81 protein-coding genes and 2 pseudogenes (2 of these 83 cut by a window edge) are annotated in these 115,343 nt (G+C 70.9%); 57 read left to right on the top strand and 26 right to left on the bottom strand.

Annotated elements, in window-relative coordinates; genetic code table 11:
* From AWQ68_RS21610 to AWQ68_RS21600, 3 genes are all read left to right on the top strand, one after another.
* Positions 1 to 407: the 3' portion of an MFS transporter gene (locus tag AWQ68_RS21610; RefSeq protein WP_169808963.1), read on the top strand. It extends 895 nt beyond the left edge of the window; only the last 407 of its 1,302 coding nucleotides appear in the window; the start codon falls outside the window, past its left edge; the stop codon is at positions 405 to 407.
* Positions 408 to 452: 45 nt separating this feature from the next.
* Positions 453 to 1,511: an MBL fold metallo-hydrolase gene (locus tag AWQ68_RS21605; RefSeq protein ID WP_245656025.1), complete on the top strand. Its 1,059-nt coding sequence runs from the start codon at positions 453 to 455 to the stop codon at positions 1,509 to 1,511.
* A 94-nt stretch (positions 1,512 to 1,605) separates the two neighbouring features.
* Positions 1,606 to 2,187 carry a flavin reductase family protein gene (locus AWQ68_RS21600; RefSeq protein ID WP_245656024.1) on the top strand — a complete coding sequence of 194 codons (582 nt, stop codon included), beginning with the start codon at positions 1,606 to 1,608 and terminating at the stop codon, positions 2,185 to 2,187.
* A 22-nt stretch (positions 2,188 to 2,209) separates the two neighbouring features.
* Here AWQ68_RS21600 and AWQ68_RS21595 read toward each other — a convergent pair whose 3' ends face one another.
* Positions 2,210 to 3,268, bottom strand: a complete 1,059-nt coding sequence (locus AWQ68_RS21595; RefSeq protein WP_066942969.1) for an NAD(P)H-dependent amine dehydrogenase family protein — start codon at positions 3,266 to 3,268, stop codon at positions 2,210 to 2,212.
* 188 nt (positions 3,269 to 3,456) lie between these two features.
* Between AWQ68_RS21595 and AWQ68_RS21590 the strand changes: the two genes are divergently transcribed.
* Complete coding sequence (locus AWQ68_RS21590; RefSeq protein WP_066942967.1) at positions 3,457 to 4,353, top strand: SDR family oxidoreductase; 897 nt, start codon at positions 3,457 to 3,459, stop codon at positions 4,351 to 4,353.
* A 51-nt stretch (positions 4,354 to 4,404) separates the two neighbouring features.
* On the opposite strand, the pseudogene AWQ68_RS45135 reads toward AWQ68_RS21590, so the two are convergent.
* Positions 4,405 to 4,679 (bottom strand): annotated as a pseudogene (locus AWQ68_RS45135) (zinc ribbon domain-containing protein); the annotation flags it as partial.
* A gap of 23 nt (positions 4,680 to 4,702) precedes the next feature.
* On the opposite strand from AWQ68_RS45135, the gene AWQ68_RS21585 reads away from it, so the two are divergent.
* The 7 genes from AWQ68_RS21585 to AWQ68_RS21555 all read left to right on the top strand — a co-directional run bounded on the left by AWQ68_RS21585 (position 4,703) and on the right by AWQ68_RS21555 (position 12,391).
* Positions 4,703 to 5,002 carry a hypothetical protein gene (locus AWQ68_RS21585; RefSeq protein ID WP_066942965.1) on the top strand — a complete coding sequence of 100 codons (300 nt, stop codon included), beginning with the start codon at positions 4,703 to 4,705 and terminating at the stop codon, positions 5,000 to 5,002.
* A gap of 205 nt (positions 5,003 to 5,207) precedes the next feature.
* Positions 5,208 to 6,380: an ROK family transcriptional regulator gene (locus AWQ68_RS21580; protein WP_066943020.1), complete on the top strand. Its 1,173-nt coding sequence runs from the start codon at positions 5,208 to 5,210 to the stop codon at positions 6,378 to 6,380.
* A gap of 69 nt (positions 6,381 to 6,449) precedes the next feature.
* Positions 6,450 to 7,982, top strand: coding sequence for a sugar ABC transporter ATP-binding protein (locus AWQ68_RS21575; protein ID WP_066942963.1), 1,533 nt, complete (start codon positions 6,450 to 6,452; stop codon positions 7,980 to 7,982).
* The gene (locus AWQ68_RS21570) at positions 7,975 to 8,961 is read left to right on the top strand and encodes an ABC transporter permease (protein ID WP_066942961.1); all 987 of its coding nucleotides are present in this window, start codon (positions 7,975 to 7,977) and stop codon (positions 8,959 to 8,961) included. The genes AWQ68_RS21575 and AWQ68_RS21570 overlap by 8 nt, the downstream gene beginning before the upstream one ends.
* 144 nt (positions 8,962 to 9,105) lie before the next feature.
* Positions 9,106 to 10,173: a substrate-binding domain-containing protein gene (locus tag AWQ68_RS21565; RefSeq protein WP_066942959.1), complete on the top strand. Its 1,068-nt coding sequence runs from the start codon at positions 9,106 to 9,108 to the stop codon at positions 10,171 to 10,173.
* Positions 10,170 to 11,330 carry a Gfo/Idh/MocA family protein gene (locus tag AWQ68_RS21560; RefSeq protein ID WP_245656023.1) on the top strand — a complete coding sequence of 387 codons (1,161 nt, stop codon included), beginning with the start codon at positions 10,170 to 10,172 and terminating at the stop codon, positions 11,328 to 11,330. Before AWQ68_RS21565 ends, AWQ68_RS21560 begins: the two co-directional genes overlap by 4 nt.
* A 53-nt stretch (positions 11,331 to 11,383) precedes the next feature.
* Positions 11,384 to 12,391, top strand: a complete 1,008-nt coding sequence (locus AWQ68_RS21555; protein WP_066942957.1) for a sugar phosphate isomerase/epimerase family protein — start codon at positions 11,384 to 11,386, stop codon at positions 12,389 to 12,391.
* 115 nt (positions 12,392 to 12,506) lie between these two features.
* On the opposite strand, the gene AWQ68_RS21550 is transcribed toward AWQ68_RS21555, so the two are convergent.
* The 3 genes from AWQ68_RS21550 to AWQ68_RS21540 are packed head-to-tail and all read right to left on the bottom strand — an operon-like array spanning position 12,507 to position 14,304.
* Entirely contained in the window at positions 12,507 to 13,592 is a 1,086-nt protein-coding gene (locus AWQ68_RS21550) for a Zn-dependent alcohol dehydrogenase (protein WP_066942954.1), read from the bottom strand.
* 15 nt (positions 13,593 to 13,607) lie between these two features.
* On the bottom strand, positions 13,608 to 13,802 hold the full coding sequence (locus AWQ68_RS21545; protein ID WP_066942952.1) for a ferredoxin: 195 nt from the start codon (positions 13,800 to 13,802) through the stop codon (positions 13,608 to 13,610).
* A gap of 46 nt (positions 13,803 to 13,848) precedes the next feature.
* Positions 13,849 to 14,304: a pyridoxamine 5'-phosphate oxidase family protein gene (locus AWQ68_RS21540; protein ID WP_066942950.1), complete on the bottom strand. Its 456-nt coding sequence runs from the start codon at positions 14,302 to 14,304 to the stop codon at positions 13,849 to 13,851.
* A 152-nt stretch (positions 14,305 to 14,456) separates the two neighbouring features.
* Between AWQ68_RS21540 and AWQ68_RS21535 the strand changes: the two genes are divergently transcribed.
* Positions 14,457 to 15,086 carry a class I SAM-dependent methyltransferase gene (locus AWQ68_RS21535; protein WP_066943016.1) on the top strand — a complete coding sequence of 210 codons (630 nt, stop codon included), beginning with the start codon at positions 14,457 to 14,459 and terminating at the stop codon, positions 15,084 to 15,086.
* Positions 15,087 to 15,090: 4 nt separating this feature from the next.
* Here AWQ68_RS21535 and AWQ68_RS21530 read toward each other — a convergent pair whose 3' ends face one another.
* The 3 genes from AWQ68_RS21530 to AWQ68_RS21520 all read right to left on the bottom strand — a co-directional run bounded on the left by AWQ68_RS21530 (position 15,091) and on the right by AWQ68_RS21520 (position 18,191).
* Complete coding sequence (locus AWQ68_RS21530; protein WP_066942948.1) at positions 15,091 to 16,149, bottom strand: prenyltransferase; 1,059 nt, start codon at positions 16,147 to 16,149, stop codon at positions 15,091 to 15,093.
* Positions 16,146 to 16,859 (bottom strand): class I SAM-dependent methyltransferase, encoded by a 714-nt coding sequence (locus AWQ68_RS21525; protein WP_066942946.1) that lies wholly within the window; start codon positions 16,857 to 16,859, stop codon positions 16,146 to 16,148. Before AWQ68_RS21525 ends, AWQ68_RS21530 begins: the two co-directional genes overlap by 4 nt.
* A gap of 87 nt (positions 16,860 to 16,946) precedes the next feature.
* Entirely contained in the window at positions 16,947 to 18,191 is a 1,245-nt protein-coding gene (locus tag AWQ68_RS21520) for a glycosyltransferase family 4 protein (RefSeq protein WP_066942944.1), read from the bottom strand.
* Between the two features lie 297 nt (positions 18,192 to 18,488).
* Between AWQ68_RS21520 and AWQ68_RS21515 the strand changes: the two genes are divergently transcribed.
* On the top strand, positions 18,489 to 19,514 hold the full coding sequence (locus tag AWQ68_RS21515; protein WP_066942942.1) for a GDP-mannose 4,6-dehydratase: 1,026 nt from the start codon (positions 18,489 to 18,491) through the stop codon (positions 19,512 to 19,514).
* 52 nt (positions 19,515 to 19,566) lie between these two features.
* On the opposite strand, the gene AWQ68_RS21510 is transcribed toward AWQ68_RS21515, so the two are convergent.
* Positions 19,567 to 20,772 (bottom strand): cytochrome P450, encoded by a 1,206-nt coding sequence (locus AWQ68_RS21510; protein ID WP_218006963.1) that lies wholly within the window; start codon positions 20,770 to 20,772, stop codon positions 19,567 to 19,569.
* Positions 20,773 to 21,166: 394 nt separating this feature from the next.
* Here AWQ68_RS21510 and AWQ68_RS21505 point away from each other — a divergent pair, with 394 nt between their 5' ends.
* On the top strand, positions 21,167 to 22,969 hold the full coding sequence (locus tag AWQ68_RS21505) for a C40 family peptidase (protein WP_157545555.1): 1,803 nt from the start codon (positions 21,167 to 21,169) through the stop codon (positions 22,967 to 22,969).
* A 643-nt stretch (positions 22,970 to 23,612) separates the two neighbouring features.
* Here AWQ68_RS21505 and AWQ68_RS21500 read toward each other — a convergent pair.
* Positions 23,613 to 24,773: a steroid 3-ketoacyl-CoA thiolase gene (locus AWQ68_RS21500; RefSeq protein WP_066942935.1), complete on the bottom strand. Its 1,161-nt coding sequence runs from the start codon at positions 24,771 to 24,773 to the stop codon at positions 23,613 to 23,615.
* Between the two features lie 178 nt (positions 24,774 to 24,951).
* On the bottom strand, positions 24,952 to 25,611 hold the full coding sequence (locus AWQ68_RS21495) for a TetR family transcriptional regulator (RefSeq protein WP_174554129.1): 660 nt from the start codon (positions 25,609 to 25,611) through the stop codon (positions 24,952 to 24,954).
* A 275-nt stretch (positions 25,612 to 25,886) separates the two neighbouring features.
* Between AWQ68_RS21495 and AWQ68_RS21490 the strand changes: the two genes are divergently transcribed.
* Together AWQ68_RS21490 and AWQ68_RS21485 are read left to right on the top strand one after the other, a co-directional pair.
* Positions 25,887 to 26,957: an acyl-CoA dehydrogenase family protein gene (locus tag AWQ68_RS21490; RefSeq protein ID WP_066942933.1), complete on the top strand. Its 1,071-nt coding sequence runs from the start codon at positions 25,887 to 25,889 to the stop codon at positions 26,955 to 26,957.
* A complete protein-coding gene (locus tag AWQ68_RS21485; RefSeq protein WP_066942931.1) occupies positions 26,957 to 28,129 on the top strand; it encodes an acyl-CoA dehydrogenase family protein in 1,173 nt (390 codons plus the stop codon). Before AWQ68_RS21490 ends, AWQ68_RS21485 begins: the two co-directional genes overlap by 1 nt.
* Positions 28,130 to 28,505: 376 nt before the next feature.
* On the opposite strand, the gene AWQ68_RS21480 is transcribed toward AWQ68_RS21485, so the two are convergent.
* Together AWQ68_RS21480 and AWQ68_RS21475 are read right to left on the bottom strand one after the other, a co-directional pair.
* Entirely contained in the window at positions 28,506 to 29,864 is a 1,359-nt protein-coding gene (locus tag AWQ68_RS21480) for a hypothetical protein (protein ID WP_066942929.1), read from the bottom strand.
* Between the two features lie 725 nt (positions 29,865 to 30,589).
* Complete coding sequence (locus AWQ68_RS21475; protein ID WP_066942927.1) at positions 30,590 to 32,737, bottom strand: hypothetical protein; 2,148 nt, start codon at positions 32,735 to 32,737, stop codon at positions 30,590 to 30,592.
* Positions 32,738 to 33,016: 279 nt separating this feature from the next.
* On the opposite strand from AWQ68_RS21475, the gene AWQ68_RS21470 reads away from it, so the two are divergent.
* From AWQ68_RS21470 to AWQ68_RS21420, 11 genes are all read left to right on the top strand, one after another.
* On the top strand, positions 33,017 to 34,189 hold the full coding sequence (locus AWQ68_RS21470) for an ABC transporter ATP-binding protein (RefSeq protein ID WP_084464258.1): 1,173 nt from the start codon (positions 33,017 to 33,019) through the stop codon (positions 34,187 to 34,189).
* Entirely contained in the window at positions 34,182 to 34,844 is a 663-nt protein-coding gene (locus AWQ68_RS45130) for an ABC transporter permease (protein ID WP_066942925.1), read from the top strand. The genes AWQ68_RS21470 and AWQ68_RS45130 overlap by 8 nt, the downstream gene beginning before the upstream one ends.
* Complete coding sequence (locus AWQ68_RS45125; RefSeq protein ID WP_245656022.1) at positions 34,841 to 35,503, top strand: ABC transporter permease; 663 nt, start codon at positions 34,841 to 34,843, stop codon at positions 35,501 to 35,503. Before AWQ68_RS45130 ends, AWQ68_RS45125 begins: the two co-directional genes overlap by 4 nt.
* A gap of 36 nt (positions 35,504 to 35,539) precedes the next feature.
* The gene (locus tag AWQ68_RS21455; protein WP_066942921.1) at positions 35,540 to 36,445 is read left to right on the top strand and encodes an ABC transporter substrate-binding protein; all 906 of its coding nucleotides are present in this window, start codon (positions 35,540 to 35,542) and stop codon (positions 36,443 to 36,445) included.
* 130 nt (positions 36,446 to 36,575) lie between these two features.
* Entirely contained in the window at positions 36,576 to 37,055 is a 480-nt protein-coding gene (locus tag AWQ68_RS21450) for a flavin reductase family protein (protein ID WP_245656021.1), read from the top strand.
* A gap of 120 nt (positions 37,056 to 37,175) precedes the next feature.
* Positions 37,176 to 39,128, top strand: coding sequence for a serine/threonine-protein kinase (locus tag AWQ68_RS21445; protein WP_218006962.1), 1,953 nt, complete (start codon positions 37,176 to 37,178; stop codon positions 39,126 to 39,128).
* 357 nt (positions 39,129 to 39,485) lie between these two features.
* Positions 39,486 to 46,940: a type I polyketide synthase gene (locus AWQ68_RS45765; protein WP_066942917.1), complete on the top strand. Its 7,455-nt coding sequence runs from the start codon at positions 39,486 to 39,488 to the stop codon at positions 46,938 to 46,940.
* Between the two features lie 269 nt (positions 46,941 to 47,209).
* Positions 47,210 to 49,279 carry an MMPL family transporter gene (locus AWQ68_RS21435; protein ID WP_169808962.1) on the top strand — a complete coding sequence of 690 codons (2,070 nt, stop codon included), beginning with the start codon at positions 47,210 to 47,212 and terminating at the stop codon, positions 49,277 to 49,279.
* 86 nt (positions 49,280 to 49,365) lie between these two features.
* On the top strand, positions 49,366 to 50,256 hold the full coding sequence (locus tag AWQ68_RS21430) for an SDR family NAD(P)-dependent oxidoreductase (RefSeq protein WP_084464255.1): 891 nt from the start codon (positions 49,366 to 49,368) through the stop codon (positions 50,254 to 50,256).
* Between the two features lie 14 nt (positions 50,257 to 50,270).
* The gene (locus AWQ68_RS21425; protein WP_066942912.1) at positions 50,271 to 51,563 is read left to right on the top strand and encodes a wax ester/triacylglycerol synthase domain-containing protein; all 1,293 of its coding nucleotides are present in this window, start codon (positions 50,271 to 50,273) and stop codon (positions 51,561 to 51,563) included.
* Between the two features lie 465 nt (positions 51,564 to 52,028).
* Positions 52,029 to 53,273, top strand: coding sequence for an asparagine synthase-related protein (locus AWQ68_RS21420; RefSeq protein WP_245656020.1), 1,245 nt, complete (start codon positions 52,029 to 52,031; stop codon positions 53,271 to 53,273).
* An 89-nt stretch (positions 53,274 to 53,362) separates the two neighbouring features.
* Here the strand turns inward: AWQ68_RS21420 and sppA are convergent, their stop codons facing one another.
* The 5 genes from sppA to AWQ68_RS21395 all read right to left on the bottom strand — a co-directional run bounded on the left by sppA (position 53,363) and on the right by AWQ68_RS21395 (position 62,676).
* On the bottom strand, positions 53,363 to 55,048 hold the full coding sequence (gene sppA / locus AWQ68_RS21415) for a signal peptide peptidase SppA (RefSeq protein WP_066942908.1): 1,686 nt from the start codon (positions 55,046 to 55,048) through the stop codon (positions 53,363 to 53,365).
* 64 nt (positions 55,049 to 55,112) lie between these two features.
* The gene (gene glgB, locus AWQ68_RS21410) at positions 55,113 to 57,266 is read right to left on the bottom strand and encodes a 1,4-alpha-glucan branching protein GlgB (protein ID WP_066942906.1); all 2,154 of its coding nucleotides are present in this window, start codon (positions 57,264 to 57,266) and stop codon (positions 55,113 to 55,115) included.
* A 181-nt stretch (positions 57,267 to 57,447) separates the two neighbouring features.
* A complete protein-coding gene (locus AWQ68_RS21405; protein WP_066942904.1) occupies positions 57,448 to 58,806 on the bottom strand; it encodes a maltokinase N-terminal cap-like domain-containing protein in 1,359 nt (452 codons plus the stop codon).
* Entirely contained in the window at positions 58,803 to 60,536 is a 1,734-nt protein-coding gene (gene treS / locus AWQ68_RS21400) for a maltose alpha-D-glucosyltransferase (RefSeq protein ID WP_174554130.1), read from the bottom strand. The genes AWQ68_RS21405 and treS overlap by 4 nt, the downstream gene beginning before the upstream one ends.
* Positions 60,537 to 60,630: 94 nt before the next feature.
* Positions 60,631 to 62,676, bottom strand: a complete 2,046-nt coding sequence (locus AWQ68_RS21395) for an alpha-1,4-glucan--maltose-1-phosphate maltosyltransferase (RefSeq protein WP_066942900.1) — start codon at positions 62,674 to 62,676, stop codon at positions 60,631 to 60,633.
* Between the two features lie 538 nt (positions 62,677 to 63,214).
* Here AWQ68_RS21395 and glgP point away from each other — a divergent pair.
* From glgP to AWQ68_RS21325, 14 genes are all read left to right on the top strand, one after another.
* Positions 63,215 to 65,812: an alpha-glucan family phosphorylase gene (gene glgP / locus AWQ68_RS21390; RefSeq protein ID WP_066942898.1), complete on the top strand. Its 2,598-nt coding sequence runs from the start codon at positions 63,215 to 63,217 to the stop codon at positions 65,810 to 65,812.
* Positions 65,813 to 65,915: 103 nt separating this feature from the next.
* Positions 65,916 to 68,051 (top strand): amylo-alpha-1,6-glucosidase, encoded by a 2,136-nt coding sequence (locus tag AWQ68_RS21385; protein WP_066942896.1) that lies wholly within the window; start codon positions 65,916 to 65,918, stop codon positions 68,049 to 68,051.
* Positions 68,052 to 68,067: 16 nt separating this feature from the next.
* Positions 68,068 to 69,162, top strand: a complete 1,095-nt coding sequence (locus tag AWQ68_RS21380) for a glycosyltransferase family 4 protein (protein ID WP_066942894.1) — start codon at positions 68,068 to 68,070, stop codon at positions 69,160 to 69,162.
* 62 nt (positions 69,163 to 69,224) lie between these two features.
* Positions 69,225 to 69,998 carry an enoyl-CoA hydratase/isomerase family protein gene (locus AWQ68_RS21375; RefSeq protein ID WP_066942892.1) on the top strand — a complete coding sequence of 258 codons (774 nt, stop codon included), beginning with the start codon at positions 69,225 to 69,227 and terminating at the stop codon, positions 69,996 to 69,998.
* Between the two features lie 142 nt (positions 69,999 to 70,140).
* Positions 70,141 to 70,521: a hypothetical protein gene (locus tag AWQ68_RS21370; protein ID WP_066942890.1), complete on the top strand. Its 381-nt coding sequence runs from the start codon at positions 70,141 to 70,143 to the stop codon at positions 70,519 to 70,521.
* Positions 70,522 to 70,523: 2 nt separating this feature from the next.
* The gene (locus AWQ68_RS21365; RefSeq protein ID WP_066942888.1) at positions 70,524 to 71,801 is read left to right on the top strand and encodes a DUF6395 domain-containing protein; all 1,278 of its coding nucleotides are present in this window, start codon (positions 70,524 to 70,526) and stop codon (positions 71,799 to 71,801) included.
* Positions 71,798 to 72,640: a M55 family metallopeptidase gene (locus AWQ68_RS21360; protein WP_066942886.1), complete on the top strand. Its 843-nt coding sequence runs from the start codon at positions 71,798 to 71,800 to the stop codon at positions 72,638 to 72,640. The genes AWQ68_RS21365 and AWQ68_RS21360 overlap by 4 nt, the downstream gene beginning before the upstream one ends.
* Positions 72,641 to 72,649: 9 nt before the next feature.
* Complete coding sequence (locus AWQ68_RS21355) at positions 72,650 to 74,323, top strand: flavin monoamine oxidase family protein (protein WP_245656019.1); 1,674 nt, start codon at positions 72,650 to 72,652, stop codon at positions 74,321 to 74,323.
* Positions 74,324 to 74,836: a YbaK/EbsC family protein gene (locus tag AWQ68_RS21350; RefSeq protein ID WP_066942883.1), complete on the top strand. Its 513-nt coding sequence runs from the start codon at positions 74,324 to 74,326 to the stop codon at positions 74,834 to 74,836. It abuts the gene before it with no gap.
* 126 nt (positions 74,837 to 74,962) lie between these two features.
* Positions 74,963 to 77,152, top strand: a complete 2,190-nt coding sequence (locus AWQ68_RS44295; protein ID WP_066942881.1) for a serine/threonine-protein kinase — start codon at positions 74,963 to 74,965, stop codon at positions 77,150 to 77,152.
* Between the two features lie 12 nt (positions 77,153 to 77,164).
* On the top strand, positions 77,165 to 79,123 hold the full coding sequence (locus AWQ68_RS21340) for a serine/threonine-protein kinase (protein WP_066942879.1): 1,959 nt from the start codon (positions 77,165 to 77,167) through the stop codon (positions 79,121 to 79,123).
* A gap of 72 nt (positions 79,124 to 79,195) precedes the next feature.
* On the top strand, positions 79,196 to 80,542 hold the full coding sequence (locus AWQ68_RS21335; protein WP_066942877.1) for a serine/threonine-protein kinase: 1,347 nt from the start codon (positions 79,196 to 79,198) through the stop codon (positions 80,540 to 80,542).
* Positions 80,543 to 80,952: 410 nt separating this feature from the next.
* Positions 80,953 to 81,732, top strand: a complete 780-nt coding sequence (locus tag AWQ68_RS21330) for an electron transfer flavoprotein subunit beta/FixA family protein (RefSeq protein WP_066942875.1) — start codon at positions 80,953 to 80,955, stop codon at positions 81,730 to 81,732.
* 11 nt (positions 81,733 to 81,743) lie between these two features.
* A complete protein-coding gene (locus AWQ68_RS21325) occupies positions 81,744 to 82,697 on the top strand; it encodes an electron transfer flavoprotein subunit alpha/FixB family protein (RefSeq protein ID WP_066942873.1) in 954 nt (317 codons plus the stop codon).
* A gap of 132 nt (positions 82,698 to 82,829) precedes the next feature.
* On the opposite strand, the gene AWQ68_RS21320 is transcribed toward AWQ68_RS21325, so the two are convergent.
* From AWQ68_RS21320 to AWQ68_RS21310, 3 genes are all read right to left on the bottom strand, one after another.
* Positions 82,830 to 83,507 carry a rhomboid family intramembrane serine protease gene (locus AWQ68_RS21320; protein WP_169808961.1) on the bottom strand — a complete coding sequence of 226 codons (678 nt, stop codon included), beginning with the start codon at positions 83,505 to 83,507 and terminating at the stop codon, positions 82,830 to 82,832.
* A 74-nt stretch (positions 83,508 to 83,581) separates the two neighbouring features.
* A complete protein-coding gene (locus tag AWQ68_RS21315; RefSeq protein ID WP_066942869.1) occupies positions 83,582 to 84,772 on the bottom strand; it encodes an MFS transporter in 1,191 nt (396 codons plus the stop codon).
* 277 nt (positions 84,773 to 85,049) lie between these two features.
* A complete protein-coding gene (locus tag AWQ68_RS21310; RefSeq protein ID WP_066942867.1) occupies positions 85,050 to 85,541 on the bottom strand; it encodes a TetR/AcrR family transcriptional regulator in 492 nt (163 codons plus the stop codon).
* Between the two features lie 103 nt (positions 85,542 to 85,644).
* Between AWQ68_RS21310 and AWQ68_RS21305 the strand changes: the two genes are divergently transcribed.
* On the top strand, positions 85,645 to 86,799 hold the full coding sequence (locus AWQ68_RS21305; protein WP_084464254.1) for a cysteine desulfurase family protein: 1,155 nt from the start codon (positions 85,645 to 85,647) through the stop codon (positions 86,797 to 86,799).
* A 79-nt stretch (positions 86,800 to 86,878) separates the two neighbouring features.
* On the opposite strand, the gene AWQ68_RS21300 is transcribed toward AWQ68_RS21305, so the two are convergent.
* The gene (locus AWQ68_RS21300; protein ID WP_066942865.1) at positions 86,879 to 87,916 is read right to left on the bottom strand and encodes a DUF695 domain-containing protein; all 1,038 of its coding nucleotides are present in this window, start codon (positions 87,914 to 87,916) and stop codon (positions 86,879 to 86,881) included.
* Between the two features lie 562 nt (positions 87,917 to 88,478).
* Here AWQ68_RS21300 and mnmA point away from each other — a divergent pair.
* The gene (mnmA, locus tag AWQ68_RS21295; RefSeq protein WP_066942863.1) at positions 88,479 to 89,552 is read left to right on the top strand and encodes a tRNA 2-thiouridine(34) synthase MnmA; all 1,074 of its coding nucleotides are present in this window, start codon (positions 88,479 to 88,481) and stop codon (positions 89,550 to 89,552) included.
* A gap of 187 nt (positions 89,553 to 89,739) precedes the next feature.
* Here the strand turns inward: mnmA and AWQ68_RS21290 are convergent, their stop codons facing one another.
* The gene (locus AWQ68_RS21290; protein ID WP_066942861.1) at positions 89,740 to 90,372 is read right to left on the bottom strand and encodes an MBL fold metallo-hydrolase; all 633 of its coding nucleotides are present in this window, start codon (positions 90,370 to 90,372) and stop codon (positions 89,740 to 89,742) included.
* Between the two features lie 18 nt (positions 90,373 to 90,390).
* Here AWQ68_RS21290 and AWQ68_RS21285 point away from each other — a divergent pair, with 18 nt between their 5' ends.
* From AWQ68_RS21285 to ligA, 3 genes are all read left to right on the top strand, one after another.
* Complete coding sequence (locus tag AWQ68_RS21285; protein WP_066942859.1) at positions 90,391 to 91,407, top strand: methionine synthase; 1,017 nt, start codon at positions 90,391 to 90,393, stop codon at positions 91,405 to 91,407.
* Between the two features lie 81 nt (positions 91,408 to 91,488).
* On the top strand, positions 91,489 to 91,944 hold the full coding sequence (locus AWQ68_RS21280; protein WP_066942858.1) for a hypothetical protein: 456 nt from the start codon (positions 91,489 to 91,491) through the stop codon (positions 91,942 to 91,944).
* 379 nt (positions 91,945 to 92,323) lie between these two features.
* A complete protein-coding gene (ligA, locus tag AWQ68_RS21275) occupies positions 92,324 to 94,504 on the top strand; it encodes an NAD-dependent DNA ligase LigA (protein ID WP_066942856.1) in 2,181 nt (726 codons plus the stop codon).
* A 218-nt stretch (positions 94,505 to 94,722) separates the two neighbouring features.
* Here the strand turns inward: ligA and AWQ68_RS21270 are convergent, their stop codons facing one another.
* The gene (locus tag AWQ68_RS21270; RefSeq protein ID WP_066942854.1) at positions 94,723 to 96,111 is read right to left on the bottom strand and encodes a glycoside hydrolase family 6 protein; all 1,389 of its coding nucleotides are present in this window, start codon (positions 96,109 to 96,111) and stop codon (positions 94,723 to 94,725) included.
* Positions 96,112 to 96,460: 349 nt separating this feature from the next.
* On the opposite strand from AWQ68_RS21270, the gene AWQ68_RS21265 reads away from it, so the two are divergent.
* From AWQ68_RS21265 to AWQ68_RS21240, 6 genes are all read left to right on the top strand, one after another.
* Positions 96,461 to 98,617 (top strand): putative bifunctional diguanylate cyclase/phosphodiesterase, encoded by a 2,157-nt coding sequence (locus AWQ68_RS21265; protein WP_084464252.1) that lies wholly within the window; start codon positions 96,461 to 96,463, stop codon positions 98,615 to 98,617.
* A gap of 213 nt (positions 98,618 to 98,830) precedes the next feature.
* The gene (gene gatC / locus AWQ68_RS21260; protein WP_066942852.1) at positions 98,831 to 99,130 is read left to right on the top strand and encodes an Asp-tRNA(Asn)/Glu-tRNA(Gln) amidotransferase subunit GatC; all 300 of its coding nucleotides are present in this window, start codon (positions 98,831 to 98,833) and stop codon (positions 99,128 to 99,130) included.
* Positions 99,127 to 100,620, top strand: a complete 1,494-nt coding sequence (gatA, locus tag AWQ68_RS21255; RefSeq protein WP_066942850.1) for an Asp-tRNA(Asn)/Glu-tRNA(Gln) amidotransferase subunit GatA — start codon at positions 99,127 to 99,129, stop codon at positions 100,618 to 100,620. The genes gatC and gatA overlap by 4 nt, the downstream gene beginning before the upstream one ends.
* Positions 100,621 to 100,678: 58 nt before the next feature.
* Positions 100,679 to 100,894: a hypothetical protein gene (locus tag AWQ68_RS21250; RefSeq protein WP_066942848.1), complete on the top strand. Its 216-nt coding sequence runs from the start codon at positions 100,679 to 100,681 to the stop codon at positions 100,892 to 100,894.
* Positions 100,887 to 102,392 carry an Asp-tRNA(Asn)/Glu-tRNA(Gln) amidotransferase subunit GatB gene (gene gatB / locus AWQ68_RS21245; RefSeq protein WP_066942846.1) on the top strand — a complete coding sequence of 502 codons (1,506 nt, stop codon included), beginning with the start codon at positions 100,887 to 100,889 and terminating at the stop codon, positions 102,390 to 102,392. The genes AWQ68_RS21250 and gatB overlap by 8 nt, the downstream gene beginning before the upstream one ends.
* Before the next feature lie 417 nt (positions 102,393 to 102,809).
* Entirely contained in the window at positions 102,810 to 104,699 is a 1,890-nt protein-coding gene (locus tag AWQ68_RS21240; RefSeq protein WP_066942844.1) for a VanW family protein, read from the top strand.
* A 155-nt stretch (positions 104,700 to 104,854) separates the two neighbouring features.
* Here the strand turns inward: AWQ68_RS21240 and AWQ68_RS21235 are convergent, their stop codons facing one another.
* Positions 104,855 to 106,018 (bottom strand): PQQ-dependent sugar dehydrogenase, encoded by a 1,164-nt coding sequence (locus tag AWQ68_RS21235; protein ID WP_084464251.1) that lies wholly within the window; start codon positions 106,016 to 106,018, stop codon positions 104,855 to 104,857.
* A 39-nt stretch (positions 106,019 to 106,057) separates the two neighbouring features.
* On the opposite strand from AWQ68_RS21235, the gene AWQ68_RS21230 reads away from it, so the two are divergent.
* From AWQ68_RS21230 to ilvC, 5 genes and pseudogenes are all read left to right on the top strand, one after another.
* Entirely contained in the window at positions 106,058 to 106,966 is a 909-nt protein-coding gene (locus AWQ68_RS21230) for a 2-hydroxyacid dehydrogenase (protein ID WP_066942842.1), read from the top strand.
* A gap of 180 nt (positions 106,967 to 107,146) precedes the next feature.
* Positions 107,147 to 109,777 (top strand): putative bifunctional diguanylate cyclase/phosphodiesterase, encoded by a 2,631-nt coding sequence (locus AWQ68_RS21225; protein ID WP_174554128.1) that lies wholly within the window; start codon positions 107,147 to 107,149, stop codon positions 109,775 to 109,777.
* Between the two features lie 710 nt (positions 109,778 to 110,487).
* Positions 110,488 to 112,254 (top strand): annotated as a pseudogene (locus AWQ68_RS21220) (acetolactate synthase large subunit); the annotation flags it as partial.
* Positions 112,254 to 112,778 (top strand): acetolactate synthase small subunit, encoded by a 525-nt coding sequence (gene ilvN / locus AWQ68_RS21215; RefSeq protein ID WP_066942839.1) that lies wholly within the window; start codon positions 112,254 to 112,256, stop codon positions 112,776 to 112,778. The pseudogene AWQ68_RS21220 and the gene ilvN, both read left to right, overlap by 1 nt.
* A gap of 36 nt (positions 112,779 to 112,814) precedes the next feature.
* Positions 112,815 to 113,801, top strand: coding sequence for a ketol-acid reductoisomerase (ilvC, locus tag AWQ68_RS21210; RefSeq protein ID WP_066943002.1), 987 nt, complete (start codon positions 112,815 to 112,817; stop codon positions 113,799 to 113,801).
* Positions 113,802 to 113,881: 80 nt separating this feature from the next.
* On the opposite strand, the gene dacB is transcribed toward ilvC, so the two are convergent.
* Positions 113,882 to 115,343: the 3' portion of a D-alanyl-D-alanine carboxypeptidase/D-alanyl-D-alanine endopeptidase gene (gene dacB, locus AWQ68_RS21205; protein ID WP_157545553.1), read on the bottom strand. It continues 44 nt past the right edge of the window; the window shows 1,462 of its 1,506 coding nt (coding positions 45-1,506); the start codon falls outside the window, past its right edge; its stop codon occupies positions 113,882 to 113,884.

Here is a 115,343-nt window from a genome sequence, read left to right as displayed (position 1 = left end):
TCCTCCGCACGTCCACCCGCGCCGCGGTCGCCGCGATCGCGGTGGCCGCCGCGTCGCTCGGCGGGCTGGCGGCGTCGGTCGCGCTGTCCGGCACGGCGGGCATCGTCGCGGCGGGCGTGGCGTACTTCCTCGTCTTCGCGGCGCTCTCCGTTGAGGAGCTGGTCCGCGGCGAGCTGATCCATCTGCGGGTGGAGTCGGCCCGGCGGGCCACGGTGATGTCCGTGGACTCCCTCCAGCTCCAGTTCGGCGGCCTGCTGATCACGCTCGGGCTCGGCCCGCTGACCACCGGCCTCGGCATCGGCGGCACCTGGGCGGCCGTGGCCGTCCTGATCCTCGTCTCGTCCCTCCTGTTCGTACGGCTCCCGGCCCACCGGGTGGCCGCCGTACCGGCCCCGACTAGAACTTGATTCGGTAACCAGGGCAGAATCTTTCCGGCGAAAGGGGCAGAGCCGATGAGTAAGCCGATGGTGACGGCGGCGAACGAGCAGCAGCGTGCGGCCTGGAACGGAGGGGCGCTGCCCGAAGTGGAGCGGGTGCGTCCCGGGCTCTGGTCGATCCCGGTGCCGATCCCGATCAACCCGCTGCGGTACGTCCTGGTGTACGCGATGGAACTGCCGGACGGCGTCGCGGTCATCGACGCGGGGTGGAACACCGACGAGGCGTACGAGGCGCTCTCCGCGGGGCTCGGCGTGGCGGGATACGCGGTCACCGACATCAAGGCCGTGCTGGTGACGCACATCCATCCGGACCACTACGGCCTCGCGGGACGGCTCAGGGAGGCGTCCGGCGCGTGGATCGGGCTGCACCCCGAGGACGCCCGGCTGGTGCGCGACCGCTACGACGAGCCGGGCATCCAGGAGCTCGCGGACCGGGGGCGGGAGCTGCTGCTCCGCTGTGGCGTGCCGGACCTGACGGCCCAGGAGCTCGCCGGGGCGTCGATGATGATGCGCAACTACGTCTCGACGGCCGTGCCGGACCGGCTGATCGAGGACGGCGAGCGCCTCGACCTGCCCGGCTGGAACCTGAAGGCGCTCTGGACGCCGGGACACTCGCCGGGTCACCTGTGCTTCGTCGAGGCCGACCGCAAGCTGCTCTTCTCCGGTGACCACGTGCTTCCCCGCATCACACCGAACGTGGCCGTCCACCCGCAGTCGGCGGCCAACCCGCTGGCGGACTACCTCGACTCGCTGCGGAGCGTCGGCAAGCTGGACGTGGACGAGGTGCTGCCCGCCCACGAGTACCGCTTCCTGGAGCTGTCGGAGCGGGTGGACTACGTGATCGGTCACCACGAGGAGCGGCTCGCCGAGGTCGAGGCCGTGCTCCAGGCGGCGGACGGCGTGACCTGCTGGGAGCTGGCCACCCGCCTCACCTGGTCGCGACCGTGGGAGACGATCCCGCTGTTCATGCAGCGCTCCGCGACCAACGAGACCCTTGCCCACCTGGTCTGGCTGGAGGCCAGGGGGCTGGCGACCCGGGTCGCGGGAGAGCCCGACGTGTGGCATTCTATGTAAAGCTAGTAGGAAATGTCTCCGGCCTTGACGAGGTCCTGGCCGCCTGGGGGACCAGGTGGTGCCGCAGCTCGTCCTTCCCTCAGGAGGTGACCGCGTGACCGTCGCGCCGGAAATCCCCGACGGCGGCGGCCGCTCCCGGCTCCGGCTTGTCGGCCGCGGCGACGGTCCGGCGGAGGCGGCAGAGCCGGCCGCCGGGGGCGTCGGCGGCGAGGAGTTCCGCCGGGCGCTCGCCGTCCACGCGGCGGGGGTCGTGGTGGTCACCGCGTTCGCCGAGGGCGAGCCGGTCGGTCTGACCGCCACGTCGTTCTCCTCGGTGAGCCTCAGTCCGCCGCTGGTGTCGTTCTATGTGGCCCGGTCCTCGACGACGTGGCCCCGGTTGAGGCTCGCCGCCGACTTCGCCGTGAACGTGCTCGCGAGCGACCAGGCCGACGTGGCCGCCCGCTTCGCAACGAGGGGTGTGGACCGGTTCGCCCACCCGACCCGATGGACGGAGGGGCGGTACGGCGTGCCGCTGCTCGACGACGTCGTCGCGCACCTGATCTGCCGCGCCGACCGCACGGTCGAGGTCGGCGACCACATCCTCGTGGTCGGCCTGGTCAGGGCCACGGCGGTCGAGGGGACCGGCCGGCCGCTGCTCTACCACCAGGGCAGGTTCGGCCGCTTCCTGGCACACTGACGTCGGCCGTCCGCGTGCCCCGTCAGGCGAGCCGTACGGTGCCGCGTCCGACGGCGAGCGGCAGGTCGAGGACCGTGCGAATGCCCGGCGGCGCGGCGCACACGGAGGCGATCGAGTTGACGGCGTGCGCCGCCGCCCCGGCCAGGCCGTGCTCCACCTCGTCGATCGTCACGGCCATCGCGGGACGGCCCTGGATGTGGACGGCGAAGCCCGGCGGGGCCCAGCGCGACACCCGCGTGGCGTCCGCCTTGTAGACGCATTCGGTGGTCATGAAGGGCCGCCCCCTGACCAGGCCGCTGAAGACCCACCGGGACGCGCAGACCGTGCCCGGCCGCACCACGCCCGCGGCGATCTCGAACTCGTCGGCGGCCAGGGCGTACTCGTCGTTCTCCTCGACGTCGTCGAGATCGACGCCGAGCGCGTGCGCGACGAGTTGGACGCTCTCGGAGAACAGCGCCCGCTGGAACGCCCGGAACGGCCGGACGGTCGCGGCGTAGTCCTTCGGCTCGCGGGCGAACCCGATCAGGTCCGTCACGATCTGGCGGGACGGATGACCCCGGTAGTCGGACGACTCGCGCACGTAGATGTGGTCGATGCGGCCGGACAGCCCGGTCAGCGCGAGCGGCAGCAGGTCGCTCATGAACCCGGGGTTGATGCCGGTGCCGTGCAGCGACGTCCCGCCGCGCGCGCACGCCGCCTCCAGCCGCTCGACCAGGTGCGGGCCGTGCGCGCGGGGGTAGACGAATCCGGCGGTGGTGATGACGTTCTTGCCGGAGGACAGCAGGGCGCAGACGGCCTCCACGTCGCTCGTCGGATCGCCGCCGAAGTAGGCGGCGGGGAGCGGCATGTGCAGCACGCAGTCGGCGTCGAGCGCGAGGATTTCGTCGACGTCGTCGGTGCACCGGACCCCGGTGGCGCCGAGGCCCACCAGTTCCCCCGCGTCGACCCCGACCTTGTCGGGGTCGTAGACGAGGACCCCGGCCAGCTCGAAGTATGGCCTGCTGATCACATCGCGGAGCGCGTACCCCCCGACTGCGCCGGTGGCCCACTGGACCACGCGCAGCGGCGGAGATGAGGGCATCGGGGGCCTCCCGTCAGGTGTGCCGTCGCTTTCACCCATGCCCGTACGGGATCAAGGACTATAGCAGAAATTTACTCGGTCGATCACTATCTGCAACGGCGGATTGTCGTCTGATGTCCCTTACGGGAGGGGGAGTTATTGTTTGCACGGGCACCAGAATGTTGTTCTCTTTCGAAGGGCGGGACGGGATGTCCGATCTCAGGTTCGACGGGAAGGTCGCCATCGTCACCGGCGCGGGCCACGGGCTCGGCCGCTCGCACGCGCTCCTGCTCGCCGAGAGGGGCGCGAAGGTCATCGTCAACGACCTCGGCGGCGCCCTCGACGGCAGCGGCGCCTCGACCGGCCCGGCCGCGGAGGTCGTCGAGCTGATCACCAAGAACGGCGGCGAGGCGGTCGTGAACGCGGACAGCGTCGCCACCCCGGAGGGCGCCCAGGCCGTCGTGCGGGCCGCGCTGGACGCCTTCGGCCGGATCGACGTCCTCGTCAACAACGCCGGCATCCTGCGCGACAAGTCCTTCGGGAAGATGACCGTCGAGGACTTCGACGCGGTCATCGCCGTCCACGTGCGCGGGGCGTTCCTGGTGAGCCGGGCCGCGTTCCCGCACATGAAGGAGCAGGGGTACGGCCGCATCGTCAACACCTCGTCACCGGCGGGCCTGTTCGGCAACTTCGGCCAGGCCAACTACTCCACCGCGAAGATGGGACTGGTCGGCCTGACCAAGACGCTCGGCATCGAGGGCGCCCGTGCCAACATCAAGGCCAACGCGATCGCGCCACTCGCCTGGACGCGGATGACCGAGACGCTGCTCCCGGCCGAGTTCGAGGCCAAGTTCACCCCGGAGCGGATCAGCGCGCTGGTGGCCTACCTCGCGCACGAGAGCTGCGAGACCAGCGGAGAGGTGTTCTCGGTCGGCGGCGGCCGGGTCGCCCGCGTCTTCGTCGCCGAAGGCCCCGGGTGGCGGGACGACGCGATCACCCCCGAGTCGGTGCGCGACAACTGGGAGGCCGTCATGGCCGAGCAGCCGTACCTCCAGCCCACCACCCTCGGACAGCAGGCCGGCGCCTCGATGCAGGCGATGCTTTGACGCGCTCCCCGGCCTGAACTGAAGGCCGGGGATTCAGCCCGTGCCGCGCGTTCATGCGGCACCTCTGCGGCTTCCTGCTTCATCGGGCCGTGCCACCCGGTGGGGTGGTCTTACCTGCCCTCCGCAGGTGTTTAACCTGTCCGCCCGTCCGGCGGCCAGGATGTTCTTCGCCGCGTTCACGTCCCGGTCGTGGACCGCCCCACACGGCAGGTCCACGACCGGACGTTCAGCGGCATCGACTCTTGTACGGTCCCGCACTGTGAGCACAGCTGTACGGGCCCGCACTGTGAGCACAGCTTCGAGGAGGGGAACCACCGGTTGATCCGGTGGATGATCCGCCTGGAATTCGGTGACCGTCGCTGCGTTCGGCACACTGCTGGGCCTGGCAGGCGGGCTGTTCGCCGCCTGGGCGGTCGGCGTGATGGCCAACGGCGCGATGGAGCGGTACTCCTTGGCACTGCGCTGGGGGACGCTGCTCCTCGTGTGCCCGGTGTCCCTCGCGATCGGCGCGGCCGCCCGCCACCGTCTCGGCCCGCCGGGCGGCCTCCCTGAGCCCGCTGGAAGCCGTCGCGGAGGCGTGACGCACGGCCTCCAGCCCGCCGCGCCACTGCGTGGCCTCGCCGCCGACCTTGCCGACGAACGATGGTGAGGCCCGACAAGACGGCAGGAAGGCGCGCGCTCACTGTCGCACCGCTGCCACTCAACCCGTGAGGTGGTCGGGGAGTTCCGGCCGGGCGTACTTTTGCAGATTTCAACGAAAGTTATGCGGTCAACGTAGAAAAGGTCTTCACAGTTCCGCAGAAGAGGGGTAAGTTCGCGCCATCTCACTCCGATGCGGAGGCTTCGTGAAGCGGATGCGGCCAGAGAACGCGCACCAAGCGGTGTTGTTGCGGCTCCTGCGGGAGGGCGGACGGTCCCGGGCGGAGCTGGGCGACATGGTGGACCTGTCCAGGTCCAAGCTGAACGTCGAGCTCGACCGGCTGATCGAGCTGGGCCTCGTCGAGCCGGACGGGCTCGCCGAGTCACGCGGCGGCCGGCGGTCCGGCAAGGTACGGCTGTCGCGGCAGACGCGGTTCGCCGGGATCGACATCGGCGCGACCTCGGTCGACGTCGCGGTCACCGACGGCGAGCTGAACGTTCTCGGGCACCTGAGTGAGCCATGCGACATCCGGGAGGGCCCGGCCGTCGTGCTCGACCGGGCGGTCACCCTGCTGGGCAAGCTTCGCGAGCAGGGGCTGTACACCCAGCTCCACGGCGTGGGCATCGGCCTGCCGGGCCCGGTCAGCTTCCCCGAGGGCGTCCCCGTCGTCCCGCCGATCATGCCGGGCTGGGACCGCTACCCGGTCAGGGAGGCGGTCAGCGAGGAGCTCGGCTGCCCGGCCCTGGTGGACAACGACGTCAACATCATGGCGCTCGGCGAGCTGCACGCCGGGCTGGCCCGGCAGGTCGGCGACTTCCTGCTCGTCAAGATCGGCACCGGCGTGGGCTGCGGCATCGTGGTCGACGGCAAGATCTACCGCGGCGTCTCCGGCAGCGCGGGCGACATCGGCCACATCAGGGTGGACGACGACGGCCCGATCTGCGCCTGCGGGAACTCCGGCTGCCTGGAGGCGTACTTCGGCGGCGCGGCGCTCGCCCGGGAGGCGACGGCCGTCGCTCGGTCGGGCCGCTCGCCGTACCTGGCGGAGCGGCTCGCGGCGGCGGGGGAGCTGACCGCGCAGGACGTGGCGGTCGCGGCGGCGCAGGGGGACGCCGCGTCGATCCAGATCATCCGCGACGGCGGGCGGCGGGTCGGCCAGGTGCTCGCCAGCCTGGTCAGCTTCTTCAACCCGGGGCTCGTCATCATCGCCGGAGGCGTGGCCCGGCTCGGGCACGTGCTGCTCGCGGAGATCAGGAGCGTCGTCTACCGCAGGTCGCTGCCGCTGGCGACCGGCAACCTGCCCATCGTGCTCTCCGAGCTCGGCGACATCGCCGGGATCGTCGGCGCGACCCGGCTCATCAGCGATCACGTCTACTCGGCCGGCTAGCCGGCCGTCCCATCCCACCGCCGACTCCCGACGAACGCGCACGCGTACGCGTAACGCCAAGGAGGCACCATGCCGGCGTCACCCCCCGACACGGCACCCCTGCTCACCATGCGGGGAATCGTCAAGCGGTTCCCCGGCGTACGGGCGCTGGACGGCGTCGACCTCGAGGTCAGGGCGGGCGAGGTGCACTGCCTGCTCGGCCAGAACGGGGCGGGCAAGTCCACGCTCATCAAGATCCTCGCCGGCGCGCACCAGCCCGACGAGGGCGAGGTCCTGCTGGACGGCGAGCCCGTACGGCTGGCCACCCCGACGGCGGCCATGCGGCAGGGCATCGCGACCATCTACCAGGAACTCGACCTGGTGGACGGACTCTCGGTCGCCGAGAACATCCTGCTCGGCCACGAGCGGGCCTCGTTCGGGTTCACCCGGCGCGGCGAGAGCAACCGGATCGCCGCGGACCTGCTGCGACGGCTCGGGCACGGCGAGATCCCGCCCGGAACCGAGGTGGGACGGCTGCCCCCGGCCGCCAAGCAGATCGTCAGCATGGCCCGCGCGCTCTCGCACGACGCGCGCCTGATCGTCATGGACGAGCCGTCCGCCGCGCTCGCGCACGACGAGGTGGCCAACCTCTTCCGGATCATTCGCGAGATCACCGCCCAGGGCGTGGCCGTGGTCTACATCTCGCACCGGCTGGAGGAGATCCGCGAGATCGGTGACCGGATCACCGTGCTCAAGGACGGCCGCACGGTCGCCGTGGGGCTACCCGCCACGACCCCCACCGGCCGGGTCGTCTCGCTGATGACCGGCCGTGACGTCGAGTACGTCTTCCCGCCGCGCCCGGCACCCTCGGGCGAGCGTCCCGAGGTGTTGCGGGTGGAGGGGCTGACCGTGCCCGGCGTCTTCTCCGACGTCTCCTTCTCGGTGCGCGCCGGTGAGATCGTCGGGCTGGCCGGGCTGGTCGGGTCCGGCCGCTCCGAGATCCTGGAGGCCGTGTACGGCGCCCGCCGCGCGTCCGGCCGGGTCCTGCTCGACGGCCGCGCCGTGCCGCCCGGCCGGACGGCCGTGTCCGTACGGCTCGGCATGGGCCTCGCGCCGGAGGAGCGCAAGGCGCAGGCCCTGCTGCTCGACCAGAGCGTCACCCGCAACATCACGCTCGCCGGGCTCGGCCGGTACGCGCGGGCCGGCTGGATGGACCGGCGCCGTGAGGCGGCCGAGGCGGCCCGGCTGGTCGAGGCCCTCGACATCCGGCCGCCCGATCCGCGCCGGCCGGTGAAGACACTCTCCGGCGGCAACCAGCAGAAGGCCGTGCTGGCCCGCTGGCTCGTCGAGCCGCGCAGGCTGCTGCTGCTCGACGAGCCGACCCGCGGCGTGGACGTGGGCGCCCGCGCCGAGCTGTACGCCGTCGTCCGGCGGCTGGCCGACGAGGGCGTGGCGGTCCTGCTGGTGTCCAGCGAGGTGCCCGAGGTGCTCGGGCTCGCGGACCGGGTGCTGGTCGTCCGCGAGGGCCGGATCGTCCACGAGGCCCCCGCCGTGGAGCTCGACGAGCACCGCGTCCTCGACCTGGTCATGGTTTCGACGAACGAGGAGTCCCACGTTGACTGAGGCGACCCCGACAAGCGTGGCGAGAAGGCCCTTCCTGGGGAGGATCGGGGAGGTGCCGCACGTCGGCCTCGTCGCCGCGCTCGTCCTCCTGGCGATCGTCGGGCTGGCGACCCGGCCGGAGAACTTCGCCACATCCTCCAACCTGGTGAGCATCCTCGCGCTCGCCTCGACCATCGGCGTGATCACGGTCGGCATGACGTTCGTGATCATCGGGGGCGGCATCGACCTGTCCGTGGGAGCGGTCATGGCGCTCTCCTCCGTCTGGGCCACCACCCTGGCCACCCAGTCGTACGGACCGGTGGTCATGATCCTGTGCGCGGTCCTGGTGGGGACGGGGGCCGGGCTGGTGAACGGCTTCCTCATCTCCTACGGCCGGATGGTGCCGTTCATCGCGACCCTCGCGATGCTGGTGGCGGCCCGGGGCCTGGCCCAGCGCATGTCCGGCCAGCGGACCCAGCTCGTGCAGCAGGCCAACACCGCGATCGTCGAACTGTCCACCACCCGGGTGCTCGGGCTGCCGCTGCTGGTCTACGTCTTCGCCCTGGTGGTGGCGCTCGGCTGGATCCTGCTCAACCGCACCACCTTCGGCCGCCGGACGTACGCCGTGGGCGGCAACCCCGAGGCGGCCCGGCTGGCCGGCATCGACGTCCGGCGGCACACGATGCTGCTGTACGGGCTGTCCGGCCTCTGCTGCGGGATCGCGGCGGTCCTCATCATGGCCAGGACGACCACCGGGTCCTCCACGCACGGCGACCTCTACGAGCTGGACGCCATCGCCGCCGTGATCATCGGCGGCACCCTGCTCAGCGGAGGCCGGGGGACCATCATCGGCTCGATCCTGGGCCTCCTGATCTTCACCGTGATCACCAACCTGTTCATCCTGAACGGGCTCAACACCAGCGACCAGCTCATCGCGAAAGGCCTGATCATCGTCGTCGCCGTGCTGATGCAGCGGCGCGGCGCGCTCACCGGCACCTGACCACCTCCCTTCCAACAGCGCTGAGGGCCGGGAGCGACGACTCGCGGCCCCGGCCCGGCACGCCCTCGATCACCTCTTCTCAGCCAGCCATCCGCCCCACCCCCCAGGGCCGGCCGCCCTGGACTCCACGAACAAGGAGATTCGATGACCCAGACCCCTGGTCGCCGGGGATTCCTCCTCGGCGGTGCCGTACTCGGCGCGGGAGCGCTCGTCTCCGCCTGCACCAGCAACGAGCCGGCCGCGCAGCCAGGCGCCGCGGCGCCCGCGGCGGCGACGACCGCCGCCGCCACGGGCGGCAACGACCAGCCCGGCACCCAGGTGACGATCGGCTTCTCGGCGCCCGCAGCCGACCACGGCTGGATCGCGGCCATCGCCAAGAACGCCGAGGCCGCCGCCAAGCAGTACTCCGACGTGGTCTTCAAGCCGGTCGAGCCGACCAATGACATCAACCAGCAGATCTCCGCCGTGGAGTCCCTGATCCAGGCGAAGGTCGACGTGCTGGTGCTGCTGCCGAACGACGGCCAGCAGCTCAACCAGGTCGCCCGGCAGGCGATGGACGCCGGCATCCCGGTCGTCAACCTCGACCGGGTCTTCCCCGACAAGCTGTCGTACCGGACCTGGATCGGCGGCGACAACTACGGCATGGGCGTTGCGGCCGGGCATTACATCGGCAAGACGCTCAAGGAGAAGGGGGTGTCCAACCCGGTGATCGTCGAGATCCAGGGCATCGCCACGCTGCCGCTTACGCAGGACCGCAGCAAGGGCTTCGCTGACGCGCTGAAGGGCTACGGCTTCAGCGTCACGGCCAAGCAGGACGCCCAGTTCACCGTCGAGTCCGGCACCGAGGTCGCGGCGAACCTGCTGCAGGCGCACAAGAAGATCGACGCCATCTGGAACCACGACGACGACCAGGGCATCGGCGTCCTGGCGGCGATCAAGGAGGCGAACCGCAGCGAGTTCATCATGGTGGGCGGCGCGGGCTCGGCGAACGCCATGCGGGAGATCCAGTCCGGCTCCAGCGTGCTGGCGGCCACGGTGACCTACAGCCCGACGATGGCCTCCTCCGCGATCAAGCTGGCCCGGCTGATCGCGCAGGGCAAGGGCATGTCCGACCTGACGGAGAACCAGGTCCCGCAGTCGATCACCCTCGCCTCCGAGACCGTCACCAAGGACAACGTCGCGACCTACCTCCCGCTGGGGTTCGAATCGTGAAGCCGCTGATCGGGGTGGGCATGGTGGGCTACGCGTTCATGGGACGCACGCACTCCCAGGCCTGGCGGAACGTGACCGCCTTCTTCGACCTGCCGGTGACGCCGTCGATGGCGGTGCTCGCCGGCCGGTCCCGGGAACGCGCCGCGGCGGCCGCGGCCGAGCTGGGCTGGGCCGCCGTCGAGACGGACTGGCGGGAGCTGATCCGGCGCGACGACGTGCAGCTCGTGGACATCTGCACGCCCGGCGACTCGCACGCGGAGATCGCGATCGCCGCGCTGGAGGCGGGCAAGCACGTGATCTGCGAGAAGCCGCTCGCCAACACGGTGGCCGAGGCCGAGGCCATGGCTGAGGCGGCGTCCGAGGCGGCGGCGCGCGGCGTACGCAGCATGGTCGCCTTCAACTACCGCCGGGTGCCCGCCATCGCGCTGGCCAGGAGGTTCGTCGCCGAGGGGCGGCTGGGAGAGATCCGGCACGTCCGCGCCCAGTACCTCCAGGACTGGATCGTCGATCCCGAGTTCCCGCTGGTGTGGCGGCTGCGCAAGGAGCAGGCCGGCTCGGGGGCCCTCGGGGACATCGGCGCGCACATCGTGGACGCCGCCCAGTTCGTGACCGGCCAGCTGCTGACCGGCGTCTCGGCCATCACCGAGACGTTCGTCAAGGAGCGCCCGCTGGCCGAGGACGCCGACGGGCTCTCGGGCGGGAGCCGTACGGGCGGGCGGGGGGAGGTCACCGTCGACGACGCGGCCCTGTTCATCGGCAGGTTCGACGGCGGGGCCCTGGGGTCGTTCGAGGCCACCCGCTTCGCCACCGGGCGCAAGAACGCCCTCCGGCTGGAGGTCAACGGCTCCCGGGGCAGCCTGGCGTTCGACTTCGAGGCCATGAACGAGCTGTGGTTCCACGACGAGACCGAGCCCGACGCGGGGTTCCGGCGGATCCTCGTCACCGAGCCCGGCCATCCGTACATGGAGGCATGGTGGCCGCCCGGGCACGGCCTGGGCTACGAGCACACCTTCACGCACGAGGTGCGCGACTTCCTCGCGGCGGTGGCCGCCGGGACCGACCCGTCACCCTCCTTCCAGGACGGCCTGCGCGTGCAGCGGGTGCTGGCCGCCGTCGAGGAGAGCGCGGCCAACGACTCGCGCTGGACACCGCTGTAACCCGTCCCAGACCCCTCGAAATCCCCTGAAATCCCGTACCGGGAGGAACGAAGATGACGCGACCGATCACGTTGTTCACCGGGCAATGGGCCGACCTCCCCTTCGAGGAGGTGTGCCGGCTCGCCGCCGAATGGGGGTACGACGGCCTGGAGATCGCCTGCTGGGGCGACCACTTCGAGGTGGACAAGGCCCTCTCCGACGACACGTACGTGGACCGGAAGCGGGAGGTCCTCGCCAAGCACAACCTCGGCGTGTGGGCCGTCTCCAACCACCTCGTCGGGCAGGCCGTCTGCGACCATCCGATCGACGAGCGGCACAGGGGCATCCTGCCCCCGCGCGTGTGGGGCGACGGAGAGCCGGAGGGGGTGCGGCGGCGCGCGGCCGAGGAGATGAAGGACACGGCGCGGGCCGCGGCCAAGCTCGGCGTCTCCACGGTGGTCGGCTTCACCGGTTCGTCCATCTGGCATACCGTGGCGATGTTCCCGCCCGTCCCGCCGTCGATGATCGAGGCTGGCTACCAGGACTTCGCCGACCGGTGGAACCCCATCCTGGACGTCTTCGACGAGGTGGGCGTGCGGTTCGCGCTGGAGGTGCACCCCAGCGAGATCGCGTACGACTACCACACGACCGTGCGGACGCTGGACGCCGTCGGTCGCCGTCCGGCGTTCGGACTGAACTGGGACCCGTCCCACATGGTGTGGCAGCAGGTCGACCCGGCGGGGTTCATCCTCGACTTCGCCGACCGGATCTACCACGTCGACTGCAAGGACACCAAGGTCCGGGTGGGCGACGGCCGTCGCGGCCGGCTGTCGTCCCACCTGCCGTGGGCCGACCTCCGGCGCGGCTGGGACTTCGTCTCGACGGGTCGGGGCGACGTGCCGTGGGAGGAGTGCTTCCGCGCGCTGAACGCCATCGGCTACGACGGCCCGGTCTCGATCGAGTGGGAGGACGCCGGCATGGACCGCCTCGCCGGGGCGCCCGAGTCCCTGGAGTACATCCGGCAACTGAACGCCATCACCCCGCCGGAGGCGTCCTTCGACGCGGCGTTCTCCTCCGAGTGATCCTTCTTGGTTGAGCGGCCGCCGGGCTCGCCCGGCGAGCCGAGGCCCGTCCGACTACCACTGGGGCGTCGGACGGGCCTCGGTCGTCGGCGTTCTAGGGAGTGTCAGGCACGACCTAGTCAATGACCACGATCTGGCGCAGGACCTCGCCGTTCTTGAGCGCCGCGACGGCGTCGTTGAGGTCGGCCAGCTTGATCCTGGCGCTGATCATGCTCTCCAGGTCGAGCTTGCCCGCCTTGTAGAGGCCGGCGAAGAACGGGAAGTCGTGGCGCACGTCCGAGCCGCCGTAGAGCGAGCTGAGGATGTTCTTGCCCTCGAAGAGCAGGTTGAAGGCGGTCAGCGGCACCGTGTCGTCCATGGCGCCCGCGCCGACGATCACCACGTCGCCGCCGCGCCGGGTGGCCTGCCAGGCGGTCATGATCGCCGCCGACTTGCCGACCACCTCGAAGCCGTAGTCGAAGCCCTGGCCGCCGGTCAGTGTGCCGATCGCGTCCATGAGCTGGTCCGGTGTGATCGCGTGCGTGGCGCCGACCTTCTTCGCCAGCTCGTGCTTGGACTCGAGCGGGTCGATCGCGAGGATCGTGCTCGCCCCCGACAGCCGGGCGCCCTGGATCACCGAGAGGCCCACGCCGCCACAGCCGACGACCGCGACGGTGGAGCCCGGCCGCACCTTGGCCGTGTTGATCGCCGCGCCGACGCCGGTGGTGATGCCGCAGCCGATCAGCGCGGCCGCCTCGTACGGCACGTCGGGATCGACCTTGATCGCACCCTGCCAGGGGACGACGATCTCCTCGGCCCACGTGCCGCAGCCGGCCATGCCGAACGCCGGGGTGTCGCCGCCGTAGCGGAAGCGCGCGTCCGTGAAGCTCTTCATCACGAACGTCATGCAGAGATGAGGCTGGCCGCCGATGCAGTGGGCGCAGTCGCCGCAGGCGGGCGTCCAGTTGATGATCACGTGGTCGCCCGGCTGGACCGAGGTCACGTGGTCGCCCACCTCGACGACCTCGCCCGCGCCCTCGTGCCCGGGGATCACGGGCAGCGGCATGGGCAGCACGCCGGAGAGCACCGACAGGTCGGAGTGGCAGACACCGGTCGCCTTGATCTTCACGCGGACGTCCGTGGGGCCGACCGGGGCGAGCGTGAAGTCGTCACGGATGTCCAGCTTGTCGTCGCCGACCGCGTGCAGCAGAGCTCCGCGCATTTGACCTCCTGGGGGTTACTCGTCTTCGAGCGATAGGGCGGCTTTGGGACAGGAACGGACCGCGTGCCGTACGCGGTCGAGCATCTCCGCGGGCGGCTCGGGCAGTACGACGAGCAGCCGGTCGTCGTCGTCGAGTTCGAAGACCTCGGGGGCCAGCCCGGTGCACACCGCGTTGGCCTCGCACACCAGCTCGTCGACTCTGACCTTCAATGGATCTCCTTGGACGGGGGCCGCTGTTCCGGAGGACGGGGAGGGATCACCCTGCGAGTTTCCGGTGGTCCCAGGAGACCACGCGGGCCGGTTCGACGATGTAGCCGACGCGCTTGCGCCCGGTGTGCTCGACGTACGCCCGGAGCGGCTCGACGTCGTCCATCCGGGTCATCCGCCGGGTGACCTCCATCCCGATGTCGAGGACGCCCGCCGGGTCGTCGACCCGCCGGGCCACGCCGTACAGCATGACGCCGCGCAGTTCGGCGTAGTCGTCGCCGTCCTCGATCAGGCAGGTCACCCGCGGGTCGCGTTCGATGTTGCGGGCCTTCTGGGCCTTGCCGTACGTCCAGAACGCGATCTTCCCGTCGGCCAGGCCGTAGAACATGGTCACCATGTGTGGGGTGCCGTCGGGGTTGATGGTGCCGAGCTGGAGCTTGCGGGCTTCGCCGAGGAGTCCCGCGATCTCCTCGTCGGACATCGCGATCCGGGAGCGCTGGTTCACGCTGCAAAGTAGAACACGTTCCATCATCCCGGACAAGGGGACTCCCGAACCTTGTTCCGGTCGTTGTGGGCTAGGCTCCCTGCCTTGCAGGCGACAGCCGTACAAGAAGGACGAACCATGCGGAAGGTGGCCGACCGGTGAACACCGTCACGATGCCCGCGGATCTGCGATACGCGGCAGAGCGCGCCAAGGGGTTCATGCCGCCGGAGGAGGGCCTCGTCCTCTTCGAGCTCGCCCACGCGTACGGCTCGCGCGGCCCCATCTGCGAGATCGGGACGTACTGCGGCAAGTCAGCGGTCTATCTCGGCGCCGGCGCTCGCGCGGCCGGGTCGGTCGTCTTCACGGTGGACCACCACCGCGGCTCGGAGGAGATTCAGCCGGGCTGGGCCCACCACGACCCCACGCTGATGGATCCGTGCTTCGGGAAGATGGACTCGCTGCCGTTCTTCCGCCGCACCATCGCCACGGCCGGCCTGGAGGACGAGGTCATCGCCGTCGTGGGCGCCTCCGAGACCGTGGCCCGGCACTGGAACACCCCGCTGGCCATGCTCTTCATCGACGGCGGCCACTCCGAGGAACCCGTGACCAGGGACTACGAGGGATGGGCGCCGCACGTGATCGAGGGCGGCGCGCTGGTCTTCCACGACATCTACCCCGACCCCGCGGACGGAGGGCAGGCGCCGTACCGGGTCTATCTGCGCGCCCTCGCCTCGGGGGCCTTCACCGAGGTCCGTGCCGACGGCTCACTGCGCGTCCTCGAACGCGTCGCCCCGGGCGTCTGACCCCCTAGGCGCGCGCGTGTTCGCAGCCGCAGTCGCCGGTGATGCGGACCTCGTCCGCGTCGGCGTCGCGGAAGATCGAGGCACCCGCCGTGGCTCCGGACAGCGCGTCGGCCGCGAGGATCACCGCGGCCGCCGTGTAGGCCGAGCGCTCGTGCGGGAAGTGCTTCTCGTTCGCGAACTGCCAGCCCGTCCAGTACGAGCCGTCCTCGTGGCGCAGGTGCTGCATGTCCGCGAAGACGCGCAGGGCCCGCTCCCGGTCGCCCATCGCGTCCAGGGCCAGCACCAGCTCGCAGGACTCGGCGCCGGTCACCCAGGGCTGGTCGGAGACGCAGCGCACGCCCAGCCCCGGTACGACGAAGGTGTCCCACTCCTCGGCGAGGCGCTTCTCGCCCGCCGGTCCGCGTACGGCGCCGCCGAGGACCGGGTAGTACCAGTCCATCGAGAAGCGGCTCTTGTCGGCGAACGCCTCGGGATGCGCGGCGAGCACGTGCCCCAGTTGGTCGGCGGCCAGCTCCCAGTCGGGCTGTGGGTCGCCGAGCCGCTCGCCCAGCAGGACGCCGCAGCGCAGCCCCTGGTAGACCGACGACGAGCCGGTGAGCAGCGCGTACGCCGCAGGCACGCCGTGCGCGTCGCGTTCCCAGACGATCTCGCCGCGGGCCGTCTGCAGCTCGACGACGAAGTCGAGCGCCCGGGTGACCATCGGCCACGCGGAGACCGCGAACGCCTCGTCGCCGGTCACGAGCAGGTCGTGCCAGACCCCGACGGCGACGTAGGCCGCGTGGTTGGACTCGCCGCCCCTCTCGACCGCCTCTCCGTCCACGACCTTCATCGGCCAGGAGCCGTCCCGCCGCTGGTGGCGGGCGAGCCAGCCGTACCCCCGGCGGGCCTCCTCGCGCAGTCCGGCCACCGTCATGGCCATCAGACATTCGACGTGGTTCCACGCGTCGATGTGGCCCTCGGGCCACGGCACGCCGCCCTCGTCGTCCTGGACCGCCGCGATGCTGCGCGCGGTGGCCACCACCTGGTCCGCCGTTATCACTCCCGGGACGGCGGGGACGCTCATTCGGGCTTCCGGACGTAGACGACCACGCTCTTGCCGATCAGCGGATTGAGCAGGGACTCCGCGATCCGGGTGGCGGCGGGACGCTTCATGATGTCCCACACCAGGAGCTCGTGGTACGCCTTCGCCAGCGGGTGGTCGTCGTTGTTCACCCCCACCGCGCATTTGATCCACCAGTACGGCGAGTGCAGGCCGTGCGCGTGGTGGTGGGAGCCGACCTCCAGCCCGGACGCCTTCAGCTTGGCCTGCAGCTCCGCCAGCGTGTAGATCCTGATGTGCCCGCCGGGAGCGGTGTGGTAGTCCTCCGACAGCGCCCAGCAGATGCGCTCGGGCAGGAAGCTCGGCACGGTGATGGCGGCCCGTCCGCCGGGCTTGAGCACGCGCACGATCTCACGCATGGCCGCCATGTCGTCCGGGATGTGCTCCAGCACCTCGGCCGCGATGACCCGGTCGAAGGACGCGTCGGGGAACGGCATGGCGAGCGCGTCGCCGACCACGGTCTCGCCGGAGGCGCCCGGGGGGATCTGCCCTTCCTTGTCCATCGCGGCGAACATCGCGGCGACGCTTTCGAGCTCGGTCGCGTCCATGTCGAACGCCACCACGTCGGCGCCCCGGCGGAGCACCTCGAAGGCGTGCCGGCCGCCGCCGGCGCCGAGGTCGAGAACGCGGTCGCCAGGCCCGACGGGCAGCCGGTCGAAGTCGACGGTCAGCACTCCTGCCTACCTTTCCTGATCATGGGGGCATCCGATCCGGCTTCGTGAACGGGCGCGGGCGCGGGGACGGCCGCGCGCGGCGTGGTCCTAGGAGGCGACGGCCGTACGGGCGGCCATGGCCTCGCGGTAGGCGTCGACGGTGCGCTGGGCGACGACCGGCCACGCGTAGCGCTCCATCACGCGGTCGTAGCCCTTGCGGCCGACCTCGGCGCGTTCCTCCGGCGAGTCGAGCAGGCGGCGCAGTACGGCGGCGAGCTCCTCGGGATCGCCCGGCGTCACCTGGACCGCGGCGTCTCCGACGACTTCGGGCAGCGCGCCGGTCCTGGAGGCGACCAGGGGCGTGCCGCAGGCCATGTGCTCCACCGCCGGGAGGGAGAAGCCCTCGTACAGCGAGGGCACGACCGCGACCTCGGAGGTGGCGATCAGCTCGGCCAGCTCCTCGTCCGAGATGCCGTGCAGGAACCGGACCCGGTCGTGCAGGGAGAGCTCGGCGACCAGCTGCTCGGTCGGCCCGCCGGGGGTGGGCTTGCTGACCACGGTCAGGTTCACCTCGCGCTCGGTGGCGAGCTTGGCGACCGCGCGCAGCAGGGTCGAGACGCCCTTCATGGGGGAGTCGGCGCTGGCGACGGCCACGATCGAGCCGGGCCGCTTGGGCAGGTGGGGGCGGGGGTGGAAGAAGCGGGTGTCCACGCCGAGCGGGATCAGCCGCATGTTGGACTGCGGCACGTTGAAGTCGCGGTGGATGTCCGCGAGGGACGACTCGCTGACGGTGAGGATCGGGCTGAGCCGGGGGGCGACGATGCTCTGCATGCGGACGAATCCGTACCAGCGGCGCATGGAGAGCTTCTTCCAGCCCTTCGCGGCCTGCAGCTCGATGCGCCGGTCCACGCTGATCGGGTGGTGGATGGTGCCGACGACGGGGAAGAGCTTCTGGATCCCGAGCAGGCCGTAGCCGAGGGTCTGGTTGTCCTGGACGACGTCGAAGTCGCCCTGGCGCTTCTTGAGCTCGCGGTAGACCCGCAGGCTGAAGGTGAGCGGCTCGGGGAAGCCGGCGGTCCACATCGTGGCCACTTCGAGCGCGTCGATCCAGTCGCGGTACTCGTGGAGCTTCGGCGTGCGGAACGGGTCGGCGTCGTCGTAGAGGTCGAGGCTGGGGACCTTGTTGAGGATGACCCCCTCGTCGAGCTCGGGGTACGGCTGGCCGGAGAAGACCTCGACGTGGTGCCCGAGGGCGACCAACTCACGGCTGATGTGGCGCAGGTACACCCCCTGACCGCCGCAGGTGGGCTTGCTGCGGTAGGACAGCAGCGCGACTCGCAGGCTCTCCGCCAAGGGGCACCCCTCTCCAGCTGTGCCCCCCTTGGGGCTGCCATAAAGATGACCTTAACCTCCGGACCCTACCAAGGGGATGTGGAGGTGAAATTGGTCTCTTATCGCGCCTTCGCATGGTGCGAAGTGCGCAGTTAGCTTACCCGAATGCGGTTCGGTGGAACAGGTTCTAGTCTGCTGTCCGTGTCGCGACTGCGCTCAGATGGGGTCAGAGCGGTACATTCGCCTCTCATAGCTGCTTTCTCCGCTATCTCTGCGGACTTCGGAGAATTCGGGTGCCCCCCGATGCGAGGAGGATCCTTGGCCAGGCGTGCGCTGATCACTGGCATCACCGGCCAGGACGGCTCGTATCTCGCTGAACACCTGCTGCATGAGGGATACGAGGTCTGGGGGCTGGTGCGCGGCCAGGCGAACCCGAGGGTCTCGCGTGTGCGCCAACTGCTGCAGGACGTCCGGCTCGTACGCGGTGACCTGCTGGACCAGGGGTCGTTGATCTCGGCCGTGGAGAAGGTCCAGCCCGACGAGGTGTACAACCTGGGCGCGATCTCGTTCGTCCCGATGTCATGGGAGCAGGCGGAGCTGACCGCCGAGGTCACCGGGATGGGCGTGCTCCGCATGCTGGAGGCCATCCGGGTCTGCTCGGGGATCACCGCGGCCCGTGGCGCCGGATCCGGCCAGATCCGCTTTTATCAGGCTTCGTCCTCGGAGATGTTCGGGCAGGTGCGGGAGACTCCGCAGAACGAGCGCACCCCGTTCCATCCCCGCTCGCCGTACGGCGTGGCCAAGGCGTACGGGCACTTCCTCACCCAGAACTACCGCGAGTCGTACGGCATGTACGCCGTGTCGGGCATCCTCTTCAACCACGAGTCGCCGAGGCGCGGAGCCGAGTTCGTGACCCGCAAGGTCAGCCTCGGCGTCGCGCGGATCAAGCTCGGCATGGCCGACGAGCTGCGGCTCGGCAACCTGGAGGCGCGCCGCGACTGGGGCTTCGCCGGCGACTACGCCCGGGCCATGCACATGATGCTCCAGGCGGCCGAGCCCGAGGACTACGTGATCGGCACCGGCCGTACGCAGTCGGTCCGGGAGCTGGTCGAGGCGGCCTTCGGTGCGGCGGGCCTGGACTGGGAGCGGTACGTAGTGTGCGACCAGGCCCTGCACCGCCCGGCCGAGGTGGACCTGCTCTGCGCCGACCCGAAGAAGGCCAGGGCGCAGCTCGGCTGGGAGCCGACGGTCTCGTTCGAGGAGCTCGTGGCCATGATGGTGGAGGCCGACCTCAACCTCCTCGCCGGAGGCGGCGACCCCCACCAGGACTCCTCCTGGCCCTGATTTCAAAGAGTGTGACCCGGCGCTCCCGCCCTGAGGAGCGCCGGGCCCGCTGTCAGCCCAGGTGGACCGGCAGCGACTTGATGCCGTTGATGAAGTTGGACCTGAGCCGGGACGCCTCGCCCGCCTGGCTGATCTTCGGGAACCGCTCGGACAGGACCTCGAAGAGCACCCGGAGTTCCAGCTTGGCCAGGTGGTTGCCGAGGCAGAAGTGCGCTCCGCCGCCGCCGAACCCGATCTGCGGGTTGGGGTCCCGCCCGATGTCGAAGACGTCCGGGTCGGCGAAGATGTCGGCGTCGCGGTTGGCCGAGGCGTAGAAGATCACCACCTTGTCCCCCTCGGCGATCTTCTGTCCGCGGATCTCGGTGTCCGCGGTGGCCGTACGGCGGAACAGGTTCACGGGGGACACCCAGCGGACGATCTCGTCGGCCGCGGTCCGGGCCATCGCCCGGTCGGCCACCAGCCGGGCCCACTGCTCCGGATGCTGGAAGAACGTGAGCATCCCGCCGGTCGCCGCGTTACGGGTCGTCTCGTTGCCCGCGACGATGAGCAGCAGGACGAACAGGTTGAACTCGTCCTCGGTCAGCACCTCGCCGCGCTCGTTCGGCTGGATGAGCCGGGTGACGATGTCGTCGCGCGGATCCTCCCTGCGGGCCGCCGCCAGGCTCCCGGCGTACGCGTAGACCTCGGCCGCGGCGGCCTGCCCCTCCTCCGGCGTGGTCGCGTAGTCGGGGTCCTCGGCCCCGATGAGCCGGTTGGACCACTCGAAGATCTTGTCCCGGTCCTCGACCGGCGCGCCGAGGAGCTCGCAGATCACGTACAGCGGCAGGGGCGCGGAGATGTCCGTGACGAAGTCCACGTCGGACTTGCCCTCGACCTCGTCGACCAGACGGTGGCAGATGTCGCGGATGTGCTCTTCGAGCAGGGAGATCACGCGGGGCGTGAAGCCGCGGTTGACGAGGGAGCGCCTGCGAGTGTGCTCCGGCGGGTCCTGGTTGAGCATCATCATCCGCTGGAGTGCCTGCTCCTCCTCCGGCAGCTCGTTGAAGAGCGACAGGCGGCGTGCCGAGGAGAAGAGGTCGGAGTGCCGGGAGACGTGCACGACGTCCTCGTGCTTGGTCACCGCCCAGAAGCCCGGCCAGCCGAGTTCGGCGTCACCCTCGTGCCAGAACACCGGGACGTTGTCCCGCAGCCATCTGAGCTGTTCGTGCGGCACGCCGTGCCGCGCGTAGTAGTCCTGGTCGACGACGTTGATTTGCACAGGAGTCACCTACTGGGGAGATGTGGCCTGGAGATCGGGGATCGTGTTGGCGGGGGTGCGCTCGGCCTCGCGCTTCGTCGGGAGTCCCGATCAAACGCTTGGCAGACCGCCTTTCTGAAACGTGTTCTATTACGAGGTGGCCTGCCCGTCAAGGAAGGCCGCCAACCACGACGCCCGTACCGGCAGGTCGTACGGCTACGGAGATCTGATGGTTCGGCAAGGCCCATAGGGGGCGGGCCGGGCGTGGTCGAGCCCGGTCTGGGCGGTTTCCGCAGGTTCGGGATACGCGGTCGCGACCGGGCGGGACCTGTTGTGGCGTTTGGTCATTCACGCTGCGTAGCCGAGCACCGCCCGCCACGCATCGGGTACGGCCTCGTCGTACTCCTCCGGGTCCGTGGGCCTGCGGAACGCGGCGGCGGCCGATCCGCGCCGCGTGATTGAGAAGCCCGACCGGGCGGGTTTTCCACATCCCTCGGGTTATCCCCAGAACCGTTTTCGCTCTCCTGAGGTCGGGTCGCCGGCTCCGATGCTGAGCCTCGATGTCGATCGGACTCAGGAGGAGCACATGATCCCCGTCATCCTCGCCGTCAAGCTCGGCACCGCGGCCATCGCCGGAGTGACCGTCACCGGCCCCGCGACTGAGAGTGCGAAGGCGTCTGCACGTGACACGGCGGTCCCGAGCCTTTGCGGTCCACCGGGGCTGCCAACTGGACCCGAGAGTGGCGCTTGGTCGCCGGAGGGCTCGACCGGCCGGTCGCCGTACGGCGCGCGTGGGCAACGGCCGGAGGAAACCGACGGTCGTCGCGGAGGCGACATCCGGACGGAGAACACTTGGGCGGCCGGCGCCGGGATCGCGGGCGCGGTCGACATGCGAACCGCGATGCCGATCCGGCGCTCAACCGGCGATGGCTCTCTCGTCGGCGGTTGGCCTCCGATCGAAGCGAACGGTGAAGCCCTCATTCGTTGGATCGAGCGCTGGATGGCCCACATGGAGCTGTGGATACGGCAGGCGCAGCACGCCACAGCTCCGCCCGCGGGCGCGACGACGACCATCGGGGAACAGCGGGCGGTCGGGGAGGGGGTGACCTCGGCGGTTGTCCCGCCGAAGGGGCGGGCAGCCGTGGGAATGCGGTCGGCGGCGCTCGCCCTGGCGAGGAAGTGGCCGGTGGCCCGGGACGAGCGCCTGGAAGCGTTACCAGTCCGCTCCTGGCTACTGTGGCCCTCCTTTGGTACGGCATCATCCGACGGGGGTTTCACGCTTGGAGAGGCGGGTGCGCTCTTCGGCGTCGCTGGTTTGGCCCGTTTCGACCAGTTCGAGAACTGTCTCCAGGACGGGGGCGGCATCGGGTTGGACGACGGTGTGGCCGGGCCGGAGCAGGGCGGGAAGAGCGAGCTGAACGCTTCCGCGTGGTGGCCGGACGCGCGATCATCCAGCGTTCGGGTTCCGGATGCCCGAGACGCCGATGACGAGAGCCATACCACGCATGCCGTGGGCCTCCTGAACCTTGACCTGCAGATCTCGGTACCCCCTGGTTCGCGAGGGCAGGACGTACCGGACCTGAGTGACCGGGGACTCGGCGGAGGCAGCATGCGGCCGGGAAGCACCGGCGTGGGGGAGGTGCGAGGAGAGCCGGCGGGGGAGGCGTCCGGTGAGCCGGGGGCCGTCGCGGCGGAGACCCCAGGTGAGGCAACGGCGGACGGCACGGCGCCATCGGGCGGACCGACCCTGAAGGCCGGAGAACTCGGTTCGAAGGCGACCGGCACCCAGGGCGAGCCGGCGGTGGAGACACGCGGTGACGTCGCGGTCAAGGCGGCGGAGAGCTGGCTCGGCACGCCATACACGTGGGGTGGCGGAGCGGCCGGTGGCCCGAGCAAGGGAGTCGGCAGAGGTGCGGTGCGGGTCGGATTCGACTGCTCCGGCCTTGTGATGGCGGCATGGGCCAAAGCAGGGGTCGAGCTCGGCCACTACACGGGCACGCAGTTCCGGCAGGGCCGCAGGGTCGCTCTCGATGAGTTGCGCCCGGGGGATCTCATGTTCTTCGGAGGGGGCCAGAGCGACCCGACTCACGTGGGCATGTACGCCGGGGATGGCTTGATGATCCACGCCCCGAAGACGGGTGACGTCGTCAAGAAAGTGGACGTTCTCGGCTCCCGTCACTACATGACGACCTTTCGCGGCGCGGTACGCCCGGCCTGACGTCCGGCTGACAGGCTCTGTGGCCGTCGCCCAACGTGGATACTCCTCGCGGAAGCCGGAAGCCGGAAGCCGGAAGCCGGAAGCCGGAAGCCGGAAGCCGGAAGCCGGAAGCCGGAAGCCGGAAGCCGGAGGCCGGAAGCGGGGAACTGGGCGCGGGTGCGCGGCACGGCGACCGAACTGCCGCAGCGCCGCGCACAGCCGCGGATCCGTCGCCGCGCCCCGCATGGCCGCCGACCGCCCCCGGCGCAGCCGCCGACCGGCTCACGCACGGTCGCTGACCGCCCTACGCGCAGCCGACGATCGGCCCGCGGATGGCCGCCGACTGCCCTACGCGCAGCCGACGACCGGCCGCGCATGGCTGCCGACCCCCGCGCAGCCGCTTACCGGCTCACGCACGGTCGCTGGCCGTCCTGCGCATGGCCGCCGATCGTCCGGGCGGGAAGCAGGTGCCCTGAGCGGAGCGGAGGGCCGGGGCACCGGAACCCGAACCAGGACTCAGGAACCGGAGGCGGGAGGTAAGGGGCGGAAGTGTGGAGGCGGAGGTCAGATGTGGAGGTCAGATGTGGAGAGGTGGGGGCCGGAAGTGTGGAGGCGGAGGGCAGATGTGGAGAGGTGAGGGCCGGAAGTGGGGACGTTGGGGATGTCACAGACGTTCGATGATCGTGGCGGTGGCGAGCGCGCCTCCGGCACACATGGAGATCAGCGCGGTGGACGAGTCGGACCGCTCAAGCTCGTGCAGCGCGGTGGTGATCAGTCGGGAGCCGGTGGCGCCGACCGGATGCCCCAGCGCGATCGCACCGCCGTTGACGTTGACGCGGTCCATGTCGGGTTCGTGCACGGACGCCCACGACAGGACGACGGAGGCGAACGCCTCGTTCACCTCGAAGAGGTCGATGTCGCTCGCCGTCATCCCCGTCTGCGCGAACACCTTGGCCGTCGCGTCCACCGGCCCGTCCAGGTGGTAGTAGGGCTCGCTGCCGACGAGTGCCTGAGCCAGGATCCGCGCTCGCGGACGCAGGCCGTGCCGTGCGGCGGCCTCCTCGCTCATGAGCAGCACGGCCGCCGCGCCGTCGGAGATCTGCGAGGACGTGCCGGCGGTGTGCAGGCCCTCCTCGCCCAACACCGGGCGGAGCCGGGCGAGCCCCTCGACCGTGGTCTCGCGCAGCCCCTGGTCCCTGGTGACGGTCTGGCTTTCGCCGGTCGGCTGGCCGTCCCCGTCGAGGACGGGCGCGACCACCGGGAGGATTTCGCGCTCGAACCGGTTGTCGGCCCATGCCTTGGCGGCCAGCTGCTGCGACCGTGCGCCGAAGGCGTCCAGACGTTCACGGGTGATGCCGCGCCGCTGCGCGATCCGCTCCGCGGCCTGGAACTGGTTGGGAAGGTCGATCGACCAGTCGTCGGGCCGGGGCCGGGCGGGCTGCACGTTGCTCATCAACGGCTGACGGCTCATCACCTCGACGCCGCAGGCGATGCCCACCTCGATGACGCCCGCCTGGATCATCGCGGCCACGAGGTGAACCGCCTGCTGGGACGATCCGCACTGGGCGTCGATCGTCGTCACGCCGGTCTGGTACGGCAGGCCGGCGTAGAGCCAGGCGTGCCGGCCGATGTGCCCGCCCTGTTCGCCCGCCTGGGTCACACAGCCCGCGAAGACCTGGCCGACGACCGCGGGGTCGATACCGGACTTCTCGACCAGCCCTTTGAGAGCGGTCGCCAGGACGGCCTGCGGTTTCAGGCCCGCGAGCCAACCGTTCCGCTTCCCGATCGGAGTGCGTACCGCCTCGACAATCACCGGCGTGCCCACGGTGACCTCCTCCGTGTCAGAACCTTGTTCCAGTTCCGGACTGTAACGGGTTCCACATTTCGGCGGAAGATCGGGGTCGGTTCAGCGGACGGCCCGCGCCGGACGGTGGCCGTACGACACCGCCCGGCGAGCGATCCCCACAGGTCAACGGCTGTTTTCGGGCAGGAGGGGGAGCGGGCTAGAAGTCCATCAGCAGGCGAGCGGAGACGATTTCGAGCCGCTGCTGGATCTGCTCGTACGTCCGCAGCCCGCGGAGCATTTCGAGCAGCTCGTGTACCCACACGCTGGCGAGCGAGTTCGCGAGAGTGAGCTGGTCCTCCGTGGCCAGCTCGACGGTCAGTCCCTCCCCGGCGACGCGGAGCAGGAGCCTGGCCATCCGGTCGCCGAACGGCGTCTCCACCTCGGTCATGATCAGTGACCGAAGCAGTGCGTCGGCGAGCTCCGGCTCGCGCATCAGCCCCCGGGTGGCGCGCATCAGGACGTCGACGGCGCGCCCCGAGGCGGTCGGCGCGCTCGGCGGGCGGCGCTGGATGCTCGACTCCAGCAGATCGATCTCCTCGCCCACCACGGCCACGACGAGATCCATCTTGGACGGGAAGTAGCGATAGAGCGTGCCAAGCGCGACGCCCGCCCGTTCGGCGACGGTCCGCATCTGCATGGCCTCGACGCCGCCGCGTGATGCGAGGGCGGCGGCGGCCTGCACGATGCGCTTGCGCCGCTGAAGCTGGCTACGGGTGCGGGCGCCGGGGGTGGTCGCGGCGGTCGGGTGGTTCTCCACGCTGGCTGCCCCTTCCGGGACCGGCGTCGCGGCCTCGATGACGGCATGCGGACTACGCATAAGAACACGTTATCTGACTTCTTCCCCCTCCTGGACGGTTACTCACCAGTCACAACGAAGCTCGGTCTTGCATGCCTTTCTTGGTTCCGTCGGATGCCCTGACAGATCGGAAAGAGCGCGCTCTGGACAGAGATTAGAGCGTGTTCTACTTTGCGGGGGGAGTGACTGTGGAGGAGGCGACGGCCGGAGAGGTCCAGACAACCGCGCTCGGACAGCACCACTCACCATGATCCGGTTCGCTGACGCGTTCGCCATCCGACGACCCTGGAGATCCGATGGACTTCAATCTGGACGAGACGCAGACGGAGTTGCGCACCCTGGCGGCGGACGTCCTCGACCGCACCTCGACCCACGCCAAAATCGAGGCGCACGAGGCGTCCGGCCTGCCGTACGACTCGGAGATCTGGGCGGCGATGGCGCAGGCCGGCCTGCTGGGCGTGTGCCTGCCGGAGGAGGCGGGCGGCGCAGGGCTCGGCCCCATCGAGATGGCGGTGATCCTCCGGGAGGTCGGCGCGCACGTCGCTCCGGTGCCGGCGCTGTCCAGCCTGGTCGCCGCGCTCACCATCGGCCGGTACGGCACCGCCGCCCAGAAGGAGGCCCTCGCTCCCCTGGCGGAGGGAGCGGCGGTGCTGGCGGTCGGGCTGCGCGAACCTGGCGCGGGCTTCGCGGATCCGCCCACGACGTCGGCCAGGGACGGTCGCATCACGGGGCGGATGAGCATGGTGTCCCACGCCGCCGCCGCGTCACGGATCCTGGTGCCCGCTCAAGTGGAGGGAGCGGGCGTCGGGTTGTTCCTGGTCGATCCGGCCGCGGTCGCGGTACAGGACATGCCGTTGTCCACGGGAGAGCCGGGTGCGGTGATCGCGATGGACGACGTGCCCGGCGAGCCCGTGGGAGAGGCGGACGGTCGCGCTTACGAGGCGCTCCGGCTGCACGCCCTCGCGGGGATCACGGCGACCGCCTCCGGGGTCCTCGCGGGCGCGCTCAAGATCACCACCGACTACATCAAGACCCGCAGGCAGTTCGACCGGGCCCTGGCCGAGTTCCAGGCCGTGACCGTGCAGATCGCCGACGTCTATATCGCAGCGCGGGCCGTCGACGTGGCTGTCTGGTCAGGCGTGTGGCGGCTGGCCGAGGGATTGCCCGCCGAGGAGGACCTGGCGATCGCCGCGTACACCGCTTCGGACAGCGTCGTGCGGGCCCTGTACACCTGCCAGCACCTGCACGGGGGCATGGGCCTGGACGTGACCTATCCACTGCACCGTTACTTCGCCTGGAGCAAACACGCCGCCAACCTGCTCGGCGGCGCGGAGGCCCAGCTCGACCTGATCGGAGCCCTGGTCTGATGTTCATCGAACTCACGCGGGAACAACGCCGGATCCGCGACGAGCTGCGCGAATACTTCGCGGGCTGCATCACCCCAGAGGACCGCGAGAAGATCTCGAAAGATCCGTTCGGGCCCGCGTACATGGAGCACTGCAGGAAGCTCGGCCGGGACGGCAAGCTGGGTCTCGGATGGCCCAAGGAGTACGGCGGAGGCGGCTACGGCCCGCTGGAGCAGCAGATCTTCGCGAACGAGATCGCCCTCGCCGAGGTGCCGTACCCGATCATCACGGTCGGCACCGTGGGCCCGACCCTCATGCAGTACGGCACGGCCGAGCAGAGGGAGTTCTTCCTTCCCCGCATCCTGGCGGGCGAGTGCCACTTCGCGGTCGGATACAGCGAGCCGGAGGCGGGCACCGACCTCGCCTCGCTGCGGACCACGGCCGTCAGGGACGGCGACCACTACGTGGTCAACGGGCAGAAGATCTTCACGTCGGGGGCGCACCACTCGCAGTACGTCTGGCTCGCCGCCCGTACCGACCCCGCCGCGAAGAAGCACCGCGGGATCACCATGATGATCGTCGACTGCGCCGACCCCGGTTTCTCGTGGACGCCGATCATCACGATGGACGGCCGGCACCACACGAACGCGACGTACTTCAGCGACGTCCGCGTCCCGGTGGACATGGTGGTCGGCGAGGTCAACAAGGGCTGGGATCTGATCGTCAACCAGCTCAACCACGAGCGGGTCACGCTCGGCCCGGCGGGGAACATCGGTCACACGTACGTGCGGTTCCTCCGGTGGGCCAAGGAGAAGCCCGGCCGCGACGGCAGGCCCCTGATCGAGAACCCGGCGGTACGGCGGGCGGTCGCCCAGGTGTACGCGTACTTCCGGACCAACGAGCTGCTGAACTGGCAGGTGGCCGCCAACATGGGCCTCGGGTGGCTGGGCGCTCCCGACGCCTCCGCCACCAAGATCTACTCCTCTGAGCGGATGCAGGAGGTCGGCCGCATCGTCGGAGACACCCTCGCCCGGTACGGCGACCCCGGCGACGAGGAGACACGCGACCTGATCGGACGGGTCGATCGCGGTGTGAAGGGCGGCCTCGTCCTCACCTTCGGCGGCGGGGTCAACGAGGTGCAGCGGGAGCTCATCGCGATGCTCGGCCTGCAGCTCCCCAAGCCGCCCCGGTGAGCGCCCCATCGTCCGCCTCTCCGCATGGCTCGCGGGCGAGCACGTTCTCTCCGGACCTCGCTGCTCACCACGTGCCTGTCGAGCGGGCTGCTGCCCGGCGGCGCCGTCACTTCGATGAGGAGTCCGATATCGTCGTGGCGCCGAGGTGCGGTGACCCTGGCGGGTGACCTGATCGGCGACGTCCGGACCTCGGCCCCAGGCAACGGCGCTTCGCTGGGCGGCGTGAAAGTCTTCACCCGCACGCCGGGTTCGCCGCCCGCCCTTGAGCACGGAGGACGTCTACACGATCTCCGCCGAGTCCTTCAAAGGGGCTCTACCACCTGGCCCTGGTCCAGGAGGAAGCCAGGGCCGTGGTCAACGTCGCGCTTTTCCGCCGTCACATCCTGTGCAGGTAGGCGGTCCACTGCTGCCAGAACAGGGAGCTGCTCGTGGTGACGAACGGCTCCCTCTGCAGCTTCAGGCGGTACAGCGTGTCGAAGAGCGCGTCGCTGCCCTGCATGTTGCCGAAGCTTGGCCTCGTCACCAGGCCCAGGTAGACCTTGAGCGCGGTCGCGTGGCCCTTGACCTCGGCGATGAACTGGAACAGCGACCAGCCCAGCGAGTAGTTGAACGAGCGGTACTTGTCATCGTAGAAGTGCTCGTTGTTGGGCAGGTCCGCGCGCAGCAGGCCCTTGGCCAGGCCGTCACGGATCACCCACCGGTCGGCGGCCGCCTGGGTTCCACGGTTCTCGATGTAGCGGGCGAAGCCCTCGCTGGCCCACCGGGGCGCGGACAGGCTCAGCCCCTTGCCGGCGGTGCCGCGCACCGGGCCGAGCTCGATGTCGACCGGCTGCACCGCCGTGGTGATCGCATGAGTGATCTCGTGCTTCATCACCAGCAGCGGGTCGTCCGACTTGAGGGTGGACTCCATGTTGACCACGATGCGGGAGCCCGCGTAGTGGCCCGTGACATTGACCTTGTCGGTGTTGGCACCGAGGAGGGAGATCTCCACGCCCTCCGACCAACTGGGCGTGCCCGCGCCGAACCACTTCTTGTAGCTGGCGGGCCTGCTGGTCAGGAACAGGGCGAAGCCGCCGGGCGCCGGGTTGCCCAGCCAGTCGCGGCGCACCGTGGCGCTGGCCCTGGCGGCGACCTTGGCGTAGGCGCCGAAGTCGGGCACCGACCCGTCCGTGGCCAGCACCACGTCCCCGCGCTTGGCGACGGTCAGCGGGGTCAGCTCCCACGGCGAGTCGTAGGTCAGCCCGTAGTCGTCGGTGACGGGCCCGACGTCGACCATCGTGTACTGCCCGTTCACCATCGCGAACAGGTAGATGAAATCGCTGGCGCTGCTGTCCCTGTCGACGCCGGCCAGCTTGGAGACCAGGCGGACCTTGAAGCCGTCGACGTCCTGCGGCAGCGTCTTGGTGTATCGCTGGGGTTCGGCGACCAGCGGGCCGCTGGAAGGCCCGCTGGACAGCTGCAGGGTCTCCCAGTGGAATTTGCGCAGGTTCGCGAACTGCAGCTTCTGGCTCGCCATCAGTGCGGCGTTGGACGTGTCGACGCCCGCGAGCCAGGCCTGCTCGTCACCGGAGCGCAGCGCGGCGTTGCGGCGATCGATGAAGCGCTTGACGTCGGCCTGCATGTCCGTGGCATCGCGCGTCTTCTCCACCCCGGTCAGCCGGCCGGGCAGGCGGCACCCGCTCACCAGGAACACCGATCCAGTGAGCGTGAACAGGGCACGACGGCGGGTCAGCACGTAGACCTTCCTCCATGGACGCTGATGGTCGGGCAGCAAGTCAGGCGGTGAAGATCTACGGCTGCACTCGAACGAGGTTGAAGGCTAACCGAGTGATCCACGACCGCGCCACCGAGTTGGGTGTCGCGAATGCCACCATTCGTGTCCTGACGTCGTAGGCGTCGGTGGCCATGCCGTATCGCCGGATTGCCGGCTTTCGTGGAAGAGGCCGAACCAGGCCGTCCAGGCGCTGATACAGGATCAGCCCGCCTCCTGCCGGCACTGGACCAGAGCGATCCAACGCCGTAAGCCAATCGTGACCTCAACTCATGGGTGCGGCGTTGTCGCAGGTCGCAGGTGTATCGGTTGGAAATTTCTTGATTGCTACCGGGACCCCTGTCCCCGCCGCCGTGACGCGCTCTACGACTCGCCCGCCTGCCGGACCTCTGCCTACCGGGCGCGGCAGCGGGAGGCTGTGACGGCCCAGAGTGACAGCTACGCGTACGGGTGCATCGCGGCGGCCGACCCCGGGGTTGACGACCGGGGGAGCCGCTGTCGATGAGAACGATCCTGCCAGGGTGCCGAAGGGCAGAGGCGGGATGCGGGTGGGATGGCTGCTGGTCAGCCGTCCCACGAGTGCCGCCCCGCCTGGTCAGCGTCCCACGTGTGCCGCCCCGCCGCGGCGCTTACGGACCTCAGCCACACGCGCCCGGCAGGTCATGCCTCTCTTCGGGCGCCTCTCGGCGTCAGGGAGTGACGAAGGTCTGCATGGAGAAGAAGACGAGCATGGCGATCGCCACGCAGATCAGGAAGCCGATGGCCTCCCAGGCCCAGTCATAGTGACGCTCGCGGCGCTTGTACGCCTTCGCCCTGGCCTTGTTCGCCTTGGCCTCAGCCTTGGCTGCCGCCTTGGCCGCCTTGGGCGTCGCCGCGGTGGCGTCCTCGGGCTCCGACTCGTCCTTCGCCGTGGACGGGGCCGCCGGTGCCGTCGTCTCGGCCGCGCTCGCCTTGGCCGCCTTCTCGGCGGCGGCGCGCCTCTTGGCCCGCCTTCCGCGCGGAGCCGCCGTGTCGCCGTCGGTCGGCGTGGTGGTCTCAACGGGCTCGGTGAGCTGGGCCGGAGCGGGCTTCCTCTCCGCGATACCGCTCGTGACGGTGACCGCCACCTCGGCCTCGGGCGCCAGGGAGCCGGGCAGAGCCGGGAGGGACGACGTGGTGGACGTCTCCTCCGCGGAGCGGAACGCGGCGAATTGCAGTGTTTCGGCCGACATGACGAACCCCGCCGTGCTGGACGCCGGAGAAGTCGCCTCGGGCCGCATCGGAAGCGGTGCCTCCGCGGGAGACGGGAACGTCGGCTCAAGCCGAGCGGAGAGCTGGGACTCGGTCCGTGCAGGGAACAGCGGCTCGTCCCGAACCGGGAACCGCGCCTCACGCTGAGCCGGGAGCTCGGACTCCGGCCGCCCCTGGAAGAGTGGATCGGCAGGGTCTACGCGTGCCGGCTCGGTCCGTACGGGAAACACCGGCTCGTCGGCAACGTCGGCAACGTCGGCAACAGGGGGCGCGGTCTCGGTCGGTACCGGAAGCGCCGACCCGAACGCGGGAGTCGAGCCGGACGCGGCTGATCCGAACACAACCGAGCCCGGAACGGCGGGCAGGGCCGACGTGGGCGTGGTCGTCGGCGTGCTCGGCGACTCTTGCCCGTCCGACGTCGAACGCCACGCCGAGTCCGAGCCCGGCGTGGGCGAGGAACCCCAGCCCCAGGACGGGGCGCGGGGTGAGTCCCAGATCGAGCCGGAAGCCGCATCCGGGGCGGCTGTCGGATCCGGATCGGTTGAGGTGGGGCGTGAATCCCAGATCGAGCCGGAGGAATCCGGGGCGGACGTCGAGTCCAGGGCGTCCGGGGCGTGAGCCGGGCTCCAGACCGAACCCCAGACCGCGCCCGAAGTGGGGCCGGAAGTGGAGTCGGGAGCCGGAGTGGCCGGATCCGGGGTCGAAACCGTCTCCGTCCCCTGATTTGTAAGAGCGTCCGCGGGCTTGGGCGAGGCGGTGCGGCGCTTGCGCTCGGTGAACGCCGCCAGAAGCGAGGGACGCAGCCGGGGCATCGGCTCGGTCGTCGCCTCGTGCTTCGACCGGCGCCCCGGCTTCGGCGGTACGAGGGCCTCGGCGGGGAGCACACAGGTGTTGGTCACCTGGTTGGGGTCGGTGAGCGGCAGCGGCCACGCGGGCGTGGTGGGCCACAGCTTCCGCGTCGGTAGCGTCGCCGGGGTGGTGGCGGTCTCGCCGACCTCCTCCACGGGCAGGGAGGAGAGGACCCGGGCGCGGACCGCGGCGGCCGGGCGGCGCCAGGGCAGCCGGGCCAGTACGTCCTCGATCGGCGAGACGATGATCGCGTCGTAGACCTCGGCGACGCCCATCGGCACGTACGGGGCCGAGCGGGCCGCGGTCGTCGCGGTGATGAGCGTCTGGGAAAAGCGGCGGCGCGCGCTGAGCGTGAGCTCGGCCGCGGTGTCGGTGGCGACCTCGAACACCCAGGAGAGCTCACTGGTGGTCAGGCCGCAGACCGCGGACAGGAGGAGGACTTCCCGCTGGTGGGGACGGATGTCCCGGAAGACCCGCTCGATCAGCGCGGTGGCCGGGTCGGCGACCGAGTCGACGGCCGGGAGCGCGTAGCTGACATCCCGGCGGTAGATCTCGCGCCGGGCCAGCGCGTACAGCGCGGCGCGGGCGGGGGAGGGGTCGGTGGGCACGCCCGTGAAGATGGACACGACGGCGTCGGCGGCGGAGCTTGTCTCGCCGAGCTGGTCGTGGCAGTAGGCGAACAGCCCGGCGGCGTGACGCTCGTAAAGCTCGGCGATCAGCTCACTGCGCGACCGCTGACCGGTGAGCGGTGTTGTCACTGCCGGTTCCCCTGAGGTTGGTGCGAGTGCGGAGAGTGTAGTCAATCATGCCAAGACGTCACGGGCCACCGCAGTATTCCAAGGTCCTTTGATAGATATTTAGTAAGTAATTTAAGCGATCATTCATCCGTTCCATTTCCTCCAGGGATGGGACACGACGGGCGAGATGTCCCGCGTACGCTGGCTGAGGGGGATCATGTGGCTGAGCAGAGCTCAGGGGAACGGTAGGGGCCTCGGGGTTGTTGACGTGATCGCAAACTCTCGAAGGACGAGGTTCCTGTGATCACATTTGAAGGCGTCACCAAACGCTACGACGACGGGACGGTCGCCGTGGACGACCTCACTCTTGAGGCGCCCACAGGAGCGATCACCGTGTTCGTCGGGCCGTCGGGATGCGGCAAGACGACCTCGTTGCGGATGATCAATCGGATGATCGACGCCACGGACGGCCGGATCCTCCTCGACGGCCAGGACGTGCGGGAGATCGACCCGCCCACGCTGCGCCGGGGCATCGGATACGTGATTCAGCAGGCGGGCCTGTTCCCGCACCGCAAGATCGTGGACAACGTCGCGACCGTGCCGCACCTGCTCGGCTGGGACAGGAAGCGGGCTCGCGCCCGCGCGATGGAGCTGCTCGAACGGGTGGGCCTGGACGCCGAACTCGCCCGGCGCTATCCCTTCCAGCTCTCTGGGGGCCAGCAGCAGCGGGTGGGTGTGGCCCGGGCCCTCGCCGCGGATCCACCTGTGCTGCTGATGGACGAGCCGTTCAGCGCCGTCGATCCGGTCGTCAGGACGAGCCTGCAGGACGAGTTGCTCCGCCTGCAGTCCGACCTGCAGAAGACGATCGTGTTCGTCACCCACGACATCGACGAGGCGATCAAGCTGGGCGACACGGTGGCCGTCATGCGCGTCGGCGGCCGTCTGGCCCAGATGGCCGGGCCCGCGACGCTGCTGACCGAGCCCGCGGACGACTTCGTCCGCGAGTTCCTCGGCCGCGACCGGGGCATCCGCCGGCTGTCGTTCATCCCCGCCAAGGACGTACGGCTGGCCGCGGTCCCCGCCGACCTCGCGCTGGACGCCTCCGGCCGCCCGCTCGGCTGGCGGACCGAGGGCGGGCTCCTGCCGTACGGGACGTTCAATCCGGAGCGGGACTCGCTGCGCGCGGCGCTGGACGCGGCCCTGCTCGCGGTCAACGGCACGGCGGTCGCGGTCGACGAGGACGACCGCGTGATCGGCGTCGCCACGCGGGAGGCGCTGGACGAGGTGCTCGGCCAGTACGCCGCGCGCCACACGGCTCCGGCCCCGGAAAGCCCGTGGCCGGAGGAGGCGCACCGGACGTCGACTCCCAGAGCCGCACCAGGATCGGCCGGGGAGGCGCCGGGGCCCGACGAGCCCGCGCCGACGGATCCAGGGCCGGGCGATCGCAGCGACGGGGAGGGCCCGCATGGGTGACGAACCGTTGGTGCGCTGGGACTGGATCTGGCGCAACTGGGACACCGGCCGGCCGGACAGCATCCTCGCGCTGCTGGAGTCGCACATCGTCATGGCGTTCCTGCCCGTGCTGTTCGGGCTGTTGCTGGCGGTGCCCCTCGGCCTGGCGAGCGCCCGCTGGCGATGGCTCTATCAGCCCACGGTGAGCGTGATGAACGTGGTCTACTCGCTGCCGTCGATCGCGATCTTCATCGTGATGCTCGCGATCACCGGCCTCGGGCAGGCGACGGTCATCGTGCCGCTGACGTTCTATTCGCTGGCGATCCTCATCCCGGCCGTGGTGGACGGGCTCACCTCGATCCCCGACCACGTGCGGAGTTCGGCGGTCGCCATGGGGTTCACCCCGTTGCGCCGGCTGGTGCGGGTCGAGCTGCCCCTGGCCGTGCCGGTCGTGCTCGCGGGACTGCGGGTCGCCACCGTCTCCAGCATCAGCCTGGTCAGCGTGGGCGCGCTCATCGGCCAGGGCGGGCTCGGTTACCTGTTCATCGACGGGTGGCAGCGCCAGTTCACCACGCCGATCGTGGTCGGCATCGTGGCGACGGTCCTGCTCGCGGTCACCGCCGACGGCCTGCTCGTGCTGGCGCAGCGGCTGCTGACCCCGTGGAGGCGCGCGTGAACTGGCTGATCGACTTCTTCTCGAATCCGGCGAACTGGTCGGGCCCGGGAGGCATCCCCGTGCGCCTGCTCGAGCACCTGGAGTTCTCCGTGGTCGCGCTGCTGATGGCGGCGGCCGTGGCGATCCCGCTCGGGCTCTGGGTCGGGCACACCGGCCGCGGCTCGTTCGTCATCGTGGTCAGCGCGAACGCCGCCAGGGCGCTGCCCACCCTCGGCATCCTCGTGCTGGTCGTGCTGCTCGTGGGGGTGGGCAGCACGTGGCCGGTGCTCGTCCCGTTGGTCCTGCTCGCCGTCCCGCCCATCCTGGTCAACACGTACGAGGGCGTGCGGGGGGTGGACCCCGACCTGCGGGACGCCGCGTACGGCATGGGCCTGCGCGGGCCGCAGGTCCTCTTCAAGGTGCTCGTGCCGGTCGCGCTGCCGCTGATCCTGCTGGGCCTGCGTCTCGCGGCGATCCAGGTCGTGGCGACGGCCACCGTGGCGGCCTATGTGGGGCTGGGCGGGCTCGGCCGCTTCATCATGGACGGCCTCGCGACCAAGAACTACACGATCACGATCGGCGGCGCCTTCCTCGTCGTCGTGCTGGCCCTGACGGCTCAGGCCGGTTTCACGCTGCTCTCGCGGGTAGCGGTCTCGCCCGGCGTCCGGCGGGTCCGGTAATCTATACTTTACCCCCCAATTATGAAGGGAATATTGATGAAACGCCTTTTCAGCGCCGTCGCGGTCGCCGTGACCGCGGCGCTCGCGCTTACCGCTTGCGGCGGCGGGTCCGACCCCCTGTCCTCCACCACCGCGTCCGCGACTCCGGGAGAGGCGAAGAAGGTGGTCGTGGGCTCCTTCAACTTCCCCGAGAGCGTGCTTCTCGCGTCGATCTACGCCCAGGCACTCCAGGCCAAGGGCGTCCCCGTCGAGGAGAAGCCCAACATCGGCAGCCGTGAGATCGTGTACGGCCAGATCAAGAGCGGCGGCCTGACCGTGCTGCCCGAGTACATCGGATCGTTGCTCGCGTTCGTGGACAAGAACAGCACGGCCAAGACCAAGGACGACATCCTTGCCGGGCTGAAGACGGCGCTTCCCGCCGAGCTGGAGGTCCTGCAGCCCGCCGCCGCCGAGGACAACAACTCGCTGACGGTCACCAAGGAGACCGCGACCAAGCACAACCTGACCACGATCGAGGACCTGGCCAAGGTGTCCAAGGACTTCGTCGTCGGCGGCCCGCCGGAGTTCAAGGAACGCCAGGAGAAGAACTTCAAGGACGTCTACGGCCTGGAGTTCAAGGAGTGGAAGCCGACGGGCGACGCGACCGCCGACGCGATCAAGAGCGGCGCCGTCCAGGCGGGCAACGTCTTCACCACCGACCCCAAGATCCTGCTGAACGACCTCGTCTCGCTGCAGGACACCAAGAACGCCTTCGGCGCGGACAACATCGCGCCCCTCGTCTACAAGCCGGGCGTGAACGACACCGTCACCTCCACGCTCGACGCCGTCTCAGCCAAGCTCGACACCGCCACCCTCGTGACGCTGATGAAGCGGATCTCCGTCGACAAGGACGACCCGCCGGTGGTCGCCAAGGACTGGCTCTCCCAGAACGGCCTGGTCTGACCCAGGGCGCTCTCCCGTGGCGGCCGCCCGCGCTCCCGGTTCACCGGCGACGCGGGCGCGCCCGCCGGGGAGATCGGCCGGAGGCATAGGCTCTGACCGCAACGAGCGGACGAGGTCGCGGGAGAGCGTGGTGGGCGAGTTCGTCGAGGCGATGGGGCAACTGCCCGCCGGCGTCTCGGTGGTCACCGTACGAGAGGGCAGGGACGACGTGGGGGCCACGGTCTCCACGCTGATGTCGGTGTCGCTCGATCCGCCCCTCGTCATGGTGAGCCTCGCCTCCGCGAGCTACCTCACCGAGATGCTGCTGCGCCGGGACCGCTGGGCGGCCACCGTCCTCGCCGACGGGCAGCAGGCGATCGCCTCCCGCTTCGCCACGCCGGGCCGTCCGAGCGCCCGGCTGCTGCTGGCCGGCGCGGCCCACCACCGCGGGCCGAACAGCGAGGCGCTGATCGTGGAGGGCGGCGTGGCCGCGCTGGAGGCGGAGACGTCGCAGGTGGTTCCGGCCGGAGATCACATGCTGTTCATCGCCTCCGTGCTGGCGGTCGACTACATCCATCCCGCGAACGCCCCGCTCGTACGGCTCCGCGCGCGCTATCGGCCCGTGTCCTGATCTCAAGGGCCCACCCTGGGCGTGACCTGCCCGTTTGGCGTTGAATGCCACTTTGGTCCTGATCGCTGTGGCATGATCGAGCGTCGATCGACGACACGCTTTTCAATGGATGGTGCCACGGTGACGACAGCCAATCCTCCGGTCATCGTTGGCCGTTATCGGTTGATCCGTCCCCTTGGCCAGGGCGGGATGGGAACGGTCTGGGAGGGGCACGACACCGTCCTCGACCGGCCGATCGCGGTCAAGGAGGTCATCCTCCCGATCGGAGTCGGCGACGAGCAGCGCGCCGAGTTGATCGAGCGCGCCACGCGCGAGGCGCGGACCGCCGCGCGGCTCAACCACCGGGGCATCATCGCCATCTACGACGCCGTCCAGCACGACGGCCGCCCGTGGATCGTCATGGAGCTCGTCCCGTCGCGGTCGCTGGACGACATCGTCACCGAGGACGGTCCCCTGCCCGCCGTCCGGGTCGCCGAGATCGGGCGCGAGGTGCTCTCCGCGCTCACCTGCGCCCATGCGGCCGGCGTCATCCACCGCGACGTCAAGCCCGCCAACATCCTGGTCGGGCGGGACGGCCGGATCGTCCTCACCGACTTCGGCATCGCCACGTTCGAGGAAGACACGTCGCTCACCAGGACCGGGATGGTCACCGGGTCGCCCAGCTTCATCGCCCCCGAGAGGGTCACCGGGGCGCAGGCCGGGCCCGCCTCCGACCTCTGGTCGCTCGGCGCGACGCTGTACGCGCTGTTGACCGGCAGGTCGCCCTTCCACCGGGACAGCGGGATGGCGGTGCTCGCGGCGCTCATCAGCAACGAGCAGGCCGACCTCGGCCAGGTGCCGCCCGAGATCCGTCCCGCCCTCGCCGGGCTGCTGGTCAAGGACCCGGCGTACCGCGTCGGCGCGGGGGAGGCGGACCGGATGCTGGCCGCGGTCGCCGGCCCGATGCCGGGCGGTCCGACGCCCGGCCCCGGGCCCGGTGGCGCGATGCCCGGCGGCTTCGGGCCGTACGGCGGTGTGCCCGGCGACCGTGTCTCCGGTCCCTCGGTGCCCGGGCTTCCGATGCCGGGAGGTCCGGTCCGGGGCGGCATGCCGGGCGATCGTGTTTCCGGTCCCTCGGCGCCGGGGCTCCCCGTTCCCGGCGGCGCGATGCCTGGAGGTCACGCCGCACGCGGCGTCCTGCCCGGCGACCGCCTCTCGGGACGCTCCATGCCCGGTCTCGCCGTGCCGGGCGGTCCTGGGCCCGGAGGCTTCGCGCCCAACGGCGGTGTGCCGGGCGATCGTGTTTCCGGTCCCTCGGTGCCCGGGCTTCCGATGCCCGGCGGCCCGCCGGGCCGTACCCCGCCGGGAGGGTCGATGCCCGGCGCCGGACGTGACGGAGCCTGGCCGGCGGGCGCGCACCCGCAGCACACGTCTCACCCCATGGCGCGGCCGACGCAGCCGGTGTCGCAGGCGCGGACGTCCGGGTGGGGCCTGGGCCATTGGGCGCTGCTGGCCGCGGCTGTCGCCGTGGTGCTGGCCGTGGTGACGACGGTCGCCTGGAACCTCCTTGACAGCGCGACGGCGGACGGCACGGTGGGCAACGGCAATTCGTCGGCCTCGACGTCCGCGCGGCCGTTGCCCCTCCAGCCGTTCTCCTCCGACAAGGGGTGGAGCGTCCGCGTGCCGAAGTCCTGGAAGAACGACCACAGCGACTACGGCGTGCAGTGGTGGTCGGACCCGAAGGGCCGCGCGGTGCTCACCATCCAGGTTGACGACAGCGACGCCGATCCCATGGCGTACCTCAGGAAGGAGGAGCAGAACGTCAAGGCCGACAGCGGCAGCAAGTACCGGCGGATCGAGATGCGCAAGATCTCCTTGCCGGCCGGTCAGGCGGCCGAACTGGACTTCACCGCATTCACCCCCAGTTCCTCTCTTGATGGCCTCGAACTCAAGGGCGGCTATCGCGAGATCGTACGGGTGATCTCCACCGGGTCGTCGTTCTGCTACCTCAGCTGGCAGGTACGCGTGAAGGACTGGGACGCCTTGGAGCCGACGATGCGGGCCGTCTTCAAGTCGTTCACCGCCCCCGCCTGAGCGGGCGCATCGGCCGAGCGACTCGGAGCGAGGAGGGCACGAGCCGCCTCAAGGGTGCCCCGAGCCCGCCGAGCGCAGCGAGGCAGAAAGCACACCACCCCGAGCCTCCGAGCGAAGCGAGCGCCATGAGCTTCGGCGCGCCCCATGCGAGCAGCCGGTCTTATGATCGCCCTGGCCCGGGCGCCGTCGTCACCTTCGGAGCGTCGTTCCTCATCCCCTAAGGGCTGGCGGCGCCCATCTCCTTCCCGGCTCCGGGTTCCGCCCTTGTGACGAAACGCCGTCGCCGGGCTCGTTGATCCCAATCCTTTTGATCGCTCTAAGTGATTGACTGTTTCCATACAGTAAAGGGAGGGGTTCATGACCGCATCACGAGGCGCGGTGGACGGCGCCGTGGCGCTGGTCGGCGTCGGTTGCCGACTCCCCGGGGGGATCTGCGACCTCGACGGCCTCTGGCGAGCGCTCGAGCAAGGGGACGATCTGGTCGGCGAGGTGCCGCCGGAGCGCTTCGACGTCCTGCGCTGGGTCGACGACGAGAAACCACGCGACGACAGGAGTTACACCCAGGCCGGAGGCTTCCTGCACGACGTCACCCGATTCGACGCCGCCTACTTCCGGATCTCCCCGAAAGAGGCGGCGTCCATGGATCCGCAGCAGCGGTTGCTGCTGGAGATGACGGCCGAGGCCCTGGACGACGCGGGGATCGATCCGGCGACGCTGGCCGGGACGGACACGGCGGTGTTCGTCGGGATCTCTGACACCACCTATGGCACCCAGCAGATGTTCGAGCCGGGCGGCATCGGCCCCTACACCATGGTCGGCGCGGCGTTGTCGATCGCCGCGAACCGGCTGTCGCACGTCTTCGACCTGCGCGGTCCCAGCATGGCGGTGGACACCGCGTGCTCGTCGTCGCTGCTGGCGGTGGATCGGGCCTGCCGTACGCTGCTGGACGGCACCAGCCGGGTGGCGCTGGCGGGCGGGGTGAACGTGCTGCTCTCCCCGTACGGCTTCGTCGGGTTCAGTCGGGCGTCGATGCTCTCGCCGAGCGGCCGGTGCGCCGCCTTCTCCGCGAACGCCGACGGGTTCGTACGCGCCGAGGGCGGCGGCGTGGTGGTCCTCAAGCGGCTGGCCGACGCGCTGGCCGACGGCGACCGGGTCCACGGGGTCATCCTCGCCGCGGGCACCAACAACGACGGTCACACCAACGGGCTGGCGCTGCCGAGCTCCGCCGCCCAGGAGGCTTTGCTGCGGCAGGTGTACGAGGGGGCCGGCATCGACCCGGACGAGCTGGTGTACGTGGAGGCGCACGGCACCGGCACCCAGGCGGGTGACCGGGCCGAGTGTCTCGCGCTCGGCCGCGCGTTGGGGGGCAGGCGCACCGGTGAAGCGCTTCCGATCGGGTCGGTGAAGTCGAACCTCGGGCATCTGGAGCCGGCTTCCGGCATGGCAGGACTGCTCAAGGCGCTGCTGGTGCTCAAGCACGGCACGCTGCCGCCCTCCCTGCATACGGAGGAGCTCAACCCCGCGATCGACTTCGACGGACTCGGGCTGTCGGTGGTCACCGCGTCCCGGCCGCTGCCCCGCCCGAGCGGGCGGCCTGTGGTCGGGATCAACTCCTTCGGTTTCGGCGGCAGTAACGTCCATGTCGCGCTCACCACCGCCCCGGCCCTCGAGGGGGCGGAGACGCCCGGCGCGCCCGGGCCGTTGCCGGTGATCGTGTCGGCCGGGACGCCGCAGGCGCTCCGTCAGGCGATCGACGCCTTCGCCGATCACCTCGACACGATTCGGGATGAGGACTTCTACGACGTCGCGTACACCACGAGCCGTCGCCGCGGCGCCCACGCGCACCGGGCCGCGGTCCTGGCGGCGTCGCCGCGGCAGGCGGCACGTGAACTGCGGCGGCTGAACGCGGATGACGAGGCCGCGGAAAGCACGCCGAAGACCGCGCGACCGACCCTGGCCGCGGGCGTCGAGAACGGCGGAGTGGCGTTCGTCTTCTCCGGCAACGGCTCACAGTGGGCGGGCATGGGCGCGGACCTGCTGGCCGAGGACGAGGTGTTCCGCTCCGCCGTGGAGGAGGTGGACGCCGCGCTGACGCCGTGGCTGGGCTGGTCGGTGCTGGCGGAGATGACGCTGCCGCCGGAGCGGTGGCGGCTGACGGCGACCGAGGTGGCCCAGCCCATGCTGTTCGCCGTGCAGGCCGGACTGGTCGCGATGCTGGCCAACGCCGGGGTACGGCCGGCCGCCGTGCTGGGGCACAGCGTCGGCGAGGTCGCCGCCGCGTACGCCGCGGGTGCGCTGACGCTGGAGCAGGCCGCGCGGGTGATCGCCGAACGCGGCGCCGCGCAGGCGGCCACGAGGGGCCGGGGCCGGATGGCCGCCGTCGGTCTGTCCGAGGCGCTGGCCCGCGAAGCGCTGGCGGCCTACCCCGATCTGGAGATCGCGGCGGTGAACACCGACCGGGACGTCACCGTGGCCGGCCCGGAAGACCAGCTCAAACAGCTCGGGGCGGACCTCGACGCGGACGGCGTGTTCGTCCGCCACCTGGACATCGACTACCCCTTCCACACGAGCGCGATGGACACGGTCCGCGAGCCGCTGACGCGAGCCCTGGAGGGGCTGGCCCCCTCGGCGGCCCGGATCCCGATGATCTCGACCGTGACCGGCCGTCCGCTGTCCGGTCCCGAGCTGACCGTCGAGTACTGGTGGCGCAACGTCCGCGAGCCCGTACGGTTCGCCACGGCGGTGGAGCATGTCCTTGGCGAGGGCCTCGATGTGCTGGTGGAGATCGGGCCGCACCCGGTGCTGCGCTCCTACCTCAGAGGCGTCGGCGGTCAGGCACGGCGTAGGGCCGTCGTCGCCACCGTACGGCGCGGGGAGCCGGCTGCGACCTCCGTGCGCGCCGCCGTCGCGACCGTCATCGCCTGCGGCGCGCGTCTCGACTGGCGGCGCTACTTCCCGCGCCCCGGCCGGGTGTGCACGCTGCCGCGCTACCCCTGGCAGCGGGAGCGGCACTGGATCGGCCACCGCGGCACCTGGCATCGCACCAGCGGAAGCGGAGAGGTCGACCACCCCCTCCTCGGTGAGCGGATGCCGTCGCCCCAGCCATCCTGGCACGGCCGCGTCGAACGCCCGCTGGTGCCGTGGCTGGCCGATCACCTCATCGGCGGAATCGCCGTCATGCCCGTCACCGGGTACGTCGAGATGGCGCTCGCCGCCGGACGGCTGGCCCTGTCGGAGGGCGGCGGCCCGCTGGAAGTGGACAGGGCGATGGTGACGCGGGCGCTCGCGATCTCGGGTGACCCCGACGACCCTCCCATCCAGGTGGAGACGACGCTGGCACCGGAAACCGGGGTGCTGACCGTGTCCAGCACGGAGAACGTCAGGCAGCCGCCGCAGGAGCACTTCCGCGCCCGGGTCAGGCCCCTCCTGCGCCGGAGTCCCCCGCCGCTGGACGTCGCCGGACTGCGCTCGCGCATACCCACTGCGGTGGACGTGGACGACTTCTACCGACAGACCGTCCACGGCGGCCTGAACTACGGCCCGGAGTTCCGGGTGCTGACCGGGCTGTGGAGCGGCGTCGGCGAGGCGCTGGGCCGTTACTCCTGTCCAGAACAGGCGGACGGGCGCTATCACGTGCATCCCGTGGTCCTGGACAGCGCGTTGCAGGTCGGCGTCGCGTGGCTGCTGGAGACCCTACGCGTCGGCAACGGCTTCCTGCCCTCGGCCATCGGCTCCGTACGGGTGTGGCGCGCGCCGTCCCCGGAAGGTCTGCTGTACATCCGCGAACGCGCGCGCGGCGAGGACGAGGTGCGCTGGGACGTCACCGTGGCGGACCTCGACGGCCGGGTGGCCGTCGAGGCGGAGGGCTGCCGGCTGAGCCGCGCCGTCACCAACGCCGTCACGCCCCTGACCCGCCAGCGGACGGAGTTGCGCGCCCAGCCGTACGACGACGTCCCGGGAGCGCCGTGGCCGCTGGGCGGAGACGAGCAGGCCGAGCCGGCGACGAGGAAGCGGATCGCCGAGCTCCGCGCGGCCTGGTGGCGGCTGGGCCACGACCGGTCCGCGGACCGCTTCGAAGAGGTCTTCGCACACGGCCTGGCCCGCGCCCTGGCCGAGCTGGCACCGGCCGCGGCTGACGGAATCGCCCTCGACGAGCTCGTACGGCACGGCGTGGACCCGCGGCGCATCCCGATGGCGCGGCGGGCCCTGCCCCTGCTGGAACGCCACGGGCTGGCGGAACGCCTCGACGGCGACCGCCTCCGGCTGGACACGTCCCGGGTCGCGGCCGAGCGGCTGAGCCGGGAGCTGTGCGCGGAGGGCGTGCCCTTCGCCGCCGAGCAGGCGCTGGCGGTGCTCGCCGCCGGGCAGCTCGGGCCGGTTCTTACCGGGCGGCGTGATCCCGCCGAGGTGCTGTCCTCCGGCGGGGGCGCCGAGCTGTACGAGCAGGTCTTCGACATCGCGCCGCTCAGCGTGTTCGCCAACCGGATCGTCCGCGCCCATGCCGAGGGGATCGTGCGGAACTGGCCGGCCGACCGGTCGTTGCGGATCCTGGAGGTGGGAGCCGGGATCGGTGGCACCACCGCCATGCTGCTGCCCGTCCTGCCCGCCGACCGCACCCGCTATGTCTTCACCGACGTCACGGACTCGGTCCTGGCACGCGCCCGGCGCCGCTTCGCGGCGTTCGACTTCGTCGACTACCGGCCATTCGACCTCGACGTCGAACCCGTGGAGCAGGGATACGCACAGGGCGTCTTCGATCTCGTGATCGCCACCCACGCCCTGCACCTGGCGCACGACCCGGCCGCGGCCCTGCGTCACCTGTCCGGCTTGCTGGTTCCCGGCGGGCGGCTGCTGGCCGTGGAGTCGCACCGGCCGCCGGTCGTCGCCCTGGCCGACATGCTGGAGAACTTCCGGGACGTCCTGGAACCGTCTCGCTGGCCCGCCCTCCTGGCCGGGTCCGGTTTCCATGTCATCGCCCAGGACGGCGACGCCGACACACCCGAGCACAGCGACGTGTCCGTGCTGCTGGCGAGCGCCACCAGGGCACCGGTACGGCAGGAGCCGGCGGCGCTCGATCCAGGCCGGGTATGGGTCGTCGTCGGAGAGGACGACCTCGGGGCCGTGGTGCCCGCACTGGTGAACGAGCGCGGCGGCCGCGCGGTGACAGCCGACCCGGACGGCTTGACGGCCCAGGTCCCGCCGGACGCCGCATCAGTGGCCTTCATATTCGTGCTCGGCGGCGACGCCGAGCCGGCGTCGGAGGCCGCCGTGGAGGTCGTCGGGCGCCGGATCGCGACCATGCGCGCGATGGCCGGCCTGTGCCGGCGGCTCCCGGCCGGCGCGTTCGCGGGCCTGTGGCTGGTCACCCGGCCCTGTGGCGCGCTGCCGGAGCCTGAGGCGGCCGACGGCCGGACGTATCCGCAGGACGCGGCGGTCTGGGGAGCGGCCCGCACGCTCGGCAACGAGCTTCCCGAGCTGACCGTCCGGCGGATCTGCCTGCACCGCACCGGTGACCTCGGCGAGGACGCCGGACGCCTGCTCGCCGAGTTGGCCCGTGCAAGTGATGAGGACGAGGTCGTGCTCACGCCCGGGGGCCGCTTCGTCGCCAGGACCCGGGAGGTCGAAAACCGGGTCTCGCTCGTACGGCCGGTTCGGGAGGGCGCCTGCCGGCTGGTCGTACGCGACCCCGGCATGGCGTACAAGCTGGTCTGGCAGGAGATGGAGCCGGTCCCACCGGGGCCGGGCGAGGTGCTCATCGAGACGCGCGCGGTGGGGCTGAACTACCGGGACATCGTGCGCGCCGTGAACATGCTGCCCGGAGAAGCCTTCGACAGCGCCTACGACGGGCACCCTCTGGGGCTGGAGGTTGCGGGCGTCGTCGCCGCCGTCGGCCCCGGCGTCCGCGATCTGGCGGTGGGGGACAGGGTGCTGGCGATGGGGCCGGCCGGCATTGCCACCCACGCGACGGTTCCCGCGTCGTGCGTGGGGCGCATTCCCGACCACGTGAGCTTCACGGAGGCGGCCACGGTGTCCCTGGCGTACATCACCGTGGTGCACGGGCTGGGGCACTGCGCGCGCCTCCGGGGCGGCGAGACCCTGCTCGTGCACGGCGGCGCCGGAGGCGTCGGCCTCGCCGCGATCGCCTACGCGCGCCGACTGGGCGTCCGGGTCATCGCCACGGCGGGCTCCCCGGCCAAACGCGATTTCCTGCGCGCGCTGGGCGTCGACCACGTCCTGGACTCCCGCGGCCTCGACTTCGCCGAGGAGGTGAGGGAGTTGACCGGTGGGCGCGGCGTCGACGTCGTGCTCAACTCACTCGCGGGGGAGGCGCTCCAGCGAAGCATGGAGACCGTGGCTCCGGGCGGCCGGTTCGTCGAGATCGGCAAGCGGGACATCTACCACAACAGGCCGTTGCTGATGCGGCCCTTCGGCGACAACATCGCCTTCTTCGGCGTCGATGTGGGGTCTCTCATGAGCCAGGCGCCGGAACGGGCGGCAGAGGCGGCCGCAGAGATGCTCCGGCTCACGTCCTCCGGGGCGCTGCCACCCCTGCCGCACACGATCTATCCCGCCGCCCGGGTGGAGGACGCCTTCGCACTCATGCGGGCCTCGCGGCACATCGGAAAGATCGTTTTCACCTTCGACCGGCTCGACGAGCCCGTCACGGTGGAACCGGCGCCGCGCGTGCCCGAATTCGACCAGCGGGGCAGCTATCTGATCAGCGGAGGGCTGGGCGGCTTCGGCGCGGCCACCGCCCGCTGGCTGGCCGCGCGGGGAGCGCGCCATCTGGCCCTGGTCGGCCGCCGCGGAGCCGACGCCCCGGAGGCCGCGAGCCTCCTGCGTGAACTGGACGAGCGCGGGGTGTCGGCCCGCGTCTACGCGGCGGACGTCACCGACGAGGGGGCGGTACGGCGCATCGTGGCCGACCTGGACGCCGGCGGCCATCCACTTCGGGGTGTCGTCCACTCGGCGATGCACCTGGACGACGACATGCTCGTCGATCTCACCGACGACCGGATCCGCGCCGTCCTGCGGCCCAAGATCGCCGGCGCCCTGGTCCTGGACGCCGTCACCGCCGACCGCGACCTGGACCTGTTCCTCATGTACTCGTCGCTCACCACGAGTCTCGGCCATCTTGGGCAGGCGCCGTACGTGGCCGGGAACCTGTTCCTGGAGGCGTTGGCGCGCCGTCGCCGCGCCGCCGGACGGCGCGCCCTGGCGGTCTGTCTGGGGGCGATCGGCGAGACCGGGGTCCTCACCCGGAGTAGCCAGGGCGAGGTGCTGGCCAGGATCGGGGTCGAACCCGTCCGTCCTGCGGAGGCGTTCGCCGCCATCGAGGAGATGCTCGCCGACGACGCCACGGTCGCGGGAGTGGCGCGCTGCGACTGGAGCCGTTTGGGACAGCTCTCACAGGTGCTGAACCGGCCGCGGATGTCCCCGATCATGGCCGCCTGGCCGCAATCGAACGACGCCGGAGGCCGGAACCTGGCGCAGGACCTGGTCGCCATGGACGACGAGCAGGCCGTCGAGCACGTCAACAGCCAGATCTCACACCTCCTCGCGGCGATCCTGCACATGTCCCCGGACCAGATCAGCCACGACCGGAGGCTGGAGGACTACGGCATGGACTCGCTGATGAACGCCCAGATGCACGCGTCCATACGGCGTCAGTACGGTGTCGAGATCTCCGCGCTGGAACTGATGCGTCAGGGCGGCACCGTCACCGACATCACCCGCAGCCTGCTGAACCGGGTGCGCCGCGCCGGCTCCACCGGGGGCGGCGACGGGGCCGCGGGCCGATCTCACGCATGACCGGGCCGGCGGCGTGCCCTGCCCGCCGTCGGCCTCCCGGCTCCCAGCAGAGCTCCCACGGAGTTCCTCGCGGAACTCTCCGAGAGACGCCGTACGGCGGCTCGGCGCCGCCCGGCGCCCGACCTCGATCTCGCGACAGAGGAACCGACATGCTCCTGCGCCTCGGCCCCGCTCGCCGGCTTCGGCCGACGGACGACGGATCCGCCGCAACGTCTCAAGGCCTGTCCGGCCATCTGGGTGCGGCTCTGGTCCGGCATGGACGCCTGGTCATGGCGGCATGGCTTCTCATGGCCGTGGCATCCGCCGCGTTGCTGCCGGGCCTGGCGCAACGGTTGAGCCCACCTCCACTGGAGGTGCCGGACTCCAGATCGGCGGCCGCCACACGCCTGATCAGCAGGGGGTTTCCGCACTTCGGCGACGAGCAGATGATTCTGGCCTTCGGCTCGGCCACGCTGCTCGCCGCCGAGCCGGCCTACCAGAAGGCCGTGGCCGCGACACTACGGTCCCTCGCCGACCTGCCGGAGGTCGGCGGCATGCTGCCGTTGCCCACAGGGGAGACCCAGGACCCCCGTCACGCGTACGTGCTCATCGGCGTGATGGGCGACGAGTCGGCTCGCCAGCGACGCCTGCCGGTCCAGATCGCGGCGGCCCGCCGGGCCGCCGACGAGGCGTCCGAGGGGAAGATCAGCGTCATGGTCGTCGGGTCGAGCACGGTGTTCGCCGACCTGATCCATGGTGATCTCCGCGACCTGCAGCGGCTCAAGATCGTCACCGTTCCCCTGGTCGCCCTGGTGCTCGTCCTCGGGCTGGGAGCCGTGGGATCCACCGCCGTCCCACTGCTCGTGGCGGGGGCAGCGATCCTGGTGAGCGCCGGGGTGCTCTCCCTGATCGGCATGATCACTCAGGTCGATTCGACGCAGCTGACCGTCTCCCTCACCGTGTGCCTGGGCATCGGGCTGGACTACGCGCTGCTCATCCTGCTGCGTTACCGGCAGTGCCGCCGTGACGAGGGCCTTTCGCCCACCGCGGCGGCCATCCGGGCGACGGCCACGGCGGGCGGCACCGTCTCGTGGTGTGCCATGGCCATCATGGTCACCGGCGCCGTCCTGTTCACCGTCCCCACCCCGTGGGTCAGGCACATCGCGCTGGCGGTTATGTCGGCCACTCTCGTCACGGCGGCGGCCGCGTTGAGCCTTACACCGGTGCTGCTCCGGCTGCTCGACCCGTGGCTGGAGTGGATGATTCTCCCCTGGCGGCGTGCGCGCCGTACCGGAACGCCGCCGGCCTGGCTGCGCCTGGCCGGCCATCTGATGGACCGTCCGGTCCGCTACGCCCTCGCCGTCGCGGCGCTGCTGGCGGTGGCCGCCCTTCCGGCGCTGGACATGCGGCTCGGGTTGCACTACGACCGCCCATCGCTGGCGGGCACCCAGAGCGGCCGCGGACTGGCCCAGATGGAGGCCGACGGGATGGCCGGTGTCACCGGTCTGGCCCTGCCCCATCCGACCGGAAGCGGTCCGGTGGACACCGCCAAGTTGGTCGGCGCCCTGGAGGCCGACCCCCGAGTGGGCCAGGCCGCCACCCTCGACAACGGGCGTGACCTGACAGTGGTGCTCCTCGCTGAGCGCAACCCGCCGGACAGCGAGGCGTCCGCGGCTCTGCTCCGGCACATCTACACGTCGGCTCCGCGCCTGCTGCCCCCTGGTCAGCAGGCGTTCGCCGCCGGTCCCACGGCGCTGCTCGCCGACCTCAGCGAACAGATCCTGGCCGGTCTGTGGCAGGCGATCGCGCTGGTGCTGGCCCTCTCCTTCGTCCTGCTTCTGATCACCTTCCGCAGCCTGCTCATCGCGGTGAAGGCCGTCTCCATGAACGTGCTCTCCATCGTCGCCACCTTCGGCCTGCTCGCCCTGTGCTTTCAGCACACGGGCCCGACCGGCGACGTCAACCTCCTGGTGCCGCTGCTGATCTGCACCGTCGTGTTCGGCCTGTCCATCGACTACGAGGTCTTCCTCGTCCACCGCATCTCCGAGCACTACCGGCGTACGGGCGACAACACCGCCGCGGTCCTCCACGGGCTGCGGCACACGGCCCGTCCGGTCGCCCTGGCCGCCACCGTGATGGCCCTCACCTTCGCCAGCCTGTTGCTCACCCGCCGCAGCGACCTCCAGCAGACGGGGTTCGCCGTCGCCGTGGCCGTCACTCTCGACGCCACCCTCATCCGGATGATCCTGGTCCCCGCGCTCATGCGGCTGCTCGGCCATTGCAACTGGTGGCTGCCCCGTCCGCTGGCGCGCCTGCTGCCGCCGCTCCGCCCCGACCCGTCGGCGCAGCCAGTTGCTTGAACGCTCCGTATTCAGAAAGTCACTTTCGGTACGGTGCTGTCGGAGCACATCGAGGATCATTCGCCGGGTTCGGAGAGAAGGCCGAGATGGACGTTCGTGGTGCGCGAGTGTTGTTGACCGGGGCCACCGGAGGCATCGGGCGAGAGCTGGCACGGGCTCTGGCCGCGTGCGGCGGCCAAGTGATCGTGACCGGACGCCGCGCCGACCGGCTGGAGGCGCTGGCCGAGCAGATCGGCGGCACGGCCGTCCCGGCGGATCTGGGCGACCGCGACGCCCTCGCACCGCTGGTCGCGAGCGCCGGTGAAGTCGACGTCTTCATCGCCAACGCCGCGGTCGCCGCGTTCGGCTTTCTGCACGACTATTCGATAGCCGAGATAGACCACGCGCTGGACGTCAACCTCCGGGCGCCGATGGTCCTGGGCAGGCTCATCGGCGAGCGGATGGCGGAACGCGGGTCCGGGCATCTGGTCTTCGTCTCCTCGCTCTGCGGCAAGGCCGCCTCCGGACAGGCGTCTGTCTACAACGCCACCAAGTTCGGGCTGCGCGGATTCGCCCAGGCGCTGCGCGAGGACCTGCGTCCCTTCGGCGTGGGCGTCTCGGCGGTGTTCCCCGGCTTCGTCCGGGACGTCGGCCTGGTCGCCGACGCCGAGGTGCCGCTGCCCCGCTGGATCGGTACCCGGTCCGCGCGCGATGTCGCGCGCGCCACCTTGAAGGCCATCCGATGTGATCTCGGCGAGATCGACGTGGCCCCGGTGTGGCTGCGCGTGGCCGCGGCACTGGGCGCGGCCCTGCCGGGTCCCGCGATCGCCGCGCAGCGTCGGGTCGCCCCGCCCATCACGGCCGCGCTCGCCCGCCATCACGGCAAAAGCGCTGATCGTCATGGAAAGTCGTGGCGCGCGGGGGTGGCCGCGGCGGACGACCTCGATCACCGGGATCGGGCGCCGCGTCGACGCGGGCGCGGTCGGCGACTCACCTGAGGAGAAGCAACGAGATGGGCATCCTCTACCGCTTCGGCGCCCGGGAGCGGCCCGATCCGGATACCGCGGGTTCGATCCGGGCCGGCCGCATCGATCACGCCATGCTGATGGAGAGCCGAACCGCTCCCGACGAGTCGCTGTGGCACATCGGCGTCGCTCTCCGCATGCCCGGCCCGCCCCCGGGCAGGCCGGGCATGCGGCAGCTCCTCGGGCATCTGGTCGACCACGCTCCCGCCTTGACGTACCGGCCCGCCATCAGGGGACGAGACATGCGTTGGGAGCCCGACCGGGACTTCCAGCTCGACCGGCATCTCGACTACCACCGCCTCCCCACCGGATGCGACGAGGCGACGGCTGTGCTCGAGGGCCTGCGCCGCCCCGTGCCGCCTGATCATCCACTGTGGAGCGTTCTGGTCCTGCACGGACACCGAGACGACGAGCACATCCTGTGCTACCGCGCACACCACGCCTTCCACGACGGCATCAGCATTATGTCGATCTTTCAGGGTCTGCTCACCGGCAGGCCGCTGCCACGGCCGGTTTCCGTGGACCCTCCGCACATTGTCCGGATGGCCGCACAGTTGCCCGCCGCCATGCCCGAGCTCCTACGGCTGCTCGCGCCCAGAGCGCGGTGGCACGACCGAGTCGCGCCGTACGGGCGCGGACGGCGGCTGTACGTCACCAGCCTGGACGGCGCGCTGGTTCAACAGATCGCGGCCGCCACGGGGGCGACCCTCGGCCAGATCAACCTGGCCGTGCTCTCGGGGGCGCTACGCGCGTGGGCGCCACACCACTGGGAGCCGTCCCTCATCCGTCCACGACGTCGCGGGCTGACGACGTGGATCCCGGTGAACCTCGCCGAGCCGGACCATTCGGCACTCGGCAACCGTGTGGGGCTGATCGCCGTGACGTTGCCGTGCTCCGATCCCTCACCACTGAGCCGCCTCAACCGTGTCATGGCGCAGATCCATGATGATCGGGTCGATCGGACACGCCGCCGGCAGCGGCTGTTCGACCTCCTCCCGTATTCCTTGATCCGGATCTCGAGGTCCGTCGCCAGATGGGGGAGCCGGAACCGCCTCATCGTGACCATGCTCAGCGCCGTCGACACCGAACTGCCCGGTGCCAGGGGGATGTTCGGCATCCCCATCCTGCCCGTGGGAGTCCCCGCCATGGTGGCGTTCCTCGCCTTGGGGCACACCGTGTCCGTGTCGCTCCTCGTCGACGACTCGGTCACCCATGCGGAGCGCCTGGCGCCGCTGCTACGACACGCTCTCGACGAGTTGGCGGAGGCGACCCGGGCCTGATCGGCGGCCCGGCCCGGCCACGGAGGCTTCGGGCCGTATGGCGACATGCCGGGCGACCGTGTCTCCGGTCCCTCGGTGCCCGGGCTTCCGATGCCCGGCGGTCCCGGGACGGGCCGTCCGGAAGACGCTGAAGATCCGGCCCGTGGCGTCGGTCCGCGGCACAGGCACTCTTCGACCTCGACGCCGTGTTCCTCCAGTTCCGCGATGACGGCCTCCAGCGGGTCGGCGGAGATGAAACACAGATCGGCGCTGCCTGGAGTGGGCCGCGCCGCCTTCGGCTCGAACTCGGCTGGTCGGTGAAAACCGCGCATGAGTCGATTGTCGCGGTCAGGCGGCGGCGTGAACGCATCGGCGGTCGAAGGACAAGTACAGATGTGAGGTCCCGATCGCGCGCCGCCGTACCGGTTCGTGCAGCCTGGCCGGCCGTCCGCATCGCCGGGGACCGTTCAGATCTGATTCTGCGAGGTGGCAGTGCGCGTTTTCCTCGCCGTGGTGAGCAAGGTCACGGCTCCGCCGGGACTCCTCGACCAGGTGGTCCGACACGCGAAGAGCCTGGTTGCCCAGTTTTTCCCGGTGCCGCCGGACACCGTCGCCACCGTGGAGCAGCGATTTCCGGGGGCCGCGCCGCTCACCGATCAGGTGAATCTCGCGCTCACCGGGGGACGGGACAGCCGGCTCATGGCGGCTCTGCTCCACGCGGCCAAGGTTCCGTTCCGGGTGACGACCAACGGTCTGGACGATCATCCCGATGTGATGATCGCGCGGCAGATCGCCGCGAAGCTCGGGGTCGAGCACACGGTGATCCCTCCGAAGCGCACGGAGCAGCGGGACGCGGTGCTCGTGGAGCACCCGCTCCGCCGTACGTTCGAGGTGCTGCGCACGTGTGAGGGCATGACCTCCGCCTACGAGACCATCGTCGAGTACCTGCCGTACAGCTCCAGGCTGACCATGTCCGGGCAGAGCGGTGAGATCCTGCGCGGCGGGTTCCTCTACAGCCAGGGAAATCCCGCGCTCCACGCGATGCGACGCAGGGTGGACGCCTTCTTCCTGAAGGACGAGCACCTCTTCACCAAGGAGGCCAACGCGCACGCCCGGGATCTCGCCGCGCCCTGGCAGGAGCGGGCCGCGGGCGACCCGGCGCGGGCTCTCGACCACATGTACGTCACCTATCGGGTGGGCAGGTGGCATGCGGCGGCACGCGCGGGCTCCCTGAGGAGGGGAGACGCCGTGCAGCCCTTTCTCGACAACCGGGTGGTGGCCGCCGCGCTCGCGCTCGATCCGATGTGGCGGCGCTCGGAGGAGGTCGTCCACGAGCTCATCGGCATGTTCGCCCCACAATTGCGACGGATACCGATCGAGGGCGCCGAATGGCGGTTCAGGACCGAGCGCGCTCCCTCGTGGTGGGAGTCCCTGCTCGCCCGGCGGCGGCCACCCGCCCCGGCGCCGAAGAAGGGCGTGGCCGGCTGGAACTGGCGGACCAGCCCCGGCGAGCGGCTGACCGCGGTCCTGCGCGAGGGCGTGCTGGGCGGCGACGTCCTCTGGGACGTCGTCCAGAAGGACGCTGTCGAGGAGATGTTCGCCGCGCCCACGGTCAAGCAGCCCGCCCTCGCCTGGAACCTCTACACGGTCGGCGCGATGCTGTCCGGGCTGTACCCCGGCGCCGTGCCGGACGGCCTGGACCTCGTCGAGGTGCCCATCCCCCACGGCTGACGCCGTCGGCGTCCTGGGTCCGACGGGGAGCGGACCGGGGCTTCGTCGTCGGGCCGGGGACGTCGACCCCGGCCCCGGCCCCGGCAACGTCAGCGGATGGTCCACCAGCCGGGGAGGATGAGCGGGCCGTACGCCGGGAGGCCGAGCTCGGCGGCCACGCGGGCCATCGGCCCCCACGCCTCCAGGCGGATCCGGGCGGCGGCCGACCGGTCCTCGCTCGACTCCGGCGGACGCAACCGCTCAAGGGGGTGCATCCGCGGATATGTCCTGACCGGCGCGTCCACGGCGAGCCCGGCCTTCTTCCTGGCCAGGGCGAGGGCGTCCTCCAGGCCGCCGAGCTCGTCCACCAGGCGGCTCTCCAGCGCGTCGGCCCCGGTCCAGACACGGCCCCTGGCCAGCTCGTGCGCCCGGTCCCGATCCAGCCCGCGTCCCTGCGCCACCTTGCCCACGAAGTCCTCGTAGATGCGGTCGAGCCAGGCGTTGACCCGGTCCCACTGCTGCCCGGAGAACTCGCGCGTGGGGGAGAACATGCCGGCGTTGGCCCCCTCGGCCACCATCTCCGTGACCACGCCGATCTTGCCCAGCAGCTCCCCGACGACCGGCTTGCCGCCGAACACCCCGATGGAGCCGGTGAGCGTGCCGGGCTGGGCCACGATCACGTCGGCGGCCATCGACACGAAGTACCCGCCGGAGGCGGCGAGGTCGCCCATCGAGACGACGACCGGCTTGCCCGCCTTGCGCGCCAGCACCACCTCGCGCCAGATCGCGTCCGAGGCGACGTACGACCCGCCGGGGCTGTCCACCCGGAACACGATCGCCTTCACCCTGTCGTCCCGGCGGGCCGAGCGCAGTGCGGCGCAGATCGTGTCGGAGCCCATCGATGCCCCGCCGCCGAGCGGGGAGCGGCCGCTGCGCCCCAGGCGGATCGCGCCGAGGCCGTGGACCAGGGCGACGACGTGCTCGCCGGGGTGCGGGAGCTTCTTGGGCAGCGGGCCCCTCGCGTACCGGGAGACGTAGAGCAGGTGGGCGTCCCCGACCGTCTCGGAGTACACCTCGTCCCGATATTTCAGGGCGTCGACGAGACCCGCCTCCAGCGCCTCCGCGCCGACGAACGGTCCCTGGTCGATCAGCTCACGGACCCGTTCGGGGGTGAGGGAACGCGCGTCGGCGATGCCGTTCACGATCTGCTCGGTCACCGACTCGGCGATCCGGGTCACGGACTCGCGGTGCGCGTCGGTCATGTGGTTCTCGGTGAACATGTTGGCCGCGGTCTTGTACTCGTACCGCTGGCCGAGCTGGTACTCCACGCCGGCCTTGGCCAGCGCGTCCCGTACGAACCGCTGCTCCAGCGAGATGCCCGTCAGCCCGAGGTCGCCGGACGGCTGCAGGTAGACCCGCTCGCACGCGCTGGCCAGGTAGTACGGCACGGTGCCGGCGGCGAACTCCCCGAAGGTCTCGGCGAACGCGACGGTCAGCTTCCCCGCGGCGCGGAGGTGGAGGAGGGCGGTCCGCAGCTCCTGGACCATGGCCAGCCCGAGCGGGTGTCCGCCGACCTTGACGATGACCGCGCGTACCCGTGGGTCCTGGCGGGCCCGCTTGAGCCCGGAGAGCACGTCGGCCAGCCGCGCCTTGCGCATGGACAGGATCGCGCCCAGCGGGTCGACCGGCGGCCCCTCGGTGAGGCCCTCCGTCAGGTCGAGTTCGAGGACCAGCGGTGCGGTGCGGCGCTGCCGCAGCCGGTCGACGGTATCGATGATCGCTTTCGTCGCGTCCATAGTGCCACCATAAGTGACAGTTCTGGAGGTCCGGCGGGATCTTGTCCTGTTCCTCCGGGTTTGCTCAGCTCTCCTCGTCCTCCCCGCTACGGCGCAGCCAGACGGTCGCCAACGGGGGCACGCGGAGCCGCGCCGAGCAGGGGAGACCGTGGTGCGGCTCCTCCACCGCCTCGACCGCGCCCATGTTGCCGACGCCGCTCCCCGCGTAGTCGTACGCGTCGGTGTTCACGACCTCCTCCCATCTGCCGGACGTGGGCAGGCCGAGGTGATAGTCCTCGTGCGCCACCCCGGAGAAGTTGGACACGCAGGCCAGCACCGAGCCCGATCCGTCGTTCCGCAGGAAGGAGAACACGTTCCCCTGGGCGTCGTCGGCGTCGATCCAGCGGAAGCCGTCGGGGTCGCTGTCCAGCGCGTACAGGGCGGGCGTGTCGCGATAGGCGTGGTTGAGGTCGCGGACCAGCCGCTGCACCCCCTGGTGGAAGTCGAAGTCGAGCACCCACCAGTCGAGCCCCTTGGACTCCGACCACTCCGACCCCTGGCCGAACTCGCCGCCCATGAACAGCAGTTGCTTGCCCGGATGCGCCCACATGAAGCCGTACAGCGCGCGGAGGTTGGCGAAGCGCTGCCACTCGTCGCCCGGCATCTTGCCGAGCAGCGACCCCTTCAAATGGACGACCTCGTCGTGCGACAGCGGCAGCACGAAGTTCTCCGAGTACGCGTACATCAGCGAGAACGTCATCTGGTGGTGGTGGTACTGCCGGAAGACCGGCTCGTGCGCGAGGTAGGCCAGCGTGTCGTGCATCCAGCCCATGTTCCACTTGAAGCCGAAACCGAGACCGCCCAGGTGGACGGGGCGCGAGACGCCCGGCCACGCGGTGGACTCCTCGGCGATCGTCACGATGCCGGGGACCTCGCGGTAGCTGACCGCGTTCATCTCCTTGAGGAACTCGATCGCGTCCAGGTTCTCCCGGCCGCCGTAGATGTTCGGCGTCCACTCGCCCTCGCGCCGTGAGTAGTCGAGGTACAGCATCGAGGCGACGGCGTCGACGCGCAGCCCGTCCACGTGGAACTCCCTGAGCCAGTAGAGCGCGTTGGCCACCAGGAAGTTGCGCACCTCGTTCCGCCCGAAGTCGAACACGTAGGTGCCCCAGTCCGGGTGCTCGCCGCGGCGCGGGTCCGCGTGCTCGTACAGCGGTGTGCCGTCGAAGCGGGCCAGCGCCCACTCGTCCGTCGGGAAGTGCGCGGGCACCCAGTCGACGATCACGCCGATGCCCGCGCGGTGCAGCTCGTCCACGAGGTGGCGGAAGTCGTCGGGCGTGCCGAAGCGCGACGTCGGCGCGTAATAGGACGTGACCTGGTACCCCCACGAGCCGCCGAACGGATGCTCCGCCACCGGCATGAACTCCACGTGCGTGAAGCCCATCTCCTTGACGTACGCGACCAGCTCGGAGGCGAGGTCGCGGTAGGAGAGCCCGGGCCGCCACGAGCCGAGGTGCACCTCGTAGACGCTCATCGGCTCGGCCACCGCGTTCCGCTCGGCCCGCTCCGCCAGCCACGCGTCGTCGCGCCACTCGTACGCGGACGTCTCGACGATCGAGGCGGTCGCCGGCGGGACCTCGGTGTGGCGGGCCATGGGGTCGGCCTTCTCGCGCCACACCCCGTCCACGCCGAGGACCGCGAACTTGTAGCGGGTGCCCGCCCCGACCTCCGGGATGAACAGCTCCCACACGCCGGAGCGGCCGAGCGAGCGCATGGGATGCCCGGCGCCGTCCCAGTGGTTGAAATCGCCGATCACCCGGACGCCGAGCGCGTTCGGCGCCCAGACGGCGAACGCGGTTCCGTCGGTGTCCTCGTGGCGCAGCACGCGCGCCCCGAGCACATCCCACAGCCGCTCGTGCCGTCCCTCGCCGATCAGGTGCAGGTCCACCTCGCCGAGCGTCGGCCAGTGCCGGTACGGGTCCCCCATCTCGTACGGCGGAGCCCCCGGATAGGTGATACGCAGCCGATAGTCCGGGATCTTGTCCAGGCCCGGGACGGTCACCTCGAATACTCCCGAGGCGATGTGGCGCATCTCGTACGCTCTGCCGTCCACCAGGGCCTCGACCTTCTCGGCGAGGGGTCGCAGCGTCCGGATCGTGACGCCGTCACGCTCGGGGTGCGCGCCGAGGATGGAGTGCGGGTCGTGATGTGCGCCGCCGGCCAAACGATCGAGATCCATTCCCTAACCCTGCCCCACACCGCGCCGAACACCCATCCCCCCACGTGAAAGATCGGTGTTCTGTGCGTCCCGGCGACCTAGCCCCCGCGGGTTCCTGGAACTCCTGATATGCGGGCTGCCCGTTCGCTACGATTCTTACCATTCGTAGTCAAATGAGTGCGAATAGCGAGGTGGGTGTGGCTCATCGTTGAGATCTGAAGGCGGCGAAGGGGATCGGGAGCCAGGACGGGCGGTTGCGTGCCTCGTAGACCACCTCGTAGACGGCCTTGGACAGCTCCAGCGCGCGCAGCAGCACGGCGTCGTCGGCGGTGATCCGCCCCCCGCCCTCCGAGTAGCCGGAGAGGAAGGCCGCCCGGTTGCGCGCCGACCACTCGTCGGCCCGCTCCTGCAGCGACGCGCCCTCCGGGTGCCCGGCGAGCAGGTGGTGCGCCGCGTAGTCGAACGAGCGGAGCATCCCCGCCACGTCCCGCAGGGGGGAGTCCAGCCCGCGCCGCTCGGAGAGGGGCTGGCCCGGCTCGCCCTCGAAGTCCAGGACGACCCAGTCGCTCGGCGTCCGCATCACCTGGCCCAGGTGGTAGTCGCCGTGGATCCGCTGCACGGCCACCTTCCGCCCCAGATCGGCCAGCCGGTCGTACGCCGCGTGCGCCACCGACGCGTGCGCGGCGAGCTGGGGCACCTCGGCCACCGCCTCGTCCAGACGGCGGCGCAGCCGCTCGGCCATCCGCTTGACCTCGGACGTCTCGATCACGCCGGTCGGGAACGCCGTCGCCAGCTCCCGGTGGACCTCCGCTGTGGCGATCCCCAGCCGGGACGCCTCGGCGGCGAAGTCGCCGCCTGCCTCCTCGGCGCTCACCTCGGGCGCGGACGCGTACAGGTCGCGGACGCTGGTCAGGGCCATCGCCCAGCCCTCGTTGGCGTTGGCGAGGAACTCCTGCATGATCGCCAGCGTGGTGGTCTGGCCGTCCAGCTTCGTGTCGATCCAGCCGTACGGCCGGGCGACGTGCGTGGAGCCGGCCGCCGCGAGTGCGCCGACCACCTCCAGCTCGGGGTTGATCCCCGCGGTGATCTGCCGGAACAGCTTGAGGATGTACCGGTCTCCGTAGACGAGCGAGGTGTTGGACTGCTCCGCGGTCAGCACGAGGCTGCGGAGGGAGGTGTCGATCTCGACGTCGGGGGCGCGGTGGAAGGCGAGCTCCTCCTCCCGGCGGGCGGACTCCATCGCCTCCAGCAGGATCCGGGTCAGCTCCGCGTCGTGCGGCGCGTCGTAGGCGGCGTACTCCCCGCCGTCCCGCTCGCACGGCCCGATCAGCGCGTGTTTCAGCCGGTCGGGCAGGCTCGACCGCAGACCGACGAGGACCTGGTACCGGGTGCTCCGCTCGCCCTGCCGTACGGACAGGATGAGGTGCACCAGGCCCGGATCGCCCGACACGACATCGGTGCGGTGCTCGATGGACAGGTCGTCGATCGCGCGCCCCTTGCCGGCGAACCACCGCTGCCCGGTGATCCAGCCGGCGAGGAGCTCCTGAAGCGAAGTCGTCATGCCTCCTTGGTGCCGACCGCGTCCTTCTCGGCCGCGTCGGGGGGTACTGGAAGGGTGAACCAGTAGAACCCATGCCCAGGAAGCGTCAGAAGATACGGAAGTTCGCCGACTGCCGGGAACGGGACGCCGCCCATGCACTCCACCGGAGTGGATCCCTCGAACCTGCGCAGGTCCAGCTCGACCGGCTGCGGGAAGCGGGACAGGTTGTTGACGCACAGCACCCTGTCGTTGCCCAGCTCCCTGATGAACGCGAGGACGCTGGGGTTGGAGGAGTTCAGCTCGGTGAACTCGCCGGTGCCGAACACCGCATGGCGCTTGCGGATCTCGATCATGCGCTTGGTGAAGTGCAGCAGCGAGCTGGGGCTCTTCTGCTGCGCCTCGACGTTGATCGCCTGGTAGCCGTAGATCGGATCCATGATCAGCGGCAGGTAGAGGCGGCCGGGGTCGCAGGTCGAGAAGCCGGCGTTGCGGTCGGGCGTCCACTGCATGGGCGTGCGAACGCCGTCCCGGTCGCCCAGCCAGATGTTGTCGCCCATGCCGATCTCGTCCCCGTAGTAGAGGACGGGGGAGCCGGGCAGGCTGAGCAGCAACGCGGTGAACAGCTCGATCTGGTTCCTGTCGTTGTCGAGCAGCGGCGCGAGGCGGCGGCGGATGCCCACGTTGGCGCGCATCCGCGGATCCTTGGCGTACTCGGAGTACATGTAGTCGCGCTCTTCGTCGGTGACCATCTCGAGCGTCAGTTCGTCGTGGTTGCGCAGGAAGATGCCCCACTGGCAGTTCTCCGGGATCTTCGGCGTCTGGGCGAGGATCTCGGAGATGGGGTAGCGCGACTCCCGCCTGACCGCCATGAAGATGCGCGGCATCAGCGGGAAGTGGAAGGCCATGTGGCACTCGTCGCCGCCGGTCACCGGGTCGCCGAAGTACTCCACCACGTCGGCCGGCCACTGGTTGGCCTCGGCGAGCAGCACCCGGTCCGGGTAGAGCCGGTCCACCTCGGCCCGCACCCGCTTGAGGTACGCGTGGGTCTGCGGCAGGTTCTCGCAGTTCGTTCCCTCCTGCTCGAAGAGGTACGGGATCGCGTCCATGCGGAAGCCGTCGATGCCGAGGTCGAGCCAGAAGCGCAGGACCTCCAGCATGGCCTCCTGTACGGCCGGGTTGTCGTAGTTGAGGTCCGGCTGGTGGTGGAAGAACCGGTGCCAGTAGTACTGGCCGCGCACCGGGTCGTACGTCCAGTTGGACGACTCGGTGTCCACGAAGATGATCCGGGCGTCCTGGTACCCCTCGTCGCTGTCGTGCCAGACGTAGAAGTCGCCGAACGGGCCCTCCGGGTCGTGCCGCGACGCCTGGAACCACGGGTGCTGGTCGCTGGTGTGGTTCATGACGAGGTCGGCGATGACGCGGATGCCGCGCTTGTGCGCCTCGTCCACCAGCCGGATGAAGTCCCCGAGGTCGCCGAAGTCGGGCAGGATCTTCATGAAGTCGGCGATGTCGTACCCGCCGTCCCGCAGCGGCGACTCGTACAGCGGAAGCAGCCAGAGGCAGTCGACCCCGAGCCACTGCAGGTAGTCGAGCTTCTCGATCAGGCCGCGGATGTCACCGGTGCCGTCGCCGTTGGAGTCGGCGAAGCCGCGGATCAGCACCTCGTAGAAGACCGCGCGCTTGTACCAGTACTGGTCGCGCGGCTTCTCGGGGGAGAAGGTGTTCGGGATCGGCTCGCCCGGGACGGGCACCGAGCCGGCGGCGGGCTGTTCCACCGGCTCCCCCTTCGTCGTGGGGTCGCTTCGCTCAGTCAACTGTTGACTCCCCGGATGTGCGTCGCGGCGCTCACGGGCGGTGAGGGGACCCGCTGCGCAGCGTGAAGATGTGGGCAGGATGGACGTGCGGATCGAGACGCACGTAGTTGGACTGCCGCCAGCGATACGACTCGCCCGACAGCTCGTCGTCCACGACGAACTCGGCTTGCCAGTCGAGACCGAGGGTCGGCATGTCCAGATGGACCGTGGCCTCGTGCGTGTTGTGCGGATCCAGATTGACGACGACCAGGACGACATCGCCTATTCCGTGCCGTCGTGTGGCCGTGTCATAGGCGCCGGGCAGTCGCTTTGAGAAGCAGATCAGCTCCGGCTGGTCGACGTTGTGAAACCGTAGGTTACGCAACTCCTGGAGTGCCGGGTGGGCTCTTCTCAACAAATTGAGCCGCGTGATGAGCGGTGCGAGGCTGCGCCCCTCACGCTCGGCGCCCGCCCAGTCACGAGGCTTGTACTGATATTTCTCGCTATCGAGGTATTCCTCACTGCCGGGGCGGACCGGGGTGTTCTCGGCGAGTTCGTAGCCCGCGTAGACACCCCAGGTCGGCGACATCAGCGCCGCCAGGACCGCCCTGATCTTGAACGCCGGAACGCCGCCGTTCTGCAGGTATTCATGCAGGATATCCGGCGTGTTGACGAACAGGTTGGGACGCAGGAAGTGCGCCGTCTCCTGGGACAGCTCGGTGAGGTACTCCTCGATCTCGGGCTTGGTGTTCCGCCAGGTGAAGTAGGTGTACGACTGGTGGAACCCGACCTTGGCCAGCGTCTGCATCATCGCGGGGCGGGTGAACGCCTCGGCGAGGAACAGCACGTCGGGGTCGGTGCTCGCGATGTCGGCGAGCAGCCGCTCCCAGAAGTTCACCGGTTTGGTGTGCGGGTTGTCCACCCGGAAGATCCGCACCCCGTGATCCATCCAGTGCCGGACCACCCGCTTGACCTCGGCGTAGAGCCCCTCGGGGTCCTGGTCGAAGTTCAGCGGATAGATGTCCTGGTACTTCTTCGGCGGGTTCTCCGCGTACGCGATGGATCCGTCGGCTCTGATGTTGAACCACTCCGGGTGCTCCTTCACCCAGGGGTGATCGGGGGAGCACTGCAGGGCCAGGTCGAGCGCGATCTCCATGCCCAGCTCGCGCGCCCTGGCGACGAAGTCGTCGAATTCCTCCAGGGTGCCGAGGTCGGGGTGGATCGCGTCGTGCCCGCCCTCCTCCGAGCCGATCGCCCAGGGCGACCCCGGGTCGTACGGCTCGGGCGTGAGGGTGTTGTTGCGGCCCTTGCGGTATTGGTGACCGATCGGGTGGATGGGCGGCAGGTAGACGACGTCGAACCCCATCCGGGCGACGGCCGGCAGCCGGTTCCCCGCGGTCTTGAAATTCCCGGATGCGGGGGCGGCGCCCTCCTTGACGACCGCTCCCTCCGACCGGGGGAAGAACTCGTACCACGATCCGAAAAGCGCCCTGCGCCGGTCCACGACCACCCGGTTCCTGCCGGACCTGGTGACCAGGGTCCGCAGCGGGTGCGACGCGATCAGCGCCGCCGTCTCCGGAAGCTGGACGACCGCGAACCTGGCCCGAGGGTCCAGGTTGTCGTCCCGGAGCCGCGCCGCGATCGCGAGGAACGCCGCGCGGTGGCCGCACGTCCCGCCGTCGTCCACGCCCGGGCACTCGGCCGGCCGTACGCCGCGGGCGGCCCGGTCGAACAGCCGGGCGCCCTCCTCGCACATCAGCTCGGCGTCCATGTTGCGCGGGATCTTGATGCCGGCGTCGTGCAGCCAGGTGGCGATCGGGTCGCCCCACGCCTCGACGCGGAACTGCCACATGCCCTCGTCGGGGAGCTGCACCTCCACGGCCCAGCGGTCGGTGCCCGGCGCCGGCTCGCGCATCGGCAGCAGCCGGCCGGGGTTCCCGTCGGGGTCGATCAGGACGACCCCGGCGGCCACGGCGTCGTGCCCCTCGCGGAACACGGTGGCGCTGATCTCGAAGGTTTCGCCCGCGGCCGCCTTGGCGGGCCAGCGCCCGCAGTCGACGACGGGGTGGATGTCCAGGATTGGGATTCGTCCGATCATCGTCATTCACGTTAGCGACGGCACACCCGGTGCCGCCGGAGTTCCAAGGCAAGCGTCGATCTGTGGTTCTTCAAGGTGTTCTGTGTCATTCGGTACAGCGCTATGGGAGTAGCCGGAGGCGGCCGCTCCTACAGGGGGGTGCCCCAATGGCCCCCTTTTACCCGCGGAGAGGAAAGATCGCACGCGGTGTTCGTTCCTTTACGCGCGGTCTCCGGTTTCGGTCGGGCGCGCCGTACGCTCTCCGTCGGAGATCATCGACAGACTGTCGGCTTGGTGATGTTTGAGCCCGTTTCTTAATGGTGAGAGCGCTAGGAGTGTCTGACAAACGCCGCCCCGGGGCGAACGCCGTACGGGCCGCTCAGTGGGGCGTGGTTTGCCGGACGCGACCCGGGAGTGCCGGGTGGGGCGCGGCGCGTGGCGCTGCGGATCCGCCGGGCACGACCAAGTGTGATGGCGCCCCCCGCGCCGGGAGACGCCTTCCGTGGACACGAGTGTTTTGGTCGCGCGCCGTGGCGCTGAGTAATTAGGGTCTGGCCCCGTGAGAGCAATCCGCAGGTTCACCGTCCGCACCGTCCTTCCTCCCGAGCTCGCGCCGCTGGGCGAGCTGGTCCACAATCTGCGCTGGTCATGGCACCCGGAGACGATGGATCTGTTCGCCGAGGTGGATCCGGAGGTCTGGGAGCGGGTCGATCACGACCCCGTCGCGCTGCTCGGCGCGGTCGAGGCCGACCGGCTGCGCGCCCTCGCCCAGGACCGGCGGTTCCTCCGCCGACTGGCCGATGCCTCGGACGACCTCCGCGAGTACATGACCGCCCCGCGGTGGTACCAGTCGCTGGACGGCGCGCCCGCCGCCATCGGCTACTTCTCGCCCGAGTACGGCATCGCCGCCGCGCTCCCGCAGTACTCCGGCGGCCTCGGCATCCTGGCGGGCGACCACCTGAAGGCGGCGAGCGACCTCGGCGTGCCGATCCTCGCCGTGGGGCTGCTCTACCGCCACGGCTATTTCTCGCAGTCGCTCTCACCCGAGGGCTGGCAGCTGGAGCACTACCCGTCGCTCGATCCCGGCGGCCTGCCGCTCACCCTCCTCAAGAACCGGGACGGCTCCCCGGCCAGGATCAGGCTCGGCCTGCCCGGCCCACGCACCCTGCACGCCCAGATCTGGGTGGCCCAGGTCGGGCGGGTGCCGCTGCTCCTGCTCGACTCCGACGTCGCCGACAACGACGCCGCGGCCAGGGACGTGACCGACCGCCTCTACGGCGGCGGCGGCGACCACCGCCTGGTGCAGGAGCTGCTCCTCGGCATCGGAGGCGTCCGCGCTCTGCGGGCGTACTGCCGCATCACCGGGCATCCGGAGCCCGAGGTCTTCCACACCAACGAGGGGCACGCGGGCTTCCTCGGCCTCGAACGCATCCGCGAGCTCACCGAGGCACGGCTCTCCTTCGAGGAGGCGCTCGAGGCGGTGCGCGCGGGCACCGTGTTCACCACGCACACACCGGTCCCGGCGGGGATCGACCGGTTCCCGATGGAGATGATCGCCCGGCAGTTCGGCGGGGCCAACGCCTGGCCGACGGTGAACGTCGAGCGCATCCTGGAGCTCGGCGCCGAGCCGGACGCGGTGGACGGCGAGAAGGCCGTCTTCAACATGGCGGTCATGGGCATGCGGCTGGCCCAGCGCGTCAACGGCGTGTCGCTGCTGCACGGCAGGGTGAGCCGGGAGATGTTCCACGGCCTGTGGCCCGGGTTCGACATCGACGAGATCCCGATCGGCTCGATCACCAACGGTGTGCACGCCCCGACGTGGGTCGGCCGCGAGGTCATGGAGCTGGCCGACCGGGAGCTGCCGGGGGTGGTCGAGACGGGCCAGGGCTGGGACGCGGTCCAGAAGCTCTCCGACCACGAGATCTGGGACATCCGCGGGCGGCTGCGGGCCCGGCTCGTACGGGAGGCGCGCACGCGCATCAGGCGCTCCTGGCGCGAGCGCGGCGCGTCGGACGCCGAGCTGGGCTGGACCGACGAGGCGCTCGACCCGGACGCGCTGACGATGGGCTTCGCCCGGCGCGTGCCGTCCTACAAGCGCCTCACGCTCATGCTGCGCGACCCCGACCGGCTGCGCGCGCTGCTGCTGGACCCCGAAAAGCCCGTACAGATCGTGATCGCGGGCAAGGCCCACCCGGCCGACGAGGGGGGCAAGAAGCTCATCCAGCAGATCGTGAAGTTCGCCGACGAGGAGGACGTGCGGCACCGCATCGTCTTCCTGCCGGACTACGACATGGCGCTGGCCCAGTTCATGGTCACCGGCTGCGACGTCTGGATGAACAACCCGCTGCGCCCCCTGGAGGCGTGCGGCACCTCGGGCATGAAGGCCGCGCTCAACGGGGGTCTCAACCTGTCCATCCGGGACGGCTGGTGGGAGGAGTGGTACGACGGCAACAACGGCTGGGCCATACCGACCGCCGACGGCGTCGCCGACCCCGAGCGCAGGGACGAGCTGGAGGCGGCCGCGCTGTACGACCTGATCGAGCGCGAGGTCGCGGACAGGTTTTACGACCGGGCCGCGGACGGGCTGCCGCGGCGCTGGATGGAGATGGTCAAGCACACGCTGACCTCGCTCGGGCCGAAGGTCCTGGCCGGGCGGATGCTGCGCGACTACGTCGTCGATCTCTACAGCCCGGCCGCCGCCTCAGCGCGGACCCTGTCCGAGGAGGGCTACCGGGACGCCAAGGCGTTCGCGGCCTGGAAGCTGCGGGTCACCCGCGCCTGGCCGGGCGTCCGGGTCGAGCACGTCGAGGCGTCCGGCATCGGCGACACCCCGGAACTCGGCGCGACGCTCGAACTGCGCGCCACGGTCGCGCTGGGCGAGCTGGCGCCGGACGACGTGGCGGTCCAGGCGGCGTACGGCCGGGTCGGGGCGCACGACGAGCTGATCGACCCCGCGTACATCACGCTGGCGCTGGAGTCGGTGGGCGACGACGGCCGGGCGCACTGCACAGGCACGCTGCCGCTGGACCGGACGGGCGCCTTCGGCTACACGGTGCGGGTCGTGCCGCGTCACCCGCTCATGGCCTCGCCGGCCGAGCTCGGCCTGATCAGCGTGCCGGAGGAGCCCGTGGGCATGACCAACGGCACCCTCCGCTGATCTCCCCCTGACCGGTACGGCCGGCATCCGGGCCGCTCTCCGTGGGCTCCGCACCCCCAGGAGGCAAACTGGATGAATCGGACGAACCGGTCCTGGGGGGATCATGAACGGTTGGACGTTCGAGGGGCAGCCGTCCGCGCTGGGGGGCGCGACGGTGACGCTGGTCGAGGGCAGCTCGTTCTGCGTGTCCGACCGCAACGGCGACATCGTGCCGGGGGGCGCCCAGGGCGTCTACCACGCCGACACCCGGCTGCTCTGCCGGTGGGAGCTTCGGGTGGACGAGGCTCCGATCGAGCCGTTGCAGGTGTTGCCGGCCGAGCCGTACCACGCGGTGTTCCTCGGCCGGACCCGGCCACGCCCCGGTCGCGCGGAGAGCAGCCTGCTGGTCCTGCGCGACCGGTACGTCGGCGGCGGGCTGCGCGAGGACATCACGCTGCGCAACCTCTCCGACGAGGCGGCCGGGTGCCTGGTCGAGCTGCACGTCGGTTCGGACGTGGCCGATCTGTTCGAGGTCAAGACCGATCGGGTCCGCCACGTCCCCGACATCGACGTCACGACCAGCCCGGACGGCGTGCGGATCTACTCCATGAGCCGGGGCAGGGGGGTGGCGGTCCTCTCCGCGGGCGTGCTGGCCGTACCCGGCCTGCTGACCTTCCGGGTCGTCGTGCCCGCGCGGGGCGAGTGGCTCGCCGCGGTCCACGTGAACCCGATCATCGAGGAGGAGGAGTCACAGGCCTGGTTCGCCACCCTCGAACGGGCGGAGCCGGCCGTACGGCGGGCCGACTGGGAGCGGCAGGTCCCGGAGGTCGTGACGTCGGACGCCTTCCTCACCCAGGCGGTGCGCGCCGCGCGGGAGGACCTCGGGTCGCTCCGGCTGTTCGAGGCCGAATATCCGGAGGATCCGCCGTCGATCGCGGCGGGCGCCCCCTGGTTCATGACCCTGTTCGGCCGTGACTCGCTGCTGGCCTCGTGGTTCGCGCTGACGCTGGACCGGTCGCTCGCGCTCGGCACGTTGCGCCGGCTGGCCCGCCTGCAGGGCAGGCGGGTGAACCCGCTGACGGAGGAGGAGCCGGGCAAGATCCTGCACGAGCTGCGGTTCGGCGTGGCCACCCCCACCTCGCCGCTCGGCGGGAACGCCTACTACGGCTCGGTCGACTCGACCCCGCTGTTCGTGATGCTCCTCGGCGAGCTGCGCCGCTGGGGGCTGCACCGGCAGGAGGTCGAGGAGCTGCTGCCGCCCGCCGACGCCGCGCTCGCCTGGATCGAGGACTACGGCGGTGAGGGCGGTGAGGACGAGTTCCTCTGGTACTGCCGCAAGACCGACCAGGGCCTGATCCACCAGGGGTGGAAGGACTCCTTCGACGGGGTCAACTTCGCCGACGGCACGCTGGCCCGGCCGCCCATCGCGCTCGCCGAGGTGCAGGGGTACGTGTACTCCGCCTACATCGCGCGCGGCCACTTCGCCCACGAGGCGGGCGACACCGAGACGGAACGGCGGTGCAAGGAGCGCGCCCAGCGCATCCGCGCGGCGTTCAACGAGCGGTTCTGGCTGCCCGACCGCGGCTACTACGCGATCGGGCTCGACCGCAGCGGCGTGCCCATCGACAGCCTCGCCTCCAACATGGGCCACTGCCTGTGGACCGGCATCGTCGAGCCGGAGCGGGCCCGGCTCGTGGCCGACCACCTGATGTCGGACGTGATGTTCAGCGGGTTCGGCGTCAGGACGCTCTCCACCGACATGGCCGCGTACAACCCGATGAGCTATCACAACGGCTCCGTCTGGCCCCACGACAACGCCATCGTGGCGGGCGGGCTGATGCGCTACGGCTTCGTGGCGGAATCCCAGCGGGTCATCACGGCCGTCCTCGACGCGGCCAAGGCGTTCGGTGGCCGGTTGCCCGAGCTCTACTGCGGGTTCGACCGCCGGGACTTCCCCGTGCCGGTGCCGTACCCGACGTCGTGCTCGCCGCAGGCGTGGGCCGCGGCGACGCCCATCCACATGTTGCGGACCCTGCTGCGGTTCGACCCGTGGGTGCCGTACCGGAAGCTGTGGATCAACCCGGTGCTGCCGGAGGGGTTCGGGGCGCTCGGCGTCACCGGCCTGCGCATCGCGGGGACGCGGGTCGACATCGAGGTCGACGAGGACGGCGCCGCCCGGGTCACCGGCCTCCCGGAGGACATCGTGATCATGCGCGAGGCGCGCTCCCCGATCAGCACGATGGTCGCGAACGTCCGATAGCGAACGGAGGCGGGAGATGGAAGCGGGCAATCTACGGCGGAAGGGACACGGACCCGCCCCCCTCCGGATCGCCATGATCGCGCCGCCCTGGTACGAGGTCCCGCCGCGCGGTTACGGGGGCATCGAGTCGATGGTCGCCGACCTGGTCGCCGGGCTCGTACGGCGCGGCCACCAGGTGACCCTGATCGGCGCGGGGCGGGGAGTGGACCTGCGCACGTACGAGCAACCGCCGTCGCAGCGGATCGGGGACCCGATGCCGGAGGTGCTGCACGCGGCCAAGGTGGAGCGGATGCTCGAAGACCTCGTGGTCGACGTGGTCCACGACCACTCGCTGGCCGGCCCGCTCGGCGCGGGGAGCCGGGCCGCGCCGACCGTGGTCACCTGTCACGGCGTGGTCACCGGCGAGATGGGCGACTACTACCGGGCGCTCGGCGCGGACGTGGCGCTGGTCGCGATCTCCTCGGCGCAGCGCGCCCGCGGCGCGCACATCGACTGGGTGGGCCGGGTGCACAACGCGGTGGACGTCGCGACCTTCCCGTTCCGGGATCTCAAGGAGGACTGGATTCTCTGGCTCGGCCGGTTCAGCCCGGACAAGGGGGCGCATCTCGCGATCGAGGTCGCCCGCGCCGTGGGCCGCCGCATCATCCTGGCGGGCAAGCGCTCGGAGGAGATCGAGCACTCCTACTTCGAGGCGTACGTCAAGCCGCGGCTCGGCCAGGGGGTGCAGTACGTCGGTGAGGCGGACGCCGAGTTGAAGCGCGAGCTGCTGTCCAAGGCCCGCTGCCTGCTCTTCCCCCTCCAGTGGGAGGAGCCGTTCGGCATGACGATGATCGAGGCGATGGCCTGCGGCACGCCGGTCGTGGCGCTCGGCCGGGGGTCGGTCCCGGAGATCGTGGCGGACGGGGTGACCGGGTTCGTCCGGGGCAGGGTGGCCGAGCTGCCCACGGCGGTCGAGGCGGTGGAGAGCCTGGACCCGGCGGTCTGCCGCGCCCACGTCGCCCGCCACTTCGACGTCCCCGTCATGGTCAGGGCGTACGAGCACGTCTATCACCGGGTCGTCCGGGGTCGCCGGACCGGATCACCCCACGATCTTCCGCTGGCACGGTCGTAGGGTGGTCACGCCACGGGAACGAGTGGCGATGCGTGTCGGCTAACCGAAGGGACGACGGTGTCATGGGCGAGTTCGTCAGCGTTGAGATCATCGACCAGATCGCGACCATCCGGCTCGACCGGCCCAAGATGAACGCCCTGAACCGGCAGGTCCAGGAGGAGATCGCCGAGTGCGCGCGGCTCGTTGACGCCGATCCGATGGTCGCCGCGGTGATCATCTATGGCGGCGAGCGGGTGTTCGCGGCCGGCGCCGACATCAAGGAGATGGCCGTCATGTCGTACGCCGACATGGCGCGGCACTCCAGTGCGCTGCAGTCCTGCTTCACCGCCGTCGCCGAGATCGGCAAGCCCGTCATCGCGGCGATCACCGGGTACGCCCTCGGAGGCGGCTGCGAGCTGGCCCTCTGCGCCGACTTCCGGGTGGCGGGGGAGAGCGCCAAGCTGGGCCAGCCGGAGATCACGCTGGGCATCATCCCCGGCGCGGGCGGCACCCAGCGGCTGCCCCGGCTCGTCGGCCCGGCCAAGGCCAAGGACCTGATCTACACCGGCAGGCACGTGGACGCGGCCGAGGCGCTGGCGATCGGCCTGGTGGATCGTGTGGTCCCGGACGACGAGGTCTACACCGCCGCGCTGGAGTTGGCCGCGACCTTCGTGGGCGGCCCCGCCGTGGCGATCCGCGCCGCGAAGCAGGCCATCGACCACGGCCTGGAGACCGACCTCGACACCGGCCTGGAGATCGAGCGAATCCAGTTCTCCGGCCTGTTCGCCACCGAGGACGCCAAGGAGGGCATGGGCGCGTTCGCGGAGAAGCGCCGCCCGAAGTTCACCGGCCGCTGATCAGAAGGCCGGGACCGCACCCGTTCGCCCGGTAGGGAGGAGCGGGTGCGGAGCCTTGCGCAAATAGCGAGATAAGTCGGTGCCGGCGGGCAAATAAATAGACTCCGAAAATTGCGAGACTTTGCCGCTATGGTGTCGGTTTATGCGGTTCGTCATACGCGCACTGATCCCTGCCCGGCTCCGACGGGCGGTGCGCTCCCGGATAGACGCCCGGTACGTCACCAAGACAGAGCATCGCAAGGACGTCAAGGACGCTTTGTGGGAGGTCCAGCTGCTGCGCAAGGAGGTCGCGGCGCTGCGCGGAGAGGTCGACCGGATGAGGCAGGCGATCATCACCCCGCCCAAGGCCCCCGCGCCCGACCCCAAGGGCACCGACGCGCACCGGCTGGCGACCGAGACCGCCGACGCCCTCGACCGCCTGCTGCAGAACGAGATGCTCGTGTGGCAGGCGATCGACGCGCTCCGGGCTGAGCTGCGGACCGAGTCGCGGGCCCGGGAGACCGTGGCCGCGGACGCGGAGTAGCGGTGCGCGTCACCTGGACGGCCGAGGAGCAGGCGCGGGACGGCATCGGCGAGCGCGTCTGGCGGCTCACCTTCCTGCTCGATCCCGAGGACGCCACCACCGGCGTCTGCACCGACGGCCAGCGGATGGAGCTGCGCACCAACTCCTGCCACGTACGGCTCCCGCCCGCCGGCCCCGCCGCGCCGTACGCGCGCCGCGGCGAGCCGTACGTGCACCCGGACCTGCTCGCGGTGGCGGCCTGGACGGTGGCGGCGCCGTGGACGCGGCGGCGGGTGACCTTCGACCGGCCGATCTCCCCGGAGCTCGCCGAGGCCATCCTCGACGGCTGGGGCATCGAGGCCGGGCCGGTCGGCGAACGGCCGAGGACGGGGAGCCGGCTGGCGATCTCCTACAGCGGCGGCGCGGACTCCGTCGCGGTGGCCGCGATCCTGCCCGACGCCCCGCTGGTCCACTTCCGGCGCATCAGCCACCCCCGTGTCCCGAACCGGTGGACGCACTACCGCGCCGACGTGCTCGCCCGGCTCGCCGCGCGGACAGAGCGCGAGCTGAGTGTCGTACGATCCGACCTGGAGTTCCTGCTCGCCTACCCCCGGCCGGGCTATCCCGAGCATCACGCGGTCGCGGCGGGCGCGCTCCTTCTCGCCGACGAGCTGGACCTGGGCGGCATCGCCATGGGCTACGAGCTGGGGTCCCGCTGGCTGGGCGGCGACAGGTACCTGCACAGGTACACCCCCGACAATCCGATGTGGGCGCCGGAAGGGATGTGGGGCCGGGTGTTCGCGGCTGCCGGGCTGCCGGTCGTGCTGCCGGTCGGCGGCGTCAGCGAGGCCGTGACCATGCGCGTCGCGCTCGAATCCGAGCTGCGCGACCTGGTGCGCTGGTGCCTGCGCGGCTCCGGCGACGGGCCCTGCGGCACCTGCGGCAAGTGCCTGTACAAGGAGCTGATCCAGGCCGCCGTCGAGCGTCGTCCGCTCGCGACCACGCTCACCGCGAAGAGCGCGGTCGCCCGGAAGTGGCAGGAGCCGCCGCCGTACGGCGGGCAGGAGATGATCGAGTACGGCTGCGCGCGGGTGCCCGGGATCGAGAGCACGCCGTTCGCCCGCGCCGCCGAGCTCCTGGGCGCGACGGAGGAGTCCACCCGCTGGCTGGACCACTGCTACCCGCCCGCGATCGAGGAGATCCCGGAGCCCTGGCGCGAGCGGGTCGCCGCGTACATGGAAGGCGTGGGACTGATGACCCCGGACGAGTGCGCCCGGGTGGAGAACTGGGGGATCGGGTGAAGATCTATCTCTCCGTCGACATGGAGGGCGTGACCGGGCTGACGGACCCGGAGGAGATGCACGCCGGCGGCCGTGGGTACGAGCGCGGCTGCGAGCTGATGACCGGCGACGCCAACGCCGTCGTCGCGGGCGCCTTCGACGCCGGAGCCGAGTCCGTGCTGATCAACGACGCCCACGGCTCGACCAAGAACCTGCGGATCGACCTGATCGACCTGAGGGCGACGCTCATCCGGGGGCCGGGCAAGCCGCACCGGATGGGGCAGGGCCTCACTCCCGACTTCGCCGCCGCCTGCTTCGCCGGGTACCACGCGCGGGCGGGCGTCCAGCACGGCGTGCTCAACCACACCTGGATGGGCAAGGAGATCCAGAACGTCTACCTGAACGGCGAGATCTGCGGGGAGACCCGGCTGGTCGCGGGGTTCGCCGGGTCGATGGGCGTGCCCGTCGCGCTGATCACCGGCGACGAGGCGGTGTGTGAGGAGGCGCGTGAGCTGCTCGGCGACGTCGAGACCGTGGCCGTCAAGAAGGGCGTGGACCGCTTCTCCGCCGAGCTGCTGCCGCCCAGCGTCGCCCAGGCCCGCATCAGGGAGGCGGCGACGCGGGCGATCGGCAGGCTGGCCGACTTCCGGCCGTACGTCGTGGCTCCGCCGTACACGCTGGGGGTCGAATGGAACTCGACCGCGATCGCCGCGGGCTGCGGGCTGGTGCCCGGCACCCGGCAGGTCGGCCCCCGGCACACCGAGTTCAGCACGGACGACTATCGCGAGATCATGGCGCTCTTCGGCATCTTCGCCATGATCGCCGGGTCGGTCGCGTGCGGCAGCGGCATCTACGGCTGAGGCGATGGTGTGACGACGGCGGACAGCGGCGTGCCGGACGGCGGTTCACCGGGCGGACCGGGCGGCGGTTCACCGGGCGGACCGGGCGGCGGCTTACCCGGCGGGCCGGGTAAAGGCTCACCGGACGGCTCACCGGCCGGCTTACCGGTCGGTGGGGGGAGGGGCCGCACGCTCACCCGGCGCGGGCTCCTCGTCGGCCTCGGCGCGGCCGGCGGCGCGGGCGCGATGTACGCCGCGATGGGCGCGCTCGGCCTCGCCCCCGACCGGCAGACCAGGGACTACACCCCGCCCCGGAAGTCCGACTTCTCCTTGAGCGGCCGGGCCGGGGCCACGGTCGTGATCCTCGGCGCGGGCGTCGCCGGGCTCGCCTGCGCGTACGAGCTGGGCAAGGCGGGCTACGACTGCACGATCCTGGAAGCGCGTGACCGGGTCGGCGGGCGCAACCTCACGCTCCGGCGCGGCGACCGGCTTCCCGAGATCTCCGGGGCGACCCAGGAGGCGACCTTCGGCGAGGACGTCTACTTCAACGCGGGCCCCGGACGCATCGCCCAGTGGATGATCACCCTCGACTACTGCCGGGCGCTGGGCGTCCCGATCGAGGTGTTCGTCAACGAGAACCCCAGCGCCTACGTCTACACGAGCGGGATGAAGGCCGCGATGCGGGCGCGCACCGCCCGCGCGGACACCTACGGCTACATCAGCGAACTGCTGGCCAAGGCGACCAACGACGGCGCGCTCGACCGGCGGCTGACCGCGCAGGACAAGGAGCTGCTGCTCGATTTCCTTTCCGCCTTCGGCGACATCGGCGACCGGTACGCGTACACGGGGGGCGAGCGCAGGGGCGAGCCCGCGGGGGCGCCGCCGTCCCTGAGCGAGGTGCTCGGCTACCGGATCGGGCGGCCGGTGAGCTTCGGGCTCGCCTACGACCAGGCCATGCCGATGTTCCAGCCCGTGGGGGGCATGGACGCGATCGTCACCGGGCTCGTCAAAGCGGTCGGCGCGGACCGGATCCGCACCTCGGCCCCGGTCACCCGGGTCACCAACCGTCCCGACGGCGTGGAGGTCGCGTACAAGGGCGGGTCGATCCGGGCCGACTACTGCGTCGCCGCGCTGCCGCCGCACATCCTCGCGCGGATCCCCGGCAACCTCGACCGCCGCAGCGTGGACGCGCTGTCCACGCCGAAGCCGGTGTCCACGGGAAAGATCGGGCTGGAGTACCGGACGCGCTGGTGGGAGGACGACGACCACATCTACGGCGGCGTGACCGAGACCGACCTTGACATTCAGCACATCTGGTACCCGTCGTACGGCTTCCACGGCCGGAGCGGCCTGGTCGTCGGCTACTACAACACCGGCGCGAACGCCGAGGCGTACGGGCGGCTCACCCACGCGGAGCGGCGGCGGCGCGCGCTCGCCGGGGGCGCGGAGATCCACGGGGAGAAGTACGGCCGGGGGCTCCTCTCCAGTGTCTCCATCGCCTGGCAGCGGCAGCCGTACATCGAGGGTGGCTGGGTCGCCTGGCCGTCGTACGAGGGTGGGTTCGCGCACCTGCAGAAACCCGACGGCCGGGTCTACTTCGCCGGGGACTGGCTCACCCAACTCATCGCATGGCAGGCCGGTTCGTTCGAGTCGGCCCGTAATGTGGTCACCCAACTGCACGACCGTGTGTTGAAGGAGTCGTAGATGCTCGACTGGGTGCCCGCCACCGACCGCGTCGACCTGCTCGCCGCCCCCGTGGCGAATGCGGTGCCGCAGACCGGCGTGGAACTGAACGTCGCCGAGATCGATCCCGAGCTCTCCGACACCGCCGAGTTCTGCGAGCGGTACGGCGTGGCCCTGGAAGACTCGGCGAACTGCGTCATCGTCGCGGGCAAGCGCGGCGGCGAGGTCCGGTACGCCGCCGTCATGATCCTCGCCGACGACCGGGCGGACGTGAACGGCGTGGTGCGCCGCCACCTCGACGTGCGCAAGGTCTCCTTCGCCCCCCAGGCGGAGGCGGTCGCGCTGACCGGCATGGAGTACGGCGGCATCACCCCGATCGGCCTCCCCGCGGACTGGCCGGTGCTCGTGGACGAGAAGGTGACCCGGCGGGACTTCATCGTGATCGGCAGCGGCGTGCGGCGCTCCAAGCTGGCGCTGTCGGGCAAGGCGCTGGTCGAGGCGACCGGCGCGGAGGTGCTCCCCCTCGCCCTGTGACCGTTCCCGTTCGCATTTTGCGTCAGGATGGGAAACCGGGAGCCGTCGCCATACGTTGTCACGAGCAGGAATGTGGCGCGTTGGTTCAGTCATGGGCGGTGCTTTAGTCGGTATGGTGCTTACGCCATGATTCAGGACGACCGACTGGGCCCCTACCGGCTGCTGCGGCGGCTCGGTGAAGGCGGCATGGGCGTGGTCCATCTCGCCTTGGACCCGCACGGGAGGCAGGTGGCCGTCAAGGTCCTGCGCCCGGAGGTCACCCAGGACGACCTCGCGCGCAGGAGGCTCTCGCGCGAGGTCGAGACCATGCGGCGGGTGCGCAGCCCGCACATCGCGGAGGTCCTCGACGCCGACGTGACCGGCCGCCGGCCGTACATCGTGACCCGCTACGTGCCGGGCCGCCCGCTCGACGAGGTCGTCAAGCAGGACGGCCCGCTTCCCGTGGACGCCCTGCTGCTGGTGGGAGCCGGCGTGGCCGAGGCGCTCGCCGCCGTCCACGCGGCCGGGGTGATCCACCGCGATCTCAAGCCGGGCAACGTCCTCATGCTCGACGGGCGTCCGGTCCTGATCGACTTCGGCATCGCCCAGGGCGTCGACGCGACGCGGCTCACCCAGACCGGGATGTTCATCGGCACGCCCGGCTACCTCGCGCCCGAGATCATCGAGGGACACGAGGCCGGGCCCAAGGTGGACGTGCACGCCTGGGGCGGCACGCTGCTCTACGCCGCCACCGGCCTGCCGCCCTTCGGCAAGGGCACGCTGGAGATGATCTTCTACAACATCACCTCCGGCAAGGCCAACGTGAGCGCGGCCCCCGCGCTGGTCCAGCCGGTGCTGCGCGCGGCGCTCCAGCGCGACCCGGCCAGGCGTCCGACCGCGGCCGAGCTGAGCCGGCAGGTCACCCAGCTCATGCAGCGCGCCGGCAGGGTGCGCGTGCCCGACGAGATCACCACCGTGCCGAACGTCGACGAGACGACCGGCCGTCCGGTGCCCGTCGCGGGCGCCGCCGGGCCGCCCGCGGAGACCCAGCTCGAGAACCCCGTTGTGACGCGGCCCGCGCCGCCCGCGAACCCGATGGCGACGCAGGCCGCGCCGCCCGCGAATCCCGGGCAGCCGGTGCCCGCCCAACCGCCCGCGGAGGAGTTCGTCTCGCTGCTCGACCAGGGCGCGTCGCCCGGCGGGGCCGGCGACCCGTTCCCGACCGTGCGGGTGACCGGCGACGACCTGCGCCGGGCCGGCCTGTCCGGCACGGGAGCGACGAGCGCGACCGGCGCGGACGACGCGCCCACGCGGTACGCGCCGCCGACGGGCGCGGCCGCTTCGGCACCCACGACGGGCCCGCGCGCCTCGTCGCCCACGCCCGCCGTGACCCCGCCGTCGGTCACCACGCCGCCGTCCGCGACGCCGCACGCCGTGCCTCCGTCCACGACTCCGCCTCCCGTGGCGGCGAACCCGGCGAGCCCGGCGGCGCCGCCGTCCGGGACGCCCTGGGCGCCCGCGACCGGCGAGACCGACGTGCCCACCCGCCGCGTACGGCCCGAGGAACTGCGCGGCGCGTACGGCCCGCACGCGCTCTTCGAGCAGGCGCCCGAGATCTACGAGCAGACGCCGCAGGTCGGCCAGCCGCATCCCGCGCCCTTCCAGCCGACCATGCGCGTGCCGCCGCCTCCGGTGGCCGCCTCCGGCTCCGCGCCCGCCACGCCGCTCCAGCGCTCCAAGGCGTACGGCGTGGCCGCCGCGATGCTGCTCCTCCTGGTGGTCGCCCTCACGGTGATCGCGCCCCTGCTCGTCATGGTGATCGCGCTGCCGATAACGATCTTGCTGCGCGCCGCCGACATCGCGCAGCCCGAGTTGAACGCGCGCAGGGCGCCGGCGGCCGCCGCGACGGACGTGGTGCGCGTGCTCGGCCGGCCCGACGCGCTGATCAAGTCGGTCGGCATCACGATCGCGCTGGTGCCGTACGCGCTGATCCTCGGTCTTCCGGTGACGCTGCTGCTCACCGTGCTGGTCACCAAGATGTCCACGCTCGACGCGCTGAGCTGGGGGATCGCGGTGGCGTTGTGGACGGTCTGCGCGGGGCCGGGAGTGGAGGGTCCGAGCAGGCAGATGCGGCGCACGATCGCGTCGCTGCTGCCGACGAGAAGCTCGGCGGCGGCGCTGGCCTGGGGGGCCGGAGCGGTCGCCGCGGTGGTGACGGCGATTGCGCTCACCGGGCTGATGGGTAAACAGACAGGGGGACACTTCATGGGTCCCGTCAACGTGCCCTCGGTGGTGCAGGACCTGAACCAGTTGCGTAACAAAGCAGGGAATCAGTGACGGGGGACGGACATGTCGGCGACTGAGGCTCCGGAGCGGATCGGCCCTTACCGGCTGCTTCGCCAGCTCGGCGAGGGCGGCATGGGGGTGGTCCACCTCGGCCTGGACGAGGAGGGGCGCGAGGTCGCCGTCAAGGTGCTGCACCAGCATGTCGCCTCCGACCTCAAGGCACGCGACCGGCTCACCCGCGAGGTCGAGACCATGCGGCGGGTGCGCAGCCCGCGCGTGGCCGAGGTCCTCGACGCGGACCTGATCAGCGACACGCCCTACATCGTGACGCGGTACGCCCCCGGGCGCACGCTGGAGCAGGCCGTCCTCGAAGACGGCCCGCTGCCGGACGACGGCGTCATCCGGCTGGCCCGCGGTCTGTGCGAGGCCCTGGTCGCCATCCACGCCGCCGACGTCATCCACCGGGACCTCAAGCCGGCGAACGTGATGCTCGTGGACGGCGAGCCGTTGGTGATCGACTTCGGCATCGCCCACCTGGTGAACGCCACCCGGTTGACCCAGACGGGCATGTTCGTCGGCACGCCCGGCTACCTCGCGCCCGAGATCATCAGAGACACCGAGATCACCCAGGCGGCCGACGTCCACGCGCTGGCCGCCACCGTTTTCTTCGCTGTGTCCGGAAAGCCGCCGTTCGGGTCGGGCACGTTCGAGTCGGTCTGTTACAACATCCTCGAAGGCAAGGCGCAGATCGATCTCGCGCCGCCGTGGCTGCACGATTGGCTGCGGAAGGCGCTGGCCACCGACGCCGGCACCCGTCCCACCGCCGCGTCGCTCCTGCGGCTGTCCCGGGCCCTCGACCCGTCCGTCACGGTCCTGCGCGAGGTCGCCCGCGACGGCGGCACCAAGATCCTTGACGCGTCCGCGCTGAACGGGAACACGCCGGTGGACGGCACCCGGGTGCTGGACGACGCCGCCGCCCCGGCCGCGCAGGGCAGGCCGTCCGGGGTACGGGACGACGACAGCTACTCCGACCTGCTGCCCCCGGTGAACTACGTCGAGCCGGAGCGGCCGCGCAGGGAGCCGCGCCAGCCGAGGCAGGCGCCGGCCGCCATCGTCCCGCCGCCGCTCACCGGGTACCCGCCGGGGCAGGCGCCGCCGTACCAGCCGGGGTCGCCCTACCCGCCGCCGTTCCCGGACCAGAGGGTCGCGGGCTATCCGCCGCCTCCCGTCACGGGCGCCGGGCCGCAGGTCCTCCCGCCCCCGCAGGCCGCGCCGCCCGCCACCCAGACCGCGCCTCCCGTCCCGACCGGCCCGTCCGCGCAGGCCCGGCCGTACGCGCCCGAGCAGGAGCGGCCGCGCTACCGCACCGGGCACCCCATCCTGGCCGGGCTGCTGCTCACCGTCCTGGTGGCGCTGGCGTGCGTCCTGCCGGTGACCGTGAGCCTGTTCGCGATCGTGGCCGCGCTCTGCCTCCGGGTGGCGCACTATCTGCTCGGCGACCTCGCCGCGCGCCGGTCGGTACGCGGCAGCAGCGGGGCCGACCCGATCCTCGCTGTGCTGGGCACGCCGTGGGCGCTGATCAAGTCGGCCTTCGCGACACTCGTGCAGGTGCCGCTCGCCGCGATGTTCGGCATGTGCGTGTGGGGTGTTCTGGTCTACATGGGCAAGATGGGCACGGACCCGGCCGCGGCCTTCGCGGCCGGCGCCTTCGTGGCCGGACTGTTCCTGCTCCCGGGCGGAGGCGCGCCGCGCAAGGCGGTCGCCCGCACGCTGACCGGGGCGATCCGCAGCCCCGGCGCGGGCATGGTGGTCGCGCTCGTCGTCGGCACGGTGGCGTTCTTCGCGGTCATGACGGCGCTCTCCGCCGACCCGTCCTGGGCCCCGTGGCGCCCGCCGTCCGTGGCCATCGACGACGTCGTCCGCAGCCTGAAGGCGAAGGGCCAGGACACCGTCGTCAACTTGATCGGCGGACTGATCGGGGACATCACGAAAAGGATCAGTGGGGCAGTTCTTCCTTTCTAGACCTAACCAGTCCTTAGAGAGTCCTTTGGGACCGGCCGGGCACCATGGAATGGGAGGGGCGAAGGGAGCGGGATGGGGTCGCCGAACGGTGGTCAGCTCGGGCCGTATCGCCTGCTATCCCAGCTCGGGGCGGGCGGCTTCGGCGAGGTCCACCTGGCGCTCGACACCGAGGGAAGGACCGTCGCCGTCAAGGTCCTCCACCCGCACGTCGCGGCCGACTCGCTCGCCCTCACCCGGCTGGCCCGCGAGGTCGAGACCATGCGCCGGGTGCGCGGGCCGCACATCGCCGAGGTCCTCGACGCCTCCCTGAGCGGGCAGTATCCGTACATCGTGACGCGGTACGTCCAGGGCCGCCCGCTGAGCTCGGTGCTCGCCTCGCACGGGCCGATCCAGGGCGAGGACCTGCTGCGGCTCGCGCGCGGTCTCGCCGAGGCGCTGGAGTCGATCCACCGGGCCGGCGTGGTCCACCGCGATCTCAAGCCGGCCAACGTGATCCTCGCCGACCACGAGCCCTTCGTGATCGATTTCGGCATCGCCTGCGCACAGGACGCGGCGTCGGTGACCGCGTCCGGTGCCGTGGTCGGCACCCCCGGCTATCTGTCCCCCGAGGTGCTGGAAGGCGCGGAGGCGGGGCCGGAGGCCGATGTGTTCGCCTGGGCCGCGACGCTCGCCTTCGCCGCCTCGGGGCGGCAGCCGTACGGGAGCGGACCGCCGGCGGCCGTCGCGTACCGCGTGGTGCACCACGAGCCGGACCTGTCGGGGGTGCCGGACTGGCTCGCCCCCCTGCTGCGGGAGTGCCTTCAGGACGACCCGGGATGTCGGCCGGTCGCCGCCGAGCTGGTGGCGCGGCTCGACTCGATCGCCCCCTCCGTCGCCGCCGCCGCCGCGCCGCCCGTCCCGTCCCCCCCGGTGCCGCTGCCGGCCGCCCCCGTACGGCACGACAGGGGACCGGACAGGCGCGACGGGAGGCCGCCGCACAGGCATCACGAAGGCCACGTCAGGGACAGGGACGCGGTGCCGACCGCGATCACCGGCGAGGCGACCCGGGAGTGGAAGCCCCGGCGGGTGCACAACCGGCTCAGGTCGGTGGAGGAGGCGCGCGCCCGCCACCGGGAGCGGCTCCGCAGGCGCTGGGTGATCGGCGCCGGCGTCTTCGCCGGGCTGGTCGCCGCCGCGTCGAGCCAGTACCTCCCCGAGGTCTCCCTGCTGATCCTCGTCCTGTACGGCCTGGGCGTGCTGATCGACGCCGGGTTCGGGCTGCTGGCGAAGTCGCGGACGAGGGTGCTCGTCGATCTCGCCGGCGGGGCGGGCGTGGTCGCGCTGTGGGCGGTGCTGAGCAGCGTTTTCAGCCCGCTCACCCTGCTACTCGCGGTGGGCGGCGTCCTCTTCCTCCTCACGATCATCGCGCTCGCAAGCTGAGTTGGGACGCGAGGGGCGCCGCGGTGTCTGGACTGAGAAGCGAGCGGGGAGCGAGGGACGAGCGACTCCGGGCGACGAGGGAAGACATCGCCTCAAGGGCACCCCGAGCCCGCCGAGCGAAGCTCGGCAAATAAGCACAGCGCACCCCGCCAAAGGCCGTGGAACAAAGTTCGGTATGGTGGGAGAGCGGGTCGCTTGGTGACGAAGAGCACACCGGGCGGAGCCGTACATCCTGGAGGTTTGCAGCGAAACTACCCGTGGGTAACATGTGGGAGCATCGGGCGATCCGCTCGCGCCCGAAGCACCCGATGTAATCCAGCTCACGGGCACCTGGCAGTCTGAGCGGGGCGCGCATACCCCATGCGCGGCCAGCGTAGAGCCGTACGGAAACGGGAGGTCGGCCACCGGCCATGAACATCGTCGTCTGCGTGAAGCAGGTCCCCGACACTGCGACCGAGCGCAAGTTGCGGTCCGATGACAAGACGCTCGACCGGGACGCCGTCGACGGCGTCGTGAACGAGCTCGACGAGTACGCGGTCGAGGAGGCGCTGCGGCTCAAGGAGGCTCACGGTGGTGAGGTGACCGTCCTCACCATGGGGCCCGCCAAGGCCACCGAGACCATCCGCAAGGCGCTCGCGATGGGGGCCGACAAGGCCGTCCACCTGAGCGACGACGCGCTGCACGGCTCGGACGCCCTGTCCACCTCGTACGCCATGGCCCAGGCGCTGAAGAAGATCGGGTTCGACCTGGTCATCCTCGGCTCGGAGTCCACCGACGCCCGCACCGGCGTGCTGGCGGCGATGCTCGCCGAGCGGCTGGGCGCCCCGCAGCTCACGCTGGCGCGCAAGGTCGAGGTCAACGGCTCGGCCATCGCCATCGAGCGGATCACCGACTACGGCTACGACAAGGTCGAGGCCACGCTCCCCGCCGTCGTCTCGGTCGTGGAGAAGATCAACGAGCCGCGGTACCCGTCCTTCAAGGGCATCATGGCCGCCAAGAAGAAGCCGGTCGAGACACTCGGCATCGCGGACGCCTCCGTCGACGCCTCGGCCGTCGGCCTGGCCGCCGCCTACAGCGAGGTGGCCGAGTTCGCCGCCGCCCCGCCGCGTGCCGCGGGCACGGTTGTCAAGGATGAGGGCGACGGCGGGGTCAAGGCCGCCGACTTCCTCGCGTCGAAGAAGTTCATCTGAGGGGCCCCGAGATGAGTGAGATCCTGGTTCTCGTCGAGCACGTCGACGGAGAGATCAAGAAGGTCACCCTCGAGCTGCTGACCCTGGCCCGCACGCTGGGCGAGCCGTCGGCGGTGTGGGCCGGCCCCGGCTACGGTGACGCCGCCAAGGCCAAGCTGGCCGAGTACGGTGCGGACAAGATCTACGTCGCGGACAGCGACGAGGTCGTGAACTACGTGGTCGCCCCCAAGGCCGAGCTGCTGGCCCGGTTGGTGGCGGACAAGTCGCCCGCCGCCGTCCTCGTGGCCTCCACCGTCGAGGGCAAGGAGGTCGCCGGCCGCCTCGCCGTCAAGACGGACTCCGGTGTGATCACCGACGCGGTCGGCCTCGGCGAGGGCTTCGTCGCCGACCAGTCGATCTTCGGCGGTGGCGTCAACGTCCGCAGCCGCGTGACCAAGGGCACCCCGATCGTGGCGGTCCGTCCCAACTCCACCGCTCCCGTCGCCGCCGCCGGCGCGGGCGCCGAGGAGAAGGTCGAGGTCGCCCCGTCCGAGGCCGCCCGCGCCGCGAAGATCGTGGAGCGGGTGAAGGAGGAGAAGGGCGCGCGTCCGGAGCTCACCGAGGCCGCGATCGTGGTCTCCGGCGGCCGTGGCGTCGGCTCCGCCGAGAACTTCGCCATCATCGAGAAGCTGGCCGACTCCCTCGGCGCGGCCGTCGGCGCCTCGCGTGCCGCCACCGACGCCAAGTGGTACCCGCACCAGTTCCAGGTCGGCCAGACCGGCAAGACGGTGTCGCCGCAGCTTTACATCGCGGCCGGCATCTCCGGCGCCATCCAGCACCGGGCCGGCATGCAGACCTCGAAGACGATCATCGTGGTCAACAAGGACCCCGAGGCCCCGATCTTCGAGATCGCCGACTTCGGTGTGGTGGGCGACCTCTTCCAGGTCGTGCCGCAGCTCACCGAAGAGATCGAGAAGCGCAAGTAAGCTCCACGAGATCTACGGGCTCGACGGAACGGCGCCGCACGCATCGCGTGCGGCGCCGTCGCCGTATCGGCTCCCATTCCGCGATCCGCTGCCGCACATTGGGGTCCCAGCAGGGGGCGAACGCGCGGGGCCTCAGTGGACGGAGCGCGGGGCGGCTCCCAAAGCGCCCGCGACGACGCCCGCCACGGCCGCGCCGCTGAGGAGGGCCGGGCCGTGCAGGTCCGCCAGTACGGCGAGCACGAGCCCCGTCGCCACCACGATCGCCGGGAACACCGGAATCGGCAGCCGGTCCCGATGGACGACCAGTTGCACCCCCGCCGCGCCGATGACCGACGTGGCGACGATCACGGTGACGGAGCCGCTGAAGAGCCCGCCGACCAGAAGCAGGGCGTAGAAGGCCGCCACGGATCCGGCGAGCCGGTCCGCCCGCCCGAGCGCGACGGCCACGGCCAGCCCGCCGGCCAGGCCGCACACTCCGATGGAGTTGCCCGCGTCCACCAGGCCGAGCCACGTGCCCGCGGCCTGCCCCGCGGCCGCGCCCGCCAGATAGCAGGCGATCCAGCGGGCGGGCCCGAGGGCGCGTTCGGCGATGGCGCCGAGCACCAGGAGCGAGACGAGGTTGAAGGCGGCGCCGACCGGGCCGCCGCCCTGGACCAGGAGCGAGGTCCCGAGCCGCCACCACTCGCCGTCCGCGATGCGGGCGGGATCGCGGCGCAGCGCGATCTCCAGCGAGGGGAGGGCGAACTGCAGCAGGCTCGGGACCGCGGTGACGGCGAACACTGCCGCCGTCGCGGCGGGGAGCTTCTTCACGCCCGAAAGCATGTCAAAGCCCTCGCGAACCCGGCAGATGGAGATGTGGTCATCTCCCTGGGACGAATGTCACCTCAGGCCGCGACCGGCAGCCTCTCCTCGGTCTCCACGCGGATCTCGGCGGGAGCCGTACGGGCCCTGGCGAGGAAGCGGGTCGCGACGGCGATCAGGATGCCGAGAACGACCGCGGTCACCATCGCCACGCGCAGGGACGTCGCGCCGGACAGGAAGCCGATCACCACGGGGCCGAGCAGCAGTCCGGCGTAGCCCATGGCCCCGGCCTGGGCGATCGCCGGGCCCGGGGTGTCGGTGGCGGTCCCCGCCAGCGACATGGCCATCGGGGAGATCGTGGCCACGGCGATGCCGACGAAGAGCATCGCGGACAGGGCGACGACCGCCGACGGAGCGACGACGACCACGGTGAAGGTCGCCGCGGTGGCCAGCCCGGAGAAGCCCATCAAGCCGGCCGCGCCGAACCGCATCCTGAGCCGGTCACCGGACAGACGGCCGAGCAGCATGCCCGCCTCGAAGATCGGGTAACCGAGCGCGGCCAGGGACTCGGGCGCCATGAGGGTGTCCCGCAGGAACAGGCCGTTCCAGTCCGCGACAACGCCCTCGACCATGAACGCGCCGAAGGTGATCGCGCCGAGCAGGTAGACGATCCCCGGCATCCGGCGGCGCGGTCCCCGCGCCTCCTCGGCGGTGACCCGGTCGGTCAGGTACGTACGGCTCAGCACCACGGACACGGGGAGCGCCAGCACGGCGACGATCGCCAGGTGCGCGGTCAGGGACAGGCCCGCCGCGATGGCGGCGGTGCCGACCAGACCGGCCGAGATCGCCCCCACGCACCATCCCGCGTGCATGCCGCTCATCAGCGGCCTGCCGTACGCGCGTTCGACGGTCGACCCCTGGGCGTTCATGGCGATGTCGACCGTGCCGAAGGCCATGCCGAACACGAAGGCGGCCCCGACGAGCAGGGGGAAGGACGGCGCGAGCCCGACCAGCAGCAGCGTCGCCGCGCACAGGGGAGCGGCGACGCGCAACACCCCTCGGCTGCCCGCTCTGGCCATGATCCCGCGCATTGACTGCATGGCCAGCAGCGCGCCGAGACCCCACGCGAGCAGCGCGAGGCCGACCGAGGACTCGGGGATGCCGAGTTTGTCGGTCAGAGCGGGGATACGCACGGTGAACGTCCCGCACAGCAAGCCGCCGAGCACGAAAGTGAGGATCGCCCCCCAGCGGGCCGTCCTCAAAGCGCGGGTCATTACAGGCTCCATTCTCGGATGCGCGAAGGTCTCCAGGGGAGGAGAGCTCGCGAGTTCCGGGGTTCCAGGGGATGGGAGGGGAGTACGGCTGTCGCCGGACGGGAGCAGGCGGCCCGAGATCGTTCGGGGTCCGCCTTGCCGCGCGTCCAAGAACGTTCAATCACGTTCAGGTACGAACGCGTTTACGTGCGTTCGAGCGCGCGGTGGAATGCGGGCGAACGTCATCCGGCCCCGATCGGAGATCGAGGGGGTGGGGTTCGCCGGTGAACGGCTGGAGTCAGAGAAGGTCGAGCAGGCGGCGGCGCAGCTCGGCGTAGTCGAGCAGATCCGGCACGTGGGTGGCGACGTCCCAGATGCCCTCACAGGCGAGCCGTACGATCCGGGACATCCCCGGGTCGGGCTCACGGTCGAGGTCCTGGCTATGCCAGCGGGCCATCGCCTCGCGTAGCGGCACGAGGAGCGTGGGGTCGCCCGCCGCGCCGGTCACCACGGCCCATCGTCGGAGCCGGCCGCTCTCGACGGCCTGGAAGGTCGCTTTGAGATAGGCCGTGGTGTAGTCGCTCTCGCCCTGTGCCTCGATGAGCGCGTCGAACTCGGCGATCAGCCGCTCGATCAGGCCCTTGACCAGGGCTTCTTTGGTGCCGAAGTGATAGAGAAGGCCGCCTTTGCTGACGCCGGCGCGCTCGGCCACCGCGGCCAGGGTGAGGCCCTGGGCCCCCTGGTCGCAGAGCAGGCTCTCCGCCGCGTCCAACAAGTCGTCTCTTCTCACTCTGGTTACTGTACCGTCTGGACGGTTCAGTCGGCAATCCGGGGGATGGCCTTTCCGGGGGCGCGGTTAGGCTTAGTTGGCTGAGGACAGATCGGGAGGGGTCGTGGGAACCGCCTATCTTGACCATGCCGCCACCACGCCGATGCTGCCCGAGGCAGTGGAGGCCATGACCGCGCAGCTCGGTCAGGTCGGCAACGCCTCGTCGCTGCACGCGGCCGGTCGTCGCACCCGCCGGGTGGTGGAGGAGTCGCGGGAGACCATCGCCTGCGCGGTGGGCGCGCGGCCCAGCGAGGTCGTCTTCACCTCGGGCGGCACCGAGGCGGACAACCTGGCGATCAAGGGGCTGTTCTGGGCGCGGAAACGCCGGCGCGTCCTGATCAGCGCGATCGAGCACCACGCCGCCCTCGACCCTGCCCACTGGCTGGGAGACCGGCACGGCGCCGTCGTCGAGCTCCTGGAGGTCGACGAGCGCGGCCTGGTCCACCCCGAGACGCTGCGCGCGGCCATCGCCCGCGATCCCGACGACGTGGCCCTCGTCAGCGTGATGTGGGCCAACAACGAGGTCGGGACGATCCAGCCGATCCAGGTCCTCACCGCCATCGCGCACGACCACGGCATCCCGTTCCACACCGACGCGGTGCAGGCGCTCGGCCAGCTGCCCGTCTCGTTCGCCGAGTCGGGGGTGGACGCCATGACGATCTCCGGGCACAAGGTGGGCGGTCCCATGGGCGTCGGGGCGCTGCTGCTGGCCCGCGGTGTCGATCCCGAGCCCGTGCTGCACGGCGGCGGCCAGGAGCGCGACGTACGCTCAGGGACCCTCGACGCGCCCGCCATCGCGGGCTTCGCGGCGGCCGTCGAGACCGCGGTCAAGCACCGCGAGGTCACCGCCGAGCGGCTCACCGCCCTCCGCGACGACCTGATCGAGCGGGTACGGGAAGCCGTGCCGGACGTCATTCTCAACGGCGATCCGGTGAACCGGCTCCCCGGCAACGCGCACTTCTCGTTCCCGGGGTGCGAGGGCGACGCCCTGCTCATGCTCCTGGACGCCAAGGGGGTGGAGTGTTCGACCGGCTCCGCCTGCTCGGCGGGGGTGGCCCAGCCGTCTCACGTCCTGCTCGCCATGGGCCAGGACAGCGCGCGCGCCCGCGGCTCGCTGCGCTTCTCGCTCGGGCACACCTCGACGAAGGCGGACGTGGACCGCCTCGCCGAGGTGATCGGCAACGTGGTCGAGCGCGCCCGCCGCGCCGGACTCACCTGACCAGCCGCCCACGCGGGTGGTGAGATGCCTCAAGCGTGCCCTCAAACCCGCGCGAGCGAAGCGAGCGTCATAAGCACTGTCAGGTCAGGAAGTGCGCGACCGCGCTCCATGAGGGGTCGCTGTCGGCGTCGATCCAGGCTTGGCCCTCGCTCCAGCCGGACACCAGTTCCTCGATCCGGCTGACGGCGTCGCTCGTCGGGTCGGCGTAGAGGTGGAGGACCCGGGTGCCCTCCGCGCTCAGGTGTGCGACGAGAACGGCACAGCCGTCCGCCTTGAGCCCGGCCCTCAGTCGCTCCTCGAAGTCGCGCAGCGCGTCGAGCGAGGCGCTCGTGGGCTGCCCGTTCTCGTCCGCGTTCACGTACGGCAGCGTGACGCCGATGTGCTGGTCGAAGAGCGGGTGATCGACCGGACGGAGGGGATAGAGCGCGGCGGCGGTCAGAGGGCGGCCGCCGACGGTCTGACCCTCCAGCAGCGCCCACTGCTCGTCGCGGAAACCCTCGGCGACGTCGGCGACCACCGCGGGGAGGTGGATCGCGGGGATCGCGTCGATCGGCTCGAACTCGGCGGCCACGATGTCGCCGACCCAGCGGGCCACCTCGTCCTCGCCGAGCAGCCGGTCGAGGGCGAGGAGGGTCGCCTCCATCCGCGTCTCGTCATCCACATCCGGAAATATCGGATGAAATGCGGAAACGTCCACGCGGGGCGTCCCCGGCGGCACCCGCAGGCCGAGCACCAGCCGGTCGATGCCGAACGGCCGGCCCGCGACCTGCGTCGTGAACTCCGCCGCGAGCGGATCAGCCTGGCGCGACGGATGGAACTCCCACTTGGGGTCGGCGGGCGTCGCCAGCGCCCACCGGTGGACGAAGGAGCGCAGCTCGGGATCGCCCGCGGCACTGACCACCAGGGCGTGCGGTGCCGTGAGCCCCGCGACGATCTCCCAGGCCAACGACGGCTGCAGCGCGGCGACGGCCTCGCCGATCGTCTCGTCGAGGCGCGCGGTGTCTCCCGCTTCGACCAGCGCGTCGATCTCGGGACGGGCCTCCCGCCACCAGGTCCAGAACTCCGTTATGGCCTCGGCCGGATCCACCGGCTCGCTCTTGCGGCCGAACAGTCGCATGACCGCCGATCTTTTCAGGTCCCCACGCCGGGTGCCAACGCGGGCTCGATGGCCTCGCTGTGTCTACTTGCGCTCGCTTCGCTCGCGCGGGCTCGGGGCGCCCACAGGCGATGTCTTCCCTCGTCACTGTGTCTATTTGCGCTCGCTCCGCTCGCGCGGCTCGGGGCGCCTTGAGGCGATGTCTTCCCTCGTCACTCGGAGTCGCTCGTCCCTCGCTCCCCGCTCGCTCCTCAGTCCAGACACCGCCGCGCCCCTCGCGGAGTCGCTCGTCCCTCGCTGTGTCTATTGACCTTGCTTCGCTCGGCGGTTCGGGGCGCCCGAAGTCGGCTCGTGCCCTCCTCGCTCGGGGCTCGTCCCTCGCCCGCTCGCTCGTCGGTTACTTCACCGCCGCGCCCCTCACGTCCCTCGCTCCCCACTCGCTCCTCAGTCCAGACACCGCCGCGCCCCGAGCGTGATGGTTCGGCGCCGTAATGATCGACGGTGCTCGCGCGGGCTCGGGGCGCGCGTAACGGGTCCGTGCGGCCGATCGAGGGGGCGTCGGAGGCGGGTAGCCTGAAGGCCTATGGCTCTTCGTGTGCTGGCCGCCATGTCCGGCGGCGTCGACTCCGCGGTGGCCGCCGCCCGCATCGCCGAGGCAGGCCACGACGTGACAGGCGTCCATCTCGCGCTGTCATCCAACCCGCAGTCCTACCGGACCGGCGCGCGGGGCTGTTGCACGATCGAGGACTCCAGGGACGCGCGGCGCGCGGCCGACGTGATCGGCATCCCCTTCTACATCTGGGACATGGCCGAGCGGTTCCACCGCGACGTCGTCGAGGACTTCGTCAACGAGTACGCCGCGGGCCGTACACCCAACCCCTGCCTGCGCTGCAACGAGAAGATCAAGTTCGAGGCGGTGCTCGACCGGGCGCTCGCGCTCGGGTTCGACGCGGTCGCCACCGGCCACCACGCGCGTCTGGTCGACGGCGTGCTCAGCAGGTCGGTCGATCCGGCCAAGGACCAGTCGTACGTCCTCGGCGTGCTCACCAGGGAGCAGCTCTCCCACGCGATCTTCCCGCTGGGTGACTCCACCAAGGCGCAGGTGCGCGAGGAGGCCGCTCGCCGGGGCCTGATGGTGGCCGACAAGCCGGACAGCCACGACATCTGCTTCATCGCCGACGGCAACACGCGCGCCTTTCTCGCCGATCGCCTCGGCGCCGCCGAAGGGCCCATCGTGGACGCGCTCTCCGGGGAGGTCGTCGGCACCCACGCGGGCGCGTACGGCTACACGGTCGGGCAGCGCAAGGGCCTGCACATCGACCGCCCGGCGTCCGACGGACGGCCCCGATATGTGCTGTCGGTCGAGCCGGTCTCGAACACCGTGACCGTCGGCCCGCGCACCTCGCTCGAGGTCACCTCGATCGTCGCGACCCGGCCCATCTGGAACGGCCCGTCGGGCGAGCCGCGAGAGCCGATCGCCTGCTCGGTGCAGCTGCGCGCGCACGGCGAGGTGTACGGCTGCCGCGCCCAGCTCTCCGGTGCCGACCTCCACATCCGGCTGGACGCCCCGGCGACGGGAGTGGCCGCGGGCCAGGGCGCCGTGCTGTACGACGGCGACACCGTGATCGGCTCGGCCACCATCGCCTCGGCGTCCTGAGTCCCTTCACCGGACGTCCGGAGGACGTACAGCGCGGCCGCAGGCGGCATGTGTCCGCCACAAGCCGTTTCGATGCGTGCGAGCGCGGACCGTGCTCCATCGCCCGTGTATCCACCCCGGTTAGGTCCCGCGTGCCCGAGGAGAGAGTCGGCTCGGGCACACGGGGTGGGGCCGGGCTACGGCCGCTTCACGCCAGGTCGACGGACTCGCCCACGGGAATGCGCCGGATGTCGGCCTTCTGCTTGTCGGCCTCGCCGCCGAGCCAGCCGTCGATCAGCTTCTGGCCGAACTCGTTCACCAGCCCGTCATGCGTCGAGTACGCCCGCGCCGGACGCACCTCGCGCAGGTACTCCACCGTCTCCTTCAGCTTGAGCCAGGGCGCGTTGGTGGGGACGAGCAGGGTCGGCACCTCAACGCCCGGCGAGGTCAGCGCGTCGCCCGGGTAGAACACCTCCTCGTCGACCAGGAAGCCGACATTCTGGACAACCGGAATGTCCGGGTGGTTGAGGGCGTGCCATTCGCCGATCACCTTCACGCCGAATCCCGCGGTGGTGAACGTGTCGCCGTTCCGCACCACCTGGACCTTCGCCGGGATCTCGCCGAGCTGGTCCGCCACCGCCTGGCAGGTCCAGATCTCCAGATCCGGGCTCGCGGCCCGCAGCAGGTCCGTGTCGACGTGATCGAAATGTTCGTGCGTGATCAGAACGGCGTTCGCCCCGTCGAGGAGCCCTTCCCCGCTGAAGGCGCCCGGGTCGATGACCAGGGTCGAGCCGTCCTTCTCCAGCCGCCAGCAGGCGTGGCCGAGTTTGGTGAGTCTCATCCTCCCTAAGCTAATGGCGTGAATGACTTCCCTTGGGCCGAGGCCGCCGCCACCGGCGTCGGTTCGCATCCAGGAGACGACCACGTCGAGGCGCTCCGCGTGGTCTTCGGTGAGCTGCCGATGCCGTACCTGCCCGAGCTGCCGGGCCGGGGCGTCGGCGCGGACATGATCGGCAGGACGGCGTCGCTGCTGGTGGAGCTGCCCGTGGAGGTGCAGCCGTCCGGATGGCGGTTCACCGACCGGCCGGGGCGCGACTTCAAACGCGCCCGTGACCACCTCTCCCGCGACCTCGACGCCCTCGAAGAGGTCGCCCAGGGCTATGTGGGCCCGTTGAAGATCCAGGTCTGCGGGCCGTGGACGCTGGCGGGCGCCGTCGAGCTGCGGTACGGCGACAAGACGCTCGCCGACCCGGGAGCCGTACGCGATCTGGTGGACTCGCTCGCCGAAGGCGTGGCCGCGCACCTGGCGGAGGTGCGCAGACGCGTGCCGGGCGCGGAGATCGTTCTCCAGCTCGACGAGCCCGGCCTGCCCGGCGTGCTCGCCGGAACGGTGCGAACCGCGTCCGGATTCGGACGGCTGCCCGCGGTGGAGCCGGCGCCCGCGGCCGAGCGGCTCAAGACGGTGCTCAGGGCGGCAGAGTCGAACGGCTCCGCCCCCTTCCCGATCGTCCACTGCTGCGCTCCGGGGGTGCCCTTCGAGGTCCTGCGCACGGCGGGCGCGCGCGGCGTCTCGCTCGACGCGGCGCTGCTGCGCCGCCGGGACGAGGACCACATCGGCGAGGCCGTGGAGGCGGGCATCGCGTTCCTGCTCGGGGTCGTTCCCGGGACGGACACCCGGCTCCCGGACATCGGCGTGGTCGCCAGGCCCGCGACGGAGCTGTGGCGGCGGCTCGGGTTCGCCCCGGCGCGGCTGGCCCGGCAGGTGGTGCTCACTCCCGCGTGCGGGCTGGCGGGAGCGTCGCCGGCGTACGCGCGCGCGGCGCTCGCCACCTGCGCGAAGGCGGCCCGGGTGCTGCGTGAGGACCCGGGCGAGTAGGTCGTTCTCAAGTCGCGTGCAAGGCCGTTCGCCTATCCCTTGATGTGCACATCTACCGCACATTTCGGAAGGAAGTAAGTCATGTGCAGCGGTCTTCGCTTCTTACTGGGGGTCACCACCGCCGTCGCGCTGGGGGCCGGCCTCACGGCCGCTGTCCCCGGCGCCGCCTCCGCGTCCTCATCGGGCTCGGCAGCGTACGCGCGGGACACCTGGAGTTGGGGCCCGACGGCCTCGTCCGACTACAAGGGCTGGGCGACGGGCAAAGTCCGGACCACCGGCTCCGGATTGCGCATCTCCGGCGAGCTGTACGACGCGGGCGGCGCTCGCACCTGCTCCTGGGTCAAGATCAAGTGGCTGACCGATCGCGGGAAGTACCGAACGGCCACGTTCAAGAACTGCTCGCAGTCGACGCCGCGCTCGTTCAGTGTGAACGCCGGGTACATGCTCAGCTCCGAGGCGAAGGTCTGCCGCGGCACGTCCACCCGGATCACCGGCAAGTGCTCCATCTGGGAGGGCGTCTGGAGTCAGGGCGGCTGACCCGCCGACGCCCGCCCGGCCCATGACGCGGACCCCGCAACGCGGACTTCGCCGAACCTCGGCGACGCGGATCCCGCCGGGTCTCCGCAACGCGGTCCCCTCCGGGTCCCGGTCGAGTCGGTACGCCCTGACCGGTTCGCGTCCCCGCCCCGCCGGCCGGGTCCGCGGGCGGCGTCCGCGCCTGCTCCTGGTGTCGCCCGCGTCTTGGCCGCGAAGCAGTACCGGCCGGGCCCGCGCCCACGCTGACCGGCGAAAATGTCGGTGGCGGGTGGCAGGCTACAGGGTGACGACGCACCGGGAGGAACCCCGCCGGGAAGGCACAGGCACGCCCTATGCTCCCGTAGCGTTCTTCCAGGGCCCGGTGACGAGGGGAGTTGGCATGGACGCCGAGGTCGAGGTCGCGTCGACGGCGGCGCGAGAGCGGCACGCGGAGCTGGCCGAGCTGGTCGAGGAGGCCAACTGGCGTTACTACGTGCTCGACTCGCCGACCGTCAGCGACGCTCAATACGACGCGTGGATGCGGGAGCTCAAGGAGCTGGAGCAGAAGCATCCCGATCTGCGCACGCCCGACTCGCCCACGCAGAAGGTCGGTGCGCCGATATCGACCGAGTTCGCCGCCGTCGAGCACCTCCAGCGCATGGAGAGCCTGGACAACGCGTTCGACGAGGCCGAGCTCGCCGCCTGGCAGGCGCGGGCCGAGCGGCTCGCCGAGACCGAGCCCGGGCCGTACCTGTGCGAGCTCAAGATCGATGGCCTCGCGGTCGCGCTGCTGTACGAGAAGGGGCGCCTGGTCCGGGCCGCCACGCGGGGAGACGGCCGCACCGGCGAGGACGTGACACCCAACGTGCGCACCGTCCGCGGCGTGCCGCACCGGCTGACCGGCGACGACGTGCCCGATCTGGTCGAGGTGCGCGGCGAGGTGTTCCTGCCGGTCGAGGGGTTCCGCCAGCTCAACGAGCAGCTCATGGACGCGGGGAAGTCGCCGTTCGCCAACCCGCGCAACTCCGCGGCGGGCTCGCTGCGGCAGAAGGACCCCCGGATCACCGCCCAGCGCCCGTTGCGGATGATCGTCCACGGCGTCGGCAAGTGGGAGGGCGCCGAGCCGCCGGTCACCCAGTCCCAGATGTACGACCGGCTGAAGAGCCTCGGGCTCCCGGTCAGCGACCGATACCAGGTGGTCCGCGGCCTCGACGAGATCCGCGAGTTCGTCAAGTACTACGAGGAGCACCGGCACGACCCCGAGTACGAGATCGACGGTGTGGTGGTCAAGGTCGATCGGGTCGTGGTGCAGCGGCAGCTCGGTTCCACCAGCAAGTCGCCGCGGTGGGCGATCGCGTTCAAGTACCCGCCGGAGGAGGTCACCACCAAGCTCCGCGACATCCAGGTGGGCGTCGGACGCACCGGTCGCGTGACGCCGTACGGCGTGATGGAACCGGTGGTGGTGGCCGGGTCCACGGTGGAGCGGGCCACCCTGCACAACGCGTCCGAGGTGGTCCGCAAGGCAGTGCTGATCGGCGACACCGTCGTGCTGCGCAAGGCGGGTGACGTGATCCCCGAGATCGTGGGGCCGGTGGTGGATCTGCGTACGGGGGACGAGCGCGCGTTCGTCATGCCGACGCACTGCCCCGAGTGCGGCACCGAGCTCGCCTACGAGCGGGAGGGTGACGCCGACCTGCGCTGCCCCAACGCCCGCACCTGCCCGGCCCAGCTCCGCGAGCGGCTCTTCTTCGCGGCGGGGCGCAACGCGTTCGACATCGAGGGGCTGGGATACGTCGCGGCCACCGCGCTCACCCAGCCGCTTCCGCCGCAGGAGCCGCCACTGCGCACCGAGGCCGACCTGTTCGACCTCACCGCCTCGCGGCTGCTGCCGATCAAGTCGGTGGTCCTCGACCCGGACAGCGGGCTGCCCAAGGTCGATCCCGAGACCGGCGAGCCCAAGGTGGTGTCCTTCTTCGCCACCGTGTCCGGCGCACCGAGCAAGAACGCGGAGAAGATGCTGGAGGAGCTGGAGCGGGCCAAGGAGCAGCCGCTCTGGCGGGTGTTGGTCGCGCTGTCCATCCGGCACATCGGCCCGCCGACCGCGCGCGCCCTCGCCGCGGAGTTCCGGTCGCTCGACGCCATCGCCAAGGCCTCGGAGGAGGAGCTGGCGGCGGTCGAGGGCATCGGTCCCCGCGTCGCGGCCGCCATCAAGGAGTGGTTCGAGGTCGACTGGCACCGGGAGATCGTGGACAGGTGGCGGGCCGCGGGCGTTCGCATGGCCGACGAGCCTCCGGCCGATCAGGGCCCGCGCACGCTTGAAGGCCTCACCTTCGTGGTCACCGGCACGCTCGCCGGGTTCACCCGGGACGAGGCCGGCGAGGCCATCACCAGCCGGGGCGGCAAGGTGGCCAGTTCGGTGTCGAAGAAGACCAGCTTCGTGGTGGTGGGCGAGAATCCCGGTTCCAAGTACGACAAGGCCGTGAAGCTCGGCGTGCCCATCCTGGACGATCAGGGGTTCCAGGCCCTGCTGGAGCAGGGGCCCGAGGCGGCAGAGGCGGTCGCCACGCGTGGCGAGGGCTGACCGCTCCGCCGCCTCCTCAGCGCAGCACTGCCTCTACTGCACCCGCCGCCTCACCGCCTCCGGCGCTGCCGACGCACTTCACGCCGAGCGCAGCCCGGAGCGGACGTCGCACCCTCATGGCCGTCCTGCGGCGTGGTGGTCGTGGTGCTCGCGCTCTCGGCCGCCGACGCGCCGGTTGGCGGGCGTCGGCGGCCGAGTCCCCGTCGCGGCGGGCCGAATCAGCTCGCCGTGCAGGCGACCGAGGGAACACTGGCCCCGCCCGACGAGGTGCCGGTGAAGCCGAAGGTGGTCGCCGCGTTCGGGGCTAGGGCGCCGTTCCAGTCCAGGTTCGTCACGGTGACGGCCGATCCGCTGCCGGACAGCGAGCCGTTCCAGAGCTGCGTGATCGACTGGCCGTTGGCGTACGTCCAGGTGACCTTCCAGCCGCCGATCGCGGCTGCGCCGGTGTTCTTCACCGACACCTCACCCTGGAAGCCGCCCTGCCACTGGTTGACCAGCGTGTACGACGCCGTACAGGCCTTTCCGGCCGGCGGCGGGCTTGGGGAAGTACCCGGCGAGGGGCTCGTGGACGGGCTGGGGCTGGACGACGCGCTCGGGGACGCACTCGGGGACGCGCTGGGCGAGGCGCTCGGGCCGCCCGTGGGCGGGGGAGCGGCCATGGCCAGGTCGTACGCCCGCTGCGGCACGAACTGTCCGGCGCCGGCGATGCACCCGTCCGCCTCGCCCGGGGGCTTGACCCAGAGGTAGGCGGCGATCGCGGAGTCGCCGGTGTCGGTGGTGCTCCAGGTGCCGGTGGCCCGCCCGGCCGGGTCGCACCACTCGCTGCCGCTCGGGCCGTTGCCGTTGCGGCTGGTGTCGATGACCGCCTTCAGCCCGGAGACGCCGGTGGCCGCGATGACGCTCTTGGCGTAGCTCACCAGGCCCGGCGTCGAGCGGTAGTTGGAGACGTTGAGGGCGATGCCGTCCGCGCTGCTTCCGATCTCGGCGCCGTTCAACCGGGACGCCAGCTCGGAGGCGGAGAGCCATGCGTCGTGGCCGCCGTCGAAGTACACCTTGACCTGGGATGACGTGGCCTTGAGCTTCTTGCCGGCGTACGCCATGGATGCCTTGACCTCGGCCTGCTGGGCGCTGCTCATGCAGTTGGGCATGATCGCGAGCGCGTCCGGCTCGAGGATGACGGTGGCCGGGCGTCCGCCGAGCCCCGCCGCGATCTGGTCGATCCACGCGCGGTACGCCGTGTGGTCCGGAGCGCCGCCCGCGCTGGCACCGCCGCAGTCGCGGTTCGGCATGTCGTACACGACCATGATGGGGATCTTTCCGGCCGTGGCGGCGGCGCCCACGTAGGCGTCCACCTGGCTGCGCACGGTGGAGGGGTTGTACGACGCGAACCATCGCCCCTGCGGGACGGCGGCGATCCGGTCCCTGATCACGGCGGTGCGGCTGTCGCCGGGGTTGGCCGCCACCCACTTGGCCGCGTTGGTCTGCGGGTCGACGTAGAACGCGGAGCTCGCGGCCTGGGCGGTGGACGAGGCGAAGACGGCGACCCCCGTCGCGACGGCCGCGGCCGCGGCGAGAACTGCCGCCATCACGGGCCTGTTACGAGACATTGCTACTCCATCCCGGGTGTATTTGGGAGCGCTCCCACGATTCCCATGGATGGTACGAGCGGGACGGGGCGGCGAGGGAAGACCTTTCGTGCCCGGCCGGGACACCTGGCGTGAAAAGCCCAGGCAGCCGGACGGCCCGTCTCGGCGGCAATGTGAAACATTCACCCGCAAGTCGCACATCTCCCACTCCATGCCGCGACACGCAACGAAGCGCAAGAAATCCGTAGTAACGGAACGTGCCCAACCGGTTTCGCGAAGTGGCCCAGAGGTCGTACCCTCCCATAGTGGCCTCTTGGGGGGTTTGTTACCGATGACTGCAGCTTCCCGTAATCGCGCGCCGGCTTCCGCGATGCCGTCTTCCCGCATCCGCGTCCCGGCCGGGATCTCGCTGCCCGCGAGCTCGTCCTCCGGAGGGCGGGGCTCCTCGTCCACGGCGGGCTATCCCGCGGACACCCGCGACACCGGCCCCCGCCCCGGCTCACCGCTGTGGAGCTACCTCGCCGGCGTCACCGCGATCGGTTGCACCGCCCTGGTCGTGGCCCAGGTCCGCCTCGGGCTGGACGAGCTCGTCCAGATCGGGGGCACACCGCTGTTCTGGATGCTGGCCGTCCTGGTCGTGCTCGGAGAACTGCGCCCGGTCATGGTCAGCTCGTCGACTCTGGTCGGGGGCACCCCCACGTCCACGATGTTCACCTTCGCCGTGTTGATGCACTACGGCCTGCCGACGGCGGCGCTGCTGCAGGCCGTCGCGGTGATCGTGAGCGGCCTGGTCAACCGCCGGGCCTGGCATCGCGTGGCGTTCAACATCGCGCAGGTGACGCTCGCCTGCACCGCCGCGGCCGTGATGCTCGGCCTGTTCGGTGTGCGTCCCACTCCTCTTCTCGCGTGGACGCCGCGCGGCGGGGACATTCCGGCCATCGTCGCCGCGGGCCTCGCCTACTTCGCGGTCCGCGCGTTCCTCGTCTCCGCGGCGGTCGCCCTGCACGAGCGTCGGCCGGTGCTCCGCGTGATCAGGACCTCGATCGGGCCGCAGGCCCTCGTGTACGGCGCGCTGCTCGGGCTGGCGCCGCTGGTGGTCGTGGTCATGTCCCACTCGCCCGCGCTGGTCCCGCTGTTCGTGGCTCCGCTGGCCGCGGTCTACTTCACCGCCACCATGTCCATGCGACGCGACCACCAGGCCATGCACGACGGCCTGACCGGGCTGCCGAACCGCAAGATGCTGATCCTGCGCACCGAGGAGGCGCTGGCCGAGGCCCGCGAGCGGGAGCGGGTCGGCCTGCTGCTGCTCGACCTCGACCGGTTCAAGGAGGTGAACGACACCCTTGGGCACCCCGTCGGGGACCGCCTGCTGCAGATCGTGGCCCACCGGCTCACCCACAGCGTCCGCCCGGGCGACGTCGTGGCCCGGCTCGGCGGTGACGAGTTCGCCGTGCTGCTGCCGTCCATCCGGGACGCCCACGCGGCCAAGGAGGTCGCCTCGCGGCTCCGTGTCGCGCTCACCGAGCCGGTACGGCTCGAGGGCATGACCTTCGACCTGGACGCCTCGATCGGCATAGCGCTCTTCCCCGACGACGCGCCGGACTTCGAGCTGCTGCTCCAGCGCTCCGACGTCGCCATGTACCTCGCGAAGGAGGGTCGCACCGGCGTCGAGTTCTATCTCGCCGACAAGGACCGCAACTCGCCCGAACGGCTGAGCCTGCTCGGCGACCTGCGGCGGGCGATCGACACGGGCGAGCTGGAGCTGCACTACCAGCCGAAGGTGAGCCTCGACGACGGCCACGTGGAGGGCGTGGAGGCGCTGCTGCGCTGGTGGCATCCGGTACGCGGCCCGATCTCGCCTGCGGAGTTCGTCCCGCTGGCCGAGCAGTCGTATCTCATGCGCGAGCTCACCAAGCACGTCATCGACCAGGCGCTCGGCCAGGCGGCCGTGTGGTGGCACGCCGGGGTGCACGTCCCGATCTCGGTGAACGTCTCCGCGCGGGACCTGCTCGACTCGGGGCTGCCCGATCAGCTCGAAGCGGGACTGGAACGGCTGGACCTGCCCGCCGAGGCGATCCGCCTGGAGGTCACCGAACGCATCCTGATGACCGACCAGGCGTACACCGCCGACACGATCCGCACGCTGGCCGGGCTCGGCGTGCAGCTCGCCCTCGACGACTTCGGCACCGGTTATTCGTCCCTGGTGCGGTTGCAGCGCCTGCCCGTGTCGGAGGTCAAGATCGACGGTTCGTTCGTACGGCGTCTGGGGGAGTCGCCCGATGACGAGCGGATCGTGCGGTCGATCATCGACCTGGTGCGCTCGCTCGGGCTGAGGTCGGTCGCCGAGGGCGTCGAGTCCGGCGACATCGCCGCCCGGCTGCGCGACATGGGATGTCACGCGGGCCAGGGCTGGTGGCTCGCCGAGCCCATGCCCGCCGACGAGGCCACGGTCTGGCTGCGTGCCCGGCTCAGCCCCGCCTTCACCACCCGTCCCAGAGACGTCGTACGACTCGCGCCCGGTGGCTGAACCGGGCCGATGATCGGCTGGCGTGAGGGGAGCGGGACGGCCGACGGCGAGGGCGCCCGCGGGTTCCCCGGCGGGCCGCCACCAGGACGCGCGCAGGGCCGACGCCGTCGGGACGACGGCGCGCGGCGGTCTGTGGACAACGTCGGGCACGCTTGGTGACGAGCCCTAGGATGGCAGTGTCCACTCTCCATTCAGAAACGGGTTCGACGACTCATGTCCGCCATAACCCGCGACGAGGTCGCTCACCTCGCACGGCTGTCCAGGCTGGCGCTGGCCGACGAGGAGCTCGACCACTTCGCCGCCCAACTCGACCAGATCGTCGCCGCCGTGGCCCGCGTCGCCGAGGTCGCCGCCGACGACATCCCGCCGTCCTCGCACGCGCTTCCGCTGACCAACGTCTTCCGTCCGGACGAGGTTCGCCGGAGCCTGACGCCCGAGCAGGCTCTTTCCGGCGCGCCCGCGGTGGAGGACGACCGCTTCCGCGTTCCCCGGATCCTTGGGGAGGAGGCATGACCGAGCTGCTCCACAAGACGGCCGCCGAGCTGGGCCGACTGATCGCCGCGCGTGAGGTTTCCGCCGTCGAGGTCGCGCAGGCCCATCTGGACCGCATCGCCGAGGTCGAGCCCAAGGTCAACGCGTTCCTGCACGTGGATGCCGAGACCACGCTCGCCCAGGCGCGCTCGGTGGACGAGCGGATCGCCGGCGGCGAGCGGCTCGGCCCCCTCGCGGGCGTGCCGGTCGCGCACAAGGACGTCTTCACCACCACCGACATGCCCACCACCGCGGGCTCCAAGATCCTTGAAGGCTGGCGCCCGCCGTACGACGCCACGGTGACGAGCCGGCTGCGCGAGGCGGGGCTGGTCATCCTGGGCAAGACCAACCTGGACGAGTTCGCCATGGGCTCCTCCACGGAGAACTCGGCGTACGGACCGACCCGCAACCCGTGGGACCTCGCCCGGATCCCCGGCGGCTCGTCGGGCGGCTCGTCCGCCGCGGTCGCCGCGTACCAGGCGCCCCTGTCCACCGGCACGGACACCGGCGGCTCGATCCGCCAGCCGGCCGCGGTCACCGGCATCGTCGGCATGAAGCCGACCTACGGCGGCTCATCCCGGTACGGCCTGATCGCGTTCGCGTCGTCGCTGGACACGCCCGGCCCCTTCGCGCGCAACGTCCTCGACGCGGCGCTGCTGCACGAGGCGTTCTCCGGGCACGACGTGATGGACTCCACCTCGATCCACGCGCACGTGCCGCCGGTCGTGGAGGCCGCCCGCCAGGCCGACATCGCGGGGCTGCGCGTCGGCGTGGTCAAGGAGTTCGGCGGCGAGGGCTACCAGCCGGGCGTGCTCGCCCGGTTCCACGAGGCCGTCGAGCTGCTCGAGTCCCTCGGCGCCAAGGTCGTCGAGGTCTCCTGCCCGTCGTTCGGGTACGCGCTCCCGGCGTACTACCTGATCGCCCCCTCCGAGTGCTCGTCCAACCTGGCCCGCTTCGACGCCATGCGGTACGGCCTGCGTGTCGGCGACGACGGCACCCGCAGCGCCGAGGAGGTCATGGCGCTGACCCGGGCGGCCGGGTTCGGGCCCGAGGTGAAGCGGCGCATCATGCTGGGCACCTACGCGCTCTCGTCGGGCTACTACGACGCCTACTACGGGCAGGCGCAGAAGGTCCGCACCCTGATCTCGCGCGACTTCGACGCGGCCTTCCACCAGGTGGACGTGCTGGTCTCGCCGACGACGCCGACCACGGCGTTCCCGATCGGCGAGCGCGCCGACGACCCGATGGCGATGTACCTCGCCGACCTGTGCACGATCCCGACCAACCTCGCCGGCAACGCGGCGATCTCGGTGCCGTGCGGCCTGGCCGACGAGGACGGCCTGCCGGTCGGCCTGCAGATCATGGCCTCGGTGCTCGGCGACGACCGCTGCTACCGGGTCGGAGCCGCGGTGGAGAAGGCCCTGGAGGACCGCTGGGGCGGCCCGCTCCTGGCCAAGGCGCCCGCGCTCTAAGGGCGCTCCGCGGCACGTCCACAGGCGTGCCCTGTCTTCGGAGAGGAGGAACGGCGGCGTGATCACCCGCATCGAGATCGACGGCTTCACGTCCTTCGTGGACTTCGCCTTGACGTGCCGCCGTTCCTCGTTCTCATCGGCACCAACGCCAGCGGCACGTGTTTCAGTGGCCGAGGCCGCCGACATCAGCGAATCGCGGAAGGTGCCCGCCTTCCGGCAATGGTGGAATGACATGATCGAAGCTCTGGAAGGACTGGGTTACCAGCATGGCTGATACCGAGACGCTCATGCCGTACGACGAGGCGCTGGAGCGCTTCGAGCCGGTGCTGGGGTTGGAGACGCACGTCGAGCTCGGCACCGCCTCGAAGATGTTCTGCGGCTGCCCGACCGAGTTCGGGGCGCCGCCGAACACGCAGGTCTGTCCCGTCTGCCTGGCGCTGCCGGGCTCGCTCCCGGTCGCGAACGCCGACGCCATCGAGTCGACCATCCGCATCGGCCTCGCACTGAACTGCTCGATCGCTGAGTGGTGCAGGTTCGCCCGGAAGAACTACTTCTATCCGGACATGCCGAAGAACTACCAGATCAGCCAGTACGACGAGCCGCTGTGCACCGACGGCTACCTCGACGTCGTCGTCGACGGCAAGACCGTGCGGATCGAGATCGAGCGGGTCCACCTGGAGGAGGACACCGGCAAGTCGACGCACGTCGGCGGGGCCACGGGCCGCATCCACGGCGCCGACTACTCCATCGTGGACTACAACCGGGCCGGCATCCCGCTGGTCGAGATCGTCACCAAGCCGATCGCCGGCACGGACCGGCTCGCTCCCGAGGTCGCCCGCGCGTACGTGACGGAGCTGCGCGAACTCATGCGCGCGCTCGGCGTGTCGGACGTGCGCATGGAGGAGGGCTCCCTGCGCTGCGACGTCAACGTCTCGCTCATGCCGCGGGGCGCGTCCGAGTGGGGCACCCGCACCGAGACCAAGAACGTCAACTCGCTGCGCAGCGTCGAGCGCGCGGTCCGCGGCGAGATCGAGCGCCAGGCGGCGATCCTCGCCGACGGCGGCCGCATCGTCCAGGAGACCCGGCACTTCCACGAGGACACCGGACGGACCACGTCCGGCCGCTCCAAGGAGGAGGCGCAGGACTACCGCTACTTCCCCGAGCCCGACCTGCTGCCCATCGCGCCCGACCGCGAGTGGGTCGCCTCGCTCAAGGCCGCGCTGCCCGAGCTGCCCTCGGTACGGCGCAGCCGGCTCCAGGCGGATTGGGGGGTGTCCGACCTGGACATGGAGTCCATGCACAACGCGGACGCCATCGACCTGGTCGAGGCGACCGTGGCCGCCGGGGCTCCCGCCGCCGACGCGCGCAAGTGGTGGATGGGCGAGCTGGCCCGCCGGGCCAACGAGGCCGGCAAGCCGCTCGCCGAGCTGCCGATCACGCCGGCCGAGGTCGCGCGGGTGACCGAGCTGGTCGCCTCGGGCGCGCTGAACGACAAGCTGGCCCGCCAGGTCCTTGAGGGCGTGCTCGCCGGCGAGGGCTCCCCGGACGACGTCGTCGCCAAGCGCGGCCTTCAGGTCGTCAACGACGAGGGCGAACTGCTGGCGATCATCGACAAGGTCCTCGCGGAGAACGCCGACGCGGCGGACAAGGTCCGTTCCGGCAAGGTGGCGGCTGCGGGCGCCCTGGTCGGCGGCGTGATGAAGGCCAGCCGGGGCAAGGCCGACGCCGCCCGGGCCCGCGAGCTCATCCTGGAGAAGCTCGGCGTCTCCTGACGCCGAGCCCGTTCTGGAGCCGACCGCGTTTCGGCTCCAGACCGGTCCGGGCACGCGCGGCGGGGACGCCGACGTTCGGGAGGCGGCCGCGATGATCGACGGCCGCTTCCGTGAACGGCTCTACACCACCGGTCCCTCAGGCTGGGCGCACCGGGTGCTCGCGGCCGATCGTGAGGTCGCTGTCGCACGCCCGCGCCTGTCGCGTCACCCCCTCTTATCGTCTGATTTCCGGCATGTTCAGGAGGGGGTGCTTTAGGGTTAACTGAGCGGAGATGCCCCTGAGCCGGAGGAGACTTAGGCGTGCTGAACGCGGAAGCGTCCATTGGGCCGCCGACGGATCCGTCCGCGGCGACGCCTCCGCCTGAGCCCCCCAGAAAGCACCCGGTACGCCCCGCCTCCGGAACGCTGCCCCCCGGCGTGTCGGCCGACATCTTCGGCGGATCGCCCGCCGCACCTCCCGGTCTGATAAACCCCGACAACCCGAACGACCTGAAGAGCCCGAACTCCTCGAACGCGCCCGGCGTCCCGCCGCCCGCCGTTCCTCCGGCGGTCCAGCCGTGGCCGGTAGTGGATCGCAAGGCACGCGAGGAGCCGCCGCCCCGCACCGATTCGCCGGAACCCGAGCCGGGACCGGGCTCACACCGGAGACTTCTCAAGTTCGGCGTGCCCGCGGTGCTCGCCCTGCTGTTGCTCGCCTATCTGGTTCCCGCCGCGCTCATGGCCGGCCGGGTGCTGCCCGGCACCACCGTCCTGGGCGTCGACATCGGAGGCCAGACGGAGGCCGAGGCCGTACGGATCCTGACGAAGAGGCTGTCCGGCCTGGCCCGCACTCCCGTGATCGTGAAGCAGGGCCTGGAGCGTGCGTCGGTCAACCCGGAACAGGCGGGGCTCTCCCTCGACGCGGAGGCGACGGTCCGGCAGGCATCAGGGGGTTTCCCCAGCCCAGGTGCGGTCTGGAACGCTCTGACGACGGGTCACGAGATCCCTCCGAAGGTCACGATCAATTCGTCGCGGCTGGACATCGCGGTCGCCAGAGAGGTCGCGTCCGTCTTCGCCGCTCCCGCGCGGGAGGGCGACGTCCAGTTCAGCGGGCTGACCCCGGTCCCGATCTACCCACGGGCGGGTCGGCGGATCGACCCGGCCCAGGTCGCGGCCGACATCCGGCGGGCGTACCTCAACACGGACGCGATGGTCGAGGTGGAGGTCAGGGCGGACGAGCCCAAGGTGACGCGGGCGGAGGTGCGCCGCGCGCTCGCCTGGGCGAAGCGGGCGGTCGCCGCCCCGATCACGGTCACGGCCGACCGGGGGGCGGTGCAAATCTCCCCGGAGGTCATCGCCGCGAATCTCACGTTCGCTGCGGACCGGGAGCACGAGTTGCGGCCCGTCTTCGACGCCGACAAGGCGCTGGACGGCGTGAAGGACCGGATCATCGACCCCCGGCGACTGCCACGCGACGCCACGTTCACGATCACCGATGGCAAGCCCACGCTGGTACGGGCGAAGGCCGGCTACACAGTGGACACGGCCCGCCTGTCCTCGGACGTCGTCAAGGCGATCACGGCGGGGAGCCGTACGGTGCGGGCCTTCGTGACCGCGGGCCGGCCGGGGGTGACCGACGACGAGGCGCGCCAGATGGGGATCAGCGAGCGCGTCGGTCACTTCACCACGTCCTTCGCGTGCTGCCTGCCGCGCGTCACCAACATCAAGACAGCGGCGCGCGCGCTCGACGGCCAACTGGTCCGGCCGGGGGAGACGTTCTCGCTCAACCGGTTCCTGGGCAGGCGGGAGCCCACCGAGGGATATGTCGGCGGTGCGGCGCCGACGCGGATCCGCGGGACGGCCGGAGCCGACGTGGCCGGGATCTCGCAGGTCGCGACCACGCTGTTCAACGCGGCCATGCGCGCCGGGCTGGAGGACGTGGAGCACACCCCGAACGACCACCACATCAGGCACTACCCCCCGGGCCTGGACGCGGCGGTCTCCTATCCCGGCCCCGACCTGGAGTGGAAGAACGATTCGCCCTACGGCGTGCTGGTGCGCGCGAGCGCCACGGACACCTCGGTGACCGTCGAACTCTGGAGCACCAAGCTGTTCGAGGTCGAGTTCTCCGAGCCGGTCCGGTCCGAGCAGGTCAACCCCGAGGTCCGTACGGTAAGCGGGCCCGGCTGTGTGCCGGTGGCCGGTCAGGCCGGGTTCACGGTCGAGGTCACCCGTACGCTCCGGCAGAACGGCAAGGTCACCAGCCGCCAGACGTTCACGACCACCTACGAGCCGGAGACGACGGTCGTCTGCGCCCCGGCCCGCTGACGCCCCGGGACCGCCACCGGAATGCTGTCTGCGGTGGGCCAACCCGGAGGCCACCGACGGCCGCTGGCGCGTTGAGCCACCGAAACCCATGAAACCGACGGGACACCGGGTTGGAGCTCCGGGGCGGATGAAGCCGCGGAGCCCCCTCGCGCGGGTCAGTGGACCGGGATGACGAGGATGCGGTCGTCGCCGGGGCGAGGGGAGCCCCTGCCGTCCTTGTTGCTGGTGGTCACCCACAGGGTCCCGTCGGGAGCCCTGGTGACGGCCCGTAGCCTGCCGTACTCCCCGGTGAACCGGGCGACCGGCCGCCCGACGGCGCCGTTCCCGGTGAGGGGGATCTGCCAGAGCCGGCGGCCGCGCAGCGCCGCCGCCCACAGCGAGCCGTCGGCGTACGCGAGGCCGGACGGCGACGCCTCGGCGGGGCGCCAGGTGAGCAGCGGGTCGGTGAAGCGGCCCTTGCCGCCGAAGCCCTCGACCACGGGCCAGCCGTAGTTGTGGCCCTTCTCGATCAGGTTGAGCTCGTCCCAGGTGTCCTGGCCGAACTCCGTGGCGTACATGTGCCCCTGGGGGTCCCAGGCCATGCCCTGGACGTTGCGGTGGCCGTACGTCCACACGAGCGTCCCGAACGGGTTGCCGGGCGCGGGCTTGCCGTCGGCGGTCATCCGGAGGATCTTGCCGCCGAGCGAGTTGCGGTCCTGCGCCATCTCACCCTGCCCGGTCTCGCCGGTGGAGGCGTACAGGTAGCCGTCGGGGCCGAACTCCAGCCGGCCGCCGTTGTGGATCCCGCCCTTCGGGATGCCGGTCACGATGGGTGTGGCGTCGGAGAGGCCGCCGTCGTAGCGGTAGCGAACGATCCGATTGTCATCATTTGTCGTGAAATAGACGAAGATGAAGTGATCGCTCGAGTATCGGGGAGAGACGGCGACGCCGAGCAATCCGCCCTCACCCTGGGCGGATACCCCGTCGATCACCCCCACCTCACTGCTCCGTCCCTGGGGCGTGACGCGGAGCAGCCGGGCCGTGCCCCGCTCGGTGACCAGGGCGTCGCCGCCGGGCAGGAACGCGACACCCCACGGCACCGCCAGACCCTCCACGAGCGTCCTCGGCGTGCCCGGAGGCCGTGCCTGCGCCGTGCCCACCGGAGGCGCCGTGGCCGTCCCGCCGCCCGTCGCCTGACCGCCGGAGGCCCCGGCCTCGGTCCCGCCGCCCGTGCCCGCGGCAGGGGCGCATCCTGTTGTGATCGCCGCCACCAGCAGCGCGCCGACCACGGATTTCGACAATCTCGTACGGCCCATCGTCGCGACCTCCTCAGCACCCATACTCCTGCCCGAATTGGCGGGTTCCCTTAGGTTGGTCCTGTGAAGATCTGGGTCGCATCGGAGGACGTCGCGGACGGGCTGTCCGGCCTGCCGCGACTGGACATCGCGGTTTACGACGGCAGGGAGCCGGTCCCCGACGGGATCGGCGAGGTGGAGGTGTGGGTGCCGCCGCTCGTGCCGGTGAAGGACATCCCCGGCCTATTGCCCCGGATGACGAGCCTTCGGCTGATCCAGACCGTGACGGCCGGCGTCGACCCGTACCTGCCGCATCTGCCCGCCGGCGTCACCCTGTGCAACGCCCGCGGCGTCCACGACGCGGGGACCGCCGAGTGGGCCGTGGGCGCGATGATCGCCGCGTTGCGGGACTTCCCCGCGTTCGCCTCCGCCCAGACGCGTGGGGCCTGGACCTGGCACTACACGGGGGTGCTCGCCGACTCGACCGTCCTCATCGTCGGGTACGGCTCGATCGGCGAGGCGCTGGAACGGCGCCTTTCCGGCTTCGAGGTGGAGATCGTCCGGGTGGCCAGGAGCGCGCGCCCGGGCGTGCACGGGCAGGACGAGCTGCCCGAGCTGCTGCCCAGCGCGGACGTCGTCGTGCTGCTGGTCCCGGCCACGGCCGACACGGCGGGCATGGTCGACGCGAGGTTTCTCGCCCGGATGAAGGACGGCGCACTGCTGGTGAACGCGGCCCGGGGTTCCGTGGTCGACACCGACGCGTTGCTCGCCGAACTGCAGAAGGAGCGGCTGCGCGCCGCGCTCGACGTGACCGCCCCGGAACCGTTGCCGTCCGATCACCCGCTGTGGACCGCTCCCGGGGTCTTCATCACGCCGCACGTGGCGGGCAGCACCCCCGCATCCCTCCGCCGGACGCGGAAGCTGATCTGCGATCAGATCGCTCGGTACATTTCCGGCGAACCCCTTGAAAACATCATCACGGGGCACTACTGACCCGCGAAGGATTCCGGAAAGTGGCTGCCCCGTGACCTGCGGTCCGTACGGTGAGATCATCGCGCAGCTGGTTATCGGATCGGTGACGACTCGGCCGTTGTCGTCGCCCCGGACGACGGCGGTGCGCAAACTGGCGACGTGACAGGGAGAGTAAAGCCGAGTCGATGGCGGGAGGGCTGCGTGAATCGCAGGCGTGACCCCAGGGTCGCGCTCACCGCCGTGTCCGGTCTCGGCGCGGCGGCGGTCGCGGCCGTCCTCATCATCGGGGGTGGGTCCTCCGCGGTGGTCGCCGTGGTGGGTGTCGTCACCGGCCTGCTCGCCGTGGTCTCCCTGGTGCTGGCCTCCTCGCGGGTCGCACCCGGGCAGCGGCGGCGCGCCGCGGCCTGGCGCTGGCTGGAGGCCGGGTCCGTGACCTGGCTCGCCGGCATCGGGCTGAGACCGGTCGCCGACGGCACGCCGTTCGTGCTGACCTTCGCCGACCTGCTGCTCCTGTTCAGCTCGTTGCTGCTGATGATCGGCTGTGCCCTCACGGCAAAGCCCCCTCCGTACAGCAGGGGCGTGGTCAGGCAGGTCACGGACGCCTTCCTGACCGCGGCCTCGATCTTCGCCGTGGCCTGGGCGTGGTTCCTCGCCTCGATCTTCCACGGCGTGGACGACGCCACCACGATCTTCTCCACGCTGGCGCTGCCCGTCGTCTGCCTGCTGGCGACCTCCGGCGTGGCGCCCGCGATCATCGGCTCGCGGGCCGCCGACCGGTCGATCGGCCTGGCCGGTGTGGGCGTGCTCGGCGCGATCACCGTCGCGGAGTTCGCGACCGCCGTCGCCAGGCTGGACGGCGACGCGCCGTCGCTGGCCGTGAGCCTGGTCGCCCCCGCCGCGTTCCTGATCCTCGCCGCCATGCCGTGGGTCGAGGTGCGCCGCCGCCGTCCGCTGCCCGGCGCGCTGTCGGCCGTCATCCCGTTGCTCCTCGTCGGCGTCGCCACGGTGGCCGTCGCGTTCCACGCGTTCACCGGGGACCGGGACCGGGTCCTGCCCGGCCTCGGCGCGTTGATCGTCCTCGTGCTCATCGGCAGGCTGATCCTGCTGGTGGTCGAGACGGCCGGGATGCGCCGCCTGGTGGACGTCGGAGAGCGGCAACTGCGCCGCCTCGCCGAGAACACCGGTGACGTCGTGCTGCTGTGCGACCACGACGGTGTGATCCGCGAGATCGGCTCCAGCGTCCGGAAGACGTACGGCTATCGCTCCGCCGACCTCGTCGGGCGGCCGCTGGTCGACTACATCCACCCCGAGGACGTGCCCACCGTCCAGGCCCTGCTCCGGCGGCTCGACAACGACGGCGAGGTGCTGGAACGCCACGAGAGCTGCCGGATCGCCTGCCGGGTCCGCGCCTCGGACGGCACCTGGCGGCCCGCCGAGTCGGTCGCCACCCGCCACGTGCGCAAGGAGGACCTGATCCTGGTCGCCGTGCGCGACGTCAGCGACCAGGTCGCCCTGCGCAACCAGGTGACCCACCTCACCTTCCACGACGGGGTCACCGGGCTGCCCAACCGGGCGTACTTCGAGGAGCGGGCCCGCGAGGTCCTCGCCCGCCCCGGCGGCGGGCGCACCGCTGTGATCTTCCTGGACCTGGACGGGTTCACCGGTGTGAACGACTCGGTCGGCCACGCCAGCGGCGACTACCTGCTCGGCCAGGCCGCCCGCCGGCTGCGGGCCGCCGTACGCGCCGACGACACGCTCGCCCGGTGGGGCGGCGACGAGTTCGCCGTGCTGCTCGAAGGCGGCCCCTCGAGCAGCACCGACGCGCAGACCGCGATCGATCTGGCCGAGCGGCTGGTCCGCGCCGTCTCGTCCGAGCCGTTCCGCGTCGCCGACCGCGACATGCCGCTGACCGCGAGCGTCGGCGTGGCCTTCGCCGAGGACGGCGTGCCCGCCGGGGACCTGCTGCGAAACGCCGACGTCGCCATGTCGCGGGCCAAGGAGATGGGCGGGCGCCGGGTCGAGGTGTTCGCCGCGCACATGCACGCCGACGTCGTACGCCGCCTCGAACTCGCGGCCGACCTGCGGCGCGCGCTCCAGGAGAAGCAGTTCGCCGTCGAGTACCAGCCCGTCGTCGATCTCGCCACCTCGCGGGTCACCGCCGTCGAGGCGCTGGTCCGGTGGTGGCGCGGCAGCGCGTTCGTGCCGCCCGAGCAGTTCCTCGGCCCCGCCGAGGACACCGGGCTGATCGTGCCGCTCAGCGAGTGGATACTCAAAGAGGCCTGCCGCGAGGTGGCCGGCTGGCGGGAGTCCTCCTGGGACATCGGGCTCTCGCTCAACCTGTCGGCGCGGCAGATCACCGCTCCCCGGTTCGTGGAGACGGTGTCCGAGGCGCTGGCCGAGAGCGGGTTGCCCGCCAGCGCGCTCACCCTCGAAGTGATCGAGGAGATGCTCGTCGAGGACGCCGAGGACACCGTGGCCAAGCTGTCCGAGCTGCGCGCCCTCGGGGTCCGGCTCGCGATCGACGACTTCGGCACCGGCTACGCCTCGCTGGCCTTCCTCCGCCAGCTGCCGGTGGACATGATCAAGATCGATCCGTCCTTCGTCTCAGGCCTCGGAGGTGACGAGACTCTCACCCTGCTCACCCGTACGATCGTGCGGCTCGGCCACGACCTGGGCCTCATCGTCGTCGCCGAGGGCATCGAACGCCCCGAGCAGCTCGAACTCCTCAGAGAGATGGGCTGCACGCGAGGCCAGGGCTACCTCGTCGCCCGCCCCATGCCCGCCCGCGGAGTCGATCACCTGATGCACACCACCCTCCAGAACACGGCGTAGATTGGCGCTCGCTCCGCTCGCGCGCCTTGAGGCCCTCACGGGTCTTTCCCCACCTCTCTTCCACCACCCGGCCTCCGAACCCGCCAGCACCATCGATCACTACGGTGCCGAACCATCACGCTTGGGGCGCGGTGGTGTCTGGACTGAGGAACGAGCGGGCTGAGGGACGTGAGGGGCGCGGCGGTGAAGTAACCGACGAGCCCCGAGCGAGGAGGGCACGAGCCGACTTCGGGCGCCCCGAACCGCCGAGCGAAGCAAGGTCAATAGACACAGCGAGGGACGAGCGACTCCGCGAGGGGCGCGGCGGTGTCTGGACTGAGGAGCGAGCGGGGAGCGAGGGACGAGCGACTCCGAGTGACGAGGGAAGACATCGCCTCAAGGCGCCCCGAGCCGCGCGAGCGGAGCGAGCGCAAATAGACACAGTGACGAGGGAAGACATCGCGTGAGGGCGCCCCGAGCCCGCGCGAGCGAAGCGAGCGCAAATAGACACAGTCAGGTGTGCGATGGGATGAAATTGATCTCATATAGTGAGACCGGTGTCCGAGATAATTTGACGAGGGGTGCGCGCATCGGACATCGTGTAGCCATGCATCGCAGTGGGATTCTCGTAGTACTTCGCAGGCGCGCGGCCTGACGAAGCACTCGGTCCTGCGCGCGCCCCAGATCCGCATTCGCGGTCGGGGCATTTTTTATGCCAGCAGACAGACAGCTCAGCCACAAGGAACGAGCCGATGACCGAACAGATGACAGGTGCTCAGGCCCTCGTGCGGGCGCTGGAGCACCTCGGGGTCGACACAGTGTTCGGGATCCCGGGCGGCACCATCCTCCCGGCCTACGATCCCCTCTACGACTCGACCAAGGTCCGGCACGTGCTTGTACGGCACGAGCAGGGCGCCGGCCACGCGGCCGAGGGGTACGCGCAGGCCACCGGAAAGGTCGGGGTCTGCATGGCGACCAGCGGTCCGGGCGCGACGAACCTGGTGACCGCGATCGCCGACGCGTACATGGACTCGGTGCCGATCGTCGCGATCACCGGTCAGGTGGCGACGCCCCTGATCGGCACGGACGCCTTCCAGGAGGCGGACATCGCCGGCATCACGATGCCGATCACGAAGCACAACTTCCTGGTCACTGAGGCGGCCGACATTCCGAGGGCGATCGCCGAGGCGTTCCACATCGCCTCGACCGGCCGTCCCGGCCCCGTCCTGGTCGACATCCCCAAGGACGTCCAGCAAAGCACCATGACGTTCTCGTGGCCCCCGGTCATGCAGCTCCCCGGCTACCGCCCGGTCACCCGTCCGCACTCCAAGCAGATCCGCGAGGCGGCGCGGCTGATCGTGGAGTCCAAGCGGCCCGTGCTGTACGTCGGCGGCGGCGTCCACAAGGCCAAGGCGTCACCCGAGCTGCTGCGGCTGGCCGAGCTGACCGGCATCCCGGTGGTCACCACGCTGATGGCGCGCGGCACCTTCCCCGACAGCCACCGCCAGCACCTCGGCATGCCGGGCATGCACGGCAGCGTTTCGGCGGTCGGAGCGCTCCAGCGCAGCGATCTGCTGATCGCGCTGGGCACCCGCTTCGACGACCGGGTGACCGGCGAGCTGTCCAGCTTCGCGCCGAACGCCAAGGTCATCCACGCGGACATCGACCCGGCGGAGATCTCCAAGAACCGGCACGCGGACGTCCCGATCGTGGGCGACTGCCGGGAGGTCATCACCGACCTGATCGCGGCCATCGAGCACGAGCACGCCGACGGTCGCAAGGGCGACTACGACGAGTGGTGGACGCTGCTGGACGGCTACCGCACGACCTACCCTCTCGGATACGAGGAGTTCGCCGACGGCTCCCTGGCCCCGCAGTACGTCATGGAGCGGATCAGCGCCATCGTCGGGCCGGACGCGATCTACACGGCGGGCGTCGGGCAGCACCAGATGTGGGCGGCGCAGTTCATCGGCTACGAGAATCCGGGAACGTTCATCAACTCCGGGGGCGCGGGCACGATGGGCTTCTCGGTGCCGGCCGCGATGGGCGCCAAGATGGGCCGCCCCGACGCCGTCGTGTGGGCGATCGACGGCGACGGCTGCTTCCAGATGACGAACCAGGAACTGGCCACCTGCGCCATCGAGGGAGTGCCGATCAAGGTCGCCGTCATCAACAACGGTAACCTCGGCATGGTTCGTCAATGGCAGACCCTCTTCTACAACAAGAGGTACTCCAACACCGACCTGCAGACCGTCCGGCGGATCCCGGACTTCGTCAAGCTGGCCGAGGCGTACGGTTGTGTGGGTCTGCGTTGCGAGCGCCCGGAGGACGTCGACGCCACCATCCGCAAGGCCATGGAGATCAACGACGTTCCCGTCGTGATCGACTTCGTCGTTCACCAGGACGCGATGGTCTGGCCGATGGTCGCCGCGGGCACCAGCAACGACGACATCAAGTACGCCCGAGACATGGCGCCGAAGTGGGAGATCGAGGACTGATGAGCAAGCACACGCTGTCGGTGCTGGTCGAGAACAAGCCCGGCGTGCTGGCGCGGGTCGCCAGCCTGTTCTCCCGGCGAGGCTTCAACATCGACTCGCTGGCCGTCGGGCCGACAGAGCACGACGACATCTCCCGGATGACCATCGTGGTCAGCGTGGAAGAACTTCCGCTGGAGCAGGTCACCAAACAGCTCAACAAGCTGGTGAACGTCCTCAAGATCGTGGAGCTGGACACCGCGCAGTCGGTGCAGCGCGAGCTGATGCTGATCAAGGTGCGGACCGACGCGGACAGTCGGTCCCACGTCCTGGAACTGGTCAACCTGTTCCGCGCGCGGTGTGTCGACGTCGCGCCGGACGCGGTGACCATCGAGGTCACCGGCACGTTGGACAAGCTGGAGGCCTTCGTGCGGGTCCTTGAGCCGTACGGCATCAAGGAGCTCGTGCAGTCCGGCATGGTGGCCGTCGGCCGCGGTGCCCGTTCCATCACCGATCGCTCGCTCCGTGCGCTGGACCGCACCGCGTAGCCGAGAAAATCACTGAAAGGCAAGCAAGTGACTGAGATCTTCTACGATGACGACGCCGACCTGTCGATCATCCAGGGTCGGCACGTGGCCGTCCTCGGGTACGGCAGCCAGGGTCACGCGCACGCGCTGAGCCTGCGCGACTCCGGGGTGGACGTGCGCGTGGGCCTGCTCGAGGGTTCGAAGAGCCGGGAGAAGGCCGAGGCCGACGGGCTGCGCGTGCTCACGCCGGCGGAGGCCGTGGAAGAGGCCGACCTCACCATGATCCTCGCGCCGGACCACGTCCAGCGTGACCTCTACGCCCAGCACGTGCAGCCGAACCTGGTCGCGGGCGACGCCCTGTTCTTCGGCCACGGCTTCAACATCCGCTACGGCCTGATCGAGGCGCCCGAGGGCGTCGACGTCGCCATGGTCGCCCCGAAGGGCCCGGGCCACCTGGTCCGCCGCCAGTTCTCGGCCGGCCGCGGCGTGCCGTGTCTGGTCGCCGTCGAGAAGGACGCGACCGGCAACGCCTGGCCGCTCGTGCTGTCGTACGCCAAGGGCATCGGCGGCACCCGGGCCGGCGCGCTGAAGACGACCTTCACCGAGGAGACCGAGACCGACCTGTTCGGTGAGCAGGCCGTCCTGTGCGGTGGCGTCTCCGAGCTGATCAAGGCGGGCTTCGAGACGCTGATCGAGGCGGGCTACCAGCCCGAGGTCGCGTACTTCGAGTGCCTCCACGAGATGAAGCTGATCGTCGACCTGATGTACGAGGGCGGCATCTCGAAGATGTACTGGTCGGTCTCCGACAACGCCGAGTACGGCGGCTACACCCGCGGCCCGCGCGTGGTCAACCAGGAGACCAAGCAGGAGATGCGCCGCATCCTGGACGAGATCCAGAACGGCCAGTACGCCCGCGAGCTGGTCGAGGAGTTCGACTCCGGCCAGGCCGACTTCAACAAGTACCGCGAGGAGCTCGCCGGCCACCCGATCGAGCAGACCGGTGGCAAGCTCCGTCCGATGATGAGCTGGCTCAAGTCCCAGTAGTCCGGATCACGCGAATCGGCGCCGTCCCCGTCACCGGGGGCGGCGCCGACTCGTTTCATCCGGCTAGCGACGTTTCCGGCTCAGCACTCGACCGGCTTGCGCCAGGAGCATTCGAGGCCGTCGTCCTGGGCCGCCGTCTCCGCGCGCAGCGTCGCCGCCGCCCCGTCCACAGGAGCGGTACGCGTGAACTGGGCCAGCCGGACCGCGATCCGGTCCTCCAGGTCGCGGGGCGCGCCGGAGAGATAGCCGTTCGTCAGGATCGAGAAGACCAGCGGCTCGCCCTCGGCGCTCGTGACGTACCCGGAGAGCGAGGTGACGCCGGTCAGCGATCCCGTTTTCGCGTGGACGTTCCCGGCGGCGGGCGTGCCGCGCATGCGGCTGCGCAGGGTGCCGCCGACGAACCGGTCCGCCTCCCCGGCCACCGGCAGCGAGTCGTACCAGGCCGGGAACCACGGCTTGTCCCTGACCGAGACGAGCAGCGACGCGAGGCCCGACGGGGTGAGCCCGTCCATCCTGGACAGGCCGGAGCCGTCCCGCAGGAGCATCGTCTGCACGCCGTTGGCCTTGGCGAACGACTTCGTCACGTTGAGGCCGGCCTCCCAGGTGCCCGAGCCTGAGACCTTGCGGCCCATCGCCTTGGTCAGGATCTCGGCGTGCATGTTGTTGCTGAGCTTCATGAAGGGGGTCAGCAGCCGGCTGAGCGGCATGGACTCGTGCTCGGCCACCGTCTTGGCCCCGGCCGGGGTCGTGCCGTGGACGGTCGGGCCGATCACGCGCACGCCGTGGGCGGCCAGCCCCTTCCGGAAGAGGGAGGCGGCGTAGAGCGTCGGGTCCCACACCGTCACCCACTCGTCGTACCGCTCGGACACCGTTCCGGTGACGACCACGGTGTTGCCGCCGTGCTCGCGCTCCACGAGCACGTCGGTGTCGGCGCCGGTCACCGCCTTGTTCACGATCTTCACGTAGTCGGTGTCCGGCGTCGTCGTCACCTTGGCGGGCTTGCCCGGGCCGTCGCCGGGGCTGACCGACACGATGACCGTTCCCTCGTCGTAGTCGGTGTTGGGGGACGCCGTCAGCGCCGATATCTGGGCCGCGTAGTAGTACGGCTCGTCGTCCCACGCCCAGTCCGTGCCGAGCCGTACGTCGTCGAACCAGGTGTCGTCGGCGACCAACTGGCCGGTGACGACCTTCACCCCGGACGCGGCGACCTTGGCGGCGAGCGCGTCGTAGTCGGCGGCGAGCATGGTCGGGTCGCCGGTGCCGCGGAGGTAGATGTCCTTGCCCTTGGTCAGGATCTGGGTGCCGAACCGGTAATCCGGGCCGAGCGTCTCCATCGCCGCCGAGGAGGTGAGCAGCTTGGTGTTGGAGGCGGGGGCGAACAGCTTGCCCCCGTCGAGCGTGTACAGGTCCTCGCCGGTGGCGGCGCTGCGCACGACCACGCCCGAGCGGGCCATCGTGAGCCGGGAGTCGTTGAGGATCTCGTCGATGTCGTGGACCAGGTCGGCGACGCCGGGGGCGGGGTCGAGCGCGTGGGCGGGGATC

Origin of the sequence: Microtetraspora fusca (assembly GCF_001570365.1) — a bacterium.
Taxonomy (GTDB): Bacteria; Actinomycetota; Actinomycetes; order Streptosporangiales; family Streptosporangiaceae; genus Microtetraspora; species Microtetraspora fusca.
This window is presented reverse-complemented; position numbering and strand designations above follow the sequence as displayed.

Bases quoted from the DNA above. Each gene is read 5' to 3' on its own strand.
- AWQ68_RS21605 (WP_245656025.1), top strand. From the start codon at position 453: ATGAGTAAGCCGATGGTGACGGCGGCGAACGAGCAGCAGCGTGCGGCC.
- AWQ68_RS21595 (WP_066942969.1), bottom strand. From the start codon at position 3,268: ATGCCCTCATCTCCGCCGCTGCGCGTGGTCCAGTGGGCCACCGGCGCA.
- AWQ68_RS21590 (WP_066942967.1), top strand. From the start codon at position 3,457: ATGTCCGATCTCAGGTTCGACGGGAAGGTCGCCATCGTCACCGGCGCG.
- AWQ68_RS21580 (WP_066943020.1), top strand. From the start codon at position 5,208: ATGCGGCCAGAGAACGCGCACCAAGCGGTGTTGTTGCGGCTCCTGCGG.
- AWQ68_RS21575 (WP_066942963.1), top strand. From the start codon at position 6,450: ATGCCGGCGTCACCCCCCGACACGGCACCCCTGCTCACCATGCGGGGA.
- AWQ68_RS21565 (WP_066942959.1), top strand. From the start codon at position 9,106: ATGACCCAGACCCCTGGTCGCCGGGGATTCCTCCTCGGCGGTGCCGTA.
- AWQ68_RS21555 (WP_066942957.1), top strand. From the start codon at position 11,384: ATGACGCGACCGATCACGTTGTTCACCGGGCAATGGGCCGACCTCCCC.
- AWQ68_RS21550 (WP_066942954.1), bottom strand. From the start codon at position 13,592: ATGCGCGGAGCTCTGCTGCACGCGGTCGGCGACGACAAGCTGGACATC.
- AWQ68_RS21535 (WP_066943016.1), top strand. From the start codon at position 14,457: ATGCCCGCGGATCTGCGATACGCGGCAGAGCGCGCCAAGGGGTTCATG.
- AWQ68_RS21530 (WP_066942948.1), bottom strand. From the start codon at position 16,149: ATGAGCGTCCCCGCCGTCCCGGGAGTGATAACGGCGGACCAGGTGGTG.
- AWQ68_RS21495 (WP_174554129.1), bottom strand. From the start codon at position 25,611: ATGCGTAGTCCGCATGCCGTCATCGAGGCCGCGACGCCGGTCCCGGAA.
- AWQ68_RS21490 (WP_066942933.1), top strand. From the start codon at position 25,887: ATGGACTTCAATCTGGACGAGACGCAGACGGAGTTGCGCACCCTGGCG.
- AWQ68_RS21485 (WP_066942931.1), top strand. From the start codon at position 26,957: ATGTTCATCGAACTCACGCGGGAACAACGCCGGATCCGCGACGAGCTG.
- AWQ68_RS45130 (WP_066942925.1), top strand. From the start codon at position 34,182: ATGGGTGACGAACCGTTGGTGCGCTGGGACTGGATCTGGCGCAACTGG.
- AWQ68_RS21455 (WP_066942921.1), top strand. From the start codon at position 35,540: ATGAAACGCCTTTTCAGCGCCGTCGCGGTCGCCGTGACCGCGGCGCTC.
- AWQ68_RS45765 (WP_066942917.1), top strand. From the start codon at position 39,486: ATGACCGCATCACGAGGCGCGGTGGACGGCGCCGTGGCGCTGGTCGGC.
- AWQ68_RS21435 (WP_169808962.1), top strand. From the start codon at position 47,210: ATGGCGGCATGGCTTCTCATGGCCGTGGCATCCGCCGCGTTGCTGCCG.
- AWQ68_RS21430 (WP_084464255.1), top strand. From the start codon at position 49,366: ATGGACGTTCGTGGTGCGCGAGTGTTGTTGACCGGGGCCACCGGAGGC.
- AWQ68_RS21425 (WP_066942912.1), top strand. From the start codon at position 50,271: ATGGGCATCCTCTACCGCTTCGGCGCCCGGGAGCGGCCCGATCCGGAT.
- sppA (WP_066942908.1), bottom strand. From the start codon at position 55,048: ATGGACGCGACGAAAGCGATCATCGATACCGTCGACCGGCTGCGGCAG.
- glgB (WP_066942906.1), bottom strand. From the start codon at position 57,266: ATGGATCTCGATCGTTTGGCCGGCGGCGCACATCACGACCCGCACTCC.
- AWQ68_RS21405 (WP_066942904.1), bottom strand. From the start codon at position 58,806: ATGACGACTTCGCTTCAGGAGCTCCTCGCCGGCTGGATCACCGGGCAG.
- AWQ68_RS21395 (WP_066942900.1), bottom strand. From the start codon at position 62,676: ATGATCGGACGAATCCCAATCCTGGACATCCACCCCGTCGTCGACTGC.
- AWQ68_RS21385 (WP_066942896.1), top strand. From the start codon at position 65,916: ATGAACGGTTGGACGTTCGAGGGGCAGCCGTCCGCGCTGGGGGGCGCG.
- AWQ68_RS21380 (WP_066942894.1), top strand. From the start codon at position 68,068: ATGGAAGCGGGCAATCTACGGCGGAAGGGACACGGACCCGCCCCCCTC.
- AWQ68_RS21375 (WP_066942892.1), top strand. From the start codon at position 69,225: ATGGGCGAGTTCGTCAGCGTTGAGATCATCGACCAGATCGCGACCATC.
- AWQ68_RS21370 (WP_066942890.1), top strand. From the start codon at position 70,141: ATGCGGTTCGTCATACGCGCACTGATCCCTGCCCGGCTCCGACGGGCG.
- AWQ68_RS21350 (WP_066942883.1), top strand. From the start codon at position 74,324: ATGCTCGACTGGGTGCCCGCCACCGACCGCGTCGACCTGCTCGCCGCC.
- AWQ68_RS44295 (WP_066942881.1), top strand. From the start codon at position 74,963: ATGATTCAGGACGACCGACTGGGCCCCTACCGGCTGCTGCGGCGGCTC.
- AWQ68_RS21340 (WP_066942879.1), top strand. From the start codon at position 77,165: ATGTCGGCGACTGAGGCTCCGGAGCGGATCGGCCCTTACCGGCTGCTT.
- AWQ68_RS21335 (WP_066942877.1), top strand. From the start codon at position 79,196: ATGGGGTCGCCGAACGGTGGTCAGCTCGGGCCGTATCGCCTGCTATCC.
- AWQ68_RS21330 (WP_066942875.1), top strand. From the start codon at position 80,953: ATGAACATCGTCGTCTGCGTGAAGCAGGTCCCCGACACTGCGACCGAG.
- AWQ68_RS21325 (WP_066942873.1), top strand. From the start codon at position 81,744: ATGAGTGAGATCCTGGTTCTCGTCGAGCACGTCGACGGAGAGATCAAG.
- AWQ68_RS21315 (WP_066942869.1), bottom strand. From the start codon at position 84,772: ATGACCCGCGCTTTGAGGACGGCCCGCTGGGGGGCGATCCTCACTTTC.
- AWQ68_RS21300 (WP_066942865.1), bottom strand. From the start codon at position 87,916: ATGCGACTGTTCGGCCGCAAGAGCGAGCCGGTGGATCCGGCCGAGGCC.
- mnmA (WP_066942863.1), top strand. From the start codon at position 88,479: ATGGCTCTTCGTGTGCTGGCCGCCATGTCCGGCGGCGTCGACTCCGCG.
- AWQ68_RS21290 (WP_066942861.1), bottom strand. From the start codon at position 90,372: ATGAGACTCACCAAACTCGGCCACGCCTGCTGGCGGCTGGAGAAGGAC.
- AWQ68_RS21280 (WP_066942858.1), top strand. From the start codon at position 91,489: ATGTGCAGCGGTCTTCGCTTCTTACTGGGGGTCACCACCGCCGTCGCG.
- ligA (WP_066942856.1), top strand. From the start codon at position 92,324: ATGGACGCCGAGGTCGAGGTCGCGTCGACGGCGGCGCGAGAGCGGCAC.
- AWQ68_RS21270 (WP_066942854.1), bottom strand. From the start codon at position 96,111: ATGTCTCGTAACAGGCCCGTGATGGCGGCAGTTCTCGCCGCGGCCGCG.
- AWQ68_RS21265 (WP_084464252.1), top strand. From the start codon at position 96,461: ATGCCGTCTTCCCGCATCCGCGTCCCGGCCGGGATCTCGCTGCCCGCG.
- gatC (WP_066942852.1), top strand. From the start codon at position 98,831: ATGTCCGCCATAACCCGCGACGAGGTCGCTCACCTCGCACGGCTGTCC.
- gatA (WP_066942850.1), top strand. From the start codon at position 99,127: ATGACCGAGCTGCTCCACAAGACGGCCGCCGAGCTGGGCCGACTGATC.
- gatB (WP_066942846.1), top strand. From the start codon at position 100,887: ATGGCTGATACCGAGACGCTCATGCCGTACGACGAGGCGCTGGAGCGC.
- AWQ68_RS21235 (WP_084464251.1), bottom strand. From the start codon at position 106,018: ATGGGTGCTGAGGAGGTCGCGACGATGGGCCGTACGAGATTGTCGAAA.
- ilvN (WP_066942839.1), top strand. From the start codon at position 112,254: ATGAGCAAGCACACGCTGTCGGTGCTGGTCGAGAACAAGCCCGGCGTG.